This window comes from Bradyrhizobium sp. Gha (genome assembly GCF_900113735.1).
GTDB lineage: Bacteria > Pseudomonadota > Alphaproteobacteria > Rhizobiales > Xanthobacteraceae > Bradyrhizobium.
Window position 1 is genome coordinate 173,015 of the sequence record NZ_FOQM01000004.1, and the last position, 115,343, is coordinate 288,357.

The 115,343-nt window shown below is 59.2% G+C and carries 97 protein-coding genes and 5 pseudogenes (2 of these 102 running past the window's edge); 32 read left to right on the top strand and 70 right to left on the bottom strand.

Going from position 1 to position 115,343, the window contains the following annotated elements; all coding sequences use genetic code 11:
- Positions 1-477, bottom strand: the 5' portion of a protein-coding gene (locus BM222_RS08840; protein WP_092227885.1) for a helix-turn-helix domain-containing protein. 156 nt of this gene lie to the left of the window's left edge; the window shows 477 of its 633 coding nt (coding positions 1-477); its start codon is at positions 475-477; the stop codon falls past the left edge of the window.
- 326 nt (positions 478-803) lie between these two features.
- On the opposite strand from BM222_RS08840, the gene BM222_RS08845 reads away from it, so the two are divergent.
- The 6 genes from BM222_RS08845 (at position 804) to BM222_RS08875 (ending at position 6,103) form a co-directional block, all read left to right on the top strand.
- Positions 804-1,571, top strand: a complete 768-nt coding sequence (locus BM222_RS08845; protein ID WP_092227886.1) for a transporter substrate-binding domain-containing protein — start codon at positions 804-806, stop codon at positions 1,569-1,571.
- Between the two features lie 64 nt (positions 1,572-1,635).
- Complete coding sequence (locus tag BM222_RS08850) at positions 1,636-2,265, top strand: type 2 periplasmic-binding domain-containing protein (RefSeq protein ID WP_092227887.1); 630 nt, start codon at positions 1,636-1,638, stop codon at positions 2,263-2,265.
- Positions 2,262-2,936 carry an ABC transporter permease gene (locus BM222_RS08855; protein ID WP_092227888.1) on the top strand — a complete coding sequence of 225 codons (675 nt, stop codon included), beginning with the start codon at positions 2,262-2,264 and terminating at the stop codon, positions 2,934-2,936. The genes BM222_RS08850 and BM222_RS08855 overlap by 4 nt, the downstream gene beginning before the upstream one ends.
- Positions 2,937-2,943: 7 nt before the next feature.
- Positions 2,944-3,684, top strand: a complete 741-nt coding sequence (locus BM222_RS08860) for an ABC transporter permease (RefSeq protein WP_092227889.1) — start codon at positions 2,944-2,946, stop codon at positions 3,682-3,684.
- A 77-nt stretch (positions 3,685-3,761) separates the two neighbouring features.
- Positions 3,762-4,514, top strand: coding sequence for an amino acid ABC transporter ATP-binding protein (locus BM222_RS08865; protein ID WP_502690879.1), 753 nt, complete (start codon positions 3,762-3,764; stop codon positions 4,512-4,514).
- 341 nt (positions 4,515-4,855) lie between these two features.
- Positions 4,856-6,103, top strand: a complete 1,248-nt coding sequence (locus tag BM222_RS08875; protein WP_092227892.1) for a serine hydrolase domain-containing protein — start codon at positions 4,856-4,858, stop codon at positions 6,101-6,103.
- Between the two features lie 311 nt (positions 6,104-6,414).
- Here the strand turns inward: BM222_RS08875 and BM222_RS08880 are convergent, their stop codons facing one another.
- Entirely contained in the window at positions 6,415-8,454 is a 2,040-nt protein-coding gene (locus tag BM222_RS08880; RefSeq protein ID WP_092227893.1) for a methyl-accepting chemotaxis protein, read from the bottom strand.
- Positions 8,455-8,802: 348 nt separating this feature from the next.
- Between BM222_RS08880 and BM222_RS43260 the strand changes: the two are divergent.
- A pseudogene (locus BM222_RS43260) lies at positions 8,803-8,940 on the top strand (LysR family transcriptional regulator); the annotation flags it as partial.
- Positions 8,941-9,000: 60 nt separating this feature from the next.
- The gene (locus BM222_RS08885) at positions 9,001-9,690 is read left to right on the top strand and encodes a LysR substrate-binding domain-containing protein (RefSeq protein ID WP_502689889.1); all 690 of its coding nucleotides are present in this window, start codon (positions 9,001-9,003) and stop codon (positions 9,688-9,690) included.
- Between the two features lie 241 nt (positions 9,691-9,931).
- On the opposite strand, the gene BM222_RS08890 is transcribed toward BM222_RS08885, so the two are convergent.
- The 8 genes from BM222_RS08890 to BM222_RS08925 form a co-directional block, all read right to left on the bottom strand.
- A complete protein-coding gene (locus tag BM222_RS08890) occupies positions 9,932-10,375 on the bottom strand; it encodes a CBS domain-containing protein (RefSeq protein WP_092227894.1) in 444 nt (147 codons plus the stop codon).
- The gene (locus tag BM222_RS08895) at positions 10,372-10,614 is read right to left on the bottom strand and encodes a hypothetical protein (RefSeq protein WP_143105920.1); all 243 of its coding nucleotides are present in this window, start codon (positions 10,612-10,614) and stop codon (positions 10,372-10,374) included. Before BM222_RS08895 ends, BM222_RS08890 begins: the two co-directional genes overlap by 4 nt.
- Positions 10,615-10,802: 188 nt before the next feature.
- Positions 10,803-11,786 carry a D-2-hydroxyacid dehydrogenase gene (locus tag BM222_RS08900; RefSeq protein ID WP_092227976.1) on the bottom strand — a complete coding sequence of 328 codons (984 nt, stop codon included), beginning with the start codon at positions 11,784-11,786 and terminating at the stop codon, positions 10,803-10,805.
- A gap of 189 nt (positions 11,787-11,975) precedes the next feature.
- Positions 11,976-12,830, bottom strand: a complete 855-nt coding sequence (locus BM222_RS08905) for an SDR family oxidoreductase (protein ID WP_092227896.1) — start codon at positions 12,828-12,830, stop codon at positions 11,976-11,978.
- 43 nt (positions 12,831-12,873) lie between these two features.
- Positions 12,874-13,530, bottom strand: coding sequence for a 3-oxo-tetronate 4-phosphate decarboxylase (gene otnC / locus BM222_RS08910; protein WP_164939242.1), 657 nt, complete (start codon positions 13,528-13,530; stop codon positions 12,874-12,876).
- 92 nt (positions 13,531-13,622) lie between these two features.
- Positions 13,623-15,248, bottom strand: a complete 1,626-nt coding sequence (locus BM222_RS08915) for an NADP-dependent glyceraldehyde-3-phosphate dehydrogenase (RefSeq protein ID WP_092227977.1) — start codon at positions 15,246-15,248, stop codon at positions 13,623-13,625.
- A 29-nt stretch (positions 15,249-15,277) separates the two neighbouring features.
- Positions 15,278-15,598 (bottom strand): putative quinol monooxygenase, encoded by a 321-nt coding sequence (locus BM222_RS08920; protein WP_091880852.1) that lies wholly within the window; start codon positions 15,596-15,598, stop codon positions 15,278-15,280.
- A complete protein-coding gene (locus tag BM222_RS08925) occupies positions 15,598-16,710 on the bottom strand; it encodes an isocitrate/isopropylmalate dehydrogenase family protein (protein ID WP_092227897.1) in 1,113 nt (370 codons plus the stop codon). The genes BM222_RS08920 and BM222_RS08925 overlap by 1 nt, the downstream gene beginning before the upstream one ends.
- Positions 16,711-17,069: 359 nt before the next feature.
- On the opposite strand from BM222_RS08925, the gene BM222_RS08930 reads away from it, so the two are divergent.
- Entirely contained in the window at positions 17,070-17,813 is a 744-nt protein-coding gene (locus tag BM222_RS08930; protein WP_092227898.1) for a GntR family transcriptional regulator, read from the top strand.
- Positions 17,814-17,886: 73 nt separating this feature from the next.
- On the opposite strand, the gene BM222_RS08935 is transcribed toward BM222_RS08930, so the two are convergent.
- The gene (locus BM222_RS08935) at positions 17,887-19,344 is read right to left on the bottom strand and encodes an MFS transporter (protein ID WP_092227899.1); all 1,458 of its coding nucleotides are present in this window, start codon (positions 19,342-19,344) and stop codon (positions 17,887-17,889) included.
- Positions 19,345-19,380: 36 nt separating this feature from the next.
- Here BM222_RS08935 and BM222_RS08940 point away from each other — a divergent pair, with 36 nt between their 5' ends.
- Positions 19,381-21,009, top strand: coding sequence for a GMC family oxidoreductase (locus BM222_RS08940; protein WP_092227900.1), 1,629 nt, complete (start codon positions 19,381-19,383; stop codon positions 21,007-21,009).
- 15 nt (positions 21,010-21,024) lie between these two features.
- On the opposite strand, the gene BM222_RS08945 is transcribed toward BM222_RS08940, so the two are convergent.
- The 7 genes from BM222_RS08945 to BM222_RS08975 all read right to left on the bottom strand — a co-directional run bounded on the left by BM222_RS08945 (position 21,025) and on the right by BM222_RS08975 (position 30,419).
- Positions 21,025-22,506, bottom strand: coding sequence for an aldehyde dehydrogenase (locus BM222_RS08945; protein ID WP_091880863.1), 1,482 nt, complete (start codon positions 22,504-22,506; stop codon positions 21,025-21,027).
- Positions 22,507-22,551: 45 nt separating this feature from the next.
- Entirely contained in the window at positions 22,552-23,271 is a 720-nt protein-coding gene (locus tag BM222_RS08950; RefSeq protein ID WP_091881191.1) for a haloacid dehalogenase type II, read from the bottom strand.
- 315 nt (positions 23,272-23,586) lie between these two features.
- Positions 23,587-25,560, bottom strand: coding sequence for a transketolase (gene tkt, locus BM222_RS08955; protein ID WP_092227901.1), 1,974 nt, complete (start codon positions 25,558-25,560; stop codon positions 23,587-23,589).
- 125 nt (positions 25,561-25,685) lie between these two features.
- On the bottom strand, positions 25,686-27,545 hold the full coding sequence (locus BM222_RS08960; RefSeq protein ID WP_092227902.1) for a TRAP transporter large permease: 1,860 nt from the start codon (positions 27,543-27,545) through the stop codon (positions 25,686-25,688).
- 7 nt (positions 27,546-27,552) lie between these two features.
- The gene (locus BM222_RS08965; protein WP_092227903.1) at positions 27,553-28,566 is read right to left on the bottom strand and encodes a TRAP transporter substrate-binding protein; all 1,014 of its coding nucleotides are present in this window, start codon (positions 28,564-28,566) and stop codon (positions 27,553-27,555) included.
- Positions 28,567-28,633: 67 nt separating this feature from the next.
- Positions 28,634-29,491, bottom strand: a complete 858-nt coding sequence (locus BM222_RS08970; RefSeq protein WP_092227904.1) for an alpha/beta fold hydrolase — start codon at positions 29,489-29,491, stop codon at positions 28,634-28,636.
- 1 nt (position 29,492) lies between these two features.
- Complete coding sequence (locus BM222_RS08975) at positions 29,493-30,419, bottom strand: NAD(P)-dependent oxidoreductase (protein ID WP_092227905.1); 927 nt, start codon at positions 30,417-30,419, stop codon at positions 29,493-29,495.
- 233 nt (positions 30,420-30,652) lie between these two features.
- Here BM222_RS08975 and gcvA point away from each other — a divergent pair, with 233 nt between their 5' ends.
- A complete protein-coding gene (gcvA, locus tag BM222_RS08980) occupies positions 30,653-31,546 on the top strand; it encodes a transcriptional regulator GcvA (RefSeq protein ID WP_091880873.1) in 894 nt (297 codons plus the stop codon).
- Positions 31,547-31,612: 66 nt separating this feature from the next.
- On the opposite strand, the gene BM222_RS08985 is transcribed toward gcvA, so the two are convergent.
- The 6 genes from BM222_RS08985 to BM222_RS09010 form a co-directional block, all read right to left on the bottom strand.
- Positions 31,613-32,893 (bottom strand): glycerate kinase type-2 family protein, encoded by a 1,281-nt coding sequence (locus BM222_RS08985; protein WP_092227906.1) that lies wholly within the window; start codon positions 32,891-32,893, stop codon positions 31,613-31,615.
- A gap of 183 nt (positions 32,894-33,076) precedes the next feature.
- Positions 33,077-34,075 carry an MBL fold metallo-hydrolase gene (locus BM222_RS08990; protein ID WP_092227907.1) on the bottom strand — a complete coding sequence of 333 codons (999 nt, stop codon included), beginning with the start codon at positions 34,073-34,075 and terminating at the stop codon, positions 33,077-33,079.
- A 154-nt stretch (positions 34,076-34,229) separates the two neighbouring features.
- Positions 34,230-35,093 carry an NAD-dependent epimerase/dehydratase family protein gene (locus BM222_RS08995; RefSeq protein WP_092227908.1) on the bottom strand — a complete coding sequence of 288 codons (864 nt, stop codon included), beginning with the start codon at positions 35,091-35,093 and terminating at the stop codon, positions 34,230-34,232.
- A 32-nt stretch (positions 35,094-35,125) separates the two neighbouring features.
- Positions 35,126-36,070: an ABC transporter permease gene (locus BM222_RS09000; RefSeq protein ID WP_092227909.1), complete on the bottom strand. Its 945-nt coding sequence runs from the start codon at positions 36,068-36,070 to the stop codon at positions 35,126-35,128.
- Positions 36,071-36,113: 43 nt separating this feature from the next.
- Positions 36,114-37,691: a sugar ABC transporter ATP-binding protein gene (locus BM222_RS09005; RefSeq protein ID WP_092227910.1), complete on the bottom strand. Its 1,578-nt coding sequence runs from the start codon at positions 37,689-37,691 to the stop codon at positions 36,114-36,116.
- A 45-nt stretch (positions 37,692-37,736) separates the two neighbouring features.
- Positions 37,737-38,864 (bottom strand): substrate-binding domain-containing protein, encoded by a 1,128-nt coding sequence (locus BM222_RS09010; protein ID WP_091880892.1) that lies wholly within the window; start codon positions 38,862-38,864, stop codon positions 37,737-37,739.
- A 486-nt stretch (positions 38,865-39,350) separates the two neighbouring features.
- Here BM222_RS09010 and BM222_RS09015 point away from each other — a divergent pair, with 486 nt between their 5' ends.
- From BM222_RS09015 to BM222_RS09055, 9 genes and pseudogenes are all read left to right on the top strand, one after another.
- Positions 39,351-40,235 carry an NAD-dependent epimerase/dehydratase family protein gene (locus BM222_RS09015; protein ID WP_092227911.1) on the top strand — a complete coding sequence of 295 codons (885 nt, stop codon included), beginning with the start codon at positions 39,351-39,353 and terminating at the stop codon, positions 40,233-40,235.
- 10 nt (positions 40,236-40,245) lie between these two features.
- Complete coding sequence (locus BM222_RS09020) at positions 40,246-41,118, top strand: beta-keto acid cleavage family enzyme (RefSeq protein WP_244547056.1); 873 nt, start codon at positions 40,246-40,248, stop codon at positions 41,116-41,118.
- A 28-nt stretch (positions 41,119-41,146) separates the two neighbouring features.
- Positions 41,147-41,749 (top strand): annotated as a pseudogene (locus BM222_RS41975) (hypothetical protein); the annotation flags it as partial.
- A gap of 28 nt (positions 41,750-41,777) precedes the next feature.
- The gene (locus BM222_RS09030) at positions 41,778-42,476 is read left to right on the top strand and encodes a dihydrofolate reductase family protein (protein ID WP_092227913.1); all 699 of its coding nucleotides are present in this window, start codon (positions 41,778-41,780) and stop codon (positions 42,474-42,476) included.
- 34 nt (positions 42,477-42,510) lie between these two features.
- Positions 42,511-43,344: an oxidoreductase gene (locus BM222_RS09035; RefSeq protein ID WP_092227914.1), complete on the top strand. Its 834-nt coding sequence runs from the start codon at positions 42,511-42,513 to the stop codon at positions 43,342-43,344.
- Entirely contained in the window at positions 43,328-44,083 is a 756-nt protein-coding gene (locus tag BM222_RS09040; protein WP_244547057.1) for a haloacid dehalogenase type II, read from the top strand. Before BM222_RS09035 ends, BM222_RS09040 begins: the two co-directional genes overlap by 17 nt.
- Positions 44,084-44,102: 19 nt before the next feature.
- Positions 44,103-44,918 (top strand): SDR family NAD(P)-dependent oxidoreductase, encoded by an 816-nt coding sequence (locus BM222_RS09045; protein WP_092227915.1) that lies wholly within the window; start codon positions 44,103-44,105, stop codon positions 44,916-44,918.
- 75 nt (positions 44,919-44,993) lie between these two features.
- Positions 44,994-45,362: a hypothetical protein gene (locus BM222_RS09050; protein WP_092227916.1), complete on the top strand. Its 369-nt coding sequence runs from the start codon at positions 44,994-44,996 to the stop codon at positions 45,360-45,362.
- A 56-nt stretch (positions 45,363-45,418) separates the two neighbouring features.
- Positions 45,419-46,162 carry an SDR family oxidoreductase gene (locus tag BM222_RS09055; RefSeq protein ID WP_092227979.1) on the top strand — a complete coding sequence of 248 codons (744 nt, stop codon included), beginning with the start codon at positions 45,419-45,421 and terminating at the stop codon, positions 46,160-46,162.
- 100 nt (positions 46,163-46,262) lie between these two features.
- Here the strand turns inward: BM222_RS09055 and BM222_RS09060 are convergent, their stop codons facing one another.
- The 18 genes from BM222_RS09060 to BM222_RS09145 form a co-directional block, all read right to left on the bottom strand.
- Positions 46,263-47,012, bottom strand: a complete 750-nt coding sequence (locus BM222_RS09060) for an SDR family NAD(P)-dependent oxidoreductase (RefSeq protein WP_210188495.1) — start codon at positions 47,010-47,012, stop codon at positions 46,263-46,265.
- Between the two features lie 42 nt (positions 47,013-47,054).
- Complete coding sequence (locus BM222_RS09065) at positions 47,055-47,951, bottom strand: SMP-30/gluconolactonase/LRE family protein (protein ID WP_244547058.1); 897 nt, start codon at positions 47,949-47,951, stop codon at positions 47,055-47,057.
- 63 nt (positions 47,952-48,014) lie between these two features.
- Positions 48,015-48,992 carry an ABC transporter permease gene (locus BM222_RS09070; protein ID WP_092227981.1) on the bottom strand — a complete coding sequence of 326 codons (978 nt, stop codon included), beginning with the start codon at positions 48,990-48,992 and terminating at the stop codon, positions 48,015-48,017.
- Positions 48,993-49,014: 22 nt separating this feature from the next.
- Positions 49,015-50,526 carry a sugar ABC transporter ATP-binding protein gene (locus BM222_RS09075; protein WP_092227918.1) on the bottom strand — a complete coding sequence of 504 codons (1,512 nt, stop codon included), beginning with the start codon at positions 50,524-50,526 and terminating at the stop codon, positions 49,015-49,017.
- A 64-nt stretch (positions 50,527-50,590) separates the two neighbouring features.
- The gene (locus tag BM222_RS09080; protein ID WP_244547059.1) at positions 50,591-51,715 is read right to left on the bottom strand and encodes a sugar ABC transporter substrate-binding protein; all 1,125 of its coding nucleotides are present in this window, start codon (positions 51,713-51,715) and stop codon (positions 50,591-50,593) included.
- Between the two features lie 69 nt (positions 51,716-51,784).
- Entirely contained in the window at positions 51,785-53,323 is a 1,539-nt protein-coding gene (locus tag BM222_RS09085) for an aminoacyl-histidine dipeptidase (protein WP_092227920.1), read from the bottom strand.
- A 733-nt stretch (positions 53,324-54,056) separates the two neighbouring features.
- Positions 54,057-55,064, bottom strand: a complete 1,008-nt coding sequence (locus BM222_RS09090) for a transketolase family protein (RefSeq protein WP_092227921.1) — start codon at positions 55,062-55,064, stop codon at positions 54,057-54,059.
- Positions 55,061-55,900, bottom strand: a complete 840-nt coding sequence (locus BM222_RS09095) for a transketolase (protein ID WP_092227922.1) — start codon at positions 55,898-55,900, stop codon at positions 55,061-55,063. Before BM222_RS09095 ends, BM222_RS09090 begins: the two co-directional genes overlap by 4 nt.
- 558 nt (positions 55,901-56,458) lie before the next feature.
- Positions 56,459-57,769 carry a glycolate oxidase subunit GlcF gene (glcF, locus tag BM222_RS09100; RefSeq protein ID WP_092227923.1) on the bottom strand — a complete coding sequence of 437 codons (1,311 nt, stop codon included), beginning with the start codon at positions 57,767-57,769 and terminating at the stop codon, positions 56,459-56,461.
- A 2-nt stretch (positions 57,770-57,771) separates the two neighbouring features.
- On the bottom strand, positions 57,772-58,956 hold the full coding sequence (locus BM222_RS09105; RefSeq protein WP_092227924.1) for an FAD-binding protein: 1,185 nt from the start codon (positions 58,954-58,956) through the stop codon (positions 57,772-57,774).
- 41 nt (positions 58,957-58,997) lie between these two features.
- Positions 58,998-60,431: an FAD-binding oxidoreductase gene (locus BM222_RS09110; RefSeq protein WP_092227925.1), complete on the bottom strand. Its 1,434-nt coding sequence runs from the start codon at positions 60,429-60,431 to the stop codon at positions 58,998-59,000.
- Between the two features lie 302 nt (positions 60,432-60,733).
- Positions 60,734-62,149 carry a pyruvate kinase gene (gene pyk / locus BM222_RS09115; protein WP_092227982.1) on the bottom strand — a complete coding sequence of 472 codons (1,416 nt, stop codon included), beginning with the start codon at positions 62,147-62,149 and terminating at the stop codon, positions 60,734-60,736.
- A 74-nt stretch (positions 62,150-62,223) separates the two neighbouring features.
- Positions 62,224-63,009: an SDR family NAD(P)-dependent oxidoreductase gene (locus tag BM222_RS09120; RefSeq protein WP_177243094.1), complete on the bottom strand. Its 786-nt coding sequence runs from the start codon at positions 63,007-63,009 to the stop codon at positions 62,224-62,226.
- Between the two features lie 26 nt (positions 63,010-63,035).
- Positions 63,036-64,064: a TRAP transporter substrate-binding protein gene (locus BM222_RS09125; RefSeq protein WP_091880938.1), complete on the bottom strand. Its 1,029-nt coding sequence runs from the start codon at positions 64,062-64,064 to the stop codon at positions 63,036-63,038.
- Between the two features lie 55 nt (positions 64,065-64,119).
- Positions 64,120-65,970 (bottom strand): TRAP transporter large permease, encoded by a 1,851-nt coding sequence (locus tag BM222_RS09130; protein WP_244547069.1) that lies wholly within the window; start codon positions 65,968-65,970, stop codon positions 64,120-64,122.
- 111 nt (positions 65,971-66,081) lie between these two features.
- Positions 66,082-67,470 (bottom strand): four-carbon acid sugar kinase family protein, encoded by a 1,389-nt coding sequence (locus tag BM222_RS09135; RefSeq protein ID WP_092227927.1) that lies wholly within the window; start codon positions 67,468-67,470, stop codon positions 66,082-66,084.
- On the bottom strand, positions 67,467-68,744 hold the full coding sequence (locus tag BM222_RS09140) for a ribulose-bisphosphate carboxylase large subunit family protein (protein ID WP_092227928.1): 1,278 nt from the start codon (positions 68,742-68,744) through the stop codon (positions 67,467-67,469). Before BM222_RS09140 ends, BM222_RS09135 begins: the two co-directional genes overlap by 4 nt.
- 205 nt (positions 68,745-68,949) lie before the next feature.
- Complete coding sequence (locus BM222_RS09145) at positions 68,950-69,858, bottom strand: LysR substrate-binding domain-containing protein (RefSeq protein WP_092227929.1); 909 nt, start codon at positions 69,856-69,858, stop codon at positions 68,950-68,952.
- A 177-nt stretch (positions 69,859-70,035) separates the two neighbouring features.
- Between BM222_RS09145 and BM222_RS09150 the strand changes: the two genes are divergently transcribed.
- Positions 70,036-70,920, top strand: coding sequence for a beta-keto acid cleavage family enzyme (locus BM222_RS09150; protein ID WP_092227930.1), 885 nt, complete (start codon positions 70,036-70,038; stop codon positions 70,918-70,920).
- 178 nt (positions 70,921-71,098) lie between these two features.
- Here the strand turns inward: BM222_RS09150 and BM222_RS09155 are convergent, their stop codons facing one another.
- The 8 genes from BM222_RS09155 to BM222_RS09190 all read right to left on the bottom strand — a co-directional run bounded on the left by BM222_RS09155 (position 71,099) and on the right by BM222_RS09190 (position 79,304).
- Complete coding sequence (locus tag BM222_RS09155) at positions 71,099-72,079, bottom strand: aldo/keto reductase (RefSeq protein ID WP_092227931.1); 981 nt, start codon at positions 72,077-72,079, stop codon at positions 71,099-71,101.
- A 39-nt stretch (positions 72,080-72,118) separates the two neighbouring features.
- Complete coding sequence (locus BM222_RS09160; protein WP_244547060.1) at positions 72,119-72,874, bottom strand: N-acyl homoserine lactonase family protein; 756 nt, start codon at positions 72,872-72,874, stop codon at positions 72,119-72,121.
- An 89-nt stretch (positions 72,875-72,963) separates the two neighbouring features.
- Positions 72,964-73,443, bottom strand: a complete 480-nt coding sequence (locus BM222_RS09165; RefSeq protein ID WP_092227933.1) for a hypothetical protein — start codon at positions 73,441-73,443, stop codon at positions 72,964-72,966.
- Complete coding sequence (locus BM222_RS09170) at positions 73,440-74,489, bottom strand: aldo/keto reductase (protein ID WP_092227934.1); 1,050 nt, start codon at positions 74,487-74,489, stop codon at positions 73,440-73,442. The genes BM222_RS09165 and BM222_RS09170 overlap by 4 nt, the downstream gene beginning before the upstream one ends.
- Before the next feature lie 27 nt (positions 74,490-74,516).
- Positions 74,517-75,581 (bottom strand): aldo/keto reductase, encoded by a 1,065-nt coding sequence (locus BM222_RS09175; protein ID WP_092227935.1) that lies wholly within the window; start codon positions 75,579-75,581, stop codon positions 74,517-74,519.
- A 62-nt stretch (positions 75,582-75,643) separates the two neighbouring features.
- Positions 75,644-76,630 (bottom strand): substrate-binding domain-containing protein, encoded by a 987-nt coding sequence (locus BM222_RS09180; protein ID WP_092227936.1) that lies wholly within the window; start codon positions 76,628-76,630, stop codon positions 75,644-75,646.
- Positions 76,631-76,721: 91 nt separating this feature from the next.
- A complete protein-coding gene (locus BM222_RS09185; protein WP_092227937.1) occupies positions 76,722-77,705 on the bottom strand; it encodes an ABC transporter permease in 984 nt (327 codons plus the stop codon).
- 57 nt (positions 77,706-77,762) lie between these two features.
- Positions 77,763-79,304, bottom strand: coding sequence for a sugar ABC transporter ATP-binding protein (locus BM222_RS09190; RefSeq protein WP_092227938.1), 1,542 nt, complete (start codon positions 79,302-79,304; stop codon positions 77,763-77,765).
- Positions 79,305-79,487: 183 nt separating this feature from the next.
- On the opposite strand from BM222_RS09190, the gene BM222_RS09195 reads away from it, so the two are divergent.
- The 3 genes from BM222_RS09195 to BM222_RS09205 all read left to right on the top strand — a co-directional run bounded on the left by BM222_RS09195 (position 79,488) and on the right by BM222_RS09205 (position 81,430).
- On the top strand, positions 79,488-80,198 hold the full coding sequence (locus BM222_RS09195) for a FadR/GntR family transcriptional regulator (RefSeq protein WP_092227939.1): 711 nt from the start codon (positions 79,488-79,490) through the stop codon (positions 80,196-80,198).
- A 126-nt stretch (positions 80,199-80,324) separates the two neighbouring features.
- Positions 80,325-80,711 (top strand): CidA/LrgA family protein, encoded by a 387-nt coding sequence (locus BM222_RS09200; protein ID WP_091880968.1) that lies wholly within the window; start codon positions 80,325-80,327, stop codon positions 80,709-80,711.
- Complete coding sequence (locus BM222_RS09205) at positions 80,708-81,430, top strand: LrgB family protein (protein ID WP_092227940.1); 723 nt, start codon at positions 80,708-80,710, stop codon at positions 81,428-81,430. Before BM222_RS09200 ends, BM222_RS09205 begins: the two co-directional genes overlap by 4 nt.
- A 152-nt stretch (positions 81,431-81,582) precedes the next feature.
- On the opposite strand, the gene BM222_RS09210 is transcribed toward BM222_RS09205, so the two are convergent.
- Genes BM222_RS09210 through BM222_RS09220 form a run of 3 tightly spaced genes read right to left on the bottom strand, consistent with a single transcriptional unit; the run spans position 81,583 to position 84,848 of the window.
- Positions 81,583-82,023 carry an SRPBCC family protein gene (locus BM222_RS09210; RefSeq protein ID WP_092227941.1) on the bottom strand — a complete coding sequence of 147 codons (441 nt, stop codon included), beginning with the start codon at positions 82,021-82,023 and terminating at the stop codon, positions 81,583-81,585.
- A gap of 35 nt (positions 82,024-82,058) precedes the next feature.
- On the bottom strand, positions 82,059-83,615 hold the full coding sequence (locus tag BM222_RS09215; protein WP_092227942.1) for a 4-hydroxyphenylacetate 3-hydroxylase family protein: 1,557 nt from the start codon (positions 83,613-83,615) through the stop codon (positions 82,059-82,061).
- A gap of 6 nt (positions 83,616-83,621) precedes the next feature.
- Positions 83,622-84,848 carry an ABC transporter substrate-binding protein gene (locus BM222_RS09220; RefSeq protein ID WP_092227943.1) on the bottom strand — a complete coding sequence of 409 codons (1,227 nt, stop codon included), beginning with the start codon at positions 84,846-84,848 and terminating at the stop codon, positions 83,622-83,624.
- Between the two features lie 183 nt (positions 84,849-85,031).
- Between BM222_RS09220 and BM222_RS09225 the strand changes: the two genes are divergently transcribed.
- Positions 85,032-86,075 (top strand): winged helix-turn-helix transcriptional regulator, encoded by a 1,044-nt coding sequence (locus tag BM222_RS09225; protein ID WP_092227944.1) that lies wholly within the window; start codon positions 85,032-85,034, stop codon positions 86,073-86,075.
- A gap of 7 nt (positions 86,076-86,082) precedes the next feature.
- Here BM222_RS09225 and BM222_RS09230 read toward each other — a convergent pair whose 3' ends face one another.
- The 7 genes from BM222_RS09230 to BM222_RS09260 are packed head-to-tail and all read right to left on the bottom strand — an operon-like array spanning position 86,083 to position 93,701.
- Positions 86,083-87,624 (bottom strand): class I adenylate-forming enzyme family protein, encoded by a 1,542-nt coding sequence (locus BM222_RS09230; protein ID WP_092227945.1) that lies wholly within the window; start codon positions 87,622-87,624, stop codon positions 86,083-86,085.
- A 12-nt stretch (positions 87,625-87,636) separates the two neighbouring features.
- A complete protein-coding gene (locus BM222_RS09235; protein ID WP_091880987.1) occupies positions 87,637-88,386 on the bottom strand; it encodes an SDR family NAD(P)-dependent oxidoreductase in 750 nt (249 codons plus the stop codon).
- Positions 88,379-90,781 (bottom strand): xanthine dehydrogenase family protein molybdopterin-binding subunit, encoded by a 2,403-nt coding sequence (locus BM222_RS09240; protein WP_244547061.1) that lies wholly within the window; start codon positions 90,779-90,781, stop codon positions 88,379-88,381. Before BM222_RS09240 ends, BM222_RS09235 begins: the two co-directional genes overlap by 8 nt.
- Positions 90,774-91,535, bottom strand: coding sequence for an N-acyl homoserine lactonase family protein (locus tag BM222_RS09245; RefSeq protein ID WP_092227947.1), 762 nt, complete (start codon positions 91,533-91,535; stop codon positions 90,774-90,776). Before BM222_RS09245 ends, BM222_RS09240 begins: the two co-directional genes overlap by 8 nt.
- Positions 91,532-92,014: a (2Fe-2S)-binding protein gene (locus tag BM222_RS09250; RefSeq protein WP_092227948.1), complete on the bottom strand. Its 483-nt coding sequence runs from the start codon at positions 92,012-92,014 to the stop codon at positions 91,532-91,534. Before BM222_RS09250 ends, BM222_RS09245 begins: the two co-directional genes overlap by 4 nt.
- A gap of 7 nt (positions 92,015-92,021) precedes the next feature.
- Entirely contained in the window at positions 92,022-92,882 is an 861-nt protein-coding gene (locus BM222_RS09255; protein ID WP_092227949.1) for an FAD binding domain-containing protein, read from the bottom strand.
- A gap of 45 nt (positions 92,883-92,927) precedes the next feature.
- Complete coding sequence (locus BM222_RS09260; protein WP_244547062.1) at positions 92,928-93,701, bottom strand: enoyl-CoA hydratase-related protein; 774 nt, start codon at positions 93,699-93,701, stop codon at positions 92,928-92,930.
- A 1,236-nt stretch (positions 93,702-94,937) separates the two neighbouring features.
- Between BM222_RS09260 and BM222_RS09275 the strand changes: the two genes are divergently transcribed.
- Positions 94,938-95,564, top strand: coding sequence for a LysE family translocator (locus BM222_RS09275; protein WP_502690880.1), 627 nt, complete (start codon positions 94,938-94,940; stop codon positions 95,562-95,564).
- Positions 95,565-95,741: 177 nt separating this feature from the next.
- On the opposite strand, the gene BM222_RS09280 is transcribed toward BM222_RS09275, so the two are convergent.
- The 6 genes and pseudogenes from BM222_RS09280 to BM222_RS09305 form a co-directional block, all read right to left on the bottom strand.
- On the bottom strand, positions 95,742-95,972 hold the full coding sequence (locus BM222_RS09280; protein ID WP_092227951.1) for a hypothetical protein: 231 nt from the start codon (positions 95,970-95,972) through the stop codon (positions 95,742-95,744).
- A 194-nt stretch (positions 95,973-96,166) separates the two neighbouring features.
- Positions 96,167-97,593, bottom strand: a pseudogene (locus tag BM222_RS09285) (M20 family metallopeptidase).
- A 30-nt stretch (positions 97,594-97,623) separates the two neighbouring features.
- Positions 97,624-98,736 carry an ABC transporter ATP-binding protein gene (locus BM222_RS09290; RefSeq protein ID WP_092227952.1) on the bottom strand — a complete coding sequence of 371 codons (1,113 nt, stop codon included), beginning with the start codon at positions 98,734-98,736 and terminating at the stop codon, positions 97,624-97,626.
- On the bottom strand, positions 98,733-99,875 hold the full coding sequence (locus BM222_RS09295; protein ID WP_092227953.1) for a M24 family metallopeptidase: 1,143 nt from the start codon (positions 99,873-99,875) through the stop codon (positions 98,733-98,735). The genes BM222_RS09290 and BM222_RS09295 overlap by 4 nt, the downstream gene beginning before the upstream one ends.
- A gap of 119 nt (positions 99,876-99,994) precedes the next feature.
- On the bottom strand, positions 99,995-101,734 hold the full coding sequence (locus BM222_RS09300; protein WP_177243095.1) for an ABC transporter permease subunit: 1,740 nt from the start codon (positions 101,732-101,734) through the stop codon (positions 99,995-99,997).
- Positions 101,735-101,797: 63 nt separating this feature from the next.
- Positions 101,798-102,859 (bottom strand): ABC transporter substrate-binding protein, encoded by a 1,062-nt coding sequence (locus tag BM222_RS09305; RefSeq protein ID WP_177243096.1) that lies wholly within the window; start codon positions 102,857-102,859, stop codon positions 101,798-101,800.
- Between the two features lie 176 nt (positions 102,860-103,035).
- Between BM222_RS09305 and BM222_RS09310 the strand changes: the two genes are divergently transcribed.
- On the top strand, positions 103,036-103,518 hold the full coding sequence (locus tag BM222_RS09310; RefSeq protein WP_092227956.1) for an Lrp/AsnC family transcriptional regulator: 483 nt from the start codon (positions 103,036-103,038) through the stop codon (positions 103,516-103,518).
- Positions 103,519-103,532: 14 nt separating this feature from the next.
- Here the strand turns inward: BM222_RS09310 and BM222_RS09315 are convergent, their stop codons facing one another.
- Positions 103,533-104,756 carry a diaminopropionate ammonia-lyase gene (locus BM222_RS09315; RefSeq protein WP_177243097.1) on the bottom strand — a complete coding sequence of 408 codons (1,224 nt, stop codon included), beginning with the start codon at positions 104,754-104,756 and terminating at the stop codon, positions 103,533-103,535.
- A 261-nt stretch (positions 104,757-105,017) separates the two neighbouring features.
- Between BM222_RS09315 and BM222_RS09320 the strand changes: the two are divergent.
- Positions 105,018-105,404, top strand: a pseudogene (locus BM222_RS09320) (aminotransferase class V-fold PLP-dependent enzyme); the annotation flags it as partial.
- 232 nt (positions 105,405-105,636) lie between these two features.
- Here BM222_RS09320 and BM222_RS09325 read toward each other — a convergent pair.
- Together BM222_RS09325 and BM222_RS09330 are read right to left on the bottom strand one after the other, a co-directional pair.
- Positions 105,637-107,473, bottom strand: a pseudogene (locus tag BM222_RS09325) (ABC transporter ATP-binding protein).
- A 282-nt stretch (positions 107,474-107,755) separates the two neighbouring features.
- A complete protein-coding gene (locus BM222_RS09330) occupies positions 107,756-109,105 on the bottom strand; it encodes a TlpA disulfide reductase family protein (RefSeq protein ID WP_244547063.1) in 1,350 nt (449 codons plus the stop codon).
- A 1,140-nt stretch (positions 109,106-110,245) separates the two neighbouring features.
- Between BM222_RS09330 and BM222_RS09335 the strand changes: the two genes are divergently transcribed.
- The 4 genes from BM222_RS09335 to BM222_RS09350 all read left to right on the top strand — a co-directional run bounded on the left by BM222_RS09335 (position 110,246) and on the right by BM222_RS09350 (position 115,024).
- A complete protein-coding gene (locus BM222_RS09335; protein WP_092227959.1) occupies positions 110,246-111,568 on the top strand; it encodes a DUF3422 family protein in 1,323 nt (440 codons plus the stop codon).
- 531 nt (positions 111,569-112,099) lie between these two features.
- Positions 112,100-112,711 carry an outer membrane protein gene (locus BM222_RS41980; protein WP_244547064.1) on the top strand — a complete coding sequence of 204 codons (612 nt, stop codon included), beginning with the start codon at positions 112,100-112,102 and terminating at the stop codon, positions 112,709-112,711.
- Positions 112,593-113,789 carry an outer membrane protein gene (locus tag BM222_RS09340; RefSeq protein WP_244547065.1) on the top strand — a complete coding sequence of 399 codons (1,197 nt, stop codon included), beginning with the start codon at positions 112,593-112,595 and terminating at the stop codon, positions 113,787-113,789. The genes BM222_RS41980 and BM222_RS09340 overlap by 119 nt, the downstream gene beginning before the upstream one ends.
- A 713-nt stretch (positions 113,790-114,502) precedes the next feature.
- Positions 114,503-115,024 (top strand): hypothetical protein, encoded by a 522-nt coding sequence (locus BM222_RS09350; RefSeq protein ID WP_092227961.1) that lies wholly within the window; start codon positions 114,503-114,505, stop codon positions 115,022-115,024.
- 31 nt (positions 115,025-115,055) lie between these two features.
- On the opposite strand, the gene BM222_RS09355 is transcribed toward BM222_RS09350, so the two are convergent.
- The coding region annotated (locus BM222_RS09355) for a non-ribosomal peptide synthetase (RefSeq protein WP_092227962.1) crosses the window boundary (this coding region is incomplete at its 5' end): on the bottom strand, positions 115,056-115,343 show 288 of its 6,615 nt. The annotated region continues 6,327 nt past the right edge of the window.

Below are 115,343 nucleotides of genomic sequence, written 5' to 3' on the forward strand. Positions count from 1 at the left end.
CACATACATGAATTCGATGCCGGTATGTTGAAATCCCGGGTTGTTTGAACAATCACTTGTCAGCGTCACGAGATAGGGCTCGATATATTTCTCGCCAGACAACAGATGCCCGAGCAACTGATAGCTTAGGCCTGAACGATGAGCCTGCCGGCGCACGTTGATGCCCTTACCCGATCGGACGAGAGAATAGTCGGTGGGTTGATTGTGGGCCGCAAAGAGTCGCGATACCGGCACTCTAAGTGCCGCCGACAGCGAAGCCAGAGTCGTGAAGGATGGCGTGGCGGACCCGTGTTCTATCCTCGATAGCATGGCGTTCGATAGACCTGCGGCTTCGGCAAGTTGATTTGCCGCCATATTCAGGCTCAGCCTGAGGCTTTTGATCTCTTTGCCAACAGCCAGCGCCAGAGCATTCCTTTTCCCGGAGTCATACTGATGGGTGTCGACCGGCGCATTTGTCTTCGCTGCCGGTCTGGTCATAACCGAGAGTGCGCCCCTGCGAACACGTTTGCCTTCTATTGGCTTCCTATCGTGCTTTCCCCCGGCCAAACGATACCCTCCGCTAGAATGACGAATAGAGGAAGCACCACAGTATGCGATATCGGCACCCAAACAAGAGGCTACTACCCCAGCACCGTAGTATGCCCAGCACTATACTGTGTCCTCGCTCTACGGGCGGCCTTTCGCAGCGGTCAGGCAGCAGATTTGCATCAGGTTAAAATATTCTCAGCGACGTTGACGGTTCAGGCCCCGGAGCGGACACTTACGCGAGTTGGCTGCGCTTGGACGTTTGACACGAGAGTAAAATGAAGTTTTCGAGTCGTAAGATTGTTGCTCTTGGCATTGCGCTTTCGACGCTCATTGCGTCAAGTGCGATTGCTCAGGACTTGCGCATCGCTACCGAGGGCACTTATCCACCGTGGAGCTTTGTCGATGCCAAGGGCACTTTGACCGGCTGGGATGTCGATATTGCAAATGCGCTGTGCGAAGTCATGAAGGCCAAATGCAAGATCGTCGCCCAGGAATGGGATGGAATGATTCCTGGCCTGAATGCCAAGAAATACGACATGATTGTCGCAAGCATGGGCGTTACTGAAAAACGCAGGCGACAGGTCGCCTTTTCCAAGAAATACAAGAATACGTCCAGCCAGTTTGTTGCCAGGAAGGGTACTTTTGCAGACACGAGCCCCGCGGCTTTGAAGGGCCGTGTGATCGGCGTACAGCGCGGTAGCATTCAGGACGCCTATTTGTCGGCGACCTATCCCGATTCGCAGATTGTTCGCTATGACAAGACTACTGATGTCGAAATGGACCTAATTGCAGGTCGTGTCGACTTGCTTCTGGCCAATCGTGTGACCTCGTTGCTCGGATTCCTCAAGAGTCCGCAAGCGGCTGACTATGAACTGGTCGGTCCGGAATATACCGGCGGTCTTCTCGGTGAAGGAAACGCCATCGCTCTGCGCAAAGATGACGCCAAACTTTTGGAGCAGGTGAATTCTGCCATCGATACGATTTTGTCGAACGGGACTTACGACAAGATCGTGAAAAAATACTTTGACTTCCCGCTCATGTAGCAATCAAGCGTTCGAGACGACTAAGACGGATGTTGAACGCATTTAGATGTGCAGGCGAAATTCGATGATCACCTTCGCAACTCTCGGGCCGGCCGGGACCAACCATGAGTTTGTAACCAAGGAGTACATCAAGTTTCACGACATTCCAGAGGCAAACATTGTTCTCGTCCCAAATTTCAACGTAGCGATGCAGGGACTGATCAATGGCGACTACGACTTCCTCCTTCAGTGTGCTGTTCATCCCGATACGCCTCCGACACTCGGTACGCATTTCCAAAAGATGTTCGCCGTTGACAGCTTCATCTGTCGTAGCAAGGACCTAGCAGTTCTCACTCGTTCGGATGTCGAAACGCCGAAGTCTATCGGACTGCTGGCTCCGGCGACCGAGAGTTACATCGACACCAGTCAGTGGCAGATTCGGGTATCCGAGCCTTCGCTGCCCGTCATTTTTGAGAATCTTCTCAAGGAAAAATACGATTCCGCTCTCGTTTACCTCGAATATGCAGAACAATACCCGGATCGGGTGCGGGTGGACCAGGTGATCGGTTCTCCCGATGACGTCTGGATCGTCTATGCAAACGAGAGAACATCCAAAGGAAAGCTTCAGGCCTGGCATGAAGGGCCTATCCGTGAGCTGATCCGTCGCAAGGTTGAGAACAACACCTTGCGAAAAGTCAGCAGGTCGATGCTATGACGATGGAGTGGGTTTCGGGTTATGGCCTGCAGCTAATTTTTGGTGCGGTCACTACGCTCTCGGTAGCCCTCGTAGCACTTGTTGTCGGAACCGTACTCGGCATCTCATTGGGGACCGCAAAAATTTATGGTGCGAAGCCCCTTCGCTACAGCGCTGAAGCATACACCGCTGTAGTTCGGGGAGTGCCCGACCTCATCGTCATCTACCTGATTTATTTCGGCGGCACAGTAGCGCTGACCAAGCTCACCGGCGAATATGTGGACATCAACGGGTTCGCTGCAGGCGTAGCGGCCCTTGCCTTCATTTTTGCCGCCTATGCCGGCGATATCTTTCGAGGCGCCATAGGACAAGTGCCGCGCGGACAAACTGAAGCGGCGCATGCACTTGGACTATCGCGACGCGCCGCGTTTTTTCGGATCATCCTGCCCCAGGCATGGCGGCTGGCCCTACCAGGCTTCGGGAATCTTGCCATCATCCTGATCAAGCAGACGTCCTTGATTTCCGTCATCGGACTTGAGGAACTGCTGCGAACGTCGTCCGTGATTTCCGGTGCGACCAGGCAGCCGTTCCTCGTCTATTTCGTGGCAGCGATCCTGTACCTGATCATTACGAGTGTTGTGTCCTGGGGCTTCCGCAACGCCGGTATTCGGTCCAATCGAGGCTTTGCGTGAGAGCGCCATGCTAGATTTCTCGATCATGGCCGACGCGCTTCCGAAACTGCTTAAGGGAGCGGGAATGACAGGACGCCTGTCCATACTCATCCTGCTTCTCGGCATGATGTTAGCTGTGCCTCTCGCTTATGCACGCAATGCAAAATCGGTTTGGCTCCATGGCCCGGCAAGTATTTATATCCTTGTCATTCGCGGGATCCCTTCTCTGCTGCAAGTCTTCATCGTTTATTACGGACTTGGCCAGTTCGGCTTCGTCCGAAACTCGGTTTTATGGCCGATTTTTCGTGACCCCTTTTGGTGCGTCATCATCGCACTGGGTCTGAATTCTGCCGCCTATACGGCCGAAATCGTCGCTGGTGCCTTGAGGCAGGTACCGAAGGGGCTCGTGGAGGCCGCGCAAGCCCTCGGGCTCTCGTGGCTCCAGACTCAACGCAAGGTTACGATTCCGCTCGCTGTGCGCGCAGCACTGCCGGCCTATGAAAACGAAATCATCCTGACGATCAAAGCAACTTCACTCGCCAGCACAATCACCCTCCTCGATCTGACAGGCGCCGCACGCCTTGAGGTCTCGAATACCTTTGCGCCCTACGAGGTCTTTCTGACGGCAGGAGCAATCTACTTTTCTATCACCACCAGCTTGAGCTGGCTGTTGCGCAGGCTTGAGGTGCGGTTGTCAGCCGACCACCGGAATGAGGAGCGGAGCGTCAAGGAGTTTCAACCCGTTTTGCCGGGCGTACCCGATCACTAGTAGTACCGGACTCTCAAGGTGTCATTGCCGTCAATCCCCAATACAAAGCCAGAGAGATGGAGATGAGCGTGCGAGCGATGGAAAGCGGCTCAAGCGAGGGCGGCACGGTCGTCATGTCCGCAGTCACCAAACGATTCGGCTCGTTCGCTGCGCTCAAGGGCATCGGCCTGAGTGTGGATCGCGGAGAGAAGATCGTGATCTGCGGCCCCTCAGGGTCTGGAAAATCAACATTGATTCGATGCATCAACCGCATCGAGAAGCATGATGGCGGCTCGATCGTAGTAGAGGGATGCCTGCTCGACCATCGGCTGACGAATATAGAGAAGGTCAGACGAGAAGTCGGCATGGTGTTTCAGAGCTTCAATCTCTTTCCTCACATGACCGTGCTTGCCAATTGTATGTTGGCGCCGATGCTTGTCAGGGGGTTGAAAGCGGCCGAGGCGGAGGAAGTCGCAATCAGCTATCTCAGAAGGGTAAGGATTGCCGATCAGGCTGCCAAATATCCCTCCCAACTCTCCGGTGGTCAGCAGCAACGTGTCGCCATCGCGAGGGCGATGTGCATGAAGCCGAAAATCATGCTCTTGGATGAGCCGACTTCGGCGCTCGACCCGGAAATGGTCAAGGAAGTGCTGAACACGATGATAGAACTCGCAGGCGATGGTATGACGATGATCTGCGTGACCCATGAAATGGGCTTCGCCAGACAGGTCGCCGACCGGGTAATCTTCATGGATGATGGCACTATAGTCGAGGAAGGCACGCCGGAGCAGTTCTTTCGTCAGCCCAAGACGCAGAGAGCACGAGATTTTCTGTCGCAAGTTCTGCATTGATCAGCCAAAGCTTTCATGCAGCCGTCAGCTGAGCTGCTCAGTTGCCGCATGCAGCGGCTTGGCTTTAGTCGAAGCCCTCAACGCCATCGGTTGTACCGTGGCGCCGGCCGGGCCTCTCGTGAGGTGATCGCTTTGCAAAGTGCTGACGCCGTGCGCGACCGCAGACTCTTGACCAGCAGCCACGCCCGCCTGCAGCCGAGCTCCGCGCCAGTCGCTCAGATCCATACCGCTCGTGCTGAAAGGCCTAGCGGCCATCGTCATGGCGGCCCAACCTCTTTCATCTGCTCGCAACGGTTAAGCGCGAGCACAACGCGCAGCGATCCTCGGCTAGGAGAACGGAAATGAAGGCACGCTTGTCGAAACGAATTGCTGTCTCCCTGGTTCTAGCGTGCACGGGGGTGACGCTCGTCGGGCGCGCGGTGGCGGAGCAGGTGCTGAAACCACAAATCGCTCAAGATCCAGTGTCGGATGTACCAATTGGCATACAGAACCTTCGTTTCGGGATGCTCGATGCGGGCATCAACGCCCTTACTTTCCATAGCATGGATACACTGTTCACGACACGCACGGTCGCGCGCTCCGGTCCAGTCTGGCAGCTTCCGCGAGAAGAGCACGCACTTGATTTCAACTATCAGTACGACGGCAAAACGTTCCAGGCTAATCAGTTCCTTGAACGATCGTACACAAACGCACTTATCGTCTTGAAAGATGGAAAGATTGTCTTCGAGAGGTATCTCAACAACACGAATGATCGAACTCGCTTCATCGGCTTCTCCATGACGAAGTCGATAACTTCAATGTTAGTTGGCTGTGCGCTGGCCGAAGGTCGGATCAATTCGCTCGATGAGAAGATCGACTCCTATTTGCCGGAACTAAAGGGGGGCGGGTACGAACACGCGACGATCCGGCAGATTCTGCAAATGCGATCGGGCGTTGACTACGAAGAGCGGTACGATTTCCAAAACCCGGGGGTGGCGGCGAGCGGCTTCATCGAAGCACTTGTCAAGAACGTCGCTCGCTTTGCGGATGCGGCACGCACGATCAGCCGAAAGCATTTGCCAGGCGAGGTTTTCCAATACAAAACGCTGGACACGGCGGTGCTTGGCCTCCTCTTGGAGCGCGTGAGCGGGGGCAGCAATTTGGCCGCTTATATGTCGAAGCACATCTGGGAACCGATTGGCGCGGAGGCCGATGGCTTCTTCATTATGGATGGAGCGCCGGGCGTAGGTCGAGAATTCAACGGTGCAGGCTTCAACGCGACCCTTCGCGATTTCGCCCGGTTGGGTCTTCTTATGCTTAACATGGGAGTCGCCAATGGTCAGCGGATTCTGTCTTCAGAGTGGATCGCGGAGTCGATCCGTCCTACCGATCCGGCGCACTCGGAGCCACGGGGCTACGGATACCAGTGGTGGACGATTGGCAACGGGGGGGCGTACATGGCAATTGGACTGCAAGGGCAGTACATCTTTGTCGACCCTGCGACGCGCACGGTGGTCGTCAAGCTCAGCTACTTTCCGCCAGCCGACAAGCTTGCCTCAGATGAGACCCTGGCCTTCCTTAAGGCGGCTTCGGTCTGGCAGCCGCATTGATGATGGCAGGCCGAAAAGCTAATGGTTCTGAGGGGAGGCACACATCGGCCGGGCGACCAGGCTGCGACTTGCTGACAATCTGCGAATTGAGTGGGCACTCAACCAAAGCGGGCATTCGACGCAGGATCATATTGATTGATATCCGAACACGTTAATCGGACCTTACCGGGTCAACCGCGACTACCAAGCCTTCGATCAACAGGTTCGAATCGAGAAGGCGCAACCACCGATACCGACTACAACCGCGGACCGAGTACCTTTCACAAGAGGGCGCGGTCTAAAAGTGAGTCATTCCTTTGAGTATTTTCGGGCTAAGCCGCCCGTATGTTGGCCATGAAGCGATCGAGCTCGGTCCGGAGACGCACACTCTCGGTCGACAGTGTCTTGGCCGAACTCAGCACCTCGTCCGAAGCAGTTCCGGTCTCGGTTGCAGCGCGATCGACCTTTCCAATATCGACTGCCACAGCCTGCGTGCCATGCGCGACGGTTTGGACGCTACGCGCGATCTCCTGGGTAGCGGCGCCCTGCTGTTCGACCGCGCTCGCGATCGAGGCTGCAATCGCCGATATCTGATCGATCGTAGTCCCAATCTCCTTGATCGCCCCAACTGACTCGCTCGTGGCGCCCTGCATTGCGGCAATGTGGGCCGAGATCTCGTCAGTCGCCTTTGCTGTCTGGCTCGCGAGCGACTTGACCTCGCTCGCGACAACGGCGAAGCCCCGCCCTGCCTCACCCGCGCGCGCCGCCTCGATGGTGGCGTTGAGGGCCAGGAGATTGGTCTGTTCGGCGATCGCTGTAATCAACTTCACGACGTCACCGATCTGTTGCGCCGCGCGGGACAGCCTGGCTATGCGATCATCGGTTTCCTTGGCCTGCACCACGGCAGCTTCCGTGATACGGTTGGAACCCTGGACTTGCCGACCGATCTCCTCGACCGACGCAGAAAGCTCTTCCGTCGCGGTAGCGACCGACTGCATGTTGGAGGAAGCCTGCTCGGAAACGTTGGCTACCTGGCTCGACAACCCCTGTGTGGTCTCTGCGGTCCGCGTCAGTGTCGTCGCAGCGGTCTCGAGCTGCGCTGCGGAGGCCGAGACGGTTGATACGATGGAGCCGACCGCGCTCTCGAATTGGTCGGCGAATCGAATCAGCTCGGCGCGTCGAGAGGCCGCCTGCTCCCGATTCTGCGCCTCCGCCGTTGCGGCGTCCCGTTCAGCCTTGGCAATCGCCTGCAGCTTGAACTCTTCTACCGCCGCGGCCATTTCACCGAGCTCATCCTCTCGGCCAAGCCCCGGCAACACCACGTCAAAATCTCCCGACGCCAGCTTTCGCATCGCATTGCACATCGCGATCATTGGGCGAGAGATGCCCGCGCCGAGCAGGAGAGCAAGGACAGCGCCAAGAAGTATTCCGCCGGCCGCGAGAATCACGATCAGTTGCTCGGTCCGACCGATGGCCTGTTCCGACTCGGCTTCCAGTCGCCGCTGCTCGGCAAGGAGATCGGATTTCATCGCGGCCGAACCTTGCATGATCGTCCCGGCCGAGTTGCCCATCTCCGCCACAAGCTCATCGACGGACTTGGCATTCGCTATGAGCTTTTCCAGCGCCTCGCGATAGGCTTGCAGCAACGCCTTGGCTTCCCTGAGGCCGGCTACGACCTTCTCGTCCGCCGAATAGATCGCCTTGAACGAATTCTCGGCTAATTTCAGCCCACCGAGCGCACTTGCTGCTACCGACTGATCCGAACTGAGATAGAAATTGCTGGCGGCTGCGTTCGCGGTCTGAAACTGCGTGTTGACCTGCTTAGTACCGAACTCAATAGCCTGGGTCTCGGTGTCGGACGCACCAAGACGGATATCGTCCAACTTGTATTTCAGCAGGCTCGCGTTGGGCGTGAGTTGATCATGCACGATCAGCGCACTGCTACGTTTCAGTTCGAGGATTCTGGAAAATGTCGCCGAAAAGCCGGTGAACTCCTTTGCCAGCTTGTTGAGACGCTCCAGGCGCTCCGGCGCCTTGGTGTTCTTGACCGATTGATCGATGGCGTTCTTCAAGCTGGCCTCGGCAGCCAGCGCTGCCTTCGCATCGTCTTCCTTGCCAGTGACCACGAAGTATCGAGCACCCGAGCGGTAGGCCAGCAGTTCATGATCGATATTGCGTGCGAGATCGGCCTCCGAAACACTGACCCGGAAGGACCCGACTCCATCGGAGACACGCTCGAACCCGAAATAGGCGAACGCCATGCTGATGGCCAGGATGACGAGAACCGCCCCGAATCCGGCTACAATTTTCGCACGAAATCGCAGGGGCAGAATGAGATTGCCCGTCGGTTTTCTCTTGATAGGCCCAGCCATCCGCATTCGCCCCCATGTGTTCGCACTGGCCCACCCAGCGGTCGGGAATTTTCCAGACAGTTTTGAAAATGAATGGGGAGAGGTCAAAGTCAGGTAAATCCGTCTTACCGGACGATGGGTGCATCGTCGCTGCAGAGGAATGGCCAGCGTCGACCATTGACGCTTGGATGTTGACCGGCCTAGCCACAAGTGACTTGGCGAACCCATCGGAAACTGTTGAAGACCAACCCTTTTCTCAGATCGTGCTTTGGTGGAGGATGGACGGACTGCGGGGTCTGGCCGGTCACCGAAGGCCGGATTGTTGAATCCAAATTGACTAACTGTTGAGCCGAATGCATCGATCTCGATATGAGTAACCGAACCGACCTTGTTGAGCTGGAAGCTTTCCTGGCGATTGTACGTGCAGGCGGCTTCCGTCGCGCCGCGACCATCAGGGGTGTCTCCGCCTCTGCTCTCAGCCATTCCATGAGAAGCCTCGAGCAACGGCTTGGCGTCCGCCTTCTCCATCGCACCAGCCGCAGCGTGCATCTTACAGCTGCTGGGGAAATGCTCGTGCGTGAGCTGGAGCCTCGCTTCCGCGGGATTGAGGAAGCCATCGAGGGCCTGAATGAGTTCCGGGGCCACCTTGTAGGCCGCGTCAGGATCACCGCATTGCGCGACGCTGCGCGCCTGCTTCTCGCGCCGAAGCTCCCAGCGTTTCTCGCCGCTTTCCCTGAGATCGAGGTGGAGATTGCCGTCGACGACAAGTTCGTCGACATGGTCGCTGAGGGATTTGACGCGGGTATCCGCTATGGCGGGACCGTGCCCGAGGGCATGATTGCCTCGCGACTGAGCGACAGTCTCGAATGGGTCATCGTCGGTTCACCCGGTTATCTCAAAGATCATGGCCATCCAAAACACCCGGAAGATCTTTCGAGCCATAAGTGCATCCGCATCCGCCTGGGCACCGATCGAATCTACGAATGGGAATTCGAGCATCAAGAGAAACGTCTCACCATCGATGTTCCCGGAACGATCATTCTGGATGACTCCGAGCTCTCGATCCGAATGGCGGAGGCCGGTGTTGGCCTGTTCTATTGCCTGAAGGCAAGGGTCGAAGCTCAATTGTCGAGCGGCTCACTGGTCGCGGTGCTGCCCGAGTGGATTTCGCCCGGACCGGGCTTCCACGCCTACTACTCTTCCCACCGTCAAGTGCCCTCCGCGCTGCGAGCGTTCCTGGACCATCTTCGAGGTTAGTGGTGGTTTTCCCGCTCCGCCCGCTACAAGTCGTCCCCCAAGCGTCGCGATTTCGTCAAGGGACTTCCACGACTCTGGTCGAGCAAGTGAAGTCGCCTGATCGCTCGCTGACGCACGTTCTTACCAGGGGCAGGCCAATTGAATGTCCGGTGGCCCCCAACAGCGGCCGAAGGGCGGACATTCTCCGAGATTGCAGATGGCCGCAAGCAAATATTTGGGCAACGACACCGCAGTTCGTCTGTTAGCCCCCGGGGCCGTCCTTCATGATATAGCCCATTAGGTCGTCCACATTGTGCTCCAAATCCCGGATGATGTTCTTGACGACGTCTCCGATCGAGATCACGCCGAGGACCTTGCCCGCGTCCAGCACCGGCAGATGGCGAAAGCCGCGCGCAGCCATCATTGCCATGCAGCCCTCCAGCCGATCGTCCGGCTTAACCGTCACCGGGTTGCTCGTCATCACCTGGCCCACGGGCGTCGTCTTCGCATCGAGCCCGGGCAGCAGCACTTTGATAGCGCAGTCACCCTGGGTCACGATACCGACCAGCACGTCGTTATCGATGACCAGCACCGACCGGACCCGATTGTCGCGCATCTGCCGCAAGGCTTCGACGACAGTGTCGCCGGAACGAACATCGACCAGGGCACCCTGCTTCTGGGCCAGAGCGCTTTTTACTGTGCTCATCGATCTCCCCTCGGGGCCCTGTCCTGCCCCGCCCTTAATGGTCCGCATTGAAGAATAGTCGAAATATCTCGCCTCATCAGCACCGCGCCGATGTCGCCGGCGAAGCCTGTCACCGATCCCGACAGCGGAATTTTCACCGCCTCGATGGCATGGCCCGGCAGCATCTTCAGCAGTTCCAGCTCGAAACCGCTGACTTCATCCTGCGCAGCGCAAACCCTCGAGCGATCACCCTGCACCATGTCTCCAAATTCCATAGCCGACAGAGTGGTGGAATAGGGTACCCAGGTTCAAGCGGTCGAAGCACTGGCGCTCGCTCAAGGGCTGCCAATGATTTAAAGCGGTCGATTGGAGCTTGAGCGACGCGCGGTCCGCTTACATCACTTAGCGGACTTATCTATGGTCATGCGAAACTTCTCGGTCCAGTCTACTAGGGAGCGCCCCTCACAACATTCTTCGGCGTGCCATTCCAGAACGCTTCGATATTATCGATGAGCTGGTCCGCAAGCGATTGCACCGCCTCCTGACTTGCCCACGCGACGTGAGGCGTCAGGATGAAGTTGGGCAGCCCTATCAGTTGCATGAGGGGATGATCGGCTGAGGGAGGCTCGACGGTAGCCACATCAAAGCCGGCACCTGATATGCGACCGGAACGAATCGCCTCGCCCAGAGCGATCTCGTCAACCAGACCACCTCTCGCCGTATTGATGAGTATGGGCTTGCGTTCCATGAGCGCGAACTCGGGCGCCCCGATCATGTTGCGCGTTGCTGGCGTCAGCGGAGCGTGGATGGTGATCGCGTCGCTGAGACGCAGCACGTCTTCAAACGGCGTGTAAAGCGGCCCCATCCCTTGCACACCTTTGTAGGATGAAAAGAGGACGCGCATCCCAAAGGCTCGCGCGAGGCCCGCGACGGCACGTCCCAGCGCACCGTCTCCAATGACCCCGAGCACTGATCCTGCGATATTCCGGATCGGGTAATCGAAATAGCAAAACTGCCCCGACTCAGCCCAACGTCCCGCCCGCACCGAGTCCCGATACGCGAGAAGGCTACGCCGAAGAGCAAACAGAAGAGCGAACGTATGTTCGGGGACTGTGTCAACCGCGTAGTCCCGGATATTTGACACAAGCACATTCCTGGCAGTACAGGCCGCAATATCCACCATATCTGTGCCGGTCGCAGCGACTGCCACCAGTTTGAGATTGCGTGCTGTGGCAATCCCGCTTTTAGTTACCGGCGCCTTGTTTGTGATCACAACATGGGCATCCGCAATCCGATCGCTCACCTCCTCGGCTCGCGTCGCTTCGTACTCAATCCACTCATGTGGAAATGACAATTGGCGCAAAACAACGTCAGGCAGCATCGTGCTTTTATCGAGAAACACGACCTTTGCGGTTGTGATGGTTTTGCTCATATTGAAACTCCGTCCAAGCGTGGCTTTCGCTTTGGGTCGGACCTGCACGTTCCCTCCCCGCATACGACAACCTAGAGATCGCTCCGCAAAACGACTTCAAGCAGTTATGAAAGAACGCTTCGCGCTGGGAAAACGAAAAAGACGGTCGAACACATGAGTATTGCTCAACTTCGCTTTTTCAACGATATCTCAGTCCTCCTCCGGCGGTCCTGACATCCAGGCCGCAAAGCGCGGCCCCCAATCAGGATGCCATCGGGAAAGCGCGGGCCTGTTTTGAACCATATCGTCCGCGGCCCAACGAATTCGTCTAGCATCCATTTCGGATGTGACTGAATTGTCGGGACAAATGATGTAAAAGTCGCCTCGCCGAAACCTTTCGACAAACAGGTCGATCACTTGTTCGGCCGTCCAGGGCTCCTCCGGTTTAACATCCTGCAACGGCTTCAGGCCCGGAAAGTTCATGGGAGTCCATGTGTACCCAGGCACCAGCAAATGCGCCGTGACACGTCCCCCAGTCGCTTTCAAAAGCTCGTGGCTGAGTTGTTCGGTCAGAACCTTAACTGCCGCCTTGGAGACGGAGTATGCTGCTTTTCCAGGAGGGGTGGTAATACCTTTCTTGGACCCGAGATTGACGATCGCGCTTCGCGTTTTTGCTTCCATCATTCGCGGAACGAAGAGGTGCTGGGCCGCGAGTGGACCGAAAAAATTGACATCGAGCGCATGTCGCCATGCTTCTGCTTTCTCGTAAGGGCCCGCGCGCTCGATGATTGCGGCATTTTTCATCAGCAAGGCAACTTCACCGAATTGTTCGTATGCCGCTTCCCTTAAAGCTTCGAGATCCGCCTCGCGGGATACGTCGCCTGCCATGACGACAACTTCGGTATCGAGCGCGCCGGCGAGCACCCGAAGCCTTTTCTCGTCTCTATCGAACAGCACGAGGCGCATCCCTTCGCGAGCAAAGCGGCGTGCCGCAGCCGCGCCTATTCCGCTCGCCGCACCAGTCACAACTGCGACGCGCCCTCGCGCGATGATGTCGGCGTTCATCTCTGTCCTTCCTTAAGTGAGACCCGCATCCGGGCTTGCCGTGCTAGGACCCCGATCCCGGCAAAGCCAGTCCGAATGTTTTGACCAGATCGTTCTCCTGCTCTGGTGACAGAAAGCGTGGATTGAGGCCACGCAATAGCAAATAGAGTTTGGCGGTCTCTTCGAGTTCCTCGGTCGCAAACACGGCTGCCTCGAGCGTTTCGGCAGAGACGACCGGCCCGTGATTGGCCAACAGGATGGAGGAGTATTTCCCCGCGAGCCCCGTAATCGCCGAAGCGACCGCGGGGTCTCCTGGTCGATAGTACGGGATCAGGGCCGTCTGACCGCACTTCATCAGATAATAAGGCGTCATCGACGGCAGGGCCGCTCGTGCGTCGATCTCGGGCAGCATCGAGAGCGCTACCGAATGTGTCGAATGAAGGTGAACGACAGCCCCCGCGTTCGTGCGGGTGTCGTAGAGCGCAGCATGGAGCGGCACCTCCTTGGTCGGAGGATCACCGGAAACAACGCGCCCCTCCGCGTCGATCCTCGATATCCGGGCCGGATCAAGAAAGCCCAGAGAAGCGTTGGTCGGCGTGACCAACCACCCGCCGTCCTCGAGTCGGACGCTGATATTACCCGACGAGCCTGGTGTCAGTCCCCGTTCGAATAATGACCGGCCGAACCGGCAAATCTCTTCTCGACGTTTGGTCTCGCTCACGTGCACACCGAAGACTGGAACAAAGACCTCTTTCCGAACAGGATCCATCGCGGCTTACCGTCGCTACGGGATCGCTCTCGAATCGTTTGCGGTCATAGAATGAAGCCGGTGTGGATGAAGTTCGAGTGATGACCATCGACAATGGCATTGAGGATTTCGCGCGCTGGCTGGGTGTATTTCGTTGCCACCATCGAACGAATTGAAAACGAACGCAGCGCATCCGTGACCGACAGCGTGCCCTCGGCTGAGTCCTTCCTTCCGGTGAACGGAAAGACATCGGGCCCACGCTGACACTGACAATTGATATTCACCCGGCACACCTGATTGACCAGCGAGTCCGCCATACGGCCGATCATGTCAGGATCGCTGGCAAACAGGCTCACCTGCTGACCGTGTTCGGATGAGGCGACGTAATCGAGCGCAACCTCAAGGTCGTCAAAACTCATGATCGGGACGAGCGGACCAAATTGCTCCTCTCGATAGAGCCGCATCGCTGACGTCACCGGGTATACCACCGCCGGATAGAACAACGTGCCTTCGACCGTACCGCCACCGGCGTTGAGAACATCGGCGCCATTTGCGACGGCGTCATCCAGAAGTTCGGTCATCTGCTTGGCCTTCCCCGTACTAGGCAAGGGGGTCAAGCTTACACCGGATGCCCACGGCATTCCGATCTTCAAATCGCCGAGAAGCCGCAGAAATTCTGACGTGAACGCCTGCTCAACATCACGGTGGACGAGCAGCATTTTCAGGGCGGTACAGCGTTGTCCATTGAACGAGAGAGCTCCCGCCAGACATTCGCGCGCCGCAAGCCCAATGTCTGCGTCAGGCATGATGATGGCCGCGTTCTTGGCGTCGAGCCCTAACACGGCACGCAGACGATTGGTCTTTGGGTGCACCTTCTTGAGATGGTCTGCCACACGGCTGGACCCGATAAGCGCCAAGACGTTGACCTTGCCGGTGCTGAGAAGTGCTGGGACAATCTCAGCGCCTTCGCCGTAGGCGAAGTTGATCACCCCCGGGGGAAACGCCTCGCAAAAGGCATTGAGCAACGGCTCGAACAGGAGCACCCCGTTACGCGGCGGCTTGAACACGACGGAATTGCCCATGATCAGGGCAGGAATGAGTGTCGCGAAAGTTTCGTTGAGCGGGTAGTTGTAAGGGCCCATGCACAACACGACTCCGAGCGGAGTGCGGCGGATGAGGCCGACGGTCCCCTCCACGATTTCGAAGTGGGAGTTCGCATTGTCGAGATTGCGTAAGGCTTCGATGGTTTCCCTAATATAGTCGATCGTGCGGTCGAACTCCTTTTCGGAATCGGCCAGCGTCTTGCCTATCTCCCACATGATGAGACGCGAGATATCTCCTCGGCAGGCACTCATGCGAGCCAAGAATTTCTGCATCGCGAGGATACGGTCGGAGACGCGCATCGTCGGCCACACGCCACGCCCATTGTCGTAAGCGGTCACAGCAGCATCGAGAGCGACCAATGCCGACTCGACACTTCCGAACGGATGACTGCCGAGCCGCGCTTGCGTCAGACGACCGTTGTTGTCACGAACCATCACCGGCGAGAGCACATCCTTGGTTGGCCCCGCCCAGTCGCGGATTTCACCACCCACGAGGATGCGACGCTGCTCGATCGGCTGGATCGCAAACTCGCGCAGACCTTTATCATCGGCGCTAGGAAACAACATTCTCAGTTGATCGGAGTTCATGCCATTCCCCAGCCCGACGGCCCAGGTCACTAATGACCAGACTTGTGCGATCTTGTAGTGGCCCCGAGACGGACGTAGGTCGCAATCCGCTTTTCGATCACCCAGGGCGAGACCAGTCGGTCGAAACGGCGGAAGTGCTCGGTCGCTAAGTGGGCGTCAAATGCCGCTTTGTCGTCATATATTTCGTAAAGGAATATCTCAGCGCCGTCGGCTGCTTCACAGACATCGAAAAGCCGACAACCTGGTTCGAGTGCGATCGAATCGGCGGCGTTCGCCAGCATCGCCTCGCGAAACTCGACCGTGTGCCCCGCCTTGATGGAAAAGGTCACGGTCACCACGAACTCGCCCATCACGCCACCGCCTTCATCGCTTGCGGAAGAGCTGCAATGGTTTCACGCGTGACTGCCGCGCATCCCGCCGGGCCGCCCAGCTCGATCGGCACCGCCCCGGAAGAGAGCGCCACTTGTACTGATGCTTCAATGAGACGAGCACGAACCTCCAGCTGAGGCTCGCCATGCTTCTCCGCGAGCCAATCAAGCATCATCGCGGCTGAGAGGAACATTGCGCACGGGTTCGCTTTTCCCTGTCCGGCAATGTCAGGGGCTGTACCGTGCGCAGGCTGAAACAAGGCATGCTTATCGCCAACATCGGCGGACGGGGCCATGCCCATTCCACCAACGAGTCCGGCGGCGAGATCGGACAGGATGTCCCCGAACATGTTCTCGGTGACCATGACGTCGAGTGTCCACGGCTTCTTGACCATCATAAGCGCCATGGCGTCGACATACGCATGGTCGGCCCCGATGGTCGGGTGCGTCGCCGCGACCTCATCGAAGATCTTGCGAAAGAACGCCATGGACGTGAACACGTTCGCCTTGTCGACACAGGTCACCCGCGCCTGGCCGCGCCTTGATTGGCGACGTTGGGCTAGCCGGAAGGCAAAATCGCTCACTCGCGCGGTACCGTTCCTGGTGATGCACATTGTGTCGTACGCCTCATCGTCACCGACGACCTTGCCCCTACCCCGCGCGTGGAAGAGCCCTTCTGTCTGCTCCCGGACCAGGACGAAATCGATGTCATCCACGCGCTCGTCTGACAAGATCCGCGGGAGGCCCGGAAACCAACGGATCGGGCGAACCCCGGCGTAGAGATCTAACGCCATCCGAAGATCGAGCTGGGGAATGATCTCTGTTCCGTCCGAATGCCGAATGTCCGGCCACCCCATAGCGCCGAACAGAACAGCGTCCGCCCCGCGGCAGGCATCGAGGGTAGCCTCCGGCAGTGCTTCACCGCTCTCGGCATAAAATTGTGCTCCAGCCTGCCAGGTGGTCAGTCGCAAAGGCGCGCCGGTGGTCTTGGCTTCCACGGCGGCCAGAAGTTCGAGGCAGGCGGCCATGACTTCACGCCCGATGCCGTCGCCGGGCAGGACCGCAATATCAAGTTTGTTGGAAGAGACTGTCACGCTGCATCTCCAGGTCGGTTCTGCTTAGGCTTGCGGATCGCATCGCCATCGTACACTAAGGGTGCCATCTTTGCGTTCAATAACGTATGCATTACTTGTACACTAGTCCGATATGACGAAAGCTGCAAGGTTGAAGCACGATCCTTTCCCGGGTAGTCGAGGGGTGATCAGCCTCATCCACGAATTTTTGGAGCAAGCGATGCGCCTCCCCTTCTCTTTCGACCTGGGCCAAGGCTAGGTTTCGACAAGTGACGGATTTGGCTGGCATCTTTCCACAACCGAACCCCGGCTGATGGTCGCAATGGAATTGGTTGCTCGCGGCGATAGTGGTAAGACCAGGGAGAGAAGAACCGACCGCAATGACAACCAAGCCTCGAAAAACGTCGCCAGACCTCAAGCCTGTGCGCCGAAAGGTGCCGACACGGACGCGCCTCACCCCCGTTGCGTCCCCGAGCGGCAAACCCAATCAAGCTGATATCGCCTATGCCCGGCTGCGCGAGCTGATATTGAGCGGCGCTATCGCCCCGGGCAGCTTCGTTCTTGAACTTGAGGCGGCCGCACGTCTTGGCATGAGCCGAACCCCTGTACGAGAGGCGATGGTGAGGCTGCGCGCCGAAGGCATTGTGGAAATCCGCGCGCGCCACGGAATGCGCGTCCTTCCGGTGTCGGCGGACGACATGCGCGAGATCTACGAGGTGCTCACGAGCCTGGAAGCGACCGCCGCCGGGCTCGTCGCGAGGCGTGGAATCGCCAAGGAGGCTCTGGTCTCTCTCAATATGGCCGTCGCCAACATGGACGCCGCATTGGATCGGGATGACCTGGAGGCGTGGGCCCAAGCGGACGAGTCCTTCCATCGGACACTGATCAACAGTTGCGGCAACCGACGCATCATTCAGACAGTCGATCAGTTCTGGTCGCAGGCGCATCGTGCGCGCCTGCTGACGCTCCGCCTTCGTCCTAAACCGACGCAATCGAACCGGGAGCACGCCGCTCTGGTGCGGGCAATTGCCAAGGGCGACGCTGACGCCGCCATGCGCCTGCACCAAGAGCACCGCGAACGTGCGGGAAGGCTTCTGACCGACCTGCTCTCGAAGCTGCCCTGAGCGGCCGATCAGTTCGCACTTCGTGCCTGGCAGCGCTATCCGCGGATAGCGCTGCAGTTTGTTTGCCCTCGATTCAACGAGCCGCACCGGCAGAGGCCCCAACTGTCACAGGCGCGCTGCGGCACTTTTGCCGGGTGAAGTAGACCACCGAAACGGCCACGCACGCCGCCCAGATTCCGGCCACACAGTAGATGCCCAGGTCCAGCGTGTTGGTCGATTGCGTGAGAAAGCCGATGATGAAGGGCGCAAAGAACCCGGCCGTCAATCCGATCGAATTGATGAAGGCGATTCCGGCGGCGGCCGAAACATCCTTGAGCGCGGCCGTCGGCAGGCTCCAGAATACCGGCAGCACGGCCATGACTCCGCCCAGCGCCATGCTCAGCCCGATCAGGACAAGAACGAGGTTGTGCTTGAACCAGACGCTGATCAGGAAGCCGGCAACGCCGAACAGGCAGCTTCCGACAAAGTGCAGGAAGCGCTCGCGCTTCCGATCGGAGCTGCGACCGACTGCGAGCATCACGATCACCGCTCCGGCGTAAGGCACCGCCGAATAGATGCCGAGCTGGACGGTGTCCGTAACCCCTGCCCCCTTAATCAAGGACGGGAGATAGAAGAAAATTCCCGATTGTGCGAGCACGATCCCGAAGAGAATTGCAGCAAGCAGAAGCACGTCGACGTTCTTGAAGACGTCAAGGATGCCCATCTCGGGCTTCCTGACGTTCTCCGCATCGATGTTGGCGCGAAGGCGCACCTTTTCCGACGACGACAACCAAGAGGCCCCCTCGATGGTGTCGCTCAACTTGAACCAGACCACGAATGCCAGCAGGACGGCCGGGATACCCTCTAGCAAGAACATCCACTGCCAGCCGGCCAGTGATGCAGTTCCGTGCATGTGGGCGATGATCAGACCGGAAATCGGCGCGCCGAAGATGCCGGCAAGAGGTGCAGCGAGGTAGAAGAGCGACGTGACGGTGGCGCGGCGCTCGGTCGGATACCATCGCATCAGGTAGAAGATGGCACCAGGAAATAGCCCGGCTTCTCCGATCCCAAGCGCGATGCGGAAGATATAGAAGGAATATTCGGACCAAACCAGCATCATCCCCATCGAGATGAGGCCCCAGGTCATCAGGATACGGCTCAGCCATCGCCGCGGGCCGAAACGGTGCATCAACAGATTGCTGGGGACTTCCGATGCCGCATATCCGAGGAAGAAGAGTCCCGCGCCGAGCCCGTAGACGGCTTCGTTCAATCCGAGATCGCCCATCATATGGGGCTTGGCAAAACTGATGTTGATCCGGTCGAGATACGACACCGTGTAACACGTGATCAGCAGCGGCATCAGATAAAGCGTGACTTTCCGGTAGAGAGCATCATCGCTGCCGGTCTTCGATCGCCCCGTTTCCGCACCCATGGGTCCCCTCCTCCTTGCTTTACAGCATTCATTAATGCATTCATTAATGCGATCGTTACAAATGTGAGGCTGGAAATCAAGCCGGTTTCGCAGCATCTTTGATCCCGGGCGGGAAACCATGGGTCGAGAACGCGAAACACGCCTGGGGATGGATCGATGAGCGAGGAATTCGACTACGTGATCGTTGGCGCCGGCGCCGCTGGATGCGTCCTCGCGAACCGGCTTACCGCCGATGGCGTCGCCACGGTTTGCCTGCTCGAGGCGGGACCGCCCGATCGCAACCCGTTCATCCACCTGCCCGCCGGTTTCATCAAGACGCTGTTCGATCCGACCTGCACCTGGCAATTCAAGACGGATCCGACCGAGCGAACCGGCGGCCGACCGATCGCAACGACGCAGGGCCGCACGTTGGGCGGCGGCTCGTCCATCAACGGAATGGTCTACAACCGCGGACAACCGGCTGACTTCGATGGATGGGCCCAACGGGGCAATCGGGGGTGGGCTTGGGACGAAGTCCTCCCCTACTTTCGTCGCTCGGTGCGGCGGTTGGATATCGAGAAGGAGCCCGAGCAAGGCGAAGCAATTCCGGTCAGTCGAATGGACTGGCTTCACCCCGTCTCCGAGGCCTTCATTCGCGGTTGCATCAACGCGGGAATTCCGCAAAACCCGGACTATAATAACGGCCATCAGGCGGGAGTGGGATACTTCCAGCGCACGATCGACCGGGGCTGGAGAGTCAGCAGCGCGCGCGCATTCCTGAAGCCTGCCCTGTCGCGTTCAAACCTGGAACTCCGCACCAACGTTCGCGCGAGCGAAATTGTGCTCGACCAGCGTCGCGCAGTCGCGGTGCGGTATCTGCGTCGACGTGGTGCTACGCCAAACGAAGTTCGCGCGAGACGCGAAGTCATCCTGGCGACGGGTACCGTCAATACCGCACGACTGCTCCAGGTTTCCGGCATCGGCCCAGCGCCTGCGCTTGCGCCCTTGGGTGTACCCTTGAGACACGAGCTGAACGGAGTAGGAGCGAACTTTCGCGACCACTATGCGGTGCGGATTGTGATGAAAGCCAGGCCGGACGTCGTCACATTGAACGAACTGTCGCGCGGGCTTCGTCTTGGAGGACAGATCGCCCGCTGGGCCGTCGGCTTGCCCAACATCCTGGCAACGTCCCCGTCGCAAGTTCATGTCTTTTGGAAGTCATTCGAAGGCCTCGATGCGCCGGACCTCCAATGCGTGTTCACGCCCGGCTCCTACAAGCAAGGGGCCGTCTATGTGCTAGACGACTATCCCGGCGTGTCGGCCGGCGCTTGGCCGCATCGCCCGCAAAGCACGGGATATGTGCACGCCCGCTCCACGGACGTCTTCGAGGACCCCGTCGTTCAGCCGAACTATCTCAGCGACCCGCAGGATCGACGTACCACGATCGGCGGCCTCCGCCTGATCCGCCGCCTCCTGTCAACGCCCGAGCTCGCGCAGTATCTCCAGAACGAGACGCTGCCCGGCCCTGACGTGACCACCGACGACGAACTGCTCGACTACAGCTATCGAAACGGGACCACCTGCTACCATCTCATCGGAACCGCGCGCATGGGACCGGCATCCGATCCGGATGCTGTAGTGGACAACGAGCTTAGGGTCCACGGACTTGACCGCCTGCGGATCGTTGACGCCTCGATCATGCCGACGATGCCGTCTGCGAACACGTACGCCACGACGCTTATGATCGCAGAAAAGGCTGCCGACATGATCCAAGGTCGACAGCTGCCAAACAATCAGGCCGGGTGAGAGGCGCAACGCCTGTCAGCGCATCACGAAGGGATCCACCACGTCTTCTGCGGTCCCAATCATGATGCTCTTGGTCTGGAGATAATTCTGGATCGAATCCAGTCCATTCTCCCGGCCGATGCCCGAATGCTTGTAACCTCCGAGAGGCGAGAGGTAGCTGATCACGCGATAGGTGTTGACCCACACCGTACCGGCCTGAAGTCGTTCCGAAACCCGAAGTATCCTTCGAATGTCCTGCGTCCAGAACCCTGCCGCCAGGCCAAACGTCGTGTCGTTCGCGATCGCGATCGCTTCTTCGTCGTCGTCGAAGGGAATGCATGCCAGAACGGGACCGAAGACCTCTTCCTGGGCAATGCGCATCCGGTTGTGCACCCCCGTGAATATCGTCGGTTCGACGAAGTAACCGCCTTCTCCGATGTCAGGCCCGGTCGCCGGCCCACCACCCAGCACGCAGGTGGCCCCCTCACCCTTCGCTACGTCGATATAGTCAAGAATCTTGCGATATTGAGGGGGCGTCGTGACGGGGCCGACCTGCGTGCTGGCCAGGAGCGGATCACCCTTCTTGGCCCGTCTGGCAAACGCGACGACGCGCTCCACGAACTGGTCGTGGATGCTCCGATGAACGAGGAGACGTGAACCGGCGATGCATGTCTGTCCGGTCGCGGCGAAAATCCCCGAGATGACGCCTTTGACCGCGTTGTCGATTTCCGCATCGTCGAAGACGATGTGAGGCGATTTGCCGCCGAGTTCGAGCGTCACCTTCTTGAAGCTGCGTGCCGCCAGTTCGCCGATTCGACGCCCGGTGGCTTCGCTTCCGGTGAAAGCAACTTTTGCAACATCGGCATGCGAGATCAGGGCGTCGCCGATCTCACCTCCAAACCCGGTAACCACGTTGAAAACGCCTGGCGGAAAGCCGGCCTTGTCCACAAGCTTCGCGAACTCCAGCGTTGAGGCGGACGTGAACTCAGACGGCTTTGCGACGAAGGTGTTTCCCGCAGCGAGCGCCGGAGCGAGCTTGTAGGCGAGAAGCAGAAGCGGCGAATTCCAGGCGGTGATGCCGACGCATACCCCGAGGGCCTCCTGCCGTGTGAAATTGAATGTCTGCGGTTTATCGATCGGGATGACAGCGCCCTGGACCTTATCCGCAAGGCCGCCGAAATAGTAATACCACTGCGGAATGTACTTCAGCTGGAACGCCATCTCGTTGATGAGCTTGCCGTTGTCCGTCACCTCGGTTCGGGCGAGTTGCTCGGCGTGTTCGGCGATGAGATCGCCAAGGCGTCGGAGCAGATGTCCGCGCTCGGTCGCCGTCAGCTTTGGCCAGGGCCCCGTTCTGAATGCAGCCTTGGCCGCCGCCACGGCGCGGTCGACATCCGCAGGCTTTCCCCGCGGGATCGTTGCCCAGGCCTTGCCCGTAAAAGGATTGAGAGACTCGAAGCATTCGCCGCCCACCGCGTCGACCCATTCTCCGCCGACGAACATCTTGTAGGACTGCATTGCGCTATATCCTGTTCTCAACTGGGCCCGCAGATTGGCGTGTATCTAGGCGCCGACGCGCTCGGCAAGTTCGATAATGTCGTTGGCCACGACGTCCCAATCCTGCGTTGGCTCGAGGTCGGTCTTCTGGCCCGGACCATGCTCGGTCGGACGCGGGATGAAGGCCGTTTTCAGGCCAGCTGCCCGGGCAGCAGCGAGATCGCCATTGTGCGCAGCGCACATCATGACCTCCGCTGGATCGAGATACATGAGCCTGCACACGCCGAGATAGGTCTCGGGATGTGGCTTATAGTGCCGAAACAGCTCGCAAGAGAAGACGTTGTCCCACGGTAGCCCGGCATGCTTCGCCATATTGACGAGCAGCGCAACATTCCCGTTCGACAATGGGCCGATGACGTATCGGCGCTTGATGCGGGTTAGCCCCTCGACCGCATCGGGCCAGCCTTCCAGCCTGTGCCATACGCGGTTGATGTGCCGGCGCTGATCCACTGACAGGGCTTCGAGGTTAAGTTCAGCCAGAACCTGATCAAGGGCATGAGCGTGCAGCTCGTCGAGATTGGTCCAGGCGATTTCCCCGGTCCTGACCCGATCTTTCTCGGGTTCGTACCGCCCCCGCCAGCTGTCCGCCAACGCGGCCCAATCCGCCTTGATCCCTTCGCATTCCCCCCACGCCGAGAGGTCGCGAATGATACTTCCACGCCAGTCCACCACCGTGCCGAACGTATCGAACACGATCGCCTTTACTCTCTGGATCGAACTCTTCATCACCGGCTCCCTCAGCTGCGGCCAGGGTCCCAAGTCCGCAAAAAACGCCTTTGCGCATTTATTAATGTATGCATTATTTCTGTCAAGCCTCGGGACTGGAACCGGCCACGCAACGTGACCGATCCTAACCCGCCGGGCGCCCTACAGGCGCTCCGGGCTACCGCTCAGTAGATAGTCAGACAGCCTGCATGCAGCAGAGGGACCAAACACGGGGCAAAGGGAGGATCGGTCAGGCAAACGTCGGCGGGCGTGATCGTGCGCTGGCCTCGTTCCCCGGCCATCGGCGTCGCGCTCGACTGACGGCCGGATCGGCCGTCACGATTGCTTGCCGGACTCAAGACGTTGCAAGACCTTCGTCACAATGTTCTCCGCCGTTATCCCGAAATGGCGGAACAGTTCCTCGCCCGGTCCCGACGCTCCAAAGCCGGACATGCCGACGAATATGCCGGCGTCTCCGATATAGCGCTCCCACCCGAGCGGGACGGCGGCCTCAACGCCTACGCGCAGCACGTCCTCTCCAAGAACGCTTCGTCGATAACTCTCTTGTTGCTGCTCGAATGCCTCCCAGCACGGCATCGATACCACAGCGGTCGGAATATTCAGCTTCTCGAGAAGTCCCTTAGCGTCGAGTGCGACGGCGACCTCGGATCCGGTCGCCAGCAGCGTAACCCGTCGTGCTCCGCCTGTCGCGTCGGCCAGAACATAGCCCCCGCGCGCGCTCAGATTCTCGTTCGAGTGCGTCGTCCTCACGGGCCGGAGAGCCTGGCGGGACAGGATGAAGGACGATGGGCCGTCGCGCCGCGACAGCGCCATCTCCCAACACTCGGCGACCTCGACGGCGTCTGCGGGACGGAGCACCAGAATATTGGGGATGGCCCTTAGTGAGGCCAAAAATTCGACCGGCTGATGCGTCGGGCCATTCTGTCCAATACCAATGGAATCGTGACTGTTGATAAAGACGACGGGCAACCCCATCAGGGCTGCCATCCTGATGGCGGGCCGCAAGTAATCAGAGAAGGCGAGATAGGTCGCCCCGATCGGCATGATCCCGCCGTGAGCGGCCATCCCGTTCATGATCGATCCCATCGCGTGTTCGCGGACACCGTAGTGCACAAAACGGCCACCGCGCTCAGTCGCGGTGAAAGCCTGCAGGTCACGCTTGTGGCAGGTGGGCCCCTCAAGATCCGGCGCGCCGCTGAGCAATTCCGGAAATACGTCGAACAACGTCGCCACCGCCTCGCCGGACGACAGGATGGATGGTTGGGCCGGCAAGGAAAGCGCGGACTCTTTGTATTGCCGCAAGGGAGCCTGCCAGTCCGCCGGCATCTTGCGGTCCGCCAGGCGTTCCAAAAGCGCGCGTCGCTCAGGCGCAAGTTCGGAGACCCGCGATTTCCAGGCATCGTACCGTTCTGTATTGCGCGCGCTGATCAAGCTCCGCCAGCCGTTCAGGACCTCCGAAGGGACAACAAAGGGCGGACTGGTCCAGCCAAGGCGTTCGCGAGCGGCTTGCGTATCCTCCTTGAAAACGCGCCCGCCATGCGCGCCCCGCTTTCCCTCGAGCCGCGGGAACCCACGGCCGATCACCGTCGCGCATGCAATGAGGCTGGGCCTCGGATCGGATTTCGCGTGCGCGATCGCGACGTCGACCGATTCGAAATCGTGTCCGTTCGCATCCAGGACCTGCCAACCCGCCGCCCGGAAGCGCGTCCGGATATCTTCGCTGGTCGACAGGTCCGTGCTGCCGTCGTCGGTCATCGAATTGTCGTCCCAGAGAACGACAAGTTTTCCGAGACGAAGATGGCCAGCCAGTGCAAGCGCTTCCTGGGCGACCCCTTCCATCAGGCAACCGTCACCCGCGATGACATAAGTGAAGTGATCGAGCAGGTCGGAGCCGAGCATCTGGCGCAGATATTCTTCGGCAATGGCCATACCCACGCCATTGGCGAATCCCTGCCCCAGTGGCCCGGTGGTAACTTCGATGCCGTGCTCGACCGCATATTCCGGATGACCATGACAGATGGATCCGAGCGTACGGAAGCGCTTGATCTGCTCGATGTCGATCGCCTCGTATCCGCTCAGGTACAGCAACGAATAGAGCAACATCGATCCATGACCGTTGCTCAGGATGAACCTGTCGCGATCGATCCAGGTCGGATCGGCGGGGTTGAACTTGAGATGGCGCGTGAACAGGACGGTGGCGATCTCGGAACAACCAAGCGGTGCACCAGGATGACCGTCCCGGGCATTCTCGATGGCGTCGAGAGACAGCATCCTGATTGCATTGGCCATCGCCCCATCCAGGTCTTGATCTCGAGATACGGGTGTTCGCGGCACGATAGTCATGTTTAACCCTTGTCTGTTCACGTCTGTGATTGTTTCTTCGCCGTCCGATCAAATCGTTCGAGGCTGAGGCGCTAGAGAAAACCGATCGAGAGCCAGGGGATGCACGCGACCACGATGAGGCCGGCAAGCAGCGCCAGCATGTATCCCATCAAGGGACGAATGCCTTGCGCCGGATCGGCGCGACCGATCGCGCAAGCTGCGTAATATCCGACGCCGAATGGCGGAAGGAAGAGTCCCATTCCCATCGCCAGAATGATCACCATCGCATAGTGCACCTCATGAAGGCCGACAGCCTTCGCGATTGGGAACATAAGAGGAGCGAAAAGCACGAGCGCCGGTATTCCCTCCAGCACGCTCCCCAGCACGATAAACATCAGGATCGACACAGCCATGAAGGTTGGGCCGCCGCCGGGAAGAGACGCCATGACCTTTGCGAGATCGCGCGAAAACCCCGACTGCGTCAAACACCAGGCGACGGTTGTCGCGGCACCGATGATGAACAGAATGGCGCCCGACAGCGCGGCCGTGTCGATCAGCATCTTTGGAAATTTCGACCAGTCGCACCGGCGATAGATCAAAATTCCGACAAGGACCGAGTATGCGATACCGATTGTCGAGACTTCCGTGGCCGTGGCCACGCCCTCGACGACCGCCGCTCTGATGATGAACGGAAGCGCGAGCGCCGGGAGCGCGAAGAGAAACGCGCGGAGAACATCCCGCCGCGGCGGCCTCGAGATGTGCGAGAGATCCTCTCGCCTGTTCCTCCACCAAACGACCATCGTCAGGAAGAGACCAAGGACGACCGCCGGTACCAAGCCCCCTGTAAAGAGCGCCGCGATCGACACGCTGGTTACCGAGCCGATCGTAATCAACACGAGGCTGGGTGGGATGGTCTCGGTCTGGGCGCCGGTCGCGGCGAGCAATGCGACGAGCTCCCCGCTCTTTTGCCCACGCTTCCTCATTTCCGGAAGGAGCGAGGGGGCTACCGCGGCCATGTCTGCAGTTTTCGAACCAGAGATGCCGGACACGAGGTACATGGCGCCGATCAGAACATAGCTCAACCCGCCCCTGACATGGCCGAGCAGCGCTGCGAGGAAGTCGACCATCGCCTTCGCCATCCCTGTGAGTTCCATCAAGTAGCCGAGGAATACGAAGAGCGGAACGGCGAGCAAGATGAGGTGCGACATACCCTCGTCCATCCGCCCGGCAATCGTCAGAACGGGCGAATTCGTTGCAAGGCCGATATATCCGAGTGCAGCCGTGCCGAACGCAAATGCGATAGGCACCCCGAGAAACACGGCCACGCCGACCAGGCCCACGAAGAACAGCACGAGGTTGAGGTTTCCGAGGCCAAGGAAGAAGCCGCGAGACAACCAAACGAGCGCAGTGATGCCGGCCGCAAGGCAAAAGGCGGTCACCAACCGCGCTCGCGCGATCGAACCCGCTTTTGCGAGCGCGAAGACGACCATGAGGACGAGGCCCACGGGCAGCGCCGCTGCGCGCATCGATCCCGGCAACTCCAGCGCCGGAGTAATCACAAACGACTCCTCGTGCGCGTAGTCGATCGCCGGCCAGAGCATGAGGACCATGAAGGCGACGCAAGCCAACAACGCCACCGTTTCGCAGTTTGCCCGCGCCGAAGGGCCGAACCGATCGACAAGGGCTGTCATACGCATGTGCTGGCCGCGGTGCAGCGCGATGGCGGAGCCGAGCATGGAGAGCCAGACGAACAAGATCTGAGCGAGTTCGTCGGTCCAGACGATCGGCGCTTGGAAGACATACCGGGCAATCACGCCGATCGACAGCACTCCGATCTCGACCGCAACGACCGCGCCAGCGAACAGCTCGGTGAGAGATATAAGCCAAGCTATCAGCCTTGGGCCAAGACCCGGTCGGATGCCGATCATCACTGGTTCGTCAGTCACCGCCATCGTGCCCTCAGCTCAGCTTGCCGCTCGCTGCCTCCAGAAGAGCCCAGGCTTCATCCCCGTACTTGCCCTTCCATTCGCCGTAGAAGCCCGACTGCTGCAGCTTGGAGCGGAACGCGGCCGTATCGACCTTGACGAACTCCAGACCCTTCGTGCTCAATTCGCCCTGGAGCGAGTTGTTGAGCGCCGCGACGTCGGCGCGCTGCTTGACTGCAGCCTCGTTGACCGTCCTGACGATGACATCGCGGTCCGAGGCAGGGATACCCTCGAACGCCCGCTTGTTTGCCAGGAACCAGAAGCCGTCCCACATGTGGTTCGTTTCGGAGAGATACTTCTGGACCTCGTACATCTTGGCGAAGTAAATTCCCGCCAACGGATTTTCGAGGCCGTCGGCCACCTTGGTCTGGAGAGCGGAATAGGTCTCGCCCCACGGAATCGAGGTCGGCGAGGCGCCAAGGGATTTGAAAAGCGACGTCCACAACGGACTCGGCGGCACCCTGATCTTCAAGCCCTTTAGATCATCGGGCGTCTTGATCGGGCTCTTGGCCGAGGTGGTTTGCCGAAAGCCGTTGTCCCACATCTTCTCAAAGGCAACGATGTTCGACTTGGCGAAGCTCGCGATGATGTGTTTTCCAAGAGGACCGTCGACGGCGTTCCAGACCTGGGAATAGTCCGCGAAGGCAAATCCGATTCCGGTGATCGCAGCGACCGGCACCAGGGTGGCTACAATCAGGCCCGACGATGCGAAGAACTCGATCGCACCCGACCGCAGCTGGCTCAGCATATCTGCGTCGCTGCCAAGCTGACTGTTCGGGAAGACCTCGATTGCGACACGTCCGTCGGTCAGCTTCAGGATCGCCTCGGCTGCCTCCGTCATCCGCGTGTTGAGCGGATGATCTTTCGGCATGATGTTGGCGAACTTCAACTTGAACTGCGGCTCAGCCCTGACAATCGAGGGATACGCAAGACCAAGTGCAATACCAACTCCCCCGTGCAGCACGCCACGTCGCGACAACTTTCTCATCGTCTCCTCCTCCACAATGTTACTGGTATTTTCTTTGGTCGATTTCTGCGCGGGCGAACGCCTGCGCCTATTCCTTCTCTGCAAAGAAGCCCAACAACGCCTCGGAGATGAATTCCGGCGCCTCTTCGGCCACCCAATGCCCGCTGTCCGGGATCGTGCCGCCCCGCACATTTTCAGCGACACGCTTTAGCGACTCGATAGTTTCGAGCCCGCGTCCGAATGCCTTCTCGCCGCCCAGCGCCAAAACCGGCATCTTGAGCTTGCCTTGCGATGCCAATATCGCCCGATTGTCCGCGACGTCCTGCGCAAAGGCCCGGTAGTAGCCGAACATTGCGCGGAACGCCCCGAGCTTCTTGTAGGTCCGGTAATATTCCTGCTTGTCGTCCTCCGAGAGGAAATTGGCGCGATGGCCGTAGTTCTCGAAGAACCAGTTCAGCACTAGTTCTTCACGCCCCGCGCAGAGTGCCTCGGGAAGATCCGGAGTGCGATAAAAGGGGTGATGCCATCGCCGCCCGCCCTGCGACATCTCTCCGCCATCGCCCGGAATCGTCACGTCCAGAATCGCGAGCTTCGACACCGCCTCCGGGTGATGTGCAGCGAGCGAGAACGCGACCGGCCCGCCCCAGTCGTGTCCGACAAGATGAAATCGTTCGATTCCCAAGTGACTGTTGACAAGCTGCCAGATGTCCTCGGCTACGGTCTTTTTGTCGTATCCCGATTGCGGACGGGTCGAGTCTCCCAGTCCACGAAGGTCCGGAGCGATCACGAAGTATCGCTCAGCGAGCCGTGGCATCACGAACCGCCATTCATACGAGGATTGAGGGATCCCGTGCAGGAGAACCACCGGATCGCCTTTGCCGGCGGCCAAGTAATGCAGCGAAACCTCGCTCAGATCAGCGAAATGACTGTTTGCCGGGCGCATCATCTCACCTTCCTGACACACCGGTCATTGCGCGATATGCTCTTACGACCTGACTGTCGTCGACCTGACCAAAGCCTTGGCCCGAAACCGCCAAAAACATCTGCTGTGCGATGGACGCGAGCGGGGTCGGCGCTTTCAGACGCTGGCCGGCATCCAAGACGATTCCGAGGTCCTTGACGAAGATATCGATGGCGCTGGTCACCTGAGGTTCGCCCGCAATCATGCGGGAGCCCCTGTCGCGCAACATCCAGCTGGACGCTGAGGATTCAGAGAAGATTTTGATCAGGATCTGCGGATCGATGTCCGCCTGCGCACCGAGTGAGACAGCCTCTGCAGCTGCCGCCAGATGCACGCCGCACAGGAGCTGGTTGATTGTCTTTACCAGCGCTCCCTGCCCAGGAATCGACCCGACATGATGCACTTTGTCTCCCATCGCCTGAAGAAGCGGCTCCACGCGAGAAAACGTTTCGTTCGGGCAAGCCGCCATGATGGTGAGCGTAGCTGAGGCGGCACCCGCGACTCCTCCGGACACGGGAGCATCGACGAAGCTGCGGCCGGTTTTGATGACCGCGTTTGATATTCTTTCAACGTCTGCCGCTGGACAGGTCGCCATGAGAACAACGCCGCCTTCTTTTGGCAGGGCCTCAAGAACACCCGCCTCAAACAGCAGTTGCTCTGCCTGGGCAACGTTCACTACCATGAGCACCACAAAGTCCGTGCCCAGCGCGGTATCCTTCGCCGCATTGGCCCAGATACCTCCTTCCTTTTCGAACGCGGCGCGAGCTTCCGCTCTGACGTCGTATCCCCTCACTCGATAGCCGCGAGCGCAGAGATGCGCGGCCATCCTTGAGCCCATGGATCCGAGGCCGATAAACCCGATGTTGATTGCCTTGGATAGATCCGCGCTCTTGCTATCCCGCGTCATGCTCATATGGCGATGGTGTCCCTTCGTATTGCTTTCGAGCGCGCGGCCTCCCTCGCCTTCGCGAAGGAGCGCTGACCAGCAAGAAGGAGCGGAGGACTCTCGTGATGAGAGCCCAGTGGACGCACCTCCGGATCTTGCGGTTGTCAGCCCGCATTCTCTATCCCTTGACCCTAGTAACCTTGCCCGGCACCAACAAAGGAATTAAAGTCCAAGTTAGATGAACTCTATTCATGTGAACCATGACCCACCTGCTTCACTTGCGCGCCATTCAGATCTTCGAGGCCGCGGCGCGTCTTGGCTCCTTCCTTCGCGCTGCGGACGAATTAAGGGTCACGCCTTCCGCCGTGAGCCACCAAATCAGGTCACTGGAAACCACTTTAGGCGTACAGCTCTTTCATCGAATCAACCGCGCGGTCATGCTGACCGACGTCGGTCGAAAGTATGCCGACGAAGTATCCGAGGCGCTCGGGCGTATTGAAGCCGCAAGCCAGACTGTGGCGCGAAAAGGCAAAAGCGACATTCTGACGATACATTCGGTTCCGAGTTTTGCGAGCCAGTGGCTGATGCCACGGCTCTCCAGATTCGGCGCGCTCAATCCGGAAATCGATTTGAGATTGAATGCATCGGGTGACGCTGCCGACCTAGGAGGCGATGCCGTCGACATCGATATTCGATACGGCACCTTCGTGCCTGCAGCCTACTTGGGTGTTGACTCGTTTCCGCTCGAGACGATCGTCGTATTGTGCTCACCCAAGCTCATGAAAGGCGCATCGCGGATTCGGACGCCGGCTGACATAAAGAAGCACGTCTTGATCCACTCCGAGGTCAACCTCTACCGATGGAAGCACTGGGCGGAGGACGCAAAGCTCGAGCTGGATCTAGAGCGCGGCCCTCGTTTTGACCGCTCTTTCATGGCCATCAGCACCGCCGTTGACGGCCTCGGTGTTTGTTTGGAGAGCCGACTGCTAGTCCAACGCGAGCTCGAAAGCGGTCGCCTGGTCATGCCTTTCGGACCGAATGGCGCTCGTATGCTGTGTCACAGCCTAGTATACCGCCGCTCTCGCACCAACGTACCGAAGATCGCCACGTTCCGGAAATGGATGTCGCAGGCTTTACGCGAGACTGAGACCTAGAGGCACGTCGAACGCCCGGGCGATCGCATTCCGTTCCGCTCCGAATGGGCCAGGCGGCGGCTGCGGCTACTCAACCAGGATGACCCGCAGATCATTGACATTCGTCAACGTTGGACCCGTCTGCAGCAGATCGCCGGTCTCTGCGAAGAAGGCGCTTGCGTCATTGTTGCCGAGATACGACCGAGCGTCGAGGCCGCGCGATTTGGCCCGACTAAGGATCCGCTCGTCAATAATGGCGCCGGCAGGATCTGACGCGACCCCGCTGCCGCCATCTGCACCATCGGTATCTGCAGCAAGAGCTGCGATGCCACTTTCGCCGTTGAGCGCGAGGGCTAACGCGAGTGCATACTCCTGATTGGGTCCGCCACGCCCATTGCCGCGAACGGTGACCGTTAGCTCCCCACCCGACACTATGGCGACGCGCTTTCGTTCCGACCGAGCTTGCAGCGCGAGGCGCGCATGGTTGGCCGCGACATCACGCGCCTCACCTTCAAGATCAGCTCCGAGATCGATGATCTCGTAGCCAGCTTTTCCTGCGGCAGCAATCGCTGCAGCCAGCGCGTCGCGTGGCCTTGCGATTAGCTCCAGGCGCGTCCTAGCAAAACACGGATCATTAGGCTTACAGCTCTCGTTTTGCGGATCCCTGAGGGCGTGACGAATCGCCTCATCTGGCAGGAGGTCGTATTTCTCGATTACCGCTCGCGCGTCCGCGAGCGTCGTCTGATCCGGTACGGTCGGTCCGGACGCAATTGAGGACGGATCGTCGAATGGCACGTCGGAAATTGCAAGCGCCACGACCTCAGCCCGCCTGCTGGCACGCGCGAGGCGTCCACCTTTGATACGCGACAGGTGTTTGCGGACGATGTTGATCTCGTCGATCCGTGCGCCGGAGCGCAACAACGAACGCGTCAGTTGCTGCTTCTGGACGATGGTAATGCCGTCAACAGGTGCGATCCAGTTGGCGGAGCCGCCACCGGACAGCAACACCAAGACCAAGTCTTCCTCTCGGGCACTCTGGGCGAGTCGCAGCGTCCTTTCGGTACTCTCCCGTCCTGCGTCGTCCGGCACCGGATGGCCGGCCTCAACGACCTCGACGCATCTCGTCGGCACGCGATGACCGTGCCGGGTCGTCGCAATGCCGATCAGTCGATCCGGATCAAACTTGAACACATCCAGGTAGTGCCGCTCGGCCGCTGCGGCCATGGCGGCGGCCCCCTTGCCGGCTGCGAGACAGATCAAACGGCCCTTCGGAGCTGCCGGAAGATGAGGCACCAGTATGACGTTGGGATGGGCGGCGGCGATCGCGGCATCTAGAACGGCGCGAAGGAGAAGGCGTCGATCGGTCATTTCAATACTCGTTCTAAAAAAGGGCCCGACCTCTAGGGTCGGGCCAGTCTCGGGAGGAGCGCTTGCGCGCTTGTTTGGTCGGTGTCGCCGACCAACTTGTCAGGCCGCCATTAGACCGGCGGCTGAACTCCGCTGACAGGTCCGGTCAATGCCTGGCAGGGCCCGACTTGACTACCCCGCAAGCTAAAGAAACGACATGTGCATTGGCTCAGGATAATAGCGGAAGCCGTCACCATTCTTCCCTACGTGGCCAAGGCCGGGCCAAGGGAAGTGATATGACATCAGCGGCGTCCTGTTCGCGGCCAACATATCCAGCACTCTCACACGTGATTTCACGGACAGCTTGGAATCCGTGTCGAACAGAAACTCCATTCGAGGTTTTTCGAAAAGAAGCACGGGATGGTGCGTCAAATCCCCGACATAGCAAAACGACTTCCCCGCCGACTCGATCATAAAGCAGTGATGACCGAGTGTGTGACCGGGCGATGCAATCGCATGAACACCCGGTAGAAGCTGCTCGCCGTCCTTGAAGAAAACGATGCGATCGCGCACCGGCGGCAGGTTATGGATCGCTGCCTTGACCAGGCCATCGAGATCACCGCCGAGCTTGCTCTTGTCAGTCCAAAAGTCGTAGTCGGTCTGGCTGATGTAGATCTGTGCGTTCGGGAAGGTCGGCTTGTTATCGTCCCCCCAGATACCACCGATGTGATCCCAGTGCGCGTGCGAACAGACGACCGCGTCGATGTCCTCAAGAGCAATTCCGGCAGCGGCGAGGCTGCTCTTCAGGCGCCCGGTGGTGGGCCCGAACTGCTTGAGTGATCCCATTCCGGTGTCAAACAGCACCAGCTCGTTTCCAAAGTTGACAACCGGCGCATTCTGCTCGAGCACGACTTCCTTTGTCGGAAGGAAGCTCTTGTCGAGCATCCGCACGACTTCCTCCTTCGGCACACCCAGGAAGCTTTCGCTCGGGTCTCCAAGGGGCAGCGGTCCGTCCGATACGACAGTGACCTGTGCTTCCCCCAACGCAAACCGACAATACGACGGAACCTGCTTATCGGACTTCGGTTCCTTGGCTTCGCTGCGCGCAGCAACCACCTCGGTCAACGCCGCACCGCCCACCAAGGCAGCTCCCTTGACGAGATCCCGGCGCCTCATTTGCGAACGAGTCTTTCTTGACTCCATTTGCTCCTCCCAGAACGCGGCTTGTTAGTTTAGGCTGGACGCCGGAAGGCTACGGCGTGCCAGCACAAGGCTACAAACGAAATGGTTGGGTGGATAGGTGACCCCACTTCATCCAAAAGCGGTGCCCCGACTTTTTGAACGAGAATTTCTTTGTTTAACTTTTACTTTTTTGAGCCGGCCGCCAACTATGCTTCGGCGAATAACCGAGCACGCGACGAGCCTTGTCTATGGAGAGCAGCGTCTCATTTCCGCTGATTTTCCTCTTGAATGGTACGCCAGGAAAATATTTTTGTGCAAGCTCCACACTGGGTGTCGGCGATACCGTGTCGGCATTGGCAATTACGAAGACTTCTGCTCCCTTGATATCTGTCTCCAGCGATAGCCGAACCGCCTGAGCCCCATCACGTGCATCGATGTAACCGAACAGATTGAACTTTCGATCTTCCGGATCGAAGGACGGAAATTGACCGTATTCGGCCGGATCCATCACGTTCGAAAACCGCAGGCACGCAATCTTCAGCAGGGGATCCCACCGGCAATACTGACGCGCAATTTCTTCGCCGACCGCTTTGGACAGCGAATAAGCCGTTTCGGGCCTTGCCGGATAATCTTCGTCGACTGGAAGATATGGCGGCGGATCCTTGTATGGCAGACCGAGCAAGGTCTCGCTTGAAGCCCAGACCACATTGCGTATGCCAAGGCGGCGCGCCGCCTCAAAGACATTATAGGTACTGGCCGTATTGATACCGAATACCTCGCTGATAGCCACAACTCCGGGCATTGGAACGGCAGCGAGGTGAACAACTGCGTCCACCCCTCGCTTGTGATACCATTCCATGCCGGAAAGCAGCTCTATGGTGCGATCGAGATCCGTGAGATTGACCTGCACGAAAGGACAAAGGTCCACCGCAGGAGGTGTGACATCCGCGTTGACCACGTTGTAGCCGTGATCCAAGAGATCCTTGACGCAAGCTCGGCCGAGCTTGCCGCTTCCACCAGTGACGATGACCAAAGTCATGCGATAGTCCCTCTTTTTTGAGTTCTGCTCGGTCAGGCGCGCTGGCTGCGGCCCAAGGCCACCGCCAGAACTATGAGAACGCCTCGCGCCATAAGCTGCTGACTAAAGTCGAGCCCCAGCAGAATGAGGCCATTGTTGATAACGCCGATCAGCAGCGCGCCCACGATTGATCCGATGACGGTTCCGGCTCCGCCGAACAGGCTGGTACCGCCAAGAACGACGGCGGCGATAACCGACAGTTCATCGCCCTCTCCCAGCTGGAAGCGCCCCGAGTGCAGGCGTCCCGCGTAAAGCATACCTGCGACGGAAGCCGCCGTGGCGGTCATTAGAAGCGCCTGAAACTTGACGGTTCTTGTCTTGATGCCGCTGTAGCGCGCTGCTGTCTCACCACCACCGGTGGCCAAGATCTTTCGTCCGAAGGGGGTCTTTCGCAGGGCCGTATGAGCCAGCGCGCCGAGGATCACGACCCACAATACAAGGATCGGGACCGGGCCGATATTTCCCGATCCGAAAACGGCGATGAAGGTGTCATCGATCACCGGCACGGGAGAGGTTCCGCTCATCCACATGCCAAGACCTCGGGCAAAGCCCATCATACCTAACGTGACCAGAAAGGAGGGAATGCCGATCCAGGCGGTCAAGCTTCCATTCACGGCTCCCACAAGGAGACCGGTACAAAGTCCGGCCGCAATCGCAGGTACAAGCCCGTAACGGCTGAGAGCGAGGCCTGAGGTCACTGAAGCCAAGCCTGCAATGGCTCCAACCGACAAATCGATCTCACCGGCGCACAACACGAAGGTCATGGCCATCGCCATGATGGCGATGATCGCGGTTTGTCGGGCGATGTTGAGCAGATTATTGGCTGACAGGAAGCCGCGATCACTCAGCGTGATCGCGAATATCACGAAAATTAGCGCGAACCCAATATAGACGACGTATTGTCGCCAGTCCGAGACAATGGAATCGCCTCTAACCATGGCCAACGAACCTCGATGCGTCGTCGCTGCAGTTCCAGTTCCATCAGTACGTCGGAGCATTGAGCCGCACCTCCTGGATTAGGACTTGAAGGTTGTGCTCCGCCTTGGCGATCTGCACCCCTTCGTCTGCACTTCCGGTCGGCTCGCCGGCCGCCACGGAAATCTCGTCCCTGGACACCTCGCGGGCAATGCGTCCGTCGCTCATGATGAGCACTCGATCGCTAACCGCCAGAAGTTCGGCGAGCTCGGAAGAAATGATGATGATGGCCCGTCCCTCATCCGCAAGTTCGCGGATCAGATCGACGATTTCCGTTTTGCTCCCGATGTCGATGCCCGCCGTGGGCTCGTCCAGGATGAGTATCTCCGGATTCATGGCCAACCATTTGCCGAGCACCACCTTCTGCTGGTTGCCGCCTGAGAGTGTTCGCACCGGCACCGAGCTGGAGGTTGCTTTAATACGCAGTCGTTGAATCAAGCCAGTCGCAGAAGCGGTCTCCTTGGTGCCGTCAAGGAACAGGCCTCGCGCGAGGTCGCCTAGTCGAGGCAGACTGAGATTTGTACGTATGGTGTGCGCTGCGATCAGGCCTTCGCGAGCCCTGCTTTCAGGTATGAGGGCGATACCCGCTTCCATCGCTTCACGTGGACTGCGAATTCTGACAGCTTGGCCTTTCACTCGAATTTCGCCCGAGGTCATTGCATCAATACCAAACATGACCCGAGCCAGTTCGCTGCGGCCGGAACCCAACAGCCCCGCAATGCCGAGCACTTCACCGGAATAAACTTCGAAAGAAGCGTTCATCGGCTTATTCGGCCCGGATACCGATCGGACCTCGAGAGCCGGGCTACGCGTGCGGTCAACCGAACGCGGCCGCCAGCTGAAACTTCCAACCCGCTTGCCGATCATATGCTCGACGACATCCTGGATTTCGACCTGGCGCACTGGGGCGGTCGCGACGTTCCGACCATCCCTAAGGATGGTCACTTCCTCGGCGATCTCGAATATCTCGTCCATACGATGCGACACGTAGACGATCGCGGCCCCGTCCGCGGACAGGCGTTTGAGGAGAGAAAAGAGACGCTCGACCTCAACGCCGGTCAACGCGGATGTCGGCTCATCCAAAATAAGGATGCGAGCGTCTTGCGAGATCGCTTTCGCGATCTCGACCATTTGCATCTGGCCAGTGCTGAGCTTCTGAACAGGTGTCGCCGGATCGACATCCATGCCGAGTTCGGACATGATCACTCTCGATTGCTCCCGCGCCGTACGATCGTCCACGAGAAGCCCAAATTTTCTCGGCTCTCGAGAAAGAAAGATGTTCTGGGCGACGGTCAGACTTGGGATCAGGCTGAGCTCCTGAAATATCATCCCGATACCCGAGGCGCGGGATGTAGCGGCACTAAAGCTAATCATCTGCCGACCGAAGACGGTTATCGAGCCTTCGGTCGGCGTCAGAATTCCCTGAAGTATTTTGAGCAGCGTCGACTTTCCGGCGCCATTCTCGCCCATCAGCGCGTGGACCGTTCCTTGCTTGACCGCGAAGTCGACGCCGCGAAGGACGTGGAGCCCTCCGAACGACTTCTTGATGCCGGTCATCTCGACCGCGTTGCTGGATTCGATCATGACCCATAGCTCGCGTGCGGGGACAAACTCCCGGGCCTACTAGTCCTACTTCAAGGCGTCCGTCACCACTTGAGGCGGCGGCGTCCCATTAGACATTGGCCAGCCGGCAATCAGGTTCTGCTTGGTCACCGCCAGTGCGGGAAGCACGACATAGGGCGGCGCTGCTTTGCCGATCAGGGCATAGCCCGCCAAAATGCCTTCCGCATAGCCTGCGCCGTACGGCCGCTGCGATCCCGTCCCCTTCACGTAACCATTCTTCGCCATATCGATAGCGATGTTTACACCAAGGTCGCAGGTCGTGATCACGAGATCCTTCGGCCCGCGTCCGCTGCTGCGCGCCGCAGCGAGCACGCCTTCGGTCGGCACATCCCAGACAGCCCAAATCCCGTTCAGTTCAGGATGGGCGGTCAGCATCCCAGAGGCGATACGCTCAGACTCACCGGAAAAGTCAGGGCCACCGACCCCCTGTTCGGCCACGATTTTGATGTCAGGGTAGGCTTTGATCGCCTCCTTGAATCCCATGACGCGCTCGACGGTCGCAAACAGGTCGGAAGCGTGTGGAATCAATCCAATATTGCCTTTTCCGTTCAGGGCCTGCGCCATAAGCAGCGCCGCAGCCTTGCCCATACCTCTATTGTCGGAAGACACGAGGCTCACATAATCCGTCCCGGGCGACATTCCGGCGCCAGTCTGATCGAGAAACACGATCTTTATACCGGAAGCCGCCGCACGCTTGTACGCGGCGGCCGTGCCGTTTTGCTCAGCAGGAACGCTAATCATCACGTTCGGTTTGCGGGCCATGACCGTCTCAATGTCGGAGACCTGTTGCTCGGCTTTGTATCCCGCGTCCGTGACAGCGATGATCTTGATTCCGAGCATATCGAGAGCAGCCTTTTGGCCCGCCATCTGCGCCTTCGCCCAATCGGAGGCGGTGTAGTGCATGACGATAGCCGCAGTCGCGTTCATCGACTTGATCTTTGCGATCTCCTCCGGGCTTAGCTCCAGGTCGCTGGCGAGAACGGGCTTTTCCCCGTGCGGACCGGATGCCGGATGCTCCTCGATATCCTTTAATGCCGCAGCAACATCCGCCGCCATCGACGGGCCTATGGCCAAGCCCATGATTGCGACAGAAGCAACTATCGCAGCGCTAAGGTTTTTAATCAGGCTAGACATGTAATCCCTCCCAAGAACGGGCTGCGCCCAAATGCGACACAGGATCTTTGCGTCCCTTAATGCATACATTAATGCGCGCGACCCGAGACCGTCAATCGCTCGCGGCTCATTGTACTAGCTTGCTTGAAGCAAATTTCACTGAGCCTCGATTGCCACATCATGTCGACTTGGAGCTGGACATCGCGTGATTTCCAGGGCGGCGGATAAATCTCGCGATTTGCGACGCGAATCTAGGTCAAACCTGGCGATACGGCCCCATTGTGCAGCGGTGCTCAACAGTCCAATGATGAAGAAAGCACAATCCCTAAACTACAATTCCCTTCCTCGGGTCGATGGACCGCCACGTTGCCAAAGCGCCACGCGGCCATGCGGTGTGTGAGCCAGATCGCACAGCGTGTTGAGCGCAATGTTCGCATCGGATGCCGTTCTAACGGGTTGTGGCCTCCGGAACGACATTCCGGCCTCGAGCATACCCGGAGATAAACAATGGCTAACGGCAAGCGTGTCGCCGTCACCGGCGCACTCGGCAAAATCGGCACGGTCCTCGTCCCCTATCTGCGGGACAAGGGCTATGAGGTTTTCCTAATTGACGACATCGCGCCATCCGATCCGAAGGAAGCCGCGATTGTCGCCGACCTCACCGACTTCGGCCAAGCGCTCGACGCTCTGTCGTCGATCGGCGCCGATACTTATGCTCGCGCGGAGCCCAAGGCATTCGACGCGATCGTGCATCTGGCCAGCATGCCCCACCCGCGCATGAAGCCGGATGCCGAAGAGCTGCGCATCAACATGATGGCGACCTATAACGTGTTCGAGTCTGCGCGCCGTCTCGGCATCAAGAACGTCATCTGGAGCGCGAGCGAGGTCGCCACCGGCATACCCTACGACAAAACCGCCGCTCCCTATGTCCCCGTCGACGAGGCCTATCCGATGCGAGGCTACAACGTCTATTCGCTGACTAAAGTGCTCGGCGAGGAGATGGCGCGCCAGTTTTGTCTCAACGATCCCGAGATGCGCATCACTTGCCTTCGCCTCTCCAATGTCATGAACCCCGAGGAGTATGAGGGGTTCGAGAAGTGGCAGGACGACTCCACCAAGCGTCTCTGGAACTTCTGGACCTACATCGACAATCGCGACGTAGCTCAGGCGGTTGCGCTGGCGATCGAACATGATGTCCGCGGCAAGGACGAGTTTTTCATCGCCAACGATGAAACGGTGATGCGGACTTCGACCACCGAGCTGCTCGACAGGCACTTTCCGAATATCGAGCGCCGCAAGGCGTTCAGCGGCAACGAGGCGGTCATCTCAAACGAGAAGGCCAAGCGAGTGCTCGGCTATCAGCCGCAGCATCGCTGGACCGACAAGAAGTAGGCCCCGAGTGATGGCGCGCAAACCGCTCATCATCGAGGCTCGGATCAACGAGTACACGCCGCGTAGCGAGAACAGGCACATCCCGTTCTCGCCATTGGAGATCGGCGAAGCTGCGGCGCGTGCTTGCCGGGCAGGTGCCAGCATCGTCCATTTCCACGCACGTCACGGCGATGGCTCACCCGACCACCGTGCCGAGACCTATGCAGCGGCGATCCGCGCCATCCGCGAGCGGTGCGATGTCCTGGTCTATCCAACGCTCGGTCAGGTTACTGCGGGCGGGGAGGATGAGGATCGGATCAGGCATATCGAGGCGCTGGCGGGCGATCCCGCCACACGTCCCGATATCGCGCCGATCGATACCGGCAGCACCAACATCGACCGCTTCAAGGACGGCGGGTTTCGCTCTGGCGAGCGGACCTATGTGAACCGCACCGGGACGCTGCGCTTCTTCGCCGAACGGCTGCGCACGCTTGGCGTCAAACCGCAGTTCGTCAGTTGGGCTGTCCCCTTTACGCGTATGTTCGAGGCACTTCGTGAGACCGGCCTCGTCGACGCCCCTGCCTGGTTCGTCTTCGAGTTGACGGGTGGCGGTATTTTGGGCGGCCACCCGGGCACGATCGACGGCCTGGAGGCACATCTACGCTTCCTTCCCGGCGGACCGCTCGAATGGTCCGTCTCGAACAAGATCGGCAACGTGACCAGCCAGGCCGCGCTCGCAATCGAGCGCGACGGCCATGTCTCGGCCGGCCTCGGCGACTATGGTTGGCCGGAACTCGGCTGCCCGGAGACCGGCGCCGTTATCCAGTTCATCGCCAACCTATCACGCGCCATGGGACGCGAGGTGGCTTCAGTGGCGCAAACCCGGGACATGCTTGATCTGTGATCCGGGCAGCACGAGAAAGACAAGGATCATGATACAAGACAAGGTTGTCGCCGCCCCGCAGGGCGTGGCGCTCGCGCAGATCGCGCTCGATCTGGGTGGCCTCTTTATCGGAACCGGCGAGTTCGCCGCCATGGGACTTCTGCCCGGCATGGCGCAGTCGGCCGGAGCCTCCATCCCACAGGCAGGCAATTTCATCAGCGCCTATGCGCTCGGCGTCGTTATCGGCGCGCCGGTCCTTGCCAATGATCGTCGGCAACATCACCGGCGGGTGGCTCGCGGACCGGGCGCTGATCCCGTCGATTTTCGGCATCATCGTCTGGAACATCGTGTTCCTCGCGCTGTTCTTTCTCGCCGCACACAACCCGATCCTCGCCGGTGGGTCGCTCTTCATGATCGGCGTCGGCTCCGCGGCCGTGCCTGCGCTTCAGGCGCGGCTTATGGACGTGCACGCCACGCGCAGTCCTTGGCCGCCGCGATGAACCATTCGGGTTTCAACCTGTCCAACGCGATCGGCTCTTGGATGGGCGGGCTCGCGATCGCAGCCGGCTATGGCTGGGCGTCGACCGGCCTCGTCGGTGCCGCGCTGGCGGGCGGGTTGGGGATCATGACAATCTCGGTGCTGCTGATGCGCGTTGCTGCCCCTTTTCAGGAGACGAAACATGAAGCCTCACGTCATCTGCCACATGATGAGCCCGCTCGACGGTCAGCTCGTCGTCGATCAGTGGAGCCCGTCGACGGGCCGCTCGTCGGACGATCTGGTTGCCGAATATGACCGGGTGCACGACGAGCTCGAATGTGACGCCTGGATCGCCGGGCGCGCGGTCGGTGAAGAGTTCGCGGATGGCGAGCCCCATCAACCGAGCGATCATGGCGAGGTCGGAAGGCCGGTCCACATCAGCCGTGCCGGTGCCGATGATTACGCCATCCTGATCGATCAGGATGGCAAGCTCCACTGGACGGGCCCTGAGACCTACGGCGCGCCGATCATCATGGTTCTCGGCCGCGATGTACCGGACGCGCATCTGGCGGAGCTCGCCGCCGACGGCATCTCCTACATCGTCGCCGAAGACGACACGATCGACCTTGCCGCGGTCCTCGAGATCCTCGCCGATCGCTTCGGGATCAGGCGCTTGCTCCTGGAAGGCGGCAGCCACACCAACGGGACGTTTTTCAAGGCCGGGCTCGTCGACGAGATCAGCCTGCTTCTCTTCCCTGCGATCGGCGGGCGCAGTGGCGGTCGGACCTTGTTCGAGGCCGGTCCCGATGGGCTTGCCGACCATGTTCGCCTCTCGATCAGCGCGAACGAAATGCGGCGCAATGGCATCGTCCACCTCCGCTACTCCGTCTCCTACGTCTGAGACGGCTTCCCCACAGCGTTTTGAGGAGCATCTCATGAAGACATGGTTCATCACCGGCGCTTCGCGCGGCTTTGGTCACGAAGTGGCCTTAGAGGCGCTTCGCCGCGGCGACCGCATCGTGGCAACCGCTCGTTCCCTCGACGCGCTCGACGATGTGGTCGCGATCGATCCCGAACGCGTCGCGGTCGCCCAGCTCGACGTCACCAAGCGGGATGAGATCTCGCGTAGCATCAAGATCGCGCGCGAGCGCTTCGGTAACATCGACATTCTCTTCAACAATGCCGGCATCGGCTATTTCGCCGCGGTAGAGGAGAGTGACGACGCAAACGTCCGTCGCCTCATGGAGGTCAACGTCTTCGGCCTCGCGGCGGTGACAAAGGCGTGGCTGCCGCACCTGCGCGAACAGCGGTCCGGCCTGATCCTCAACACCTCCTCGATCGGTGGCATCCGGTCCTTTCCCGCCGTCGGCTGGTACAACGCCTCGAAATTCGCGGTAGAAGGCCTTTCCGAAGCGCTGGCGCAGGAGATTGAACCGCTCGGCATCAAGGTTGTGATCGTCGAGCCCGGTCCATTCGCGACCGACTGGGCGGGCAATTCGGCGGCCGAGGTGTCGGGCCCTCACGCAATCGCCGACTATGATCAAACCGCCGGCAAGCAGCGCCGAAGCTTCCGCGAGAACGTAGGCCAGGAGCCCGGCGACCCCGCCAAAGCCGCGCGCGTCATCGTCGATGTCGCGCACGATGATCATCCACCACTGCGCCTGCCGCTCGGCAATTTCGGCTACGACGGCATGCTCGAGAAGTTCGACATGGTCCGCAAGGATGTGGCGGCCCGAGAGGCGGCCAGCCGCAGTGCCGACCGCGGCTGAGGAGCCAGTGATGCCCATAGACTTCTCCACGGTCGGCTTTCTCGGGTTCGACGTCTTCGGCACCGTCGTCGACTGGCGTACGGGCATTGCACGTGCGGCCGCGCCGTTCCTTGCCAGGCACGGCATCGAGGTGGACCCACTCGTCTTCGCTGATGAATGGCGGGCCCTCTACCAGCCCTCCATGCAGAAGGTGCGGGCCGGCGAACGCCCCTGGGTCAAGCTTGAGGTTCTCAATCGCGAGAACCTCGAAACGGTGCTGAGCCGGCACGACGCGGATTTCGGCCCGATTTCCGATGCGGAGCTCGTTGACCTCAACAAGGCATGGGAGCGGCTGGATCCCTGGCCGGACTCGTTGGAGGGGCTGACCCGCCTCAAGCGCCACTTCGCGCTCGGCCCGTTGTCGAACGGCCATATCGCGGGAATGCTCAACCTGGCACGGTTCGGTGGCCTCCCATGGGACGTCATCACCGGGGCCGAGGTCACGAAGAGCTACAAGCCGATGCCGCAGACCTACCTGCGCTCGGCGGACGCGGTTGGTCTGCGTCCAGACCAGGTCGGAATGGTCGCCGCGCACAATGATGATTTGAAGGCTGCTCGCGCTGCGGGGCTCCGCACCGTCTTCGTGCGCCGTCCTCACGAGCACGGCCCCAACCAGACCACCGATCTCGCTGCCAAGGAAAGTTGGGACGTGATTGCCGAAAGCCTGACCGAGGCGGCCGACGCGCTCGGCTGCAACTGAACCTTAAAGGAGAAATCGCATGACGAACCCCGACATTCGTCCGCTTGCGCTCGTCACCGGCGCATCCAGCGGCATCGGCTATGAGCTGGCGCGCCTGTTCGCAGCCGACGGCCACGACGTCATCATCACTGCGACCGGCACCAACGGTGACCTGAACCGTACCGCGGATGCTGTCCGCGCGACCGGTGTTGAGGCAATCATCGTCGAAGCCGACCTCACCGACTACGCTGGAGTCGAGAAGCTCGCCGATGCGGTCAAGCAGACCGGTCGCCCCTTGGCCGCCGCGGCGCTCAATGCCGGCGTCGATGTCGGCGGCTATTTCGTCGGCCAGACTGATCTCGCGGCCGAGATCAAGATGATCCAGCTCAACGTGACTTCGCAAGTTCACCTCACCAAGCGCCTGCTGCCCGACATGGTGAAGCGCGGAGAGGGCAAGCTGCTCTATACCGCCTCGATCTCGGGCACGATGCCGACGCCTTATGAGGCAGTATATGGCGGCACCAAGGCGTTCCTGATCTCCTTCGTAGAGTCCGTGAAGGAGGAGAACAAGGACAGCGGCGTCACTTTCACCCTGCTTCTGCCGGGTGAGGTCGATACCCCCTTCTGGCATCGCGCCGGCATGGACACGACCGAGCTAGGCCTCGGTGTGAAGGCCGCGCCGACCAAGGTCGCGCATGAAGGCTATGAAGCGATGAAAGCGGGCAAAGACCGCATCGTCTCGGGCAAGCCCGGCAGCAAGTTCATCGGTCACGTCGTCAACAACATCCTCCCCGACACGTTCAAGGCCGCGGCGCATGCAGGCGGCGCCGAGCCCGGCTCGGGCCTAAAGGACTGAGCACGGTGATGCTGGTAAACACAGCATCCATTGCGGCGCCCCGAGCGGGGTCGCCCCGGCCCATCACCGCAGGGTATGGCAGGGGCGCAATTCATTCTGCACCTGGGCGGGTTGTTTATCCGCACCGGTGAGTTCGCCGCGACGGGGCTCCTGCGGGACTTCGCGCGCTCGGTCGACGTCAGCTTCCCGGAATTCGGTCATCTCATCAGTGCCTATGGATTGGATTTGGTGGTCGGCTCGCTAGTGCTCGCAGTGACGACGGCAAGCGCGTTGTCAGCAAGCACGTTCGCTACCGCTGTGTCATCGAGACGAGCACGCTGCGCGCCTGAGCGCAGTCGTCCGGATCTCATCACCAGGACCAAAGCCATGAACACCATTGACGACCATGCAATCGCAGATGGACGGCTGATCTCGCCGCCCGACCTCGGCCCCGAATGGAATTGATCGCGAGCCGCTCTGAGGCGCGGCCCAGGCAAGCTGTCAACAACGGAGACATGACCATGAAGTATCTGGAGAATGCCGTTACCGTCATATCAGGCGCCGCGTCCGGAATCGGTGCCGCGTCCAGCCGGCGTCTGGCCGGAGCGGGCGCGCGCATGGTGCTCGGTGACATCGACGAGGGCGGCCTCAAGAAGTTGGTGGCCGATATCGACTCCGCGGGCGGCAAGGCCGTCTACAAGGTGACTGATGTTACCCATGTAGAGGATTTCGAATCGCTCGTCGCGCTGGCGGAGAGCACCTACGGCCCCGTGGACATTCTGGTGAACAACGCCGGCCTGATGCTTTTCTCGTACTGGGAGGAGCGTGCGATCGCGGACTGGGACAAGATGATCGATGTCAACCTGCGCGGGTATCTGCACGGCATCGCCGCCGTCCTTCCTTCCATGCTCGAACGCAAGGCGGGTCGCATCCTCAACATCGATTCCGTTGCAGGCCACCGTGCCGGTGAAGCAGGCGGAGTCTATGCCGCGACCAAGTTCTTCATCCAAGGAATGACAGAGAGCCTGCGCAAAGAGGTCGGTGCCTCTCACGGCATCCAGGTTGGAATGGTAAGCCCCGGCGTGATCGATACGGGCTGGCCCTACAAGCTACGCGATGGCAGGGCGAAGGACGTCGCCATCGATCTCTCCAGGCAGGCAATCAAGCCGGAGGCTGTGGCCGAAGCAGTGGTTTTCGCGCTGAACCAGCCGCCAAGCGTCGCAATCAACGAGGTCATTGTCACTCCTGTCGATCAGGGCTGGTGAACCTGCGATTGAAAGGCATTTTGAGCTTTAACCTACTTCTCTCTCGAGTTTGCCTGCGTTCTGGCTGCGGTTGATGGTCCGGTAGGCCTTCAACGCTGAGTCAGACCGCAGTCATACCGCCATCAACCACCAATTCGGAGCCCGTCATGTAGCTCGATCCGTCGGACGCCAAGAATATGAGCGCCGCCGACACTTCCGAGCACTCTCCAGGTCTTGCCATAAGCGTACTTCCCAGGATGAGCCGCGTCTTCTCCGGGTCTGAGAAGTAATCCTCATTGAGGGGCGTCCTGATCGTGCCGGGGTGTATCGAATTCACTCTGATCCCATGCTGCCACAGGTCGACGGCGGCAGCCTTGGTGAGCATGCGGATGGCCCCTTTTGTCGCAGAGTAGCCGGTCATGCCCGGCATGTTCGCGACGATTCCAGACACTGATGACACGTTAACGATCGAGCCTCCGCCGGCCCGCTTCATGCTGGAAGCGACCAACTTGCATCCGAGGAACGTACCAGTGACGTTGACCTCATACAGCCTTCGAAAGTCCACGACGGAGAGGTTCTCGATCGTGTCGCGGATGAATATTCCCGCATTATTGACCAGTACGTTGACACACCCGAAGGCGCGCTCCGCCTCAACAACAACGTTGCTCCACGACCCCTCCTCGACGACGTCGTGATCGACGAATATTGCCTTACCGCCGGACGCCGATATTTCATCGGCAACACGACGACCATTCACTGCGTCGACATCGGTGAGGACCACTGCCGCATGTTGCGCCGCAAACTCGCGGGCATGGATCTCGCCCATTCCTTTGCCGGCCCCTGTGACGATAGCAATCTTTCCAGCAAGCACTTTAACTCTCCTCGTCTCATCCAGTCGCGCTTCCGGCGCTCGTCAAATCCCTGTCGTGTTGAGACACACGGCGTAAATCGAGGTGCTCGCCGCCATGAACAGCCGGTTCTTGCGACGCCCGCCAAAACAAACGTTCGCACAGGTCTCTGGGAGATGAATCTTTCCGGTCAAGGCGCCCTCCGCGGAGTAGCACCGCACGCCATCTTCAGCGGGGTCCGCCCACCCCATGCTGCACCAGACATTTCCATGAACGTCGATACGCAAACCGTCCGTAAACCCCGGAGCGAAATCATCGGCAAACAGAGCGCCGTTCCGCAGACGCCCATCAACCACGTCGAAGACACGAATATGGGACGGGCCGCCATCCGTTATTCCGCTATCGACGACATAGAGACGCGATTCGTCCGGAGATAGGGCGAGGCCGTTAGGCCGCACGAAATCATCCGCAACCACCTGGAGGGATCCGGTGGGATCCAGCCGGTAGACTGCCCGAGGAAGCTCAGCTTCCTGCTTGATACCCTCATAGTCGCTGTCGATGCCGTAGCCGGGGTCGGTAAACCACACGGCACCGTCGGAGGCCACAATCACGTCGTTGGGCGAACTAAGACGTTTGCCTTCATAGCGATCCGCCAGCACGGTGATACGACCGTCCAGCTCAGTGCGGGTCACGCGTCGAAGGTGCTCGCAGCTGACAAGGCGTCCGCTTTGGTCACGGGTATGGCCATTGGCATAGTTCGAGGGACATCGGAACATTCCAAGATGTCCATCCGCCTCAAGCCAGCGATAAATCCGATTGTTCGGAATATCGCTGAAAAGAAGACTGCCGTTATCCCCGAAGTAGACGGGCCCCTCGACCCATCCAAAGCCCGTCGCAAGACGCTCGATAGGTGCGTTTCCGATCTTATACGTGAACCGACGATCGAGCGGTTCGACGCCCACGACGGGGTATCGCAAGCTGTTCTCGATTGGACCAAGGCCAAGACCCACAGCTGCCTCCCGCACTCAGGTATCCCGCGAGCGGCCACCAAACTTGTCGGCGCACACGGCCAACAGAATGATCGCGCCGATCACGACTTGATGCCAAAACGTATTGACGTTGAGAATATTGAGGCCGTTGCGTACAACGGCCATGAGGACCGCGCCGGCAGCAGTTCCCAACAATGACGCCCTACCTCCGGCGAGACTTGTCCCGCCCATGACTACCGCCGCGATGACATCCAGTTCATATCCCTCGCCGGCCTCCGGCATAGCTGCTTCGAGGCGAGAAGTTAGGAGAACGCCGGACAACGCAGCCAGAAATCCAGTCAGCGCGTACACCGCAATCTTAATGTGGTCGATCCTTATTCCGACCAACCGCGCCGCTTCCGGATTGCTCCCGATTGACAGCGTGTAACGGCCAAGGCGCGTTTGATAAAGCAGGAAGTAGACCGCAGCAAACGTCAGTATGGTCACCAACACCGGCATCGGCACAAACCCAACAAATCCCTGACCGAAGACCTGAAAGGAAGGATTCGACAAGCCAGTGAGCGGAATGCCCTCCGTGTAGACCATGATCAAGCCACGCGTGATGACCATCATCGCCATCGTGACGATGAAGTCAGCAATCTTGACCTTTGCAACCAGTACGCCGTTCACAATCCCGATCAGAGTTCCGACGGCCAGACTCGCCCCGACGCTGAGGTATGGATTGAACCCGCGGTTCATCAGGTCCGCCGCAATCAGGCCGGTGAATGCAAGCGTGGACCCAACCGAGAGATCAATGCCTCGCATGGCAATAACGAGGGTGGCTCCGAATGCGATAATGGCGACGAAGACAGCCTGGCGCGTGATGTCTGTGAGGTTTCCGACGCTCAGAAAGCGCGGCGATGCGACTCCAAGTGCCACAATGATCACGATCAACGCGATCACGATTCCGCTCGCGCCTCCCGACAGCTTGAACTTCGATACCGGGGTCTTTGTATCCAAGGCCTGAGTCGACATTCCATTCTCCATTATTTTTTTCTCAGGTCCGCTGAATCGAAAGCGAGGCGATGGCTTCTTCGCTCGCGGAAGCCGCGTCCAATATTCCGACCACCTCGCCTTCAAACATGACCAATATCCGATGGCACAACCCCAACAGCTCGGTGCAGTCCGATGAGACGACGATGATCCCTTTGCCCGCTTGCGCGCTGCTGGCGATCAGTTGGTAGACATCGGCCTTCGCCCTGATATCGATCCCGCGCGTCGGCTCTTCGAGAAGCAATACGTCCGGCTCGGTCAGCAGCCATCTCGCTAACAGCACTTTCTGCTGGTTGCCGCCGCTCAGCCGTCCGATCGACTGCTGAGGTCCTTCCGACTTGATTCCCATCTTCCGGATATAGTTCGTGCATTGAATTCGTTCCGCTCGCCGATCCAGGCGAACGCCGCCAAACTTGGACAGGCTAGAGGCGGTCAAATTCCAGCCGACGCTATGTTCAGCGAAGATGCCTTCCGTCTTGCGCTCGGCGGGAAGAAACGCAATCCGGTTATTCATCCCGTCCGATATCGAACTGATCGAAGTCGAACGACCCTTCAGCAGGATTCTACCGGACTCCGACGCACCATCGCCGAACAGCGCCCTCAGAAGGCGGCTCTTTCCCGATCCTTCGAGTCCCGCAACACCCAGAATCTCCCCTTCGTGCAGTTCGAAACTGACGTTTTCGAACGCTCCGCGTCGGGATATCCCTTCTACCTTGAGGACGGGATCAGCGCCTGGGCTTGACTTGGTCGGAAACTGCTTCGCCAGCGAGCCGCCGATCATCAAGCTGATCACCTTGTTCACGTCGAGCGATGACGCCGGCAAGTCCGCGACGCATGCCCCATCCCGCAATACGACCACGCGGTCGCAGATCTTCAGAACCTCATCAAGCTTGTGGGACACATATATGACGGACTTTCCCGCTTGCTTGAGATCGTTGATGATTCTGACGAGCTGTTCTCGCTCGGCTTTTTCGAGAGCCTCGGTCGGCTCGTCCATGATCAGGATATTTGCATTCGAGTTCAACGCCCTGGCGATTTCGATGATTTGCCGTTGAGCAAGGGCAAGTGAACCAACCGGACAATCCAGATCGATCTCGACGCCAAGCACATCGTTCAGGATTCGAGCGGCGCAATCCCGCATGGCCTTCTTTCGAAGCGGCACCGTCATGTTTGGATATTTTCCGACCGACATCTCCTGGCCAATGAAAATGTTTTCAACCGCGTCCAGGTCAGGAAACAGACTGAGTTCCTGATAGATAATGCCTATACCCGCCCGCTGCGCGTCCGCGGGCTGGCGGATGTCCACGCGAACTCCATCGATCTCGATATCGCCTTCGTCACGCGCATGGGCTCCGGACAGGATCTTCATCAGGGTCGATTTTCCGGCCCCATTTTCACCGACCAGTCCCAGCACCTCACCCCTGGCCAGATTCATCGAAATGCCCGACAGCGCGTTGGTCACTCCGAACCTCTTGCCGACGCCCATGATCTTGAGTGCGTGTTCCGATTGGCTCATGATGCCGCCCCCACGTTCAAACGGAGGGAGCCACACCACAACGGCGTGGCCCCCTCGCGATCATCTACTTCGTGTTCTTTGCGACGTAAATGTAGTCAGCCGGATCGAACGTGCCGATGTTCTTGGCGTCGTAGGTCTTCGGGGCGACGAAGATCTTCTTCGGAACGCTTTCGCCCTTCATGACGAATTGCTCGACCGCGCGGATGATGTTGCGGCCTTCCTCCTTGGCCCCGGTATCCACGGTCGCCGCAAAATCGCCGACCTTGATCGCGTCGTTGGCTTCCTTCATGTTCTCGTAGCCTACGATCGCAATCTTTCCGTTCAGCTTCCTCGCCTTCAAGGCCTGCAGGCCTCCCAGCGCCATTTCATCGTAGAGCGCAACGAGAATATCCACATCGGGATGCGCGGTGAGCATGTTCTCGGTCACGGTCAGACCTTGCGCGCGCACCCAACCCGCCGGCTGCTTGGCCACAATCTTCAGGTTCTGGTACTTTGAGAGGACTTCATTGAAGCCCTTCATGCGCTGCGCAGTGTGCGGACCGGGCAAGCCCTCCAGGACAGCAATCTTGACCTCCCCCTTGTCCTTGTAGTTATCGACAATCCACTGCGCCTGAGCGCGACCACCGTCGCTCTGGTCGTATCCGATATCGCTGACGTAATAAGGGTCGTCGGCGACGGGTGAGTTGAACAGGAACACCGGGATTCCCGCTTCCGTCGCGCGGCGGATCAACGGCTCCAAAGCGCCCTCGTTGTAGAGCGCGACCGCTATCGCATCGACGCGTTCGTTAATCCAGGCCTCCATCGTGCGGACCTGATCGTCCGTCGCGGATTGGCTCTTCGGCGCTTGCACGAGCAGTTGGATCGTGGAAGGTCCGCCGGCTCTATCGATCTCCTCCTTAACTCCAGCCAGCACACGCTGATAGTACGTATCCATTGCCGTCGGCAGGAAACCGACCTTCAAGGGACGGTTGGTCTTCACCTGGGGTTTCGCCTCTTTGCCGGTCGGCGGAATCACCTTGTCCATGAGGAATCCTGGAAAAACCGCCCCGTAGTCGGCGGCGAAGGCCACACCGGGCACGACGACGGCCACGATCAACCCCGCCGCCAATGAATTACAGAAAGAACGCTTCATGTTTCCCCTCCAATGCTTGTTTTTGGTGCAACATCTGCTGCCCGCGTGCGCGAGCAACCTCGTCCAGGGCTCCAGTCATTATGGAGCTCTGCCAACGATCAGTCCGCTGAGACGCGCGACGTCGCGCTAATCTCTGAGATTGCGGAGAATTTCCTTGAGAAGCCGCCAGATAGGCTCGACGGTGGTATGATTGAGACGTTCTCGGGTCGTGTGCACATCGAACGCTTCCGGTCCGATCGAGATCATGTCGATTCCCGGGATCTTCTTGTTGAAAAGACCCAACTCGAGGCTCGAGTGAGATACTTCAACGTGAGGTTTGGCCTTGAACGTATCTTCGAACGCGCGGGTGGCGACCGCCAAAAGCTTCGAGTCCTTGTTGTAGGGCCACTCTGGGCAATCGGCAAAAGTGGTAACCTTTGTACCGCGCCCCATTAGCTGGGCCAGCCGCTCGATTCGTTTGAGGATGGCGTAGCGCCGCGAGCTGATCGCGCTCGGAATAGTCGAGAGAATCTCGATTTCCTCGTCGCTTGTCGACAACAACGCAATGGTGTTCGAGCTTTCGACCAGATTGGCGATGGTGAGGCTCATGCTCTGGACCCCGTTCGGCGTGAGCGTGACCGCCTGGACGACCGAATTGGTGGTTACGTCCGAAAGTACACGATCGACATGGCCGGCGCACGGCTCCAAACCGACCTCCAGCTTCGGGTCGCTGACTGAGAACTCCTTCTTGATATCTGCGGCGACATTCCGAACGATCTCGCTTGCACGTTTCATGTCCGCTTGATGAAGCAACATGACTGCTTCAGCGTCTCCCGGAATGACGTACCGGTTGACGCCTCCCTTGACCGATGCGAGGCGGACCGGCAGGTCGTCAAGAAGCGCACCGACGACCCGAGCCAGAAGGACGATCGCGTTTGCACGCTCCAGATGAATGTCGAACTCCGAGTGGCCGCTGCTCAGTCCCTTCACGAACAATCGCACCGCCGTCAAACCAGCCGGCGCCTTCTGCCATTCGGTCGGGATCCGGAAGCGCGCCGAGATATCGCCCGCGCAGCCGGCGAAGAGACTCTTGGGATCGTGCCAATTGAAATCGATCAACCGCCGGCCCGTCAGACGGGACGCATCGAAGTGTTGAGCGCCTCCCTTTCCGACCTCTTCCTGGACTGTCAGTACGACCTCGAGTGGCGGATGGGGAATGTCCTTGGCGTCGAGCACGGATAGCGCCAACGCCACACCCACCGTGTTATCGGCGCCGAGCGTCGTACCGGTACCATGGATGAAGTCGCCGTCGATCCGCAGCTTGATGCCCTGCTTCTCGAAATCGTGCTCCACACCTTCATCGCTCTCGCACACGATGTCGGTATGACCGTGGAAGATGAGCGGCGATGCGTTCTCGTATCCGCTCGTTCCCGGCTTCTTGACGAGGATATTGTGGATGTCGTCCTGGTAGCACTCGAGCCCGCGGTCCCGCGCGAACTTTGCGATGTAGTCGCTCACCTGCTTCTCGTTATAGGACCCGCGGGGAATGCGGCTGATCTCTTCGAAGTAGCGAAAGAAGACTTCGGGTTTGAGGTCCGCAAGGACTCCACTCTTATCGGCTCCGACCGAGTGAGCGTCGGGACGTCGATTGTTTACGGTTGTTGTTGCGGTCTGGTGCGCAGACATGAATTCCTCCCAATGCCGGCGCCGTCGTGCATTGCGGCCGCCCTCATTCTTCCGACGATAAGAAATAGGATCAGCAGATCAAACGAATTGCGGGCTTCATTGAGTGAATTGTCCTCATCCACATGCCAGTTTCGAGCGGCGAACAAACTTCGATCGAGGGGAGTTACGTTCTACAATCTCCCACGCCCCGACCGTCACCGTCTTTACCGGCGCTAGCATCAGAGAAACGGGTGCTAAACGGTCGGGGCAAAATAGCGTCGGCACCTGCAAAGAAAGCCGGTGTCAAATAAGACTGCCGATAGATTTTTTAAATGCCGATCTCGCTCGCTACGCCTGGCTTGTCGATAAACATGCGAGAGGTTCGTGGTGGCTTCGACAGCAAACACGCGAACCGCAGGACTCTGATTGGCCTCCTGGACTCTGTTTCCACGCCAAGGAGAATGCCAAATGCCTGAGCGGCCGCCGACAAGCGCATCCGGTATGAGCACGAAAGTCTTCAGTGGGGGGAACGCTAAAGCTCCCTAGCTTACGAGGATAGGCCTATGGCCGCGAGCACCAGGATCCTCTGAAAGGGCTACCTGCCGCGCAGGTTTCGACCTACGCTTCCCGTACCGAGCGAACCTGTCAAAGGTGCCTGTCTGCTCATTTGGGGAGGCTCCGTATAGGCAGACTCAGGGCGACTCGTTCAAGGTCGACAAGCAGACTGGCGTCCGCGCGTCGTGGTACGTAGCCGTCAAAGCCAGGACTTGACGCTGCTAACGATCGCATCCGTCGAAATTCCGTATCGATCGTGAAGCGTAGGCAAGGCGCCAGCCGCTAGGAATTCGTCCGGCAGGCCGATCATGTGGAATGCAGGATGCACACGCTCCCTCATCAGAACAGCGGCGACTGCTTCGCCTAGCCCACCAATGATCGTATGGTTCTCCGCGACGACGACGACTCGCCCCGGCTTTCTACAAGCGGCCACAATGGTCTCGACATCAAGCGGCTTGATGGTCGGCACGTGGAGCACTGACGCGCCAACACGATCTGCTTCAAGTTTTTTTGCTGCTTCTAACGCCCGCATCGTGAGTAGGCCGGAAGAGATGATGAGAACGTCATCCCCGGTTCGCAAGTGCTTCGCTCTTCCAAGTTCGAACTTGTAGCCGTATTCGTCAAGCACGAGCGGCACCTGCCCTCGCAGCAGACGCATATAGACGGGTCCAGGATGCGCCGCCATGGCAGGCACCGCCTGCTCAATTTCCAGAGCATCGCATGGATCGATAACCGTCATGTTCGGCATCGCGCGGAACAGTGCCAGGTCTTCAGCCGCCTGATGACTTGGGCCGTATCCGGATGTGAGCCCTGGCAGCGCGCATGCGATCTTCACGTTCCGATCTTCTTCGGCAATCGTCTGGTGAATGAAATCATAGGCGCGCCGAGAAGCGAACACGGCGTAAGTCGTCACAAACGGCATAAAGCCCTCTGCGGCAAGTCCGGACGCGCCCCCAAACAATAGCTGCTCAGCCATACCCATCTGATAGTAACGGTCCGGAAACTCCTTCGCGAACACATGGAGATCGGTGTATTTGCCGAGGTCAGCCGTCATCCCAACGACTTCGGGACGCCGTCGCGCGAGTTCGATCAAGGCATGGCCGAACGGCGCGGCCCTTGTTGGTTGTCCCTCTGCGGCAATCGAAGCGATCATTGCCGATGTCGTAAGGCGCTGCTTCGACGTAGTGGTGCTTGATGTCACCTTCATGGCTGACTCCCATCCTGCAGCGCTGCGAGTGCCAACTTCCACTCGTTCGCATCGACGCGCATGAAATGATTCCGCTCACGCGCCTCAAGAAACGGCACGCCTTTTCCCATGACCGTGTCGGCGATAATCATTCGCGGCACCGCTCCCTCGTGCGTCTTTGCCGCATCGAATGCCGTAACGACGGCATTGAGATCATTACCGTCCACCCGCTGAACGAACCAGCCGAATGATCGCACTTTGTCGACCAGGGGCTCGAAGCCCATCATTTGGCCGGAAGGGCCATCCGCCTGCTGGTTATTGACGTCGACCACGGCAATGAGATTGTCCAACTTGTAGTGAGCGGCGGACATCATCGCCTCCCACTTCGATCCTTCATCGAGCTCGCCGTCAGAGAACAACGTGTAGACGAAGCGGTCGGATCCTTTTCGCTTCAATCCAAGGCATCGGCCGACCGCGATGGTAAGACCGAGCCCCAGCGAACCGCCCGACATTTCCATCCCCGGCGTGTAGCTTGCCATACCGGACATCGGCAGACGGCTATCATCGAAGCCGTAGGTCTCCAGCTCTGCCTCCGGAACGATGCCTGCCTCGATCAGCGCGGCGTACAGTGCAATTGCATAGTGACCATTGGAGAGAAGGAAGCGGTCGCGCCCTTCCCACTCTGGATCTTCCGGCCGATACCGCATGGCATGGAAGTAAGCCACCGCCAACACGTCAGCGATATCCAGGGCTTGGGCGATGTAGCCCTGCCCCTGCACTTCGCCCATTCGGAGCGCATGGCATCTGATGCGGCGAGCTCGTTCGTGCAGTGAGACGTTGTGGCCTTGAACCGTCATGTCGCCTGATCCTAGTTGTTGCGGAACGCGCGAAACCCGCGCTCCTGTCGAACAGCGAACGAGACGAGGCATACGGCGATCTTCCGCTGCGCACTCGATCTGGGCGCTTCTCCGATTCGCGCGGCTCTTCGGTCCGCGATCGCCAAAGCAATATAAGTCTGGGCAATTACAGCAAAAGAATTAGATCGGCATTTAGGTGATTCTGATTCATGTATGGCGGCGACGCCGTTGCAAGTTTCGCCCGAAGATCGGCGCGAACCATCCGCACGCCCCACTTAACATGCGTCAAGCGGGTGACATTATCCTCCGTCTCTGGAGGACTGTTTGTAAGAACGCTGCGTCTCCCGACAACACTTGCCGTGAGCGCGCTCGCTCGCGCTATCGACCCCTGATCCAGAACCGCCGCTCAAATCAGAACCATGCCAGATGCCGCTGGATGATCGGGAGCGACATCTAAAACCAAGGTGAGTTTTGCGTCTTCCATGCCCGAGTTCTCACCGCGCAATCTCGCACTCGCTGCAACCAGACACACAGTTGTTACCTCGCGCGCCTTTAAGATCAGCCCACAGCAAATGACTTCGGCGCTGGTCCTCCGGTCGCCCAATCGAGCAACTCGATCGTATGGACGATCGGTATGTCGGCGCCATCGCCGATCTGCGTGATGCAACCTATGTTTCCTGTCGCGATCAGGTCTGCTTTCACGCGCCGAATGTTTGCCAGTTTTCGCACACGCAGTTGTTTCGCGATTTCCGGCTGAAGAATGTTGTAAGTCCCCGCCGATCCGCAGCAGATGTGTCCTTCAGGTATATCCCTGACCGTAAAGCCGGCCTGTCTAAGCAACGCTTTCGGTTCCTCAGTGATCTTTTGACCATGCTGCATCGAACAGGCCGAATGGTAGGCGACGACGAGATCGCGCGCTATGGGTGAGACGTCCAGTTTCATCGGCCAGAGGAATTCGGTGATATCTCGCGCGATTGCCGAAACCCGCCGTGCCTTGTCGGCATAGGCGGGATCTTCACGGAGCATGAAGCCGTAATCCTTGATCGTCGTTCCGCATCCAGACGCCGTAATGATGATCGCGTCGAGGCCCTCGCCATCCATCTCTGCGATCCACGCGTCGATGTTTCTCCTTGCGAATTCGTGTGAATCGCGTTCGTGTCCGAGATGATGGACCAGCGCGCCACAGCACCCCTCACCTCTGGCTTGTACCACCTCGACGCCGTGGCGGGTCAAGAGCCGGACGGCTGCCTCATTGAAGTCGGGGCGTAGTACAGGCTGGGCACAACCGCTGAGAATTGCGACGCGGCCGCGCTTCTCTCCCATTGCCGAAAAAACACCCGGCTTTTGCGTGGCGGATCGAAGCGGCACATGGGCTGGCGCGAGATCGATCATTGCCGCAAGCCGATCGCCTACATGGGGCAAGCCGGCCAAGATATGCTTTAACGGCCGGCCAATTTGCGCCGCAGTGATCGCCGCTCGGAACCGTCTCGGATAGGGAAGAATCATCGCGAGCATGGCCCGGACAAGCCGGTCGTGGAAGGGCCGCCGATATGTCTGTTCTATATAGGCGCGAGCATGATCCACTAGGTGCATGTAGTGCACGCCCGACGGACAGGTAGTCATGCACGACAGGCACGATAGGCAGCGGTCGATGTGCTTGACGACCGGCGTGGTCGCCGGTTTGCTGCCCTCCAGCATGTCCTTGATCTGATAGATGCGGCCGCGAGGGCTGTCGAGCTCGTCGCCAAGCAGCAGATACGTCGGACAGGTGGCGGTGCAGAAGCCGCAATGAACGCAGCTTCGAAGGATCTTTTCCGAAGCCTCTGTTGCGGGATTCCGTAGTTGTTCAGCGGTAAACGTTGTCTGCATCGTTACAGCTCGGGGAACATCCGGCCAGGATTGAATATCCCAGCCGGATCGAGAGAGGCCTTCAGCCCGGTCTGAAGCCGCGCAATCGCTTCGACCGGAGGATCAAATACATCGACCGCAGCACGGACGTCTTCGGGTGCGCGCACGAGGGTGGCATGTCCACCGGCCTCACGGGTCGCCGCGCGAATCGTTGCCGCACTGGCGGCACTGGCCGTTGAGCACGCCAGCCAGATCAACCCGCCACCCCAGTCAAAGAACCACCGCGCATCGATAGTCCGAGCAATCCGCGCCGCGACGTCAGCACCTTTGGCCGGTGCCGTTGAGATGCGCCAGATCGCCTTATCGCGCGGCTCAGCGAGGACCGTTGCATCGCGGATCGCCCCCCAGAGATCCCTCCCAGTGTCATCGGCGAGCACCACGGCCGTGCCGAACGCTTTCAAAAGCGACCGCAGCTCCCCGAGTCGATATTCTACCGAATCGGGAAACCCCTCGACGCGGATCAAGGTGCGCGCGCCGTCACCGATCTTCGCGGGCAGGTGCGCTGCGCCGCTGATATCGTACGGCGAGCCGAGCGCCGCCGACAGCGCCGCTATGGCGGTCTGGTCGGAGAGGCCCACCAGCCACAACGTTGCTACACGCTGTGGGCTCGGGACGACTTTGAAAGTGACTTCGGTGAGGAAGCCGAGGGTGCCATGCGCGCCGACCATGAGCTTGACGAGGTCAAGGCCCGTCACGTTCTTCATGACACGACCGCCGGACTTGATCGCCTCGCCGCGCCCATTGACGAACCGCACCCCGAGAGCACTATCGCGGGCTGACCCGCCAGCGATTCGGCGCGGTCCTGAAAGGTTCATGGCGGCGACCGCTCCGATCGTCGGTTCACCGTCGCTGCCCAGCAATGGGCGGTAGTCGAGAGGTTCGAAGGCGAGCTCTTGCCGATGCTCCGCGAGCAGCCGAACGATCCCATTGAGAGGGGCGCCAGGCTCGGCGGAAATCACGAATTCTGCTGGCTCATAGAGCGTGACTTTTGTCATTTGCGATGACGAGAGGGTCAACTCGAATTGCGGCGGCCTGCCGAACGCGCGCTTCGTCCCACTGCCCTGAATCGCCAGTGGAGTGCGCTGCGCCGCAGCTTCTGCGACGATTGCGCAGGCCTCAGCCTCAGACGTTGGACTATGGCGCGTCATATGGACACAACTCCCTCCCGATGCCGGTGTCGCACGCGTAGCTACGCCGTTAACCGGTTGTCGAGCGGGAACACTTTTGCGGGATTGAGCAACCATGCAGGATCGAAGACAGCTCGCACGCGCATCTGCTGCCACAGATCGCGTTCTTCGAACTGGAAGCGCATCAAATCGCGTTTCTCGATCCCGACCCCGTGTTCGCCGGTCAGGCAGCCGCCCACTTCCACGCAGTATTTCAGGATGTCTTCGCCAGCGGCTTCCGCCTTCGCCTGCTCGGCCGGATCGTTAACATCATAAAGAATCAGCGGATGCATGTTGCCGTCGCCCGCATGAAATACATTTGCGACACGCAGGCCGTAGGACGCGACAATCTCGCCTGTGCGTCTCAAGACGTTCGACAGCTGACCAAGCGGCACTGTACCGTCCATGCAGATGTAGTCGGCAACACGCCCTGTTGCTCCGAAAGCGGACTTGCGTCCTTTCCAAATTGCCGCGGCTTCCGCTGCGGAGTGGCTCTCCTTGATGTGACGGACATTGTGCTTCCGCGCGATTCCGACGATCCGCGCGAGCATGGCTTCCATCTCACGGTCGGAGCCCTCCACCTCGATAATCAGAAGAGCGCCGACGTCGAGCGGGTAACCCGCCTTGGCAAATCCCTCCACGATCTCGATCGTCTGTTTATCCATGAACTCAATGGCAACCGGGACGATGCCTGCACCCATGATTGCCGCGACACAGGCCCCCGCTTCCTCGCTCGTATCGAAGCCGAATAGGACGGGCTTGGCGCCCTCCGCGGCACGACGAATCCGCACGACCGCTTCGGTAACGACGCCGAGCTGGCCTTCCGATCCAACGATAAGACCGAGGAGATCGTAGCCTGGGCTGTCGAGGTGCTCTCCGCCGATCTCAACTATCGTTCCGTCGAGCAAGACAAGTGTCACGCCAAGGATGTTGTTCGTGGTCACGCCGTATTTCAGGCAATGCGCCCCGCCGGAATTCATGCCGATGTTGCCGGCGATGGTGCAGGCGAGCTGGCTCGACGGGTCGGGTGCATAGAAAAAGCCTTCGTGCGCAACTGCCTGGCTCACCGCAAGGTTGGTAACGCCCGCCTGCACTCGGGCGGTCCGGTTCCCGAAATTGACATCCAAGATCCGGTTCATCTTCGATACGCCGAGAACGATCGCATCCTCCTGCGGAATCGCCCCGCCCGCGAGCGACGTTCCGGCACCGCGCGGAACAACCTTCACCTGATTTTGCGCACAGAACTTCAGGACGGCCGACACTTCCGAGGTGGTCGACGGAAGCACGACCGCGAGCGGCATGCGCCGATAGGCAGTAAGGGCGTCGGTCTCGAAGGCGCGGCGTTCGTCTTCGGAGACGATGAGCGCCTCCGGAGCAACGAGTTGGCCAAGGCCGGTCAGAATTTCGCCGCGGCGGCCGAGCACGGCCGCGTCAGGTATTGGGAATGCAATCGGCATGGCTCTTCCTTCATTCCGCCCTGCAGATTGGGCCTTGCCACCAGCCACACCAGATCCGCGGCTTTCAGGTTAGGTAGCATCCTTCGTTTCCCCGACTACCCGCCATGAGAGCGAGTAAATGCGCTGGTCAGATGCGAGCGACCACGCATCTAATTGACGCGTAGCAGCGCGCCAGCTTCCAACTCTTTTTCCTTGGCATGCCTCTTAGTCTGCGAAGCGTAGAAGCCGCCACTAGGCGCGATGAGAGTGGATAATTGCCAACGACCAGTTGTAACGGCGATGTGCGTTAAGCTTACAGAAGCTCAAGGCACCGTCATGACGCGGATGTTGTTCGTGGTACCGGCCTGCGCGAATGGGATTCCCGCGACGATCACTACCGTGTCCATGCGTTCAGCGAACTTCTCGCCGACCGCGGTAGAGACGGCCCGAGACACCATCTCCTCGTAGTCGTTCACGTCGGTTGACGACACACTGTGCGTACCCCAGAGCAAGCAAAGCCGGCGCGCAGTGTCCATACTTGGAGTCACTGCAAGAACAGGCACATCCGGACGGCGACGGGCAATGCGAGCTGCGGTCGTGCCTCCAGATGTGTAGACGACGATCGCAGAGGCATGGATCGCAGATGCTAATCCCGCAGCCGCCGCGGCCACCGCGTGAGGGGCCGTCTGCTCCTCCTCCGGGCGCAAAGCATCGACGATAGAACGATACATCTTGTGACGTTCTGTGCTGCGGATAATGCTGTCCATCATCTCCACTGCTTCACGCGGGTAGCGGCCTACGGCAGACTCCGCGGACAGCATTACCGCGTCGGCTCCATCGTAGATGGCCGTCGCTACATCCGACGCCTCCGCGCGGGTCGGCGTCGGCGAAGCGACCATGGAGTCGAGCATCTGCGTGGCCACGATTACCGGCTTTACTGCCAATCGACAGGCCCGTACCAATTCCTTTTGTCGGCCAGGAACGTCTTGATGAGGAATCTCGACGCCAAGATCGCCTCGCGCCACCATGACCGCGTCGGACAGACTAATGATGTCATCAATTCGATCGAGGGCCGCCGGCTTCTCGATCTTCGCGACGAGGCCTGCCCGATCCCCGATCAGTCCCCTCGCCTCAATGAGATCTCCCGGCCGTTGCACGAACGATAGCGCCACCCAATCGACGCCCAGTCGAAGACCGAAATCGAGGTCTCCACGGTCTTTCGGAGTAAGTGGCGACAGATCGAGGATCGTCCCCGGCAGGTTAACTCCTTTGTGGTTGGAGAGCTTTCCGCCGATGATCACCTCGGCTTCAAGGCTCTCGCGATCGAGCGATTTGACGCGAACTCGCAGCCGTCCATCATCGATCAATAGATCGTGCCCCGGCGCTGCCGCCGCAAACACCTCCGGATGCGGCAATGGGATCGCATCCCGATCACCTTCGGTGCCTTCCTGAACGAACCGGACGGTCTCGCCCGCCACCAGCGTCAGGCTCCCTTCGCGCAACGTACCGATACGAATCTTGGGTCCCTGGAGGTCGAGCAGAATACCGATCGGCCTGCCCATCTCGATCTCCAGATCTCGGATCGCGGCGTGAACCTTGGCATGGTCCTGCTTCGCACCGTGGCTGAAGTTGAGACGAAACGTATCGACCCCTGCCTCGAACAACTTTCGAAGCATCTCTGGTTCGCAGCATGCCGGTCCAACGGTCGCTACTATCTTTGCTCGGCGATTTCGGCGCACGTCAGTAATCTCTCCATCGGCCAATCAGGACCGCTCCCGGACGAAGCGGTTCCTCAATGTGTGTCAATCTCCGGCTATCGCGGAGGTGTCTTGTCAGGCCCGAACATCAAGCCGGCCTCCCGGAATCCTCCGTCGACGTTCAATGTGTGGCCGTGAACGTATCGGCTCTCGTCCGACGACAGGAAAACCGCGGCATCGGCAATTTCCTCCGGAAGCCCATAGCGGCTCATTGGGATGAGATATTCATAGGCTTTCCGCGTCGCCGGGTCGTGTGCCGTCTTGGCCATATCGGTTTCGATCGCTCCTGGAGCAATGTTGTTGACATTGATCCGGTGCTGCGCGAGCTCGACCGCCATAACCTTCGTGAGCAACTCCAGCCCGGCTTTGGCGGCGCCATATGCGCCTCGTCCGTTTCCACCGCGCTGTCCCGAAAGCGAAGCAATGTTGATGATCTTTCCGCCGCGGCCCTGATTTACCATCTGGCGCGCAACCGCCTGCGCTACAATGAATGCACCGGTCAAATTGATCGAGATCATTCGTTCCCAATCCTCGAGCTTAATATCGAGGAAGGGTGTATTGCCACCGATGCCGGCATTGTTGATCAGAATGTCCAATCCGCCGCACTGCTGGACGATTTCATCCAACAACTCGGTCACAGACTCCTGGTTCGCTACATCCACCTTCAAGCCGAGATGCTCGCGACTTGCGTTTTCGAGCATCAACGCCGATGTTTTCGCGCCATCCACGTTGAGGTCCGCGATGATAATGCGAGCCCCTTCTCGCGCCAACGCCTTGGAGATCGCGAGGCCGATACCGCGCGCGCCACCGGTGACGAGCGCCACCTTCTTGTTCAATCTCATATCAATCTAACTCCCGCTTCGTCGTCTCAGGTTAACTTTCCGGTGGTCCGCTCAAGCGTTGTCCACAGTTCCTCGCCGTACTTTGCACGCCATTCTTTGTAGAACCCAGCAGCGCGAAGCGCTTCCCGGAAGGCTGCGACGTCCGGCTCGTTGAATATGAGGCCCTTCTTGGACAGATCTCCCCGTAGGGATGTCGCGAGCGTTGCCATATCCTTTCTCTCAGCCATCGCGGCATCATTGATTGCAGTAGCGATGATCTTGCGGAGATCCTCGGGAATAGCTTCCCAGTTCCGCTTATTTGCGACGCAGAAGAAGGCGTCCCACATGTGGCCGGTCAAAGCGCAGTATTTCTGCACTTCGAACAGATTCGCGGTGAAGATATTCGCCAACGAATTTTCCTGACCGTCGACGATCTTGGTCTGCAGCGCGGAATACAGTTCGCTGTAGTTGATCGTTGTCGGTGCGGCACCAAAGGCCTGGAACATCGACGTCCAGAGCGCGCCGACCGGCACGCGGATCTTGACGCCCTTCAGATCGGCGGGGGTGTTGATCTGCTTCGTGCTTGTGGTGATGTTGCGGAATCCGTTATCCCACATCTTGCCTACGGGTACGAGATTCGCTTTTCCGATAGCAAGCCGCAACGCATCACCGAGCTCTCCATCCATCGCCTTCCAGACGGCATCATAGTCGGGGAAGATAAACCCCAATCCGTAAATCGATGCCGACGGGACGATCGTCGAGAGAACATTGATCCCGGAATTGAGGAACAGATCGAGCCCGCCGGCTCGCAGTTGCGACAGCATGTCGGTGTCGCCGCCGAGCTGGTTGTTGGGAAACACGTTGATTTCCACCCGTCCCTTCGTTTCCGTCAATACGCGTTCAGCCGCCTCTCTGGCGCGCGCCGTAATCGGATGAGACTCGGCGAGATTGAAACCCCAGCGAAGCCGGAACTCCGCGGCCGCCCGAGCACTTTTAACAGGATATCCAACGCTAGTGGCCAGAGCTGCTGCCGTGGTCCCCTGAAGAAACGTCCTGCGATTGAAAGTCCGTTTCATCGCTTCCCTCCATTCTCTACGTGGTTAGTACTCTTATGCGTCTGGGCATCAGCCCTTACAGGAATCCCGTCGATATCCAGGGGACCAGCGCCACGATCGCGAGCCCGATCAACAGGGCCGCCATGTAACCCACGATGGGTCTCATTCCAGCGTCCGGGCTTACCCTGCTGATCGCGCAAGCTGCGTAGTAGCCAACGCCGAATGGCGGTGCGAACAACCCGACGCCCATCGCCAATATGACGACCATCGAATAGTGCACGAGATCGATTCCGAGCGCTTGAGCGATCGGGAAAAGCAGCGGCCCGAAGAGAACGATGGCGGGAATGCCCTCGAGCACACTGCCCAGTACGACGAAGGCCACGATGGACACCGCCATGAAACTCATTGACCCGCCCGGCAGCTGCTTCATCGCCACGGCGAGCGAGCGCGAGAATCCCGATTGCGTCAAACTCCATGCCATCGACGTCGCGGTGCCGATGATGAACAGAATTGCGCCGGACAAGCTGGCGGTCTCGACCAGCATAGGCTTGATACGCCGCCAGTCGAATTGCCTGTAGAACAGAGCTCCGACGACGATCGCATAGAATATGCCGATCGTGGACACCTCGGTCGCGGTCGCCACGCCTTCGATGACGGCAGAGCGAATGACGAATGGCAATGCGATTGCCGGCACGGCGACCAAAAATGTCTTGCCGATCTCCTTGGCGGAGGCACGACGGGCGAGGCTGCGGTCCTCGTTGCGGTACCTCCACGCGATGACGCAACAGAGCGTGATCGCCAGGATGACGCCAGGTAGCAGGCCTCCGGTGAACAAGGCCGCGATCGAGACACCCGTAACCGACCCGATCGTGATGAGGACGATGCTGGGGGGAATTGTCTCGGTCTGGGCGCCTGTTGCCGCGAGCAACGCGACGAGGTCTCCCTCCTTGGCGCCGCGGCGCTTCATCTCGGGGAAAAGAACAGGCGCAACTGCCGCCATGTCCGCGGCTTTCGATCCCGAGATGCCGGATACGAGGTACATCGCTCCGACGAGGACGTACAATAGTCCACCACGCACATGACCCAACAGGCTGGCAAGGAAAGAAACCATGGCCCGCGCCATGCCTGTCATTTCGATGAGCTGGCCGAGGAATACAAACAGAGGAACCGAAAGCAGGATCAGGTGGCTGACGCCCTCATCAATGCGGCCCACGATGATGAGCGGCGGCGTCCTCGTAGTGAGCATGAGATAGCCGAACGTCGCCAGACCGAATGAAAAGGCGATCGGCACGCCAGTGAATACAGCGCACGCCACCACCACGACGAAGAAGATGAAAAGATTGATGTTGCCAAGCGGCCCAAATAGCGGCTGGAGCAACCAAAACAGGCCCACAATGAACGCGACGGTGCCGAGCGAAGAAAAGATCAATTTCGTATCAGCGAGGCGAACGAGCCGAAGCAGCGCAAATATGACCATCAACCCGAAGCCAACGGGTGCAGCGGTGGCGCGCCAAGCATTGGAGAGGTCCATCGCCGGCGTCCTGACGATCGCTTCCTCGATGGCGTACTCGAGCGTGGCTGGGAATAGCAGGACGACCACTCCGAGCGATGCCGCCAATGCGATTGCGTCTAGTTGCGCTCGCATCCGCGGCGATACGAAAGCGAACAGGGCCGTCATCCGCATGTGCTCGCCCCGTCGCAACGCGATGGCAGAGCCCAGCATCACGAGCCAGAGAAACAGCATGGACGCGAGTTCGTCCGACCAAATGATCGGCTTGAGGAAGACGTAGCGCGCCAGAACTCCGGCAAACAGCAGCAGGATCTCCGCGGCGAGCAGTATGGAGACGCACACCTCGAGCAGTCGACCGATCACTCGGTCGACGCCGTCCGCAGCAGCAAGCGCGACGTTCTTGCTTGAGTTCTCCATGACTTTCGGCAGAGCCGCGCACGACATGGCGTCGCTCGCACCATCGTGCGTAACCACGCCGCCCGAGGGCATCGATGGGACACTCATGGCGTCCTCCCTGTTTCGCTTTTGTTAGACTTTGCCTAGCCACCCGTGTTCGAAGAACTTTTCTTCGCCGAGTTGACCGCCTTTGAACGCTATCTGAAGTCCGTCCAACCGGCCGCGTGTCGCCCTGGCTCTGCAGAGCGGAACGCCTGGACTTATGCGGGCCGCAATTTCGAGGGCGTCAATGTCCAGCAACTGCGCGACTTGGCTCGACGTGTCGCCGCCCGACAGCAGCAATCTCTTCAAAGGTACCACATCGACGATGTCACTGACGAGCTGTCCGAGCTTGCGGCCGAGATCACGGCCGCCTTCATGCTTGGCGAGCTCGCGAGACATTCCGCCGCCGACGAGCTTCTCGATCATCTTTCCGATCCGCGGATCATCCGGACCGCGGGCCGTATGCAATATGACGCTACGCCCTTCCTTCAGAAGAGAAGTGGCGCTTTGGACGACTTGGGTCGCGATGGCGCCATGCTTGTCGGGATCAAGCAAGCCGGCTGCATCAAGAGGAACTTCGGCAAAACCGGCCCGTACGGCTGCGTCGATCTGCAAGGCCGTCAGCGAGGAAGCACTGCCGGACACGGCAAGCACTTGGTCAACCGGGGACGGGTTACCATAGTTTTCAGACGGCGGAGGAATTATCCCGGCCTCACGCCACCATTGCATCAAAGCATATTCCACACCCGACGGGCCGACTACAAATGCGCTTCGATTCCCGGCCGCGCGATCGGCGAGCAGTCGGCCGACCTGCGTAAGTTGCGACGCATTCGCGGAATCCAGCAATATCGCATCGGGCGCAGATTTCGACAGTTCTGCGAACCGGTCGGCGGTCCGCGCGTAATCCTGATCAAGGAAGGGCAACGTGAGTTTTTCGATCTTGAGTGCTGCCTGCCGCCCGATATGGACGGCCAGATCGCTTTCCTTCATCGGCGTCACGGGATGAACGCTCATGATCGGGTGACGGTCGATCCTGTAGATGTTCCCATCCGTCCCGGATCGGGCAAATAGATTGCCGAAGAGGCAGTATCGTTGCAGCGAAGGCGTTCCGCCGACGATCGGGATCGGATCGTTACCGAACACGGACTTCGCGATCTCGATCACCCGGCCGATGCTGCCGATCCCGGGCGAGCTGTCGAAAGTTGAGCACACCTTGTAGTGCACAATTGGTGCTCCAAGCGATGCGAGGTATCGGAAATCTCCCGGCAGGCGCTCAGTCATCTCCGCGGACGACATGCCGCGGCTTACTCCCGCGAGGCCGACAACCTCTAGGTCGCCGAAATGCTGCAAGACGTCCGGCGTCGGGGGACGTAGAAACAGTGCCGCACGTAGCCCGGCGAAGGCCACGGCCTCAAGGGCGTCAGTCGATCCTGTGAAATCGTCGCCGTAGAAAGCAAGCCGATATCGACCTTGCGTCACGACGCGCCTCCGAACTTGGAAATAGCGAGCTGCAATGGTCGATGGGATTTGGCGTATTCTGTTACTGGCACGCCTTGAACTGCGGCTTCCCAGGCCTCGCGCAGGCTCATGACACCGTCAGCAATGCCACCTGGATGGCCCATGATGCCACCTCCTGCCAAATGCATTAGATCGATGGCTCCAAGCCGCGCAAACGTGTCACCGGCTTGTCCTGCCCATTGTCCCGACGAGAAGACCGGCATCATCGGCTTGACGCCTGAAAAGGCCGCCAGACAAGACCTGGCCGAAGCAATGACCGAATCATCCGGCTCCCAGAATTTGCTCCTCAGGCCGTTGACATGCAGATGATCGATACCGGTCAGGCGCCATAGCTTTTGAAACGCGGCAAAGTCGAAGCCGAGCCATGGGTGGCGTGTAAACAGGCCCCAGCCGTTGCGGTGACCGTGGATCGGTAGATTAGTGTATGTTCGCAGATGTTCAATTGCCGAAAAACCGCACCAGTTCACACTCACCATCACGCACGTGCCGCCGGCTTCCAGAACCAGGTCGTGGCGACGTCGCATGTCGTCGATCGAGCCACTGATGTTGATTGCGTACATCGGCTTTCGACCCAAGCGATCGGCATGCTTTTCGATGACTGGGAACACAGCCTTCAGGCGCTCCTCAAAGGGCGCATACGGCGGATCCGCGATCAGCTCGTCATCTTTGAGAAAGTCTATGCCCGCTTCGCAAATCTTGTCGACGAGCGCGGCGGTCTCGGACGGAGACATGCCAATGCTGGGTTTCAGGATCGTGCCAATCATTGGCCGATCAAACACTCCGGCCAAACGTCGGGTGCCTTCGACACCGAACTTCGGACCCGGAAAGCCCGCGGCGTAGCTGACGGGCATCTTGATGTCGAGGAGCCGGAGGCCCGTCGTCTCGCCCAGCTCAAACAGATTGCCAGCAATGGTCGCCAAGAGCGTCGGGATATTGCAGCCTACATTGTCAACCGGAAATGCGATTTCGATCTCGCCGCGATGAAATGCTTTTGGACGATCGTTTTTCTCGAAGAAGGAACTGCTCAGAGTCGGGCTATCGACAGGCGGAAGCTCGGTTACGCTAATCACCCGGGCTCGCGATCGCTTCTTGAGCTCATCGGTTTCCCCGGGTAACGCAAGAAACGTCCCGCTCGATTGCTCCCCGGCAATGACTTCCGCTGCCCTCGCCACGCTATCGCCGGTCTCGACGAGATATCGGGCGGTAAACTCGGATCGCGGACTATCGCTGCGCATGGTACGCCCTGTCGAGGTTTGCTGCGTTTCTTCCGAAAGTTCGTCTCTTTCATCCGGACGGCCTACAGAACCCGTTCGTATGATGGACGGGCACATCTGACCTTGAGTACACCGCGGCAGCAAACGATATTGACTACGCAAGCTGTGAGAAAAACTCACATCACGCGATCCACGGATCCAACACGGCTCGGGCTTCGAAGGTGAACTAGGCGTCCACCCTGCCCAAGGCTGCACACATCTTCGCGGTGGTGGACATCTCGTGCGTGAGCCAGTGGGAAACCGCCCTACTTTCTGGACGGGTCGCCACGTGAGGAGCGGTCCAAAGCATCAACCTTCGCTTGCCGGGAATGCTGCCGAATGGCGCGACCAGCCGTCCGGCGTTGATTTCCTCGAGGACAAACATCGTGGGGACTAGCGCCAAGCCAAGGCCGCACAGCGCGGCCTGGATTAGCAAATAGAAGTGTTCGTAGGATTCTTGAATGTGGACATCTTGCCGCAGCCCCAACTCGTCGAACCAATCCGACCAGGCCTCCGGACGGGTCCGCGTACCCAACAGACGGCAGTTCGCGATGTCGCCCGGCTTTTGGAGCCTGTTCGCCTTCGCATAGGAAGTCGCACAAACGGGGGAAATCCACTCCCGAGCAAGCTCTTTTATGACAACATCCTTGGGTGGCGCGATGGTGCTGGAACGTATCGCAATACTCACCTTATCGCGGATGAAGTCCACCTGATCGTAGTTCATATTGAACTGGAGATCGATGTTCTTATGCGCTTCGTGAAACGCCGCGAGGCGGGGAATTAGCCAATACATCATGATGGTCGCCGAACACGAAACTGTCAGCGGTCCAGGCAACATCTGCTCGACACTCCCGTCTATAAGATTGAATGCAGCGGTGAGGCCTTCAGCCAGGCGACTCCCCTCAGGGGTCGGGTCTGTCGAGGAGGACGTTCGCACCAAGAGCGGAACGCCAAGCAATTCTTCGAGCGATCGAATATGGCGGCTGATCGCCCCATGAGTCACCGATAACTCGAGCGAAGCCGCAGTCATGCTGCGCAACCGCGCCGTTGCTTCGAAAGCACGTAATGCATTGAGCGAAGGCTTTGGACGCGCCATTCGTCCCCTCAAAATGACATTCTAGCGGCTGTGAGCTTTTATCACAAGGTCGGCGTTAAAAGTCGTTTGGGGGTTCTGCGCCCGAGTCTTAAGCTCGGGCACCGCTCGATCGTGGATAGCCCAACCCACTACGGACGGCCTTGAAGTCCGCCTGGTCGTTGGCATGAGGCATCAAAAATGACGCACAAGAAGATGATCGTCGAAGCTCGCGTGAACGAATACGCGATGCGGGATGGAAACCCGAATGTGCCATGGACGGCGGATGAAATAGCCGAAACCGCGGCCCGCTGTCGCGAGGCCGGCGCGTCGATCCTGCATTTTCACGCCAGAGCTGATGATGGCGCGCCCCTCCACACGGCTGAGAAGAACGCCGAGATCATTCGCAAGGTCAGGCAGAAATGCGATATACTGATCCTGCCGACGCTTGGCTTCTTTGCCAACGACACTGACCCGAACGCGCGCATCAACTGCATTCTTGAGCTTGCCAAAAACCCGGAGACCAAACCCGATATTGTGCCAATCGATACCGGAAGCAGCAATCTCGACCTGTTCGATCGCGACAAGCTCGTGTTCCAGCATTCCGACCGCATCTATGAAAACCGAACGTCCGCCGTGGAGCACTATTTTCGCTCCCTCAAATCCGCCGGCATAAAGCCGAAGATGACTTGCTGGTCGATCGGATTCGTCCGACGCGCGATAGCGTTCATGGAAATGGGACTTGTAGCAGCGCCGGGCTACTTCTTGCTCAACATGACCGACGGTCCCTATCTCACCGGTCATCCCGGCACGCTCGAAGGGCTGGACGCATTCTTGCCGTTCTTACCAAAGCACGTTCGCCACAGTTGGACGGCCAACATCGTTGGCGGCAACTTGTTGGCTATGTGCGAAGGCGTAGCCAGACGCGGCGGCAACATCGCCCCGGGGATCGGAGACTATCCCTACATCGAATACGGCCGTCCGACTAACGAGGAGCTCGTCCGTCGGACATGCGTCATCGCAAGGGGGTGCGGCCGCGAAATTGCGTGTCCTGACGATGTCCGGCAGATGCTTGAGATTTCTTGAAGCCGTCCTGCTGCTCGGCTTCAGCCGCCGACCACTAACCCAAAGCGAACGGCCAGCCTCGCTCCACTCTTTCCGAGGGCTCTCCCTGACTGTGCCGGGATCTCGTAGATCCCGGCACTTTTTTTCGTGTTTGTTTCTGATCTGCCGGGCGCTTCCCTCGACCGGACTCGGGCTTATTTTACTTCAAGCCGACAACTCTGTGAGGCACATAGCGGTCTTCTAGACGCGCAATTTCCTCAGACGTCAGCTTCAGGCCTAAGGCCGCGATTGCATCGTCCAAGTGCTGAGGCTTCGTTGCGCCGATGATCGGCGCCGTTACGCCGTCTTTTCCGGCCACCCAGGCGAGAGCTATATGCGCTGGTGCTACCCGACGCTCCGTTGCGATGTCAGACAGCACGTCCACAATACTCCGGTCGGCCGCTTCGGCGTGTCCATAGAACTGCGACGTTACGTTGTCCGTCTCGGAACGGGCACTTTTCTCAGTCCAGGGGCGGGTAAGGCGCCCGCGAGCCAGCGGACTAAAGGCGATTACACCAACGCCCTCGTCGCGACAGAGCGGCAGCATCTCTCGTTCCTCCTCCCGATAGAGGAGATTTAGGTGACATTGCATCGACACGAAGCGTGCCCAAGAGTTGGCGTCGGCCCGATAGAGAGCTTGGGCAAACTGCCAAGCATAAGTGTTGCTGGCGCCGATGTAACGGACCTTACCGCTGCGCACGAGATCGTTCAATGCTTCGAGCGTTTCATCGATCGGCGTGTCGTTGTCCCAAAAATGGATCTGGTACAGATCGATATAGTCTGTGCCGAGCCTCCGGAGACTGGCCTCCGCTTCGGCAAGAATCGCCTTTCGCGAAAGACCTGCCCCGTTTGGCCCCGGCCGCATACGGCCGTAGACCTTCGTAGCGATCACGATCTCGTCTCGCGGCACAATTTCCTTTAGAACTTTGCCGACGATCTCCTCGCTCGTACCGTCCGAGTACACATTGGCCGTATCGAAGCAATTGATGCCGCAGTCGAGGGCCTTCTGTATGAACGGCCGGCTCTCGCTTTCACCGAGCGTCCAAGGATGATTCCCTCGCTCTCCCACTCCGTAGCTCATACAACCCAGTACGATCCGCGAGATCTTGAGGCCCGAGCGGCCCAAACGCATGTAATCCATGAGCGATACCCTCGCTGGCTTGCTAGCCCCTGAACCGTTTCAAAGTGTCGCGATGTCGGTGATTCGAAGTCCCCGATCACTCACCCTAGACGGGAAGTGGTCCTTGAGCTTTTCCTCGTGGACGGGTACGAGCCTCAGCATGTCGCCGCCGACGCTGGCGAGCATCTCTTCCGCCGTGAGAATTAGATTGGTCTGGCTTCCCGTCGCAAGTCCTGGCGGCACGAAGCATGGATCATTCCGATCGCCTCCGTGCAGGTTTTCGTATGTGTAGACGACGTCTCCGGTAAGGACCCATCGGTCCTCGATGCTTCCGCCGTTGCGGACCACCACGTACTGCGAACCTGCCGTGTGCGTGTCGAAGGCTGGAAGAAGATCGATATTCGGCAGGACGTCGTGCGACGCACCGTCCAGCACGAGCAGCCGATTCTTCAGTCCGAGATCCACGAGCTTCAAGATATCGGCAGGATTGATGCCGCCGAGGAGGGAACGAAAACGGCGCCCCTTTGTCATGGCCCAGACCCAGCTTTCGATCTCGCGCTTCTGGATGTAGAACTTAGCGTTCGGGAAGTAGTCCAGCCCGCCCATGTGGTCGAAATGAGCGTGTGTGAGGAACACGTGCTGCACATCTTCGGGACGAATGCCGACGGCCCCCAGGACCTGAGAAGGTGGGGTCCAGCCTGTGACGCCGATCGAATTGGCGATCTCGCCTCCGAAATCCGACTGATCATAACCAGTGTCAACCAACGCAACCGTCTCGCTGCTGCGCAGGAGCACATAGGCAAACGGCAGGTTCATGCTTCCACTGTTGTGCCGCCCGTATAATACCCCACTTATCGGATGCTGGGGGCTCGCTGCGTATTCGAGCACAGTGATGGCATATCTCGTCATTCGGAGGCTCCAATCAGAGGATCAGCGCCAAGCTTAAGGTGGCCACAACACTGCCGCAGATCGATCAAGCCGCCGCTGGCGATCGGGCTCGCCCGCCGCAGATGGCCCCAGGCCTTTGACAGCAAGCTCGTCTCGCTCGTACGCCGATGCAGTGCCAGGGCCGCTCGCGGCGGCAGCAGCAGATGTGCCGCCTGCTTCACGTGGTAATGCTCATGCCGCCGCTGCAGCGGGACCCGAACCGCTGCAAGAACATCGTACACATGATCCGGATCGCCGGCGTCAGGCTTGCTTTCGTCCTCCAGATGTGACGTCCCGATGAAGTTCGCGAGAAGACGAACAGAGCGGTCCGTTACGACATCGCGCAGATAGCGGACGACCGGCCCGATGACAATGTCGTATTCGGCGACCGCTGAACCCGTTGCAATCCTCTCGAAGGGATCGCCGGCACGGAACTGTGCGCCCAGAAATCCGCTCACGAGGATCGCCCGTCTTCAGGAACCGGAGCATTCGATGGGATCAGGTTGAAGTTCCTCAAGTCCTGCCAGAGAGCAGCGGGTATCCGCGCCGAGACGGCGTGGACGTTCTGGGTAACCTCGCTTGTCGACTTCGCACCCTGAACCACGGTGGCGACGGCGGGATGCGCTTGCACGAACTGGGTCGCGACGGTCGGTAGATCAACACCGTGTCGTTCGCAAACTTTCTCGACTGAACGGACGCGCTCCAGGATAGCGCTGGGGACCTGCTGGTAGTCATAGGTCGAGGCCACCGCCTTCGATCCAGCGGCTAAGATGCCCGAATTGTAGATGCCGCCCGCAATTACAGAGACATTTCGGGACTGAAGCTCATCAAAATGCCCATCGAGCGGTGCATGGTTGAGAAGCGTATATCGACCCGCGATCAAAGCGCAGTCAATCGGGAATTCGCGCGCGACTCCAACGACGGATTCGGTCTCATTTACCCCCAACCCTACCGCACCGATAGCACCCGAACTCTTCAGCGCATCGAGGGCCCGGTATCCGCTCTCACGGAGTTGGTTCCAGTAATATTCTGCTTGATCGCCATGCCATGCGCGCCCGACGTCATGGACCAGAAGCACATCGACATAATCCAGGCCCAAACGCTGCTGACTATCCTCGAACGAGCGCATCACACCGTCGTACGTGTAGTCATAGGTGTCTCTAAACGGGTAAGGATCAACCCATTCGATGCCGTACACCGTGTCGAGCTTCGGTGTTCGGCTCGCGGGCTTGAGCACGCGGCCGCACTTCGTACTCACGACGACCTGATCGCGAATGCGCAGGTCCCGGAGAGCACGGCCCAGGAAATGCTCTGCCTTTCCGAGACCATACATCGGCGCGCAATCGAAATAGCGGACGCCGAGATCGAAGGCTGCCTTGACGACAGCTTCGAATTCGGAATAGGGCACTCCGACATTGAACCCGGAAAGAGGCACGGTCCCGAGCCCGGCGGATGTGACGGACACTTTAGTGTGGCCGAGAGTTCGCTTTTCGAGCGGCATCATCGCTCTTCTCCTTGCTTGTCTTGAAATCTAGCCGGACAGGACCAGAGAGCCCTGATCCGGCAGCGGGGCTTCTTTCGGGATCAGAGCTTCGCTCTTGAGGTCCATCCAGAAGGCCTGAGGAATTGGCGCCGATATCGAGGCGACGTTCTGCTCCACATGCGCCGTCGTGAGCGCGCCCTGAACCACCGATGTCACGGCCGGATGCGCATAGACGAACTGGGAAGCCGCATTGGCGAGCGCGACGTTGTGACGCTCACAAACAGCTTCCAGCGCCTCCACGCGCTGTACGATGGATTCGGGGGCCGTCTGATAGTCATAGGTCCGCGTTAACGCATTACCCCGACTGCCCTCCGCAAGAATCCCCGAATTGTAGACACCGCCGGCGATAATGCCGATGCCAAGACGTTGGGCCTCAGGGAAGAAGTCAGTCAGTGGTGCATGATTGAGGAGCGTGTACCGCCCTGCCACGAGCGAGCAGTCGAGATCGAATTCGCCGGCCACTTCAAGTACCGAAGCGGTCTCGTTTACACCAAGACCAATCGCCTTAACCGCTCCCGAGCGACGGAGTTCGTCGCATGCCCGATATCCGCTCTGACGGAGTTGCCGCTGATAGACAGGGTACTTCTCCTGGTGCCAGACACCGCTGACGTCGTGCAGGAAAAGAATGTCGATATGGTCGAGCCCCATGCGCTGCTGACTATCCTCGAAGGACCGCATGATGCCATCGTAGCTGTAATCGTATTCGTCGACGAAGGGCAGCGGATCGACCCAGTTGATCCCATAAAGACTTTCCGCGCGCTTTGAACGGCTTGCCGGCTTCAATAGCCGGCCTGCCTTGGTGCTCACGACGACCTCCGGACGAAGACCGTGAACACGAAGGACATGACCGAGGAAATGCTCCGACTTCCCGAGACCATAGAGCGGAGCAACATCGAAATAACGTACGCCCTGCTCGTATGCCTTAAGGATGACAGCCTCAAAGATCTCGAAGCTCACCGGAACACCACACCCGCCCAATGGCGACGTGCCGAGCCCGAGCGAAGTCAAATTCACGCGCCCGTTCGGAAGCGCCCGCTTTTGCAGAGTCGTCATGTTCAGCTATCCCATCTAAGGTGAGTGCGCACGCGATGCTCACCGCGTGCGCACGATTTACATCACATGTATTTTGCGACGTTCGAGGCATCCAAGATAAGCCAGGGAACGACGTAGTCCTTCTGGCTTCCGCCTTTCCACTCCATCAAAGACTCCCAGACTTCGGATCGCGGCTTGTAGCTATCCCCCTTGACGGCATGCAGGGCGAGGTCGACGGCGCCCTGCCCCTCGGCACGGGCGTACTTGTAGAGCGTGACGGTCATCTCGCCTTTCTGAACCGCGCGCTTTCCGTCCGGGATGCCATCGATTGCGAGCACCGGAACGGACTTGAAGTCCACCTTGGCGCTCTTCATGGCCTCGATCGCGCCCAGCGCCATCTCGTCATTTTCGGCGAGTACGGCATTGATCTGCCCTGGATGCGCGAGCAACCAATTCTCCATGAGCGACTGCCCCTCGGCGCGACTCCAGTTGCCCGACTTGCTTGCGATCAACTTGAGCTTCGGGAACTTGGCTAATCCGGCATCGATGCCAGCCTTGCGCTCGATCTGCGCCGATTGACCAATCGGCCCTTCCATCAGCACCACGTTGCCACCATTCGGAAGCAGCTTACCTAATTGGTCCCCGATAATACGCCCTCCTTCCGTGTCGTTGACGATGATCGACGCGGTGTAGTTCTTCGATGCGGTTTTCAGGGCCGACACGATCACCGGAATGCCCGCAGCAACGGCTTTGTCGATCGCGGGCGCCGACGCCTGGAGATCGAACGGCGACATAATGATGGCATCGAACTTTTGGGTAATGGCCGTATCGATCTGATTCGCTTGGACGAGCGGATCGTACTTACCGTCAAAGATCGTGACTGCGACAGAACCGTCCTTGACTGCCGGGTGGTTCTGAATCTCGCTGGACCAGGCCTTCATGTACTCGCCGGACTCCCCGAACGATAAAGCGGCGATCCGTGTCTTGCTTTGAGCAAAGGCCGTACCGGTCGATAGAATGATTGCAGCAGCGGCGAAACTCGCTATCGTCGATCTACGCGTAACCTTCATCGTCTCCTCCGATTGATGTGCTCAGTCACCTAGTCCGCCCATGCTGGGCGTTACAGCCGTTTGTCATCGTCTGTAATGGTCTTCGCAGGTGTCACTTGCGAAATTGGTCAAGCATCACGGCGACGACAATGATCGCGCCCTTGAGAAGCTGCTGGTAATAAGAAGACACGCCCATCAGATCCATGCCGTTGTTGATCGTTCCGATGATGAGTGCGCCGAACAGCGTCCCGACTAGCGAGCCGCGCCCTCCTGCGAGGCTGGTCCCGCCGATCACCACGGCCGCAATCGCATCGAGTTCGTAGCCGATGCCCGCCTGTGGAAGTGCGGCGGTCGTGCGGGAGGTAAGCACCAGGCCAGCGAGTCCGGCGAGAAGTCCCGAGATAACGTAGGTGGATGCAATGACGGTCCGCGTGGAGATGCCGCTTGTCTTAGCGGCCTTATCGTTTCCTCCCACGGCGTACACGTAGCGCCCGAAGGTCGTGTAAGAAAGCACGACCCATCCGATCGCAAAAACAAGAAACAGGATCAAGACCGGTACAGGGACGCCCGCCACGCTGCCACCGCCGATCCAACGAAACGACTCGGAGAGGTTGGGAACAGGGCGCCCGTCGGAAAAGATCAGCGTCAAGCCGCGAGCCATGCTCAGCATGCCGAGCGTAGCGACGAAGGGCGGGACATTGAAGGCCGTCACGATGACGCCGTTCAGCAAGCCCAGTGCGGCTCCCGTCCCCAATCCTGCAACAATTGCCCACAGCACGAAGTGCTGGTTGGTCGAGGTCACGAGGCTGGCCGCGATCATACCGGCGAGGGCCATAACGGAGCCAACGGAAAGGTCGATGCCTTTTGTCAAGATCACGAAGGTCACCCCGATCGCCAAAACGCCGTTAATCGAGGATTGTCGCAGCAGGTTCACCCAGTTGAGCCACGTCATGAAGTACTCGTTGGCTACGGCGAAGAACGCCGAAATCACCACGAACACGATGACGATGCTGAACGACTTCAGGTATGGTCCTACAGCAGCGATACTTTTGGATCTGGCACCCGTCGCGACGTTGCTTATTGCGTTAGCCACCATTCCACTCCTCGCTTCAACCGCATGCCTACGCCAATTCTTGAGAGCCTATCGATCCGCTCAACTGGCGAGATCTGTCAGCATTTGCTGGGTTGTCTCGTGCCCGTCGACGACATGATCGAGTCGCCCTTGCCGGAACACGGCAATCCGATCGCTAATTTGGAGAATTTCCGGCGCTTCGGATGAGACGACCAGCACCCCATTGCCCTTCGCCGCGAACTCGCGGAGAAAGGCGTAGATCTCCTGCTTCGACCCTTCGTCGATTCCACGTGTCGGCTCGTCGCATATCAGCAGACGCGGATTGGTCAGCAGACAGCGGGCGAAAACTACCTTCTGCTGGTTTCCGCCGCTAAGTGTCTCTACGGGGACATTTGGAGATGCCGCTTTGATCCGGTGCAATCGCATCATCCGATCCGTCGCGGCGGCCTCCGCCTTGCGGCGGACGAACCCGCTCACGGCGCGGAGTGCTAGAGACGACAAGGCGATGTTGTGTGCAATGGAGGCACAAAGAACGAGGCCGGTATCCTTCCGATCCTCGGGCACCATGGCCATACCTCGTTGGATGCACTTCTTGGGATTGCCAGGATCGACCCTCGCTCCATCGAGAAAGACGTCTCCGGCGGTCGGCGCGTGAATGCCGTAGATCGTCTCCAGGAACTCGGTCCGACCAGAGCCAAGCAAACCGTAGATGCCCAGCACTTCTCCTGCAGCGACCGTTACAGAGATGTTCTTGAAATGAGATCCGCGCGACAATGAACGCACTTCGAGCAGGATCGGCGCGCCTTCATTAGGCTTGCCCTTTTCGACCGTCTTGACCTCGTGGCCGACGATCTGAGTCACGAGGTGATTGCGATCGATCGAGGAAATTGCCCCGCTCTCGATGAATCGGCCATCACGGAAGACCGTGTATTCGTCCGCGATCTCGAAAATTTCGGTCAGCTTGTGCGATACGTAGATGATCGCGGATCCACGCGCTTTTATTCGCTTCAAGGCGTTGAAGAGGATGTGCACCTCGTGCTCGCCGATGGCCGAGGTCGGCTCGTCCATGATGACGATGTCCGCGCGGTGGCTAAGTGCCTTCGCAATCTCGACGAGCTGGATCTGTGCCAAGCTTAAGTCTCGCATGCGAGCGCCGACCGGCACGTCGAACTCGAGGTCATCCAGAAGCCGTTTTGCGGCCTGCCGCATCTTCGGGAAGTCCACGACAAGACCGCCGATCTTCGGCTCCCTCCCCAAGTAGATGTTCTCGGCCACCGTCATCTCGGGAACCGGAGACAATTCCTGGGTGATGATGGTCACGCCGTGCCGCAAAGCATCCGCGGCACTCCTGAAATCGACGGCCATCCCGTCGATACGAATGCTGCCTTCGTCGCGGTGCAGCAAACCCATTACGATGTTCAGGAACGTGGACTTGCCGGCGCCGTTACCGCCGCAGAGTGCGTGAACGGTTCCGCGCTTGAGGACGAGCCGCCCGTCGCGAAGGGCCGGAACACCATTGAAAGACTTTGCGATTCCGTCCGCCACCAACAAAGGCTCGTCGCGCGGCCCTGGAGCAGCGTTCTTTCCATGACCTTCCGGATTTGACCCGGTCGACAAAAGCATCGGTTTCCTCCCGCGGCGTCTTAATCGCGCCTGCGTGAAGATATGAGGTCATACCTTATACCTGTTGTCAACAGAGATCATACCTCCTACCTTGTGGATGTTTGGTTTGTTTCGTCTGGTCGCGCGGCGGCTAATGTGTTGGCTTCGCGGAGCAACGGCGAAAAATTAGACTGCGAGCGACCGATGGAGCGGATGGAAACCAAAAAACTACCCACGCGTGTCGAAGTCGCGTTGAATTACATCACGGGCGAGATCGCCAACGGCAACCTAAGTCCCGGCGACAAGTTGCCCAATGAGAAGGAGCTCGCAGAGAAGCTCGGCATCAGCCGGACCCCTATTCGCGAGGCCATGAAGACGCTTGCGGTCTCAGGATTGATTGAAACCCGCCACGGGCACGGCAACTATATCCGGAAGGACGAAGGCACAGCCGTCATGCCCCTGATGATGTTTCAGCTCTATCTCCAGGACTCTTCACCTGAGATGCTGATGGAGCTTCGGTACATTTTCGATCGAAACTGCGCGGAATTGGCTTCGATAAGACGCACCGACCGAGATTTAGAAGTCATGCGAGAGAGCATCGATCGGCTGAAGGCTCTCTCCGAGGATCCTCATTCGCCGATCGACAAATTGCTGGAAGCCGATCTCGACTTTCACCGTGCAGTTTATGCGGCAGCAGGCAACAAGCTCATCGTGGTGATCGCTGATTTCGTTTTGAACATGGTTGCCCCCTGGATCCGCAAATCGCTGGAAGTAAGCGGACGGTATCGCGCCGTTGGCCTACATGAAAAGATGTACGCAATGATCCGCGATCAGAAGACAGGCTTGCTCAGTCGGGAGAGCGTGGAGGCGAACATGGAGCACTTCATGTCATCCCTGAAAATTCCTGCGGCGTAGCACGTTGCCAGCTGGATCCCGCTCAAACTTCGCTCCCTGGATCGCCTCGATACCCTCACATTTCTCTTACTCTGAACGCGCCCAGGGCCTTCATCGACAACAATTCGTCAGCCGCCACGCACCTCCATGATCGCAAGTCTGAGCTTAATTCTGTTTTGCCAGTTGGGCGGCGAAGTCATCGTGCGCGGCCTCAACCTGCCAATGCCGGGGCCGGTACTCGGATTGGTGTTCTTGCTCATCCTTCTCTTGACGCGCGATCGCTTCAGCGCGCTCAGACGCGGCCCGCTGCGGAACGATGCCGTTGAGAGCACCGCTCGCGGCTTACTTTCACATCTTTCTTTGTTGTTTATTCCTGCTGGCGTAGGCGTGGTCAAGAATCTCGACCTGGTCATTGGGCACGGGATCGCAATCCTGCTGACTTTGGCGGCGTCGGTCGTAGTCACTTTATTCGCAACGGTCGCTACCTTCCTGGCGATCAACCGGCTTCTCACGAAACGCCAAGTAGAGCCATGAGCGAAAACTCATTCTCGCTTTGGGTCTATCTCTCGCAGTCACCGCTACTGTGGCTGACGGTGACACTCTCGACCTATGCGGTCGCTGATACCTTGTCGCTTGCGACACACAGGCATCCCCTGGCGAATCCGGTGCTTCATTCAATCTGGATCATCGGTGCATTCCTGCTAATAACCGGCACTTCCTACAACACTTTTTTCGCCGGCGCGCAGTTCGTTCACTTTCTGCTCGGACCAGCAACGGTCGCGCTCGCGGTGCCGCTCTACGACAATCGAAAGCGGGTTGTCGCGGCGATCGTGCCAATGCTCGTTTCGCTGGTGGCCGGCTCAATCACGACAATCGTGTCCGTCGTTCTGTTCGCCAAAGCTCTCGGCCTACCGCATGCCATCATTCTGTCGCTTGCGCCGAAATCGGTGACTGCCGGTGTCGCCATGGGAATCAGCGAATCCCTCCACGCCGATCCGTCGCTCACGGCGGTCTCAGTCGTGCTTACGGGCATCATGGGCGCCATCGTCGTCACCCCGCTAATGAATTGGGCAGCGATCACCGATTTTCGCGCGCGGGGCTTCGCGGTCGGCATCGCGGCTCACGGTATCGGCACAGCACGCGCGTTCCAAGTCGACGAAGTGGCCGGCGTTTTCTCCGGAATCGCCATGGGCCTTAATGCGCTCGTGACGTCGCTCTTAGTCCCGCTCGCGGTGACCCTACTGCTTGGTTAATGGCCCGTTTATTTCCTTTGGCTCTCAAATCTTGCTTGCTAGTGACAGGGCGTCTTCTGAACCAGCGAATGCACAATAGCGTTCGCTAGTTTGCATCAATCTTCAATCTTGTCTGGCCGGGATCTGAGTTGGAGGGGACTGCTATTCTCTGTCTAAAGGGCTCGCGCGAAATTGGCGAAGAACTCGTCGGCAAGCTTCTTGGCGGTGCCATTGACAAGTCGCTGTCCTAATTGCGCAAGCTTTCCACCGATTTGCGCGTCGACCTGATAGGTCACCAGCGTGCCGTCATCCCGCTCAAGCAGATTGACCCTTGCGCTCCCTTTTGCGAAGCCTGCGACACCGCCCTCCCCCTCTCCTACAATATTATAGCTGCTTGGTGGATCGAGGTCGGTCAGAGTGACCCTGCCTTTGAATCGTGCGGAGACGGGCCCCACCTTCATCTTTGCGACCGCACGAAATCCTTGATCATCGATCCTCTCCAACTCCTCGCATCCGGGAATGCAAACCTTCAATACGGCGGCGTCGTTCAATTTGGCCCAGACAGCCTCTCGCGAGGCGGCGAGTTGGATCTCTCCATTCATTGTCATAGCCATTGGCGTCTCCGAAGGTTCAAGATAGATAGCTGTTCTCAGTTGCGAACAGGCGCAAACACTCTGGCCATGTAAGTTGAAAGATCGTTCTCGATCTCCGCGAGCGATGCGGACGAAATGCCAGCGAGGGACTTGGCCAATTCCTTCTTGAATTCGATCTGCATCGAGCGAGCGATCTGGATGCGCTGGGCCTGTGGCGAACCGGCGCCGTGCATGGACTCGGTCAGGTAGCCCACGGCATTTCTGCCGAGTGTCATGTTCTCCAGCAGGCGCAAGATGCGGATTCGGTCTTCCGTTGCGATCTCAGGCCGTCCCTTCAGGTATTTCTCGATGATCGGACCGATCGTCTCGTGCCTGAGCTCGCGCTCTGATGGCAATGTCACCATCAGCCCGCCGGCGAGGTCCTGCGCCAGCCGGCCGATCTCGTAGGGCAGCCGTGTGACGTGATGCTTGCAGACGTTCGCGAGCATCTCGTCCGGCAAACAGGCACCGGATTTCATCCCCGTCCCCTGATGGCTCGCCGCGATGCCTGCGCCGTAGATTGTCTCGTTAAGATGGGTCATCTCGACGAGTTTGTCGCGGATGTGAGATGCACGTTCGACACCGTTGTAATCGGCAATGGTCGCCGCGGCGCCGATCAGGACGTCACCAACGCCGGTTTTGCAAACATAGCTGCGGCGATGATAGCATGTGAAGCGCTCGACCAACGAGGAGGCGAACTCCACCTCACCATCCATGAAGACGTGCTCGAGCGGAACGAAGACGTCCTCGAAGACGATCATCGCTTCTTGACCGGAAAAACGCGCATTGCCGGCGTCGATGCTGCCATCCTCGGCGCTACGCGTATCGCAGGATTGCCGGCCGTAGATGTAAGTGATGCCCTCGGCGTCAACCGGTACGGCACCGACGATCGCGTAATCCTTATCGCCAACGTCCAGCCTCATCGTCGGCATGACGATGAGCCAGTGCGAGTTGAGGCAACCGGTCTGATGCGCCTTGGCACCGCTGATATAGACCCCTTGCTTAGTGCGCTTCGTTACACGCACGAAGAGATCAGGATCGGCCTGCTCTGACGGCGATTTACCGCGATCACCCTTCACGTCGGTCATCGCGCCGCCAATCACGACGTTCTCCCTCTGGATCCGGCCTAAAAAGGCGTTGAAACGGCTGTGGTAGCCGGTGCCGTACTTCTGATCTAGATCATATGTCACCGAATGCAGCGCGTTCAGCGCATCCATGCCGACGCAACGCTGAAAGCAAGTACCTGTTAATTGGCCGAGCCGGCGCTGCATCTTGTTCTGCATGACAAGCTCGGTGGGGCTGGTCGCGATATGCAGGAAGCGGTTGATGCGCTCGCCGGTCAAAGGCGACATTACCGATGCCACTTCCGGATTCTCGATGGCGAGATCGTAGGTTTCGGCGACGGCGTTGATCGAGGGTCGGATGATCGGATGGTCGACCGGTTCAACGACCGCGTCGCCCATCAGATAGACCCTGAGCTTCCGCCCCCTCAGGCTATCGATATAATCGGTCCCTGTTCGGATCGGCTCTCGGGATAACGCAGCGAAAGCAGCGGCGGCTGAATCCTGATCCATCCTGCTTCAACCTTTCTTGACCAGCGGGCAGACGCTATCCTTGAGCGGGCGGAACGCCTGCTCGCCGGGGATCACCTCGCGCAGCTTGTAGAAATCCCAATCGCCTTTCGACTCCGACGGCTTCTTCACCTCGTACACATACATGTCGTGCACCATTCGACCGTCCTCGCGGATGCGGCCGTTCTTTGCGAAGAAATCGTTGATCGGCATCTCGCGCATCTTGCCCATCACGGCCTGGGCCTCGTCGGTGCCGGCGGCCTCGATCGCCTTGAGATAGTGCATGGTCGAGGAATAGTCGCCGGCGTCGCCCATATGGGGCATCCGCTTCATGCGCTCGTAGAAACGCTTGGACCATGCACGCGTCTCGTCGTCGCGATCCCAGTAGAAGGCGTTCGTCAACACGAGCCCCTGCGCTGAGCTCAATCCGAGGCTCTTGATATCGGTGATCCAAACGAGCAACCCAGCAAGCGTCTGCCCTCCCTTTGGGATCCCAAACTCCTGGGCCGACTTGATCGTATTCACCAGGACGGCGCCCGACCCGGCGAGGCCGATGACCTGGGCTTTTGACGACTGTGCTTGCAGCAGGAATGAAGATTGATCGAAGGTCTCAGGCGGGTATCGCGTCGATCCGACGACTTCGCCGCCCAAGCCCTTCACGACGGCCGACGTATCGGCCTCCAGCGCATGTCCAAAGGCGTAGTCCGCCGTGAGAAAGTACCAGCTCTTCTGACCGCCTTTCAGCAGCCCGCTGCCCGTGCCGCGGGCAAGCGCGTAGGTGTCGTAGGCATAGTGAACGCTGTTGGGCGTGCACGCATCATTGGTGAGGCGCGATGAGCCCGACCCGTTGATGATCGCAATCCTGTTCTTCTCCTTTGCTAGCTGGGAAACGGTGAGCGCGATCGAGGAATTGATCAGGTTGGCAACCATGTCGACATGATCGACATCGAACCACTTCCGCGCCAACCCTGAGGCGATGTCCGGCTTGTTCTGGTGGTCGGCAACCAGCACCTCAATCGGCTTGCCCAGCACCTTACCGCCGAAATCCTCGACCGCCATCTTCACCGCCGTCACGGCGCCCTCGCCAGACTCATGCGAGAACTGGCCGGACATATCGGTCAGCACGCCGATCTTCACGGCATCGTCTGACATCCCCGCGGTTTGCGCGCCGGCATGGTGTACCAACGCCACCATTGCCGCGGCTGCGATCAGAAATTTCTTCGCTCCCGACTTCATGGCATTCCTCCCAAGGCAAATGGACCCGGTCCGATCGGCATTTATTACATGCATAACTAGACTTTTGTTACATGCGTAACTAGACTAATTTTTCGAGGGAGTCAATCGTGCCGATGTGTTAAACGAACTCCGACTTAGAAGGCGGCCTTCGAATGCTGGCCGCGCAGACGGATTGTCGAGGGAATGCCTGCCATCGCGAAGCTCCAGACGACGACGCCATCGGCTCGGACGGCCGCGAAGGCGAGCAAAGCCCAAGCCGGCACTGCCCGGAACGAGCGGAATTGTTCAGTCGCACGCACGCTGGACATCGTATCCGACGCGTGGGCGTTCCTGATCATCCGCGAGGCATTCTTCGGCACACAGACCTTCGAGGCGTTCCGCTCAGCGCTCGGCATTCCCCGCGCAACACTGACTGATCGCCTGCGTAAGCTCACGCAACTCGCGATCTTCCGTCAGATCGCGCCTGGATCTTCTCTGCGCAAGGAATACCGTCTCACCAAGATGGGCTTCGATCTCTATCCGAGCTTCATCGCCCTTATGCAATTTGGCGATCGCTGGCTCGCCGGCGGCAAGCCCGCGCCATTAACGCTGGTTCACGTGAGTTGCAGATGCGACAGTCACCCGATTGTTGCGTGCTCGCATTGCGGCGAGCGCGTTAGCGCGCGCGATGCGAAATACCGGGACGGACCCGGCGCTGGGCGCCATGCCGCCAAGGCCGGCCGCAACACGAGGCGTGCCTCCGACGGCAACCGCTTCCAGCTTGGCCGTCCGAGCTCCGTCTCGCGCGCGCTCGAGATCATTGGCGACAAATGGAGCTTCATGGTCGTTCGCGAGGGCTTCTTCGGCAATCGACGCTACGACAAGATCCTGACTGAGCTTGAGATCGCGCCGAATATCCTGACCGACCGGCTCAACCGTCTCGTCACCAGCGGCGTACTTAGTCGCCGGCAATACCAGAGTTCGCCTGATCGCTACGAGTATCTTCTCACAGACATGGGGCGCGACCTCTATGGGCCCTTCATCACCATGTTGCGATGGGGCGATCGTTGGCTGTCGAAGGGCAAACCGCCGCTGCTGCTCACCCACCTCACCTGCGGGCACGACTTCCATGCGTCGGTGAACTGCGATTGCTGCAAGCAGCCGATCGTCGCGGCGGACATGCGCTACAGGCTGACCTACGATCCTAAAGCCTTCGGCGCCCTGGGACCGCGCTCCATCGACTCCTGATTGCACCCTACGCCCGGCCCAGCGCCTCGACCAGCTTGAAGCGCATGATCTTCCCTGATCCTGTACGCGGAATCTCGGAGACGAGGTGGGTGGCTTCTGGAATCTTGTAGGATGAGAGATAGGCTTTGCAGTGGTCCATCAACGAGGCGACGTCGAGCTCATTGGTCTTAGCCACGACAAAGAGACAGGGGACTTCACCGAGTGTGGCGTGCCTGATCCCGACGACCGCACAATCCGTCACCTGCGGATGCCGTACCACGACCTCCTCGATCTCGGCCGGCGCGATGTTCTGCCCGCCGCGAATGATCAGCTCCTTGATCCGGCCGGTGATGGTCAGATAGCCGCTGGCGTCTGACTTGGCGAGATCACCGGTGTGGTACCAGCCCTTTCGCAAGGCCGACGCGGTTTCCGCCGGCTTGTTATAGTAGCCGTGCATCAGATTTGGTCCGCGCACGATCAGCTCACCCTCCTCACCGGTCGGGACATCCTCCAGCGAGGATGGATCGACGATACGCACGGCAAGGCCTGGCACTGGCAGCCCACACGATCCCATTGGCCGGGCTCCGTGCAGCCAGTTCATCGTGATCATGGTGGACGTTTCGGTGATGCCGTAACCATCGAGCAGCCGAGCCTTGAAGCGCTGCTCGAACGCCTTGTTCAGGGCTGCCGGCAGAATGGCGCCGGCGGAGATGCAGAGGCGGATTGAACCGAGCCGTTCGAGGCCGATCTCCTTGGCCCGATGCAGGAGATAGTGGAACATCGTCGGCACGCCGGGCAGGACGGAATACTTCCCGGTCTGCAACAGATCGAGAACCTGCTGCGGCGAAAATTTCTCCATAATGTGCTCGCTCGCACCAACCGCGAGGACACCGAGCACCGACAGGTTGAGACCGTAGGAGTGAAACAGCGGCAGCGGCGACAGCACCACATCCTTCTCGGTCAACTCGCAGATCGGCGCCCAGCATGCCGCGGCGATCCACAACATGCCTCGCAGCGACAACAGCACGCCCTTGGCTCGGCCCGTGGTGCCGGAGGTGTAGATAATGAAGGAAGCGCGATCGATGTCGTCGGGATCGAGCGGGTTGGTCGCCTCACCCCTTGCCAGATCCGTCAGCGTAGACCCGGCGTTCGCTGCATCCGGCCCGGTAAAAATAACTGAGGGCGGTATCGGTGCCTCACGACAAAACTTTGCGATCAACTCCTTCCGCGCCGCCGCGGTGATGACAAGGCTGCAGCCGGCATCACTCAGGCGGTAGCTGATCTCACCTTCTGCGGCGTCAAAGCTGATGGGCACCACGACCGCGCCGGCGCGCAATGCGGCGAGACATGATTCGATCCAATCGACGCCGTTCGGCAGATACAGCGCAACCTTATCGCCCTCTCGCAAACCGGCCTTCGCCAGATTCGCCGCGATCGAGGCGGTGCGCGTTGCAAGTTCCGCGTATGTGACGGACCGTAACGAATCCCAGTATGCAACCTGCGCCGGCCGCTGTTTCGCGTGACGACCGAGCAGCGTTGCGATGGGCGCAATCAGATCAACATGCAGCATCGTCGTTCTCTCCTAGACCATACTGTATCCACCGTTGACGCTGATGACCTGTCCCGTGATCCAGCTCCCGGCATCGGACGCCAATAGCGTGACCAAGGGGGCGACGTCTGAGGGCAATCCCAGCCGTCGGATGGCATAGGCCTTGACCAACTTGTCGCGGTTTGCGTCCACCCATGTCTTGTCGTGGGCGGTCTCGATCAAGCCAAGCGAGATGGAATTGGCCGTCACGCCAGAGCGGCCCCATTCGCGCGCCAACGACTTCATCAGTGCGATGGTACCTGCGCGTGCGGCGGCCCCGAGCGCAAGACCGGACTCGCCGACCCGCGAGGAATCTCCCATGATGGAAATTATCCGGCCGCGGCCTGAGGCCTCGAGCAGCGGCCCGGCACTATGCGAACAGTTCAGCGCCCCATAGAGACAAGTATCGATCTGCTTCTTCCAGTCTTCCGGCGAGCTTTCGCTGAAGCGCTTGCGGAACACGAGCCCGGCGTTGTTGACGAGGATGTCGAGCCCGCCGAAGTCGCTCTTGATGTTCGCGACCATTGCCCGAACAACCTCCGCGTCCGATATGTCTGCCCGATAGGCCTTCGCCTTGCCGCCGGCCTTTTCGATCTCGGCAACTACCGCGTCGGCCTCTGCTTTCGAGCTGTGATAATTGACCGCAACGCTCGCGCCCTTTTCCGCCAGCATCTTCGAGATCGCGGCGCCAACATCCCGTCCTCCCCCCGTCACGAGGGCGACACGTCCCTTGAGATCACTCATCTGCTTTTCCTCTTGATTTGAGCCTGGCCTGCTCCATGAGCTTGAAGATGCGCTCCGGAGTCATTGGAAGAATGGACACCTCGATATCGAGCGGCGACAACGCGTCGGCGATTGCATTCGCAATGGCGGCCGGTGCGCCGATTGTGCCGCCCTCGCCCATGCCGCGGAATCCACCAGCCACCGCGGACTCGCTTTCGATGTGGACGACGTCCACCACCGGAACTTCGGGCGCCGACGGGATCACATAATCGACGAGACTCGCGCTCAGAAGCTGACCATCGTCGTCGTAGACCAATTCCTCGAACAGCGCCGCCCCGATACCTTGCGCCACACCGCCATGCACCTGACCATCAACAATCATCGGATTGATGATCCGGCCGCAATCCTCGGCGACCACATACTTCAGTATGCGGACGAAACATGTCGCCGGATCGATTTCCACCGCGGCAATGTGGGTCGCCGCCGCGGTCGTTCCATTGATGGGATCGTAGGTGTATGTCGCGGTCAGTTCCTCGCGCGCCTCGACCGGGAGCGTCTTCATATCGGAATAGACCGCCTTTGCGATCTGCTTGAAGGTCACCGCACGATCGGTACCGAGCACAACGGCTTTGCCTTCAGAAACCTCGATGTCGTCCTGATTGGCCTCCAGGAGATGAGAGGAAACTCGCTTGATCTTTTCCTGGAGTATGCGCGATGCATGCTTGGCAGCACCGCCGCCGAGCACCGCGCTGCGACTTGCGTAGGTCCCGGTCGACATCGGGACCTCGTCGCTGTCTCCCTGAATGACGCGGACATCCTCGAACCGCGCGCCGAGATCATCGGCCACGATCTGCGCCAGCGTCGTTTCGAGCCCCTGTCCGTGAGAGGCCACACCGAATGCGGCCGTGATGGCGCCGGTCGAATCAATCGTGATCTTCGCCGTCTCCGAGCCAGTGTTGATCGGCATACCCGGTGCGACGGCAATCCGAGATCCGATGCCGGTCAGTTCTGCGTAAGAAGCGATACCGATGCCTAACAATCGGCCGTGGTTGCGTGCGTCGGCTTGCTGGATCCTGAGCTGTTCATAGTTCGCTGCCTCAGCGGCGGCATCCAGGCATTCGAGGAAGCCCGTCTTGTCCCATATGATTCCGGACGCGATCCGGTACGGGAAATCTTCAGGCCGGACCAGGTTGCGACGCCTGACTTCCAAAGGATCGAGGCCGAGCGCCTTAGCGCCAAGGTCCATCAAGCGCTCGGCGACGAAGGTCGACATCGGCCGGCCAACCCCACGATAGGGACCGGTGGGCGGCTTGCAGGTGGCAACGCCGCGGACCGATCCCCGATACGATCCGATCTTGTAGGGGCCGGGAAGGAAGCTGACGACCTGAACCGGCTCCAGCCCGCAGGTCCATGGATAGATCGAATAGGCGCCGACATCGCCGATGACATCGGCTTGCAGCGAGGTCGCGACGCCATTGGCATCGAATCCCATCTCGGCCTCGACGATCTCGGCGAAGGCTTGGCTGGAACTGCTGACGTCCTCCAGACGATCCGCCGTCCACTTCAAAGAGCGGCCGAGCTTGCGGGCGGCGATGCAGATCAGGAGCTCCTCCGGATAGAGCGACCCTTTTGATCCGAAACTTCCACCGACATCGGGCGCCACCACGCGCAGGCGGTGGCCTGGAAGGCCGAGCGACTCCGAAATCGCGTCACGCACGATTCCGGGAATATTTGATGACGTATACAGTGTGATAGCGTCTCGCCGTTTCTCGTACTCGGCCGTGTAGCTTCGGGGCTCCATCGCAAGCGGAGCCTTGCGGGTCATTTCAAAACGGCCACCTACCCTCACCACAGCGGCCTCGAGGTCGCCCGCGACGTCACCCTTCCTGAATTCGCGCGCGATCAGGACGTTGGTGCCAGCCTCTTCGTGCAGCAGCGCTGCGTCATCTGCGACGGCGAGCTCCGCGCGCGATAACGCACCAAGCGGCTCATAGTCGACCTCGATCAACTCGAGTGCATCCTCCGCAAGATATCGCGAGGTGGCGATGACGGCAGCAACCGCCTCGCCGACATAGCGAACCTTGCCGGAGGCAAGAGGCATGATCGGAGTCGCGTAGTAATTCGCCATCCGCGAAAACGGAATCACCGGCTTGAAGTCGCCCGAGATGCTTTCCGCGGTGAACACCGCAACCACGCCCGGTGATGCCTGCGCTACGGCAGTATCGATCCGCGCGATCAGCGCATGTGGCTGCCCACTGCGAAGAAAGGCGATGTGAAGCGGCCGGTCAGGCTTCCGGTCGGCGCTGTATTCGCCGCGACCGGTCAGCAGCCGCAGGTCCTCTGTACGCTTGATAGACGCGCCGACATTCCGCGGTCGCACGACATCCGATGGCTGCGCGCGCATGTCGTTACTCATAGCCATCGATTCCCTTGCGTAGGCCTTGCCACTGCCGGTCGTCATGGCCGCAGATCACCGCCGCACCGGCGTTCTCGATCCGCCGCACTTCTGCGAACGTCTTAAGCTGCTCCTCGACGTTCCAGGTATTGCGAGGCGCGGTATCGGCGTCGAGGTTTTGACGCAGGCTGACCGCGTCCGAAGCGAGCAGAAACTGACCGTCGCGGTCGAGGCTTACCAGCGCACCGACGGAGCCCGGCGTATGGCCGGGCAGCGGCACCAGGATGACGCTGGCATCCCCGAAGAGATCCTTCTCGCCGTGCACTGGCTCGATAGGCTGGCCGTAGTCCCAATCCGCGCGGAGATAGCCCGCAGCTTCCGAACCCTGTGCGTTTGCGGCGTCAATCTCTTTGGCATGGGCGAGGATCGTGGCCTTGCGGAAGAACTGATTGCAGCCGCAATGATCGGGGTGGAAATGAGAGTTGACGATGACATCGATATCGTCCGGCTCCAGCCCGACACAGGCAAGGCTCGGGAGCAAGGTCTCGTTCGCGCTCATTAGCGGTTTCATGACTTTGGCGAGCGATCCCCAGCGCTCCTCCGCATGGTCGACCACCGACGGGTGGCAGCCGGTGTCGAACAGCACATTACCCTGCTTGTGCCGGATCAGGGCGCTGCTGACCGGGAGATCAATCATCTCGCTGCGGTCGGCGCCGGCCACGTATATGCTCTTCTTCATGCGAAGGCGCCCGGCGGGAAGAAAGTTCAACTTCATGACGTTTTCTCCGCACGCATCGCAGCCGCGCTCCTGATCGCGGCAACAATATTCTGGTATCCGGTGCAGCGGCAGAGATTGCCCGATAATCCTTCCCTGATCTCATCGTCGGTCGCGAGCGGGTATTTGCGGAGCAAATCTTCGCCGGTGATCAGCATGCCCGGCGTACAGAAGCCGCACTGAAGCCCGTGATGCTCGCGAAATTGGGCTTGCAGCTCGTTGAGCACATCAGGGGTCCCAAGGCCTTCCACTGTCGTGATCTCCGCGCCGTTGGCCTGAACGGCGAGCATGAGGCAAGAGCGGACGCTGTCGCCGTTCACAAGCACGGTGCATGCACCGCAAACACCGTGCTCGCATCCGACGTGGGTCCCCGTCAGCCCCAGCGTTTCGCGCAGGAAGTCGGACAATAGGAGGCGCGGCTCGACGTCCGATTCGTCGTACTTCGTGCCGTTGACGGTTACCGATACTGTCGCAGTCATCGCCGGATCACCCCTTCGCCGCCAAGGACGCTTGCATGGCACGTTTGGCCAACTGCCCCAGCAAGTGCTGGCGGTATTCGGCAGAGGCGTGAAGATCGCCATTTGCCGATACGCACGACGTGACCAGTTCCGCAAATCGATCCGGCGTCTGGCCGTCGATCGCGATGCTGGTTAGCTTGCCCTCGACTTGCCTCAGCCGGAGCGGTGTGTCGGCCACACCCATCACGGCTACGCGCGCGTCATCGATGGTGGAAGACTTGCGCCGGACCGAGACGGCGACACTGGCAAGCGCGAAATCGCCAAAGCGGCGGGCGACTTCCTCGAAGGCCCAACCGCTGTGTTGCAAAACCGGAAATTCGAGCTCCACCACGATCTCGTCGGGCTCCAAGCAATTTGTCAGGGCATCGACGAAGAAATCCTCGGCAGCTACAGACCGACGCCCTGACGGGCCCTGAACCGACAGCGTCGCGTCGTAGAATAAGGAGAGCATCGGCAACTCAGCCGCGGGGTCCGCATGAGACACGCTGCCGCCGATGGTGCCTCGATTGCGGATCGCCAGGTGCGCCACGTGACGCATCGCCGCCGCCATTACAGGCAGCTTCGAGGCAATCAGCGGCGATTGTTCGATCTCGCGATGCCGCGTCAGCGCTCCGATTGCGATGCGATCGCCTCTCAGCTTGATGAACGAAAGCTCTTTGATGCCGTTCAGGTCGACCAGAACCGCAGGCCGCGCCATCCGGAAGTTCAGGAGCGGGAGCAAGCTCTGGCCGCCGGCGAGAACCTTTCCCTCGCCGTTTGCCGTCGACAAGGCTTCGATTGCTGCATCCACCGTCGTTGGCGCTATGTAATCAAATTTGGCAGGCTTCATCGAATTCGCCCTCCAAAGCCGGTTGTCTTCCCTGTTTGGCCGTCCTTATTCGCCGCGAAATCGCGGCTGTCTCTTTTCTTCGAAGGCGCGCCGGCCTTCCTTGAAGTCCTCGCTGTCGGAAGCGGCATCGATAAGCTGTTGCGCCACCGCCAGATCAAGAGTCCCGGTTCCCATCGAAAGGCCGTTCAGCATGTATTTTGCGCCCGCGATCGAGAGAGGCGCATTACGCGCCAAGCGCCGCGAGAACAGTTCGGCGGCGAGCGCGACGTCGTCGTGCATCTCGTCGATCAATCCCATGGACATCGCCTGCTCTGCTGGGTAGCGGTCGCCTGAGTAAAGGATGCGCTTGGCATTCGCGATACCCGACAGTCCCAGCAGTCGCTGCACGCTACGAACACCGTAGACGATCGATAGCTTGGCCGACGGAATGCCGATCGTTGCGGTTCGATCGCCGAAGCGAAAATCGCAGGCCAGCGCGAGATGACAGCCGCCTCCAAGGCAATAGCCGGAAATGGCCGCCACAACCGGCTTTCCCGATGCCGCGATTGCATCAGAGCATGCATCGACTACCACTTCATAATCGGCACTCTGACGCTTGTTGCCTCGGATCTCACCGAATTCGCTGATATCTGCGCCTACTGAGAAGTTATTGCCTTCCCCCGCCAGCACGATCGCGCGGACATCTCGGTCGTCAGCAAGGCGAGAAAAAATTCTGGACAGCTCACCCCACATCGCCATCGTTACGGCATTCTTCACAGAGGGCCGGTTCAGGGTGACGCGCGCGATACCGTCGCACCGGTCGATCTTGATTGCATCCAAGCGCGGATCCTCTAACATCTCGAATGTCACTTGCATAACTAGACTATTTATTTCGGCCTGTCAAGCAGCGTTCCGAATCAACATGGGATGGGTCGGACGGGCGCGTAGAACTATTCCTAGAGATTGACGCCCAGTCGCTCCTCACTCTCGTCGAAACCAGAAAGGTTCTTACGTGCGACATTGCGGCATTCATCACACGCCAATGGCGACCTAGCTTCGCCAAGAGAGAGGAGTCGCGATTATTTCGATAGGGGCGCGTACGATGCCTGCACGCGCGTCGTCCACAGTAGGTTCGGCATCGTTGCGTTTCAGTTTGGTACGGCGCAGCTGCGACGGTAGGTTGGCCTCGCATAAATCCGTGCTCGGCTTGGGCGTCCGAAAGCGCACAGATTAACGGGCATTCGTCCTATTTGTACGCCATAGCTACCCAGCAGCCAGACTCCCGCTTTAGATTCGTTTCTTGCTAAGGAAGCCCAATATCTTTTTGCCTCGCACCTATCATGATTCAGTCGAAGACATGGGCAACAAGGACAATATCAATCGGATCCATGTATTTAGATTGCCAGGTAACAGGAAAATGTCGCGCGATGTGAAACGTCCTCGCAAGAACCGTGGCATGCCGCCGCCCGCGACGTTCGATATCGATAAACTGCCAGGCAGCTCCTTTGACCGGCTGTGTTACAGGGTCCTGGCTGAAGGGCTCATCTCGAGCATGTCGAGCGTTATTTGCTGGTCGAAGAGATCCTCGAGCTTGACAGCGCCGCCTGTAAGATGCCTTTCGAGAAAAGGACGGTTCGCAGCTTCGATGAGGTCGAACAGCTCGCTCGGGACGCACGGTCGCTCACTGACGCGGCAATCCGTGCGGCGACGCTGCCATTAGGCAAGGCCCAGCACTATCTCCACGACAGCGAGCAGCCTCGGTTGGCGATCAGGATGCGCGCCAGGTCACCCACACAATAGAGCGCTGTTTGTCGTGTCTTGTATGCCCCCGCTGTGCCCTTCGTGAATTCCCGGTGGGCACAATAGAGTCGGAACATGGAGGGAACGGGCTGCGCGTCAGGGTGATCACCTTGCTCATTGGCCGAGCTCCCGGCTCAGCCAGCCCAGCATGTAGGCGAAGTGCGTCTCGAGATTGTCGACACCGGGCAACATTCGCGAGAGGCCACGCGCAAAGCCCTGACCGTAGATGAAGCTCCTGCCGATTTCGTCGCAACACAGTTGCGCGGGATTGTTGGTGTGCGCATTCCCGTCACCTCTCTTTTGTTCTTGGCTGCGGCCCTCGTTGTCGCGATCACGCCGGGGCCAGGAGTCTTTTACATCATTGCACGAACGCTCGCTGGCGGACTTTCGGAAGGACTGGCATCCAGTGTCGGCCTCGGTCTCGGTGGGCTCGTGCATGTTCTCGGCGGCGCTATTGGCCTATCTGCGCTCGTGATGGCGAGCGCGCAGGCCTTCATCATTCTAAAGATCGCTGGAGCATTCTATCTCGTCTGGCTCGGCATCAAGACGTGGCGCGAAGCCGATGTCATCGAACCGGCAGGAGTCAAAAAAACAGGGATTCATCGCGCCTTTCGCGAAGGCGTCCTGGTCGAGGCGTTCAATCTGAAGACGGCCGCATTCTTTCTCGCCTTCATCCCGCAATTCGTAGATCCAGCCGCGCACGTCGCCGCGCAGTTCATCGCACTTGGCCTCGTCTCGGTTGCACTGAACACGAGTGTTGACTTGATCGTGGCCTATTGGGCCGCGAAAGCGAGAGTCGGGCTTGCCAAGCGACCATCATTCATTACCAACACACGACAAGCATCGGGCGCCGTCATGTGCGGACTGGGAGCAACATTGTTATTTGCTCATCGTGCAACTTGAGGCGACACGTAACGGCAAGTTAATCGCCCTTCGCGGCGATCACAACCAGCGCTGATGCCGGTTCTGACGTCATTGCGGTGAGCTTGTGGGCATCGTCAATCGAACTGCACGCAATCACTGGGATTGAGTACCTGCCTGCAGGCTGACCTCGAGGCCTTCCTTCCTGTAGCTTCCAAGCTACTCGCGGTGGATCGGCGCACCGGCGCAAATCGGCAAAAAGCGCAAAGCGAGCTTCGTCTTGTCAATGGGCTTGCGCTCTTGAGCAATCGCCTTCGGCGTCTCGATCGGCGGAATGCTCGAGAGCGCCCCGACGATTGCACTGGCTCCGTCCTTGCGCAGCACTTCACCTCGCAAGATCGGCTGCGGGAACAGACCATCCAGCAGCGCCTGCTCGGCTTGGTCCGACATGACCGCCTCGAAGCCTGGCTGGGCTGGACCTGGGCTCGCAACACCGGCAACACTGACCATTCGATACGTTCGTCATGTGCCCAGCCCTCTTCGCACCGTCCAGCTTCAAACACGGCGCCGTCCCCTCGACGGAGCTTGGCGTATCAATTGGGAAGCGGTATTTCGAAAATGCGCAAGCGCCTTCAAAAAAGCGATCACCCGGCGAGCGCGAAACCGCACCCGTCAGTGCACTCTCGTCGCACCGGCGGAAGGGTATCCAGCTCCCCCAGATCCCAATATAGGCCCGCCATAATCTCCAGGGCCTCGCGCGCGAGCCCAGTTGGCATGTGCTCGTCGGCTGCATGTTGATGGCATCCAGGATAGGCATGGGGCACCCATAACGTAGGCAAATGTAGCAGGTTGGCAAAAATGTCGTTCGGAAGCGAGCCAGCAAAATTGGGCAAGATCGCCGGCGATTTCCGCGTCGTCCGAACGATCGAGTCCTGGGCCCATTTGGCCCAGGGATGCTCAGGGTCGAGGCGCGTGGCGAGAAAAACACCATCCTCAGGGCTGGGTGTCACCTGGACCATGTCGAGACCGGCGTTGGCGAGATGTCGCCGAAGAGCAGGCAAGATATCCTCGCAATCAACGCCAACCACGAAGCGGAGCTGACAGCGGGCCCAGGCGCTCGCAGGAATGGCATTGACCGGCGCCTGCGGATCTCCGCTACTGATGGCGAGAACGTCAAACGAGCACCAGCCATACAGCTGCTCTGCCGGGGTAAGTCCCGGCTCGCCCCAAGCCGGATCGATGTCAGGTCCGCCAGGTCGCCCGTCAACGACACAATCGGCAAGCACGCGCCGGACGGCGTCAGGCAGCTCACTTGGAAGCCATTCTGAGATTAGGATGCGGCCGGTCGGAGAGACGATCGTAGCCAGGGCGTGCGCGAGCTGGATTGCGGGATCGGACAGCAGACCGCCCCAATTACCCGAATGATATGCGCTCTCGCGCGCCTTAATTTGGATATCGAATGTAACACATCCGCGCGAGCCCAGGAATAGTGTCGGTCGATCCTCGGACAAGCGCGGTCCGTCCGACGCAACGAAGATATCTGCGCACAGGAGCTGCTTGTGCGTCGTACATAGTTCGCGGAGGCCGGGCGAATCGACCTCTTCACCCATTTCCATCAGGTATTTCAGGTTGAACCCCAGCCGAGCTCTTGTCTCGAGCACAGCACGGAGGCTGGCAATGTTGATGGCGTGCTGTCCCTTGTTGTCGGCGACACCGCGTCCGTACCAGCGATCATTTAATTTTGTGAGACGCCAAGGAGACCTTCCTGAGGACCAAGTTTCATCCATGCCACGAACCACGTCGCCGTGCCATATCCGAGCACAGTCAGCAATGATGGATCTTCTATGCGTTGTGCATAAAGGAATTGCGTGCCTGCAGCGGCCAAAACCTGGCAGTCGCAGCCGAGGTCTTCAAGCATGCAGCGGGCCTGACCGAGATATTCGGCGAGCTGATGTTTTCGCTCCGGGTTCTGACTCTCGGGAGGAATCGCGACCAGCCGCGATAGCGCGGCCTCAAAGTCTCCAGAGGCCAGATGGCTTCTCGCGCGCGAGATTGCGGCGTTCCGGTTCATTCGGGCAGCTCCTCGCACACAAACGGCATCTCAACTGGCGGGCGGAAACACGCGGGTATGCGCAGCATCAATCTCAATGCGGACCCGTTGACCGGATTGGAACAGCGGTCGTCCGGGGCTCACCGAAGTTCGAGCGGTCAATCGAATGGACCCCATCTGCACAAGCACGCTTTGGTTCGTACCTGTGTAGGCAGATTCCAAGACTATCGCGCTAGCGCGCTCGTCCGGTGTCAGGCCGACATACTCGGGGCGAACCGCCAGCAACCCTCCGCCGCCTGACGTCAGTACTTGGCTTGCCTCCTGCACAACCTCAAGGCCGAGATCGGGGCTGCGGGCACAGACCTCGCCTCCAGATTGCCGCAGCTCCACCGGCAAAAAGTTCATCTCACCGATGAAATCCGCAACAAATGCAGTGGCCGGCTTCTCGTATAGCTCGCGCGGCGTTCCTAACTGTTGCAACCGCCCTCGCTCGAGCACCGCGACGCGGTCCGCCATGGACAATGCTTCTTCCTGGTCATGGGTTACGAAGATAATGGTGCTGCCAACCTCCTTATGGATCAATTTGATCTCCATTTGGAGTTGCTGCCTCAGCTTGCGGTCCAGCGCCCCGAGCGGCTCATCCATCAGCAGCAGCAGCGGACGAAAGACAAGAGCGCGGGCCAGAGCCACACGCTGCTGCTGCCCACCCGACAACTGGCTTGGAAGTCGCGCGCCGTATCCGTCGAGTGCAACGAGCTTCAGAGTTTTTGTGACCTCGCGTTCGACGTCTCCGCCACGCAAACCCCGGCGCCGCAGCGGATAGGCGATATTCTCAGCGATCGTCATATGGGGGAACAACGCGTAGCTCTGGAACACCATGCCGAAGCCGCGACGATAGCTAGGAACATCATTGATCCGTACGCCGTCGAGCATAATGTCGCCAAATCCGGCGATCATCATCAGCAGAGTTGACTTTCCTGACCCGCTCGATCCGAGCAAGGCGACGAACTCTCCCGGCTCTATCGACAGCGAGACATCGTCGACCGCCTTGACCGCACCAAACAGTTTGGTCAACGAGTTGACCGAGACGGAGCCACGTTGACTGTGCGACGTTGCGATGCCTGCCGTTACCTTTCCGCTCACCATTGCTGTGCTGACGCTCATATCGGCCTCGTCTCGAATATCTTGCGCGGTATTGAAGTCAATCGCTTCCCGCCCGAACTGGTCACCACGACGGACTCGCTGAAGGCAAGTCCGGCAGCCGATGTGTACATGTGAAAGACCATTCCTTCCTCGATGGCCCAATTGGCACGGGGTGTGAAACAGCGGTAGAGGTCACTCGTGTGCTGGGAAACGAGCGGAGCGGTACCAAGCGTGTACCCGGTGATATTATCGTAGGTCTCGCGCAAGCCAGCCGCTACAACGCCTTCCCGCACGATGCGGTCGACGTCGGCGGCAATCGCGCCAGGCCGGAGCGCGGCGATTTGGCGGTCTTGTAACGCGATAAGAGCCTCGGCCGCAGCTCGCTGCTCGTCTGTTGCCCCTCCTACAATGACCGATCGCATGATCCGTACCGTATAGAAGCGTAGCCGCGGCAAGAGCTCGATATGAACGATATCGCCATCGACCAGCGGTCGCTCTGCGAGGAACCCATGTAACGAATCCCAGCCCGATCCGACATTGAGAGGCCCAACGAAGCCATCATCGAACCCAAGCCGGTAATAGGCGGCAGCGGCAGCTGCAGCGATATCACGTTGGATCTTGCCGCTTGCCACCTCGCTGACAGTCGCGTCGAAGGCGGCATCCAGAAGTGAGCCGGCCCGGGACATATGAGCGATTTCTTCCGGCGACTTGCACCGCCTGAGATCCCATCCCGAACGCTCGAGGTCAAGAAACTCGGCATTAGGCAAGAGCTTGCGCAGCGATTGGAGTCTTTGGATCGTGAAGGAATTCGATTGAAACTCAGCGCCGATCCGGGCGGGCACTGAACCCCTTTCCCGCAACGTGCCGACCAGCACCGCGAGCGGATCGTCCCAATCGCCAAACCCAATGATGTTATCCATCCACGTGCGCTGGCGCGCCGGGGGAATATCAAGCTTGCGCACCAGCAGGAACGGCTCAGACGATGCCGGCACGATGCACGCTCGCCAGAGATTTTCGGAGACCGTATAGCCCGAGAGCCAGGACATCATCTCGGGCTCGTCAAAGATGACATAGTCAAGACGACGCTCTGCCATCAAGGTTCGGACGGCGTCACATCGACGCTTGTACTCCTCGACGGAGAAAGTGAGATCGCGGCTCATGGTCGATGCTCCGTTGCGATTGCGAGACCTCGACCCAGATTGGATCGAGTGGACTGCTTTAGGAAAGGCGCCACTGGCTTCCTCGTAGGATCAACGATGTCAGCGATTCATTCATCGGCTCAACGATTGAGGCTTTCCTGCGGGCGGCGAACTTGAACAACCGCGCCCACGAACAGCCGCAGAAGCATCAGAAGCGCAAGCACGATGAGAAACAGGACGGCGATGACGGCGATCTGGGGACTGATTTCCAGGCGGATGTTGTCCCACATTCTCATGGGCAACGGCGTCGCGGCGGGTCCGCTCAGGAAAAGACCGAACACAACGTCATCGAACCCTACGATGAACGCGAAGAGTGCTGCGCTCGCTAGCGTCGGCAACAGTAATGGAAGCGTCACCGTTTTCAGCGACACGAGCGGGCTCGAGCCTAGGCTCGCGGCAGCCAGCTCGAGGGTGCGATTGAACCGCTTGAGCCCTGCGATCATGACAACCACCGTATATGGTGCGCCGATGATCGTATAGCTGAGAGCAAATGCCAGCGGATTTCCGATCAGCGAGGATCCGGCGAGAGCGAAGAACAGGGACACTGCGATGACGACATGAGGAACGATCAGCGGGGAAATCAGGAGAAGATAGACAGGCACGCGTGCAGAGAACCGGTAGCGCACGAGAGCGAAGGCCGCGGGCACACCAATCGCAACGCTCAGGAGAGCGGACAGTCCTGCCCATCTTAGGCTGAAGCTTAGCGCATCGAGCCATTGCGAATTCTTGAGCAGGCTTGAGAACCACCGCAGTGAGTAGCCGGGTGGCGGAAAGGAGAGGTATGGTGCGTCGCTGAATGCAAGAGGAATTACGACCACGAAAGGCAGCACAAGAAGCAGGAGCGTCACCCCTGAGCTAACGTACAACAAGGGTCGGCGGACGGCCGTCAAGGCCTCATGCAGCCTCATCGACGGGCCATGCAAGATCGCCGTCAGCCCCTCCAGTATCAGCCACCGCGCAGCGAGACCGGATGTCGAGCTCTCGATGGACGAAAGGTTGTTATGTGGACGGTCGTCGAGTTCTTCCGCAATCCGGTGACGAAATATGAGAAAGACCGCGATCACCGTCAGCATCAAGACTGATGATTGGGCTGCGGCTTCATCAAAATTGCCGAGAATCAGCACGCGCAGGCTAATGCCCTGAGCGATCAGATAGCTATCAGGGCCACCAAGAAGCTCTGGCGTAATATAGAAGCCGAGACTGGACAGAAAGACGAGCGTGCAGCCGCTAATCACGCCTGGCATCGAGGCTGGCAGCGTGACCCTCAAGAAGGCGTCGGTAGGAGGACTTCCGAGGCTTTGTGCCGCTTTTGCAAGGCTTGGATTAACCCGCGCCAACACGGCATAGAGCGGAAACACCATGAGCGGCAGCTGGACCTGCACCATGCCGGCATAGACGCCGACCGAATTGAACACCATTTGCAGCGGCTCGGAGATAAGGCCAAGGTGCAAGAGGAGTTGGTTAATCGGTCCGTTGGGGCTGAGCAGGACGATCCACGCATAGGTTCTGATCAGGACACTCGTCAAATATGGGAGAGTGACAATGAGAAGCAGAAATGCAGCCAGGCGCGGTGGACATTTCGATACGGCATACGCGAGCGGATAAGCAATGAGCAAACAGACGATCGTCACGGTCGCGGCTAGCGCCAGTGTCCTGAGGATGATCCATACAAACGCCGGCGAGTTGGCGATCTCGATGTAGCTCTTGAGCGACCAGGCACCATCGTGTTGCAGGCTCTTGAGCACGAGTTGCGCAAGCGGCACGACGTAGCCAACCGAGAACAGGATCACGATCGGCAATGGAAGGAGGACGGGCACCACACGCGCCCGTCCTAAGGCGTCTCTCCTATGCGGCATGGCCAGACTCGCATCCACCATTTTGAGCTACCGCACGCCAGAAATCCAACGTTCCCATTGAGCCACGGCAATTTCATTGTTGGCCTTGCCGTTGGAGTTCACAGTGTTCCAGAACTCGTAGTCCTGGACGAACTGCAGCTTTCGTGCTTGGGGGGAAGTCGGCAGGAGCTTCGCCCGTTCAGAGGGCACATGTTCGAATGCACGCGAGTTTGGTGGCGAATAGAGGATGTGCTGGACGAACTTCGCCTGATTTTCGGCTCGCGCTGAGAACGCCAGGAACTTGAATGCGTTGTCCGCATTCTTCGTGCCTTTCAAGACCACCCAGGTGTCGTACTGCAGCATTCCTTGATTCCAGGTGTAGCCGATCTTGGCCCCCTGCTCGTTGGCCGCCGAAACCCGGCCGTTCCAGGCGCTACCGGCCGTGATCAATTTATCAATGATCATCTGCGGAGCTTCCGCGCCGGTGTTCCACCACTTCAAGATGCTCGGCTTGACCCGGCTGAGGCTCTTGAACGCGCGATCCCAATCAAGTGGATAGAGCTTCGACGGATAAACACCGTCCGCCATCAGAGCAGCTTCGAAAGTGCCACCGTCGGAGGCCCAGGTTCCGGCCATGAGCGAACGCCGTCCCGCGAATTTTTGGGCGTCCCAGACATCCGCCCAGGTGTTCGGCGCATCGGATGCAAATTTTGACGCATCGTACGCAATAAACAGCGAATAGATGATGGCCGGCACGGTGAACTTGCCGACCTTGACAGGACTGAACGCGTCGAGGTCCGCCTTGTCGAAGTAGCCATAGTCGATCGGAAGCAGAAGATTGTCCCGCTCGAAAGTCGGTGCCTTGCCGCCAGGAAGAATCGTCACGTCATATCGGGGAGCGCCGGCCAACACGCTCGCTCGCACAGCTCCCGTATCGGTCCGGGGTTGAGCTATGACCTTGATGCCGGTCTCTTTCTCGAACGGCTCGAAATAGGCGATGCGCTTGGCCTCGCCCCAAGACCCGCCGCCATCGTAGACCACGACCTCACCCGTGCCCTTGGCGATTTGCGCAATGGCAGGGGCGGCCAACAGTGAGCGCGCGGCGGCCAAGCCCCCAGCCCAAGCAGTGCCCTGAAGTAGCTTCCGTCTGACTACATCCACCATCTTCTCCTCCGTCTGCCAAACCCTTGCTCGATCCGCCTTTGCGCCTATAATCTGACGAGCACGTGGCTAAATTCGCCGTTCTGCGACTCAAAACGCCAGAAAACTGCAAATTGAAATTTTAAATGGCTGTCACCCCCACCGACCTGGACCGCCTCGATCTAAAGCTTCTCATGCTGCTGCAGGAGAATAATCTGCAGACCTCTGAGGAATTGGCGGAGCGCGTGGGACTATCGCCGACTTCTTGCCTGCGTCGACTCCGGCGATTGCGCGAAAACGGGGCGATCATGTCCGACGTCTCGATCATATCGCCGTCAGTCGCCGGGAAACGGGTCACGTCGATTGTGCTTGTGGCGCTCGAGCAAGAGCAGCTCGATCTTCTACACAACTTCAAGAATCGAATGAGCGCATATCCTGAGGTTACGCAGTGCTACTACGTAACGGGTTCGGCTGATTTCATTCTGGTCGTCAACACCGGCTCTATGGAGGAATATGGAGCATTTACCGAGCGAGCATTCTTTCCCGACAAGAACGTGAAATCATTCAGCACATATGTGTCGATGCAGACGGTCAAGTTCACCACCCGCATCAACCTTGACGTATCCTGACTAGCGGGCTTTGCTTATGCCTGTTGATTTCCGCTCCAAAGCGACAGGTCGGTGGGACCTTCCGTGGCAAAGAGCAGAACCTTGGCGGACTGATCGAGGCCAAGTTTTTTACGGTCCTTCTCTTCGGTCGCCCTCAAGAGGCCTGCTAATCCAGCCGCTCCGGACTCTCCGACGCGAAGAGCCTGATCGCCTGAAACACCTTCATGAAGCGAACGTACCGCGCCCACGGCTTCTTCTTCGGTCACCGTGATGTAGCCGCTGGTCAGCTCGTGGACGATCGGCCAAACCAACAACGATGGGCTTTGGCATTCAAGCATCGACATGTTTGTCGCAGGTCCAGACGGGAGCCGCACGGGCATCTTGGCTCGGGCGCTTTCGTAAAGGCATGCCGACCGTTCTGGTTCCACGATCCAAAGATGGATATCGCTCCCGAATAGCCCTCGTGCCGAGCCATGGCCGAACACGCTTGCTGCAAGACCTCCCACACCAGCCTGAACCAGAACATGCGTAAACGGCTTTGACTGTCCTGCCGTCGCCGCAATGATTTCGTCGATCAGGATCGCATACCCCTGGACCACAAAGCTGCAAGCAGTGTCGTCCTCCCCCGGGCCGACCGTATCCGGGACAGCCATCCAACCGTCCTGCGAGGCAGCCTTGGCCGCAGCCTCAACAGAGTCATTATAATCTCCAGCCACCCGCACGATCGCAGCGCCGAGCCGCGAGATATGAGACGCCCGCTCGTCGCTCACGCCTTCGTGGAGATATACGACGGCCCGGGCTCCGATGAGCCTCGCTCCGGCCGACACCGAACGGCCATGGTTCCCGTCCGAAGCACATGAAAATGTGAGCTCTGAAAGCATCGACCGAACGAAAGGCTCCGCCAATTCTGCGGGCAGAATCGAGCGTCCAGTCCGTCTCTCAACGTGCTTCATTGCGAGCTTCAGCACTGCGTAGGCGCCGCCAAGCCCCTTGAAACTGCCAATGCCAAGCCGCTGCGTCTCATCCTTGATCCAGATTTCGCCGAGACCCAGCTTGGCCGCGGTATGCGGCAGGGAAATCAAGCTGGTGGGTGCATAGTGCGGGCAAAACTGAAGGAGGCGCAGAGGCTCATTTCCCGCGTCGCGATCGCACCACCAAGGAGCCTTTTTCAAGCCAGGCGAGCGATTGCGCAGCAGAATGGGGCGATGATTGACAAACGTCTCCGACGGAGTTTCCGCAGATCTTGAAGTGGGGACCAAGCTCATCCTCCTGGGCAGGCAAGTACGATCTTCTCGAACCACTTTGCCAGCCCGTGAGGCCGTTTGGCGCAATCTATGAAGCGGCAAATGAAGGATTTTGGCATTGTGAGCCTTAAAATGGCGAGTTTGGGCCCTACTGTCAGTTATGTTTCGACAGATTTGCCGGTCGAGGACCGGTCGTGTTTGCGAATCTATCCATCTACGTTCATCGCGAAGAAGGAATTTCAGGTGCATAATGTTCGGAAGCAGGCTGCGAGCTCGATCAGGGATCTTTCTGATTCCGAGGTCGCTCGCTTGCGAGCGGATACGCCCGGCGTTGCACACCGAATCCACCTTAATAAAGCCGGCGCGGCGTTGATGCCGAGCCCCGTCGTCGATGGCATGGTCGCATACCTCCAGCGTGAAGCCCCAATCGGCGGATACGAAGCGAGTGCCGAAAGCACGCGGCAGTTGGAGGGCGTATACGATAGCATTGCTCGACTAGTCGGCTCAAAGCGCGAAGAAATCGCGCTGGCCGAGAATGCCACTTTGGCGTGGCAGCGCGCCTTCTATTCGCTTCGCCTTGGCCCTGGCGACCGAATCCTCACTAGCTCCGCAGAGTTTGCGGCAAACTATGTTGCGATTTTGCAGGTCGCTCGCCGTACGGGCGCTCGGCGCTGCGGAAAACGACGCGTCTCTCGCCGATAGTATCTTGCAGCCATTTCACTGCGGAGACTTGCTGCAAAGGCGTCGGCCGCCGCAACCATATCGGCGAGCCATTTCCGGAAGAGCTCTTCATGCGCCTTCATCAAGGCTCACGCGCGCCTCCGTCACCAGATTGCAAATAGGGATTGGGACAATCAAGCCATGCCGATGTGGAATCCAGCGGAGCCAAATAGCACTAGGCCGACGGAGATGCGGCCAGGCGTGCTTCAGGCTGGCCTTCCGCGGAGTGCGGGTCGACCTCGACGGCTTGCCACTCGAACAGACTGCGATAGATGCCGCCGGGTTGCACGATCAGTGCCGAATGCGCGCCCTGCTCTACGATCTTGCCGCGATCGAACACCAGGATGCGGTCGAGGCAGCGCACCGTCGAAAGGCGGTGCGCGATGACGATCGAGGTGCGGTCCTTCATCAGCCGCTCCATCGCCTCTTGGACCAGCGCTTCCGATTCCGAATCCAGGCTCGACGTAGCCTCGTCCAGGATCAACACTGGTGCATCGAAGGAACGCGCGCGCCAGCGCTATACGTTGCCGCTCACCGCCCGACAGATTTACGCCCCGCTCACCCACAAGTGTGCGGTAGCCCTTCGGCGATCGTATGATGAAGTCATGTGCATTGGCGAGCCTCGCCGCCTGCATGATCGCCGCCAGGCCGGCGCCGGGTCGGCCATAGGCGATGTTTTCTGCCAGTGAGCGGTGAAACAGGATCGGCTCCTGCTCCACGATCGAGATCTGGCTGCGTAGTGACTGCTGCATGGCTTTCGCAACGTCCTGGCCGTCGATCAGGATGCGGCCGCCGGAGAGGTCGTAGAGCCGCTGAAGCAGCTTGACAAACGTGGTCTTGCCGGAGCCGGAGCGGCCGACCAGACCAATCCGCTCGCCGGCGCGGATGTTGATTGACAGTCCGTCGTAGAGCGGCACGCGAGCGCCGCGATACAGGAAGGTGACGTCCTCAAACGTGATCCTCCCACAGTGAATGTCGATTGGTTTGGCGTCGGGGGCATCGACGATGCCGATCGGCTCGCCATAGATGGTAACGAGTTCCTCCATATCGTTCACCGAGCGCTGCAGATTGTTGATGTGCATCCCAACATCACGCAAATAGGCGTGGATAATGTAGTAGCTTGTCAACACATAGGTGATCTCGCCTGGAGAGGTCCGCCCGCCCATCCACAGCAGGATGGCGCCGCCGATCACCGAAGCACGGAAGCACAACAGCATCACGAGCTGCACCGCGCCCGCGTTGTTGGACCGCAGCCAGGTGCGCTGCACCCGCGCCCGCCAGCGTCTGACGACACTATCAAGCCGCGCATCCTCACGTGCTTCAGCACCAAAGGACTTCACCACATTATTGCAGGTGAGTGCGTCCGCTAGCGTGCCGCTGACTTTGCTGTCCCAGGCGTTGGAGACGCGCGCCGCCGGTGCGATGTAGCCGATCGTGAATGCCGTCGTCATGGCGACGTAGAAGACTGCGCCGAGGCCGACCACGGCGCCGAGCTCGAGCCAATACAGGCCGAGCAGGATCGTCGAACCGACGAGCACCGCGAGTGACGGCAACAATGCCATCAGGATCGTATGATTAAACAGATCGATCGCCCACATGCCGCGGGTGATCTTGCGCACGGTCGAGCCGGCGAACGAGTTACCCTGCCAGTCCGTTGAGAAGCGCTGCACTCGCATGAAGCCCCCCCGGGCCACATCTGACATGGTCTGCAGCGTGAGCGGCACGATTGCCCGCAAGCCCGTAAGTCGCAATATAATCGAGAGCAGACCTAGCGTGAGGGTACCAGCGAACGCAATCAGTGCCGCATTACGCGCGCTTTGGTCGGATGGGACCGAGGCCAATGCATCCACTAGATGGCCGGAATAGACCGGCATGAACAGGTCGGCGACCGTTGACCCTAAGAAGCCGGCGAGGACAATAGTGGCGCGGACTGGCTGCTTCAGCCACTGCTCCAACGCAAACGGGAGAACCAAGCCGATTGCGGCCGGTCGTTTGTCGTCTTGACTTGTCATGGCGCTAGGAGTTGGTGACACGCGCGGTGTGCAAGCCGAGCGATCCAAACCCGATGTGCACAATGCTTGGCGCGCCGTTCGAGCAATGCGATAAATGCCCGCAGTCTCGGGGCCGCGGCCGAACTCTTCCCATTTCCCCCACTCTTGGCGTAAGCGCTGAGCTGAAGCGCCACGCGCTTTGCGAGCTTCTCCGGCTGAGAGCATGGATCTGAAACATCGGCCAGCCTTGCGCGATCCGAGCTTGTGTGAGCCAGATAGGCGCAATCGGCGCCACTCTCTTCTTCATCTTTTCTCTTCCGGCGCTTGCACTTTGGTGGCTTGCGGAACTTCGGGTTGCGGGGTCGCACATAGAGATCCATGGCAAGCCTTCTGCCCCGTGTAGTTTGCCAGTGTTTGGACCAATACCGACATAACTTGCTGTTTCAGATTGTCGGGGATAGGTGCGGGGCCGCCCAGCGACCTCAGCGTCACCTCGATCAACTCGATCGCGCGATCCTTGTTGCCGCTCTCATAATAGTACTGGGCGACCGCCGGATAGGACAGGAACTTAGGGGCCTCCTCGCGTTGCGGACGATCCACTGCCAGAATGTGCTCGGATAACTCATTGCCCATTGCGAAGCGCTCGACCTGCGGCAAATGAGAGTTGTCATTCGCCGGATCAAAGAGTTGGCGCATTGCCATGGCCATCCACAGCGCGGATTTTTTGTTAATCGCGTCCCGAACAAATTGGCGCATCACGGGCAGGCCGGTCTGCACGTCGTGCATTTTGTGGAGCAACAGATCCGCATGCAGCGCGCGGAAGTTCACTTCATCCGGCAGAACAGCGACGGCTTCTTCGACCACCGAAAGCGCCTTGGCCCAATCGCGGGCCTCCATCGCTGGCGTCAGTTTAGCGAAGATCGGCATTGTGCGTTTGCCCTTGGCGATCCGCTCGGCATCGGCGGCTTTCGCTTCATCGCTGATCCGCCAGCGGCCGCTCAGAATCTTCGGCAAAACGTCATCGAGTTGCATCAGGGAACCGATAAAGGCGATGCGGCCATCACGGTCGACCACGAACGAGGTAGGAATTCCGACAGAAAAGCTGGAATCCATCCAAAGCTTGTCCATCTCGCGTGTGTAGTTGAACCCAATCCGGTAGTTGAGATTCGGCAGCCTTTCGGTCAACCATGTGTCCAACTTGCGTCGGGCCTCTTGCGCTGTTTGAGCGCGTTCACGAGCTGCTATTCCGAGTACCTCAACTCCGCTATCTCTGTATTTCTCTTGCAGCTGCACCAGGCCGGACAACGCCGCCGCACATGGTGCGCACCAAGTTGCCCAAAATTCGACAATGTATACCTTCCCCGGCTGGAAATTCGTGATGGGCTGACCGCGCAGCCAGTTCTCCACCTTGATCGGGGGAGCAGGAGATTCTAAGCCCAGCGCCAAAGTGATTGCCGGAGGCTGCGGGATGTTTTGCGTGAGCTGACCTCCGATCGCGACCGAGAGGGGTGGTGCCTTGGTGTAGATGCGGTTCCGGCCGAGATCCGCGGCGAATGTCGGTGTCGCCGGGCTAAGCGCGATCACACAAAAAGTCACAAGCAATAAGCTCTTCCTCTCACAAGCGGGCCACATCGTTTCAAGGAAAGTGAGCATAGCTGGTCTCGGGTTTGGTGCGCTCTGCGCATTCAGTCCTGCTGCATCTTAGTAGCAACGTCCGTGCCAGCATCGTCTGCGAGCAGCGCCTGACTGCGCATGAATAGCTCAACGGCACGATCGCCACGTGTCTGCCTCCCTGCGACAAACCGGTTGAGCCGCGACGCTTGGCTACTCTGAAAGACGCCTGAAAGGTGAGGAGAGCGCTCCAACTGCGTGATCCAGTCAACCTCACTCGAGGTGACGTTATCCGATCATCTCCGAGCCTCGCTCGGGGGTCCGGGCGCGGTCGCTCGCATGGCTCTCCATCGACAAATCCAACCAAAGCGTGGCCGCTCAACAATGGCGGCGGCAACCGATCACCTTGCCGAAAACAGACCCTTCCTTGTGGCTTGGGCCACGTGCGGATTCCGTCAGAATACAAGGCCCATGTCTGAAATCCGCCTCCGACTGTCTACGGAAGCCACATGCGTAAAAAAGCGAGAGTGCCCCTTCTGTAGTGCTGGCCCAAATCCTGCACCGGCTCTAGGCACGAGGAAGTTTGGTGCCGGCAACAAGATGGGAGTCGTGTTCGGGCCTCGATCGGTCAATCAACAATGCGGTTGCCGCACCGGAGGTCGTTCGTCTGTACCACGCTGGGAGAACGGAAGATGTTCGTGCTAGCCACGCCCTCGCGCGGCATTGGTCTTCGCAGCGGAAAACTGCTTTCAGAAGAGGGGCGGCCTATCTTTGCACGCCCCCTTCTGCGGCAGGGGATGTCGGTGGGATTCGGAGACAGACAACGATGTCCACGTAAATCTAGGTACTTGTCCGACGGTGCCGCGCGGAACCGTCAGAGCCGCGGAACGAGCTTGCTGGCGCACCGCTATAGCTATTGAACCACAATGCGGCATTTCGCCATAAACACCGGATCATACGTAGATGGCGTCATTTGAAAGCTGGATGAGGCGGCCTCATCTCAATTTGCCTGTCCTGACCTTCCAGCCGCAAGACCTCTCCCGAGTTCAAGGCGGCCTGGGTCGCAATCCTCGACATGCCGCGATCGGCAACCTAGCCGCGCCCAACCGTTTCCCAACACCCCATGGCCTGCCGCGTCAACGTTGGCGGCTGCCTGCTCACCCTGAAGCGAGGCGCCAATAGATGATCGATGAACTGGATCTGCGTACCTTCACGCTACACCCGCAACGCGCCGCTGTGCTTGGCGAAGTGCACGCGCGCCCCTTCACTCGCCTTGTTTCGCCCTTCAGCGTGATCCACTTCGCGTTTGTTGCACAGGGCGAGGCAGCCACAAGCGACCGCTGCCGTTTTATCGACTTTTGCCTCGAGCGCAATCTTACGCCGCCTGAGCAATCGGCGAAACTTCACCAAATTGTAATTGGGCCCGTTACGCTACGCTGGGAGCAGCATTCGGAGTTTACAACATTCACCTGGATCTGGACTGACGAAGATTGCTCTGCCGCGGACCGATTTGACAAAGTTGATGACACTGTCCGATCGCTGATCCGCGCGTTACGTCAGACCGGACAGTTGCTGGTCGCGATCAGGCTAGAAGTGGAGCGGGACGCCTCGCCCAAGCGGGCCGAACAGATTTTTGACAAGAACAGCCTGGCCATGGTTGCCACAAAGAGCGGCGCAGCCGTTGCCGCTTCAGACTTCCGTGTAGACGAAAAAGGCTTCACGAAAATCCTCGTCTGCGACCTCGGGTTGACGTCGCACGATCTCGGAGCGCTGGTGCAACGGCTGCTGGAGATCGAGACCTACCGCCCATTGGCGCTTCTTGGCCTGTCGGCGGCCCTTGAGCTTGCACCATCTGTTGATCGCATCGACCGCCGTCTTGTTGAGGCGCTCGAGAAAATGCAAAGTGGTGAGGGGCTCCAGTTCAACAACCATCTGCTTGCCGAGCTGACGGCACTGGCCGCATCCTTCGAAAGAGGCGCGACCGGCAGCCTATTTCGATTCGGCGCCAGCAGGGCCTATAACGAGCTGGTCCAATCTCGATTATCCATCATTGAAGGCAACGATGTTTCGGGCTATCCAACCTGGTCATCGTTTTTGGCACGCCGCATGGCGCCGGCGATGCGAACCTGCGCAACTGTGGAGGATCGTCAGGCGACCCTGTCGGTCAAGCTCGCGCGTGCAGCCGATCTGTTGCGTACCCGGGTCGACGTCGAAATCGAACGACAGCATCGTGACCTGTTGCAGGCTATCAACGAGCGCGCGAGACAGCAACTTCGGCTTCAGTGCACGGTCGAGGGATTGTCGGTCGGGGCGATCGGATATTATGTGGTCAGCCTGTTTAGCTATCTTGCCAAAGGCGCGCATGATGTCGGACTGCGAGTAGAGCCCTCGTTCCTGACCGCAGCCTTCGTGCCGATCGCCGTCGGCGTGATCTGGCTGGTGAGTTACAATGTCCGAAAGCGACACCTCAAGCACGACGACGCGCCCTCGCTCACTTGCGACTAAAGCTCCTCGAGGAAATCGGTGGGTCCGTCGTGCGAAGCTCGCATGGTCGGGGTGCGACGCTGCCGCAAGATCGCGGCCGGCTCCTGCGCAGGGTGATGCCCCGCCCGGACTAGTCCGACAAGGTGCACTGTGGATCGGCTCAGTCCCCTTGCCACTCGGACGGAACCAGACCAGGCTCAAGCCCTCACCATGTCGGTTTGCTGGCGCCTTGGCGCGCAACTATTTCTCGCAATTGTAAACGCTGCGTATTGGATCTGCCCTCGCACCATGGAGAGAGCTCGGAAGGTCAGGTTGTCCGATTTGAGACGACCGTCGGCAAGTTGACGCGGCAAACTGTTCCCAAAACCCTGCAAAGCACACGAATTCAGTATGGCACATGCATTGCTCTAGTCGGTGCATCGTCACCAATCGCAGTGCGTGATGTTTGGAGCGGATTTGGCAAGCTTTCCGCGACTCAATTCTCGCCGCGAGGCTTCACCATTTGCGACAATTTAAGAAGCCGGTGTGGACCGGGAAAGTGCAAGGCCTCTGATGAAATCGAGAGTTCTTCTGTTGGGTGTCACGACGATTGCGGCCATGGAAAGCGGAGCGGCCAACGCACGCGTTGAGCCAGGACCGACGCTGCCGGTTGCCGTATGGAATTGGTCGGGTGGCTATATCGGCGGACACGTCGGCGGTGGGTACGGGCAAACCTCCTTCAGCAATCCCTACGGTCCCTCGATCTATGGCGGCATCGTGGAAAGCCCGGCATTTCTCGCGGGTGGCCAGATCGGCTACAATTGGCAGAGCAGCAGCTGGGTGTTCGGCATTGAACTGAATGCCAGCGGCTTTATTTCCGAAGGCACAAATACCTGCCTTGCTCATTCGGGCTGGATTGTGAGCGCAAACTGCGTCGCAGGTCTCAACTTTTTCGCCACCGGAACTGGCCGCATTGGCTACGCTTTTGGCGCGCTCGGTCATACGCTGGCATATCTCAAAGGAGGTGTAGCCTGGCAAAACAATAGAGGCGATATCGTCAACAACTTTGAAAGGCGACGAGCCGCAAGAGAAAACTCATTTCGATTATGGTCGGGTCGGCGGCATCATCGGGCTCGGCGTCGAGCAAGCGATTACGCCTGCATGGTCGGTGAACGTCGAGTATGACTATCTGCGCTTTGGCGGACCGGGCGTCGCGACGCCTTCCACAGTGCAATTTCCGCCGCGTGCGATTCTGCCAGCGAACACAACCAGCCTGTCCAGCGACTATCACATCGGAAGGATTGGCCTTAACTACCATTTCGACGCCGACGGAAGGGCTGCAGAGTGCTCTAGTGCGCCACTGCCAGGCAGCGCACGGCCCATCCCCTACGTGCCGGGCTGGTCATTCGAAGGCGGCTCGCGGCTCTGGCTCAGCCGGGGGAGATTCCAGTGGGATCACAGCGCAGCGGACCAAGACCAAGATCCCAGGTTGCTGATATCAAGGCTCACGTATTACGGACTGGACGGATTTTCCGGGGAGTTATTCGGCCGCATCGACAGCCCGTGGGGAGTTTTCCTGAAGAGCAACCTTGGTACCGGGCGTTTCAACAAAGGGAAGGTGAACAATGAAGATTGGATCCCCCACAAAGAGCGGTCCTACCAGAACAGTCTTGAAAATCAGTCAAACGGAAGGTTCACATATTACACCGCCGACGTCGGCTACGATTTCCTGCGCGGCACGAACTACAAAGTAGGTGGATTTATAGGGTGGACCTATTACGGCCAGAGCTCGGACAGGAGCGGTTGCGTTGAGATCGCTCATCCGTGGCGTCGATGTCTTGCCCCGGGTGACAACAGGATCGTTGGCAGCGAGGATACGCAATGGAATGCGCCTCGAATCGGCCTGAGCGCCGAAACCATGCTGACCGAGCGTTGGCGCTTGAGCGCTGATGTCGCTTACCTGCCCTGGACTGATTTCATCGGGCGAGACGATCACCTCCTGCGTCCCGAGACGACCTTCTCGGAACAACGAGGCAATGGTGGTGGCGGCGTCCAGCTTGAAGGTGCGCTGTCCTACTTCCTCACCAGCAACTTTAGCATTGGCTTTGGTGCCCGCTATTGGGGTATGTGGACTAAAAGGGACGCTTGGTCCATGCACTGCGGTAACGGTTGCATCGAGCACTCGCCCGCATTTGCGAAGTACAGCATGGAGCGCTGGGGTACATTCTTTCAGGCTTCATACAAATTCGATTCAAAGACTTGATTTTGGCCGGCTCGAAACTACCTACGGGCCATCCAGGCCTGCTCGTAAGCATCGACCCTCGCCGCCATAACAACGGCTCCGAGGTCGTGGGTAATGATGCTGAAGCACCTCGGAATCGAGCAGAGCTGCTGCTTGGCTACAATGTGCAAGCCCAAAAGGCTGTCGACTTCCTTGCGGACCGAAATTGTCGGTGCCGACACGCTGGCACCCATCATCCGGCCTTGCTTGAGGATTTCCAACCTCCTTCGATCGTTCTCTATGCCAATAGAAGTAAAGTGTCGGCGCTTTCATTTTCGCTCTTGAACAATAGTTTCAATGCACGCCTGCAAGTTGACGAAACGCCGCAACGTTCCAGGTTGGCCTGGAAGTGACAGCAGCGCGCGATGGTTCGTGGCACTCAACAAACCACGATCTCCCGCCGGACGTATGGTAATTAAAGCGCCAACTCGTGAAGCGAACAACAGATCATTGCAAGACGAGAAGGTACCATAGTTATCTACCTCGCAAGGCCAACCATCGATGGTGGCGACGGTATCAGCGCGAGACTCAAGAATGAACGCGCCGCGGAGGTCGCATTTTGTTAAAATTCTCATGCCAACTAGCACTCGATCGTCGCAGCTGCCGAATGTACGCCGTGGCGTCGCGAGCTCAGAGTTTCATACCAGGGTCTTTCGTGTGATCCGAGCGAACCGGTGCAAGGCTGACGAGCACACGTGGGCGCACGGCTGATCGCACGATCGGCGGCATCGAGCGAGCCGGAGATCAGCTCGGCGCCCTTGGGCGATCCGCCGTACAGCAGCTATCGTCAAGCGTTGTTCACCGCCAATAAACTCGCCTTTATCAGGCTCAGTTTCACAAAGCGCGATCAGATTGCTCAGTCGCTTGGCGCCGTCTGTTTTGTCAAAAATCTCGGTAAATTGTCGGGTCGCATCTTCCAAGAGCTTCTTGCCATATCGGTATCTTCGTCGGACAAAGGAATGCAGATTGAGTGCGTGCATTCTGGCGGCCGGTATCCCGAACTCGATTATTTGTTCGAGGAGCTGGCGCGCAGCGTATTCCCGCCGCGCTCGCTTGGCTGCCGCTTTTATTCGAAGCTCGCCCTGCTCTGGGCAACGATTATCGGGATGATTGGCGAAACTGACACGATCCTTGTCCTCGATCAAGATGCCCACGTCTTCCAGACCGTTCTCAGGGAGTGTGCACGACCAAGTCTGTTGTCGTCCAGGACGCGATGACTTCGCTCCCTTCTGAGAAAGTTCTTTGGATCTATTCAACACTCCCGATCAGGGCTCTTGAAATGGCTCGAGCCAGAACTCGGCGGTTCTCTGGATGGTTCACCATTGTGTCGTGGTTGCCTGGAACCGGTACAGCATGAACAGCCTTAGCATTCACAACGCGGTCCCAACCTTTCATTGGCAAATCCCGGTCGGGCTGCCCGTGATGTGACAACCCATGAATAGTGAGACGCTCACTGGCATAAAACTGGTGGATTTCAATCGGAAGCGACGGAATGCGATAAGACTGTAGCGCCCGGTGAAATGTCGTGGCCCTTTG

What these genes read in the sequence shown, in the direction of transcription:
- BM222_RS08970 (WP_092227904.1), bottom strand. Translation starts at nt 29,491, where the DNA reads ATGATGCGCCCGGCAAACAGTCATTTCGCTGATCTGAGCGAGGTTTCG.
- glcF (WP_092227923.1), bottom strand. Translation starts at nt 57,769, where the DNA reads ATGCAGACAACGTTTACCGCTGAACAACTACGGAATCCCGCAACAGAG.
- BM222_RS08855 (WP_092227888.1), top strand. Translation starts at nt 2,262, where the DNA reads ATGACGATGGAGTGGGTTTCGGGTTATGGCCTGCAGCTAATTTTTGGT.
- BM222_RS09110 (WP_092227925.1), bottom strand. Translation starts at nt 60,431, where the DNA reads ATGCCGATTGCATTCCCAATACCTGACGCGGCCGTGCTCGGCCGCCGC.
- BM222_RS09005 (WP_092227910.1), bottom strand. Translation starts at nt 37,691, where the DNA reads ATGATCGAATCCAGCAACGCGGTCGAGATGACCGGCATCAAGAAGTCG.
- BM222_RS09045 (WP_092227915.1), top strand. Translation starts at nt 44,103, where the DNA reads ATGACGAACCCCGACATTCGTCCGCTTGCGCTCGTCACCGGCGCATCC.
- BM222_RS09085 (WP_092227920.1), bottom strand. Translation starts at nt 53,323, where the DNA reads ATGTCTGCGCACCAGACCGCAACAACAACCGTAAACAATCGACGTCCC.
- BM222_RS09145 (WP_092227929.1), bottom strand. Translation starts at nt 69,858, where the DNA reads ATGGCGCGTCCAAAGCCTTCGCTCAATGCATTACGTGCTTTCGAAGCA.
- BM222_RS09245 (WP_092227947.1), bottom strand. Translation starts at nt 91,535, where the DNA reads ATGAAGTTGAACTTTCTTCCCGCCGGGCGCCTTCGCATGAAGAAGAGC.
- BM222_RS09075 (WP_092227918.1), bottom strand. Translation starts at nt 50,526, where the DNA reads ATGAGCCAATCGGAACACGCACTCAAGATCATGGGCGTCGGCAAGAGG.
- BM222_RS09230 (WP_092227945.1), bottom strand. Translation starts at nt 87,624, where the DNA reads ATGCTGCATGTTGATCTGATTGCGCCCATCGCAACGCTGCTCGGTCGT.
- BM222_RS09205 (WP_092227940.1), top strand. Translation starts at nt 80,708, where the DNA reads ATGAGCGAAAACTCATTCTCGCTTTGGGTCTATCTCTCGCAGTCACCG.
- BM222_RS08845 (WP_092227886.1), top strand. Translation starts at nt 804, where the DNA reads ATGAAGTTTTCGAGTCGTAAGATTGTTGCTCTTGGCATTGCGCTTTCG.
- BM222_RS09130 (WP_244547069.1), bottom strand. Translation starts at nt 65,970, where the DNA reads ATGGAGAACTCAAGCAAGAACGTCGCGCTTGCTGCTGCGGACGGCGTC.
- BM222_RS09120 (WP_177243094.1), bottom strand. Translation starts at nt 63,009, where the DNA reads ATGAGATTGAACAAGAAGGTGGCGCTCGTCACCGGTGGCGCGCGCGGT.
- BM222_RS09035 (WP_092227914.1), top strand. Translation starts at nt 42,511, where the DNA reads ATGAAGACATGGTTCATCACCGGCGCTTCGCGCGGCTTTGGTCACGAA.
- BM222_RS09160 (WP_244547060.1), bottom strand. Translation starts at nt 72,874, where the DNA reads ATGAACCTGCCGTTTGCCTATGTGCTCCTGCGCAGCAGCGAGACGGTT.
- BM222_RS08885 (WP_502689889.1), top strand. Translation starts at nt 9,001, where the DNA reads ATGCTCGTGCGTGAGCTGGAGCCTCGCTTCCGCGGGATTGAGGAAGCC.
- BM222_RS09310 (WP_092227956.1), top strand. Translation starts at nt 103,036, where the DNA reads ATGGCTGTCACCCCCACCGACCTGGACCGCCTCGATCTAAAGCTTCTC.
- BM222_RS08865 (WP_502690879.1), top strand. Translation starts at nt 3,762, where the DNA reads ATGGAAAGCGGCTCAAGCGAGGGCGGCACGGTCGTCATGTCCGCAGTC.
- BM222_RS09280 (WP_092227951.1), bottom strand. Translation starts at nt 95,972, where the DNA reads ATGTCGGACCAAGCCGAGCAGGCGCTGCTGGATGGTCTGTTCCCGCAG.
- BM222_RS09190 (WP_092227938.1), bottom strand. Translation starts at nt 79,304, where the DNA reads ATGCTTTTGTCGACCGGGTCAAATCCGGAAGGTCATGGAAAGAACGCT.
- BM222_RS09180 (WP_092227936.1), bottom strand. Translation starts at nt 76,630, where the DNA reads ATGAAGGTTACGCGTAGATCGACGATAGCGAGTTTCGCCGCTGCTGCA.
- BM222_RS09150 (WP_092227930.1), top strand. Translation starts at nt 70,036, where the DNA reads ATGACGCACAAGAAGATGATCGTCGAAGCTCGCGTGAACGAATACGCG.
- BM222_RS08880 (WP_092227893.1), bottom strand. Translation starts at nt 8,454, where the DNA reads ATGGCTGGGCCTATCAAGAGAAAACCGACGGGCAATCTCATTCTGCCC.
- BM222_RS09055 (WP_092227979.1), top strand. Translation starts at nt 45,419, where the DNA reads ATGAAGTATCTGGAGAATGCCGTTACCGTCATATCAGGCGCCGCGTCC.
- BM222_RS08985 (WP_092227906.1), bottom strand. Translation starts at nt 32,893, where the DNA reads ATGACCGATCGACGCCTTCTCCTTCGCGCCGTTCTAGATGCCGCGATC.
- BM222_RS08860 (WP_092227889.1), top strand. Translation starts at nt 2,944, where the DNA reads ATGCTAGATTTCTCGATCATGGCCGACGCGCTTCCGAAACTGCTTAAG.
- BM222_RS09155 (WP_092227931.1), bottom strand. Translation starts at nt 72,079, where the DNA reads ATGGATTACATGCGTTTGGGCCGCTCGGGCCTCAAGATCTCGCGGATC.
- BM222_RS09210 (WP_092227941.1), bottom strand. Translation starts at nt 82,023, where the DNA reads ATGGCTATGACAATGAATGGAGAGATCCAACTCGCCGCCTCGCGAGAG.
- BM222_RS08995 (WP_092227908.1), bottom strand. Translation starts at nt 35,093, where the DNA reads ATGACTTTGGTCATCGTCACTGGTGGAAGCGGCAAGCTCGGCCGAGCT.
- BM222_RS08930 (WP_092227898.1), top strand. Translation starts at nt 17,070, where the DNA reads ATGACAACCAAGCCTCGAAAAACGTCGCCAGACCTCAAGCCTGTGCGC.
- gcvA (WP_091880873.1), top strand. Translation starts at nt 30,653, where the DNA reads ATGACCCACCTGCTTCACTTGCGCGCCATTCAGATCTTCGAGGCCGCG.
- BM222_RS08905 (WP_092227896.1), bottom strand. Translation starts at nt 12,830, where the DNA reads ATGAACGCCGACATCATCGCGCGAGGGCGCGTCGCAGTTGTGACTGGT.
- BM222_RS09235 (WP_091880987.1), bottom strand. Translation starts at nt 88,386, where the DNA reads ATGAGTGATCTCAAGGGACGTGTCGCCCTCGTGACGGGGGGAGGACGG.
- BM222_RS08960 (WP_092227902.1), bottom strand. Translation starts at nt 27,545, where the DNA reads ATGGCGGTGACTGACGAACCAGTGATGATCGGCATCCGACCGGGTCTT.
- BM222_RS09090 (WP_092227921.1), bottom strand. Translation starts at nt 55,064, where the DNA reads ATGAAGGTGACATCAAGCACCACTACGTCGAAGCAGCGCCTTACGACA.
- BM222_RS09070 (WP_092227981.1), bottom strand. Translation starts at nt 48,992, where the DNA reads ATGTCGACTCAGGCCTTGGATACAAAGACCCCGGTATCGAAGTTCAAG.
- BM222_RS09050 (WP_092227916.1), top strand. Translation starts at nt 44,994, where the DNA reads ATGGCAGGGGCGCAATTCATTCTGCACCTGGGCGGGTTGTTTATCCGC.
- BM222_RS08920 (WP_091880852.1), bottom strand. Translation starts at nt 15,598, where the DNA reads ATGGGCGAGTTCGTGGTGACCGTGACCTTTTCCATCAAGGCGGGGCAC.
- BM222_RS09195 (WP_092227939.1), top strand. Translation starts at nt 79,488, where the DNA reads ATGGAGCGGATGGAAACCAAAAAACTACCCACGCGTGTCGAAGTCGCG.
- BM222_RS09200 (WP_091880968.1), top strand. Translation starts at nt 80,325, where the DNA reads ATGATCGCAAGTCTGAGCTTAATTCTGTTTTGCCAGTTGGGCGGCGAA.
- BM222_RS08915 (WP_092227977.1), bottom strand. Translation starts at nt 15,248, where the DNA reads ATGAACTCCGATCAACTGAGAATGTTGTTTCCTAGCGCCGATGATAAA.
- BM222_RS08875 (WP_092227892.1), top strand. Translation starts at nt 4,856, where the DNA reads ATGAAGGCACGCTTGTCGAAACGAATTGCTGTCTCCCTGGTTCTAGCG.
- BM222_RS09010 (WP_091880892.1), bottom strand. Translation starts at nt 38,864, where the DNA reads ATGTCTAGCCTGATTAAAAACCTTAGCGCTGCGATAGTTGCTTCTGTC.
- BM222_RS09000 (WP_092227909.1), bottom strand. Translation starts at nt 36,070, where the DNA reads ATGGTTAGAGGCGATTCCATTGTCTCGGACTGGCGACAATACGTCGTC.
- BM222_RS09030 (WP_092227913.1), top strand. Translation starts at nt 41,778, where the DNA reads ATGAAGCCTCACGTCATCTGCCACATGATGAGCCCGCTCGACGGTCAG.
- BM222_RS09330 (WP_244547063.1), bottom strand. Translation starts at nt 109,105, where the DNA reads ATGCTCACTTTCCTTGAAACGATGTGGCCCGCTTGTGAGAGGAAGAGC.
- BM222_RS09175 (WP_092227935.1), bottom strand. Translation starts at nt 75,581, where the DNA reads ATGACGACTCTGCAAAAGCGGGCGCTTCCGAACGGGCGCGTGAATTTG.
- BM222_RS08895 (WP_143105920.1), bottom strand. Translation starts at nt 10,614, where the DNA reads ATGGTGCAGGGTGATCGCTCGAGGGTTTGCGCTGCGCAGGATGAAGTC.
- BM222_RS09290 (WP_092227952.1), bottom strand. Translation starts at nt 98,736, where the DNA reads ATGAGCGTCAGCACAGCAATGGTGAGCGGAAAGGTAACGGCAGGCATC.
- BM222_RS09295 (WP_092227953.1), bottom strand. Translation starts at nt 99,875, where the DNA reads ATGAGCCGCGATCTCACTTTCTCCGTCGAGGAGTACAAGCGTCGATGT.
- BM222_RS09185 (WP_092227937.1), bottom strand. Translation starts at nt 77,705, where the DNA reads ATGGTGGCTAACGCAATAAGCAACGTCGCGACGGGTGCCAGATCCAAA.
- BM222_RS09140 (WP_092227928.1), bottom strand. Translation starts at nt 68,744, where the DNA reads ATGCGCAGCGATAGTCCGCGATCCGAGTTTACCGCCCGATATCTCGTC.
- BM222_RS09125 (WP_091880938.1), bottom strand. Translation starts at nt 64,064, where the DNA reads ATGAAACGGACTTTCAATCGCAGGACGTTTCTTCAGGGGACCACGGCA.
- BM222_RS09020 (WP_244547056.1), top strand. Translation starts at nt 40,246, where the DNA reads ATGGCGCGCAAACCGCTCATCATCGAGGCTCGGATCAACGAGTACACG.
- BM222_RS09225 (WP_092227944.1), top strand. Translation starts at nt 85,032, where the DNA reads ATGCCTGCCATCGCGAAGCTCCAGACGACGACGCCATCGGCTCGGACG.
- BM222_RS09170 (WP_092227934.1), bottom strand. Translation starts at nt 74,489, where the DNA reads ATGATGCCGCTCGAAAAGCGAACTCTCGGCCACACTAAAGTGTCCGTC.
- BM222_RS41980 (WP_244547064.1), top strand. Translation starts at nt 112,100, where the DNA reads ATGAAATCGAGAGTTCTTCTGTTGGGTGTCACGACGATTGCGGCCATG.
- BM222_RS08990 (WP_092227907.1), bottom strand. Translation starts at nt 34,075, where the DNA reads ATGGAGTCAAGAAAGACTCGTTCGCAAATGAGGCGCCGGGATCTCGTC.
- BM222_RS09335 (WP_092227959.1), top strand. Translation starts at nt 110,246, where the DNA reads ATGATCGATGAACTGGATCTGCGTACCTTCACGCTACACCCGCAACGC.
- BM222_RS09240 (WP_244547061.1), bottom strand. Translation starts at nt 90,781, where the DNA reads ATGAGTAACGACATGCGCGCGCAGCCATCGGATGTCGTGCGACCGCGG.
- tkt (WP_092227901.1), bottom strand. Translation starts at nt 25,560, where the DNA reads ATGGCCAATGCAATCAGGATGCTGTCTCTCGACGCCATCGAGAATGCC.
- BM222_RS09015 (WP_092227911.1), top strand. Translation starts at nt 39,351, where the DNA reads ATGGCTAACGGCAAGCGTGTCGCCGTCACCGGCGCACTCGGCAAAATC.
- BM222_RS08850 (WP_092227887.1), top strand. Translation starts at nt 1,636, where the DNA reads ATGATCACCTTCGCAACTCTCGGGCCGGCCGGGACCAACCATGAGTTT.
- BM222_RS08965 (WP_092227903.1), bottom strand. Translation starts at nt 28,566, where the DNA reads ATGAGAAAGTTGTCGCGACGTGGCGTGCTGCACGGGGGAGTTGGTATT.
- BM222_RS09250 (WP_092227948.1), bottom strand. Translation starts at nt 92,014, where the DNA reads ATGACTGCGACAGTATCGGTAACCGTCAACGGCACGAAGTACGACGAA.
- BM222_RS08935 (WP_092227899.1), bottom strand. Translation starts at nt 19,344, where the DNA reads ATGGTTTCCCGCCCGGGATCAAAGATGCTGCGAAACCGGCTTGATTTC.
- BM222_RS09255 (WP_092227949.1), bottom strand. Translation starts at nt 92,882, where the DNA reads ATGAAGCCTGCCAAATTTGATTACATAGCGCCAACGACGGTGGATGCA.
- BM222_RS09215 (WP_092227942.1), bottom strand. Translation starts at nt 83,615, where the DNA reads ATGGATCAGGATTCAGCCGCCGCTGCTTTCGCTGCGTTATCCCGAGAG.
- BM222_RS09105 (WP_092227924.1), bottom strand. Translation starts at nt 58,956, where the DNA reads ATGACGCGCCATAGTCCAACGTCTGAGGCTGAGGCCTGCGCAATCGTC.
- BM222_RS08890 (WP_092227894.1), bottom strand. Translation starts at nt 10,375, where the DNA reads ATGAGCACAGTAAAAAGCGCTCTGGCCCAGAAGCAGGGTGCCCTGGTC.
- BM222_RS09095 (WP_092227922.1), bottom strand. Translation starts at nt 55,900, where the DNA reads ATGACGGTTCAAGGCCACAACGTCTCACTGCACGAACGAGCTCGCCGC.
- BM222_RS08950 (WP_091881191.1), bottom strand. Translation starts at nt 23,271, where the DNA reads ATGAAGAGTTCGATCCAGAGAGTAAAGGCGATCGTGTTCGATACGTTC.
- BM222_RS08945 (WP_091880863.1), bottom strand. Translation starts at nt 22,506, where the DNA reads ATGCAGTCCTACAAGATGTTCGTCGGCGGAGAATGGGTCGACGCGGTG.
- BM222_RS08900 (WP_092227976.1), bottom strand. Translation starts at nt 11,786, where the DNA reads ATGAGCAAAACCATCACAACCGCAAAGGTCGTGTTTCTCGATAAAAGC.
- BM222_RS08940 (WP_092227900.1), top strand. Translation starts at nt 19,381, where the DNA reads ATGAGCGAGGAATTCGACTACGTGATCGTTGGCGCCGGCGCCGCTGGA.
- BM222_RS09220 (WP_092227943.1), bottom strand. Translation starts at nt 84,848, where the DNA reads ATGAAGTCGGGAGCGAAGAAATTTCTGATCGCAGCCGCGGCAATGGTG.
- BM222_RS08975 (WP_092227905.1), bottom strand. Translation starts at nt 30,419, where the DNA reads ATGAGCATGACGCGGGATAGCAAGAGCGCGGATCTATCCAAGGCAATC.